The organism is Pseudomonas sp. R5(2019), assembly GCF_009905435.1.
Lineage (GTDB): Bacteria > Pseudomonadota > Gammaproteobacteria > Pseudomonadales > Pseudomonadaceae > Aquipseudomonas.
The window spans coordinates 57,177-171,212 of record NZ_JAAAMT010000004.1; the positions used below are offsets into that span (position 1 = coordinate 57,177).

The 114,036-nt window shown below is 61.0% G+C and carries 104 protein-coding genes, 8 tRNA genes and 1 pseudogene (2 of these 113 running past the window's edge); 73 read left to right on the forward strand and 40 right to left on the reverse strand.

Features of this window, described 5'->3' with window-relative positions; translation table 11 throughout:
• Positions 1-668 carry the 5' portion of an aminotransferase class V-fold PLP-dependent enzyme gene (locus tag GUY40_RS04305; RefSeq protein WP_166567708.1) on the reverse strand. Its footprint begins 466 nt before the window's first position, so 668 of the gene's 1,134 nt are visible here — the first part of the coding sequence; its start codon is at positions 666-668; its stop codon lies beyond the left edge, outside the window.
• Positions 669-740: 72 nt separating this feature from the next.
• Between GUY40_RS04305 and GUY40_RS04310 the strand changes: the two genes are divergently transcribed.
• From GUY40_RS04310 to GUY40_RS04335, 6 genes are all read left to right on the forward strand, one after another.
• A complete protein-coding gene (locus GUY40_RS04310) occupies positions 741-1,379 on the forward strand; it encodes a TetR/AcrR family transcriptional regulator (RefSeq protein WP_166567709.1) in 639 nt (212 codons plus the stop codon).
• 128 nt (positions 1,380-1,507) lie between these two features.
• Positions 1,508-2,476, forward strand: coding sequence for a GTP 3',8-cyclase MoaA (locus GUY40_RS04315; RefSeq protein WP_166567710.1), 969 nt, complete (start codon positions 1,508-1,510; stop codon positions 2,474-2,476).
• Between the two features lie 65 nt (positions 2,477-2,541).
• The gene (locus GUY40_RS04320) at positions 2,542-3,144 is read left to right on the forward strand and encodes a DUF4823 domain-containing protein (RefSeq protein WP_166567711.1); all 603 of its coding nucleotides are present in this window, start codon (positions 2,542-2,544) and stop codon (positions 3,142-3,144) included.
• Between the two features lie 10 nt (positions 3,145-3,154).
• On the forward strand, positions 3,155-3,721 hold the full coding sequence (locus GUY40_RS04325) for a DUF1285 domain-containing protein (protein WP_166567712.1): 567 nt from the start codon (positions 3,155-3,157) through the stop codon (positions 3,719-3,721).
• 149 nt (positions 3,722-3,870) lie between these two features.
• Complete coding sequence (locus tag GUY40_RS04330; protein WP_166567713.1) at positions 3,871-4,065, forward strand: hypothetical protein; 195 nt, start codon at positions 3,871-3,873, stop codon at positions 4,063-4,065.
• A 116-nt stretch (positions 4,066-4,181) separates the two neighbouring features.
• Positions 4,182-4,349 carry a hypothetical protein gene (locus GUY40_RS04335; RefSeq protein WP_166567714.1) on the forward strand — a complete coding sequence of 56 codons (168 nt, stop codon included), beginning with the start codon at positions 4,182-4,184 and terminating at the stop codon, positions 4,347-4,349.
• Positions 4,350-4,417: 68 nt separating this feature from the next.
• Here GUY40_RS04335 and GUY40_RS04340 read toward each other — a convergent pair whose 3' ends face one another.
• Positions 4,418-5,335, reverse strand: a complete 918-nt coding sequence (locus GUY40_RS04340; RefSeq protein ID WP_166567715.1) for a LysR family transcriptional regulator — start codon at positions 5,333-5,335, stop codon at positions 4,418-4,420.
• A 125-nt stretch (positions 5,336-5,460) separates the two neighbouring features.
• Between GUY40_RS04340 and GUY40_RS04345 the strand changes: the two genes are divergently transcribed.
• From GUY40_RS04345 to GUY40_RS04375, 7 genes are all read left to right on the forward strand, one after another.
• Entirely contained in the window at positions 5,461-6,219 is a 759-nt protein-coding gene (locus GUY40_RS04345) for a 5-oxoprolinase subunit PxpA (protein ID WP_166567716.1), read from the forward strand.
• 92 nt (positions 6,220-6,311) lie between these two features.
• Positions 6,312-6,557 carry an acetyl-CoA carboxylase gene (locus GUY40_RS04350; RefSeq protein WP_166567717.1) on the forward strand — a complete coding sequence of 82 codons (246 nt, stop codon included), beginning with the start codon at positions 6,312-6,314 and terminating at the stop codon, positions 6,555-6,557.
• Between the two features lie 10 nt (positions 6,558-6,567).
• Entirely contained in the window at positions 6,568-7,941 is a 1,374-nt protein-coding gene (locus GUY40_RS04355) for an acetyl-CoA carboxylase biotin carboxylase subunit (protein WP_166567718.1), read from the forward strand.
• The gene (locus GUY40_RS04360) at positions 7,938-8,810 is read left to right on the forward strand and encodes an allophanate hydrolase subunit 1 (RefSeq protein ID WP_166567719.1); all 873 of its coding nucleotides are present in this window, start codon (positions 7,938-7,940) and stop codon (positions 8,808-8,810) included. Before GUY40_RS04355 ends, GUY40_RS04360 begins: the two co-directional genes overlap by 4 nt.
• Entirely contained in the window at positions 8,807-9,781 is a 975-nt protein-coding gene (locus GUY40_RS04365; RefSeq protein ID WP_166567720.1) for a biotin-dependent carboxyltransferase family protein, read from the forward strand. Before GUY40_RS04360 ends, GUY40_RS04365 begins: the two co-directional genes overlap by 4 nt.
• Positions 9,782-9,892: 111 nt before the next feature.
• Positions 9,893-11,215 carry a cytosine permease gene (locus GUY40_RS04370; protein WP_166567721.1) on the forward strand — a complete coding sequence of 441 codons (1,323 nt, stop codon included), beginning with the start codon at positions 9,893-9,895 and terminating at the stop codon, positions 11,213-11,215.
• Between the two features lie 190 nt (positions 11,216-11,405).
• Positions 11,406-13,610 carry an OsmC domain/YcaO domain-containing protein gene (locus GUY40_RS04375; RefSeq protein ID WP_166567722.1) on the forward strand — a complete coding sequence of 735 codons (2,205 nt, stop codon included), beginning with the start codon at positions 11,406-11,408 and terminating at the stop codon, positions 13,608-13,610.
• A gap of 213 nt (positions 13,611-13,823) precedes the next feature.
• Here the strand turns inward: GUY40_RS04375 and GUY40_RS04380 are convergent.
• Together GUY40_RS04380 and GUY40_RS04385 are read right to left on the reverse strand one after the other, a co-directional pair.
• A tRNA-Asn gene (locus GUY40_RS04380) sits at positions 13,824-13,899 on the reverse strand.
• Between the two features lie 70 nt (positions 13,900-13,969).
• Positions 13,970-15,166, reverse strand: coding sequence for an amino acid aminotransferase (locus tag GUY40_RS04385; RefSeq protein ID WP_166567723.1), 1,197 nt, complete (start codon positions 15,164-15,166; stop codon positions 13,970-13,972).
• A 309-nt stretch (positions 15,167-15,475) separates the two neighbouring features.
• On the opposite strand from GUY40_RS04385, the gene uvrB reads away from it, so the two are divergent.
• The 9 genes from uvrB to GUY40_RS04430 all read left to right on the forward strand — a co-directional run bounded on the left by uvrB (position 15,476) and on the right by GUY40_RS04430 (position 21,825).
• Entirely contained in the window at positions 15,476-17,491 is a 2,016-nt protein-coding gene (uvrB, locus tag GUY40_RS04390; protein WP_166567724.1) for an excinuclease ABC subunit UvrB, read from the forward strand.
• Between the two features lie 111 nt (positions 17,492-17,602).
• Positions 17,603-19,084, forward strand: coding sequence for a glutamate--tRNA ligase (gene gltX / locus GUY40_RS04395; protein ID WP_166567725.1), 1,482 nt, complete (start codon positions 17,603-17,605; stop codon positions 19,082-19,084).
• 178 nt (positions 19,085-19,262) lie between these two features.
• Positions 19,263-19,338 (forward strand) — tRNA-Ala (locus GUY40_RS04400).
• A gap of 79 nt (positions 19,339-19,417) precedes the next feature.
• A tRNA-Glu gene (locus GUY40_RS04405) sits at positions 19,418-19,493 on the forward strand.
• Positions 19,494-19,546: 53 nt separating this feature from the next.
• Positions 19,547-19,622, forward strand: a tRNA-Ala gene (locus GUY40_RS04410).
• 43 nt (positions 19,623-19,665) lie between these two features.
• A tRNA-Glu gene (locus GUY40_RS04415) sits at positions 19,666-19,741 on the forward strand.
• Positions 19,742-19,924: 183 nt separating this feature from the next.
• On the forward strand, positions 19,925-20,464 hold the full coding sequence (locus GUY40_RS04420) for a TetR/AcrR family transcriptional regulator (protein ID WP_166567726.1): 540 nt from the start codon (positions 19,925-19,927) through the stop codon (positions 20,462-20,464).
• Between the two features lie 28 nt (positions 20,465-20,492).
• Entirely contained in the window at positions 20,493-21,326 is an 834-nt protein-coding gene (locus GUY40_RS04425) for an alpha/beta fold hydrolase (protein WP_166567727.1), read from the forward strand.
• A 49-nt stretch (positions 21,327-21,375) separates the two neighbouring features.
• Positions 21,376-21,825, forward strand: a complete 450-nt coding sequence (locus GUY40_RS04430) for a thioesterase family protein (protein WP_166567728.1) — start codon at positions 21,376-21,378, stop codon at positions 21,823-21,825.
• Positions 21,826-22,020: 195 nt separating this feature from the next.
• On the opposite strand, the gene GUY40_RS04435 is transcribed toward GUY40_RS04430, so the two are convergent.
• The 3 genes from GUY40_RS04435 to GUY40_RS04445 are packed head-to-tail and all read right to left on the reverse strand — an operon-like array spanning position 22,021 to position 23,663.
• Positions 22,021-22,728 carry an ATP-binding cassette domain-containing protein gene (locus GUY40_RS04435; RefSeq protein ID WP_166567729.1) on the reverse strand — a complete coding sequence of 236 codons (708 nt, stop codon included), beginning with the start codon at positions 22,726-22,728 and terminating at the stop codon, positions 22,021-22,023.
• Positions 22,729-23,475 (reverse strand): ABC transporter permease, encoded by a 747-nt coding sequence (locus GUY40_RS04440; protein ID WP_166567730.1) that lies wholly within the window; start codon positions 23,473-23,475, stop codon positions 22,729-22,731. It lies immediately after the preceding gene.
• A complete protein-coding gene (locus GUY40_RS04445) occupies positions 23,472-23,663 on the reverse strand; it encodes a hypothetical protein (RefSeq protein WP_166567731.1) in 192 nt (63 codons plus the stop codon). Before GUY40_RS04445 ends, GUY40_RS04440 begins: the two co-directional genes overlap by 4 nt.
• Before the next feature lie 468 nt (positions 23,664-24,131).
• Between GUY40_RS04445 and GUY40_RS04450 the strand changes: the two genes are divergently transcribed.
• The 3 genes from GUY40_RS04450 (at position 24,132) to ltrA (ending at position 27,442) form a co-directional block, all read left to right on the forward strand.
• Complete coding sequence (locus tag GUY40_RS04450) at positions 24,132-25,091, forward strand: tRNA-dihydrouridine synthase (protein WP_166567732.1); 960 nt, start codon at positions 24,132-24,134, stop codon at positions 25,089-25,091.
• A 113-nt stretch (positions 25,092-25,204) separates the two neighbouring features.
• Entirely contained in the window at positions 25,205-25,651 is a 447-nt protein-coding gene (locus tag GUY40_RS04455) for an Hsp20 family protein (RefSeq protein WP_166567823.1), read from the forward strand.
• Between the two features lie 474 nt (positions 25,652-26,125).
• The gene (ltrA, locus tag GUY40_RS04460) at positions 26,126-27,442 is read left to right on the forward strand and encodes a group II intron reverse transcriptase/maturase (protein WP_178117677.1); all 1,317 of its coding nucleotides are present in this window, start codon (positions 26,126-26,128) and stop codon (positions 27,440-27,442) included.
• Between the two features lie 78 nt (positions 27,443-27,520).
• On the opposite strand, the pseudogene GUY40_RS04465 reads toward ltrA, so the two are convergent.
• Positions 27,521-28,089, reverse strand: a pseudogene (locus tag GUY40_RS04465) (IS5 family transposase); the annotation flags it as partial.
• 128 nt (positions 28,090-28,217) lie between these two features.
• On the opposite strand from GUY40_RS04465, the gene GUY40_RS04470 reads away from it, so the two are divergent.
• The 6 genes from GUY40_RS04470 (at position 28,218) to GUY40_RS04495 (ending at position 34,047) form a co-directional block, all read left to right on the forward strand.
• Positions 28,218-28,865 carry a bifunctional 2-polyprenyl-6-hydroxyphenol methylase/3-demethylubiquinol 3-O-methyltransferase UbiG gene (locus GUY40_RS04470; protein ID WP_166567733.1) on the forward strand — a complete coding sequence of 216 codons (648 nt, stop codon included), beginning with the start codon at positions 28,218-28,220 and terminating at the stop codon, positions 28,863-28,865.
• Between the two features lie 141 nt (positions 28,866-29,006).
• Positions 29,007-29,993 (forward strand): ATP-binding cassette domain-containing protein, encoded by a 987-nt coding sequence (locus tag GUY40_RS04475; RefSeq protein WP_166567734.1) that lies wholly within the window; start codon positions 29,007-29,009, stop codon positions 29,991-29,993.
• Positions 29,993-30,796: an ABC-2 family transporter protein gene (locus tag GUY40_RS04480; RefSeq protein ID WP_166567735.1), complete on the forward strand. Its 804-nt coding sequence runs from the start codon at positions 29,993-29,995 to the stop codon at positions 30,794-30,796. The genes GUY40_RS04475 and GUY40_RS04480 overlap by 1 nt, the downstream gene beginning before the upstream one ends.
• Positions 30,793-31,581, forward strand: coding sequence for an ABC transporter permease (locus GUY40_RS04485; protein ID WP_166567736.1), 789 nt, complete (start codon positions 30,793-30,795; stop codon positions 31,579-31,581). Before GUY40_RS04480 ends, GUY40_RS04485 begins: the two co-directional genes overlap by 4 nt.
• A gap of 63 nt (positions 31,582-31,644) precedes the next feature.
• Positions 31,645-32,418, forward strand: a complete 774-nt coding sequence (locus tag GUY40_RS04490) for an amidohydrolase family protein (protein ID WP_166567737.1) — start codon at positions 31,645-31,647, stop codon at positions 32,416-32,418.
• A 222-nt stretch (positions 32,419-32,640) separates the two neighbouring features.
• Positions 32,641-34,047, forward strand: a complete 1,407-nt coding sequence (locus GUY40_RS04495; RefSeq protein WP_166567738.1) for a M28 family peptidase — start codon at positions 32,641-32,643, stop codon at positions 34,045-34,047.
• 78 nt (positions 34,048-34,125) lie between these two features.
• Here GUY40_RS04495 and GUY40_RS04500 read toward each other — a convergent pair whose 3' ends face one another.
• Entirely contained in the window at positions 34,126-37,410 is a 3,285-nt protein-coding gene (locus GUY40_RS04500) for an EAL domain-containing protein (protein ID WP_166567739.1), read from the reverse strand.
• 70 nt (positions 37,411-37,480) lie between these two features.
• On the reverse strand, positions 37,481-38,359 hold the full coding sequence (locus GUY40_RS04505; RefSeq protein ID WP_166567740.1) for a LysR family transcriptional regulator: 879 nt from the start codon (positions 38,357-38,359) through the stop codon (positions 37,481-37,483).
• Between the two features lie 131 nt (positions 38,360-38,490).
• Between GUY40_RS04505 and leuC the strand changes: the two genes are divergently transcribed.
• The 18 genes from leuC (at position 38,491) to GUY40_RS04595 (ending at position 56,691) form a co-directional block, all read left to right on the forward strand.
• On the forward strand, positions 38,491-39,924 hold the full coding sequence (gene leuC, locus GUY40_RS04510; RefSeq protein WP_166567741.1) for a 3-isopropylmalate dehydratase large subunit: 1,434 nt from the start codon (positions 38,491-38,493) through the stop codon (positions 39,922-39,924).
• A complete protein-coding gene (gene leuD, locus GUY40_RS04515; protein ID WP_166567742.1) occupies positions 39,921-40,562 on the forward strand; it encodes a 3-isopropylmalate dehydratase small subunit in 642 nt (213 codons plus the stop codon). The genes leuC and leuD overlap by 4 nt, the downstream gene beginning before the upstream one ends.
• 75 nt (positions 40,563-40,637) lie before the next feature.
• Positions 40,638-41,402, forward strand: coding sequence for a class I SAM-dependent methyltransferase (locus GUY40_RS04520; RefSeq protein WP_166567743.1), 765 nt, complete (start codon positions 40,638-40,640; stop codon positions 41,400-41,402).
• Positions 41,403-41,455: 53 nt separating this feature from the next.
• Positions 41,456-42,538, forward strand: coding sequence for a 3-isopropylmalate dehydrogenase (gene leuB / locus GUY40_RS04525; RefSeq protein ID WP_166567744.1), 1,083 nt, complete (start codon positions 41,456-41,458; stop codon positions 42,536-42,538).
• A gap of 66 nt (positions 42,539-42,604) precedes the next feature.
• Positions 42,605-43,717 carry an aspartate-semialdehyde dehydrogenase gene (gene asd / locus GUY40_RS04530; RefSeq protein ID WP_166567745.1) on the forward strand — a complete coding sequence of 371 codons (1,113 nt, stop codon included), beginning with the start codon at positions 42,605-42,607 and terminating at the stop codon, positions 43,715-43,717.
• Positions 43,718-43,941: 224 nt separating this feature from the next.
• Positions 43,942-44,943 (forward strand): aspartate-semialdehyde dehydrogenase, encoded by a 1,002-nt coding sequence (locus GUY40_RS04535; RefSeq protein ID WP_166567746.1) that lies wholly within the window; start codon positions 43,942-43,944, stop codon positions 44,941-44,943.
• A 173-nt stretch (positions 44,944-45,116) separates the two neighbouring features.
• Positions 45,117-47,885, forward strand: coding sequence for a FimV/HubP family polar landmark protein (locus GUY40_RS04540; protein WP_166567747.1), 2,769 nt, complete (start codon positions 45,117-45,119; stop codon positions 47,883-47,885).
• A 46-nt stretch (positions 47,886-47,931) separates the two neighbouring features.
• The gene (truA, locus tag GUY40_RS04545; RefSeq protein WP_178117678.1) at positions 47,932-48,807 is read left to right on the forward strand and encodes a tRNA pseudouridine(38-40) synthase TruA; all 876 of its coding nucleotides are present in this window, start codon (positions 47,932-47,934) and stop codon (positions 48,805-48,807) included.
• Between the two features lie 40 nt (positions 48,808-48,847).
• Positions 48,848-49,468 (forward strand): phosphoribosylanthranilate isomerase, encoded by a 621-nt coding sequence (locus GUY40_RS04550; RefSeq protein ID WP_166567748.1) that lies wholly within the window; start codon positions 48,848-48,850, stop codon positions 49,466-49,468.
• Between the two features lie 284 nt (positions 49,469-49,752).
• Positions 49,753-50,673, forward strand: a complete 921-nt coding sequence (accD, locus tag GUY40_RS04555; RefSeq protein WP_166567749.1) for an acetyl-CoA carboxylase, carboxyltransferase subunit beta — start codon at positions 49,753-49,755, stop codon at positions 50,671-50,673.
• A complete protein-coding gene (folC, locus tag GUY40_RS04560; RefSeq protein ID WP_166567750.1) occupies positions 50,670-51,953 on the forward strand; it encodes a bifunctional tetrahydrofolate synthase/dihydrofolate synthase in 1,284 nt (427 codons plus the stop codon). The genes accD and folC overlap by 4 nt, the downstream gene beginning before the upstream one ends.
• A gap of 7 nt (positions 51,954-51,960) precedes the next feature.
• A complete protein-coding gene (locus tag GUY40_RS04565) occupies positions 51,961-52,635 on the forward strand; it encodes an SPOR domain-containing protein (RefSeq protein WP_166567751.1) in 675 nt (224 codons plus the stop codon).
• An 86-nt stretch (positions 52,636-52,721) separates the two neighbouring features.
• Positions 52,722-53,276: a CvpA family protein gene (locus GUY40_RS04570; protein ID WP_166567752.1), complete on the forward strand. Its 555-nt coding sequence runs from the start codon at positions 52,722-52,724 to the stop codon at positions 53,274-53,276.
• A 41-nt stretch (positions 53,277-53,317) separates the two neighbouring features.
• The gene (gene purF / locus GUY40_RS04575; RefSeq protein WP_166567753.1) at positions 53,318-54,823 is read left to right on the forward strand and encodes an amidophosphoribosyltransferase; all 1,506 of its coding nucleotides are present in this window, start codon (positions 53,318-53,320) and stop codon (positions 54,821-54,823) included.
• A gap of 11 nt (positions 54,824-54,834) precedes the next feature.
• The gene (locus tag GUY40_RS04580) at positions 54,835-56,046 is read left to right on the forward strand and encodes an O-succinylhomoserine sulfhydrylase (protein WP_166567754.1); all 1,212 of its coding nucleotides are present in this window, start codon (positions 54,835-54,837) and stop codon (positions 56,044-56,046) included.
• A 237-nt stretch (positions 56,047-56,283) separates the two neighbouring features.
• Positions 56,284-56,359 (forward strand) — tRNA-Val (locus GUY40_RS04585).
• Positions 56,360-56,438: 79 nt separating this feature from the next.
• Positions 56,439-56,515 (forward strand) — tRNA-Asp (locus tag GUY40_RS04590).
• Between the two features lie 99 nt (positions 56,516-56,614).
• A tRNA-Asp gene (locus GUY40_RS04595) sits at positions 56,615-56,691 on the forward strand.
• Between the two features lie 306 nt (positions 56,692-56,997).
• Here the strand turns inward: GUY40_RS04595 and GUY40_RS04600 are convergent.
• The 14 genes from GUY40_RS04600 to antA all read right to left on the reverse strand — a co-directional run bounded on the left by GUY40_RS04600 (position 56,998) and on the right by antA (position 70,510).
• On the reverse strand, positions 56,998-58,233 hold the full coding sequence (locus tag GUY40_RS04600; protein ID WP_166567755.1) for a dienelactone hydrolase family protein: 1,236 nt from the start codon (positions 58,231-58,233) through the stop codon (positions 56,998-57,000).
• A 28-nt stretch (positions 58,234-58,261) separates the two neighbouring features.
• Positions 58,262-59,050: an SDR family oxidoreductase gene (locus GUY40_RS04605; protein ID WP_166567756.1), complete on the reverse strand. Its 789-nt coding sequence runs from the start codon at positions 59,048-59,050 to the stop codon at positions 58,262-58,264.
• Positions 59,047-59,640: a cysteine hydrolase family protein gene (locus GUY40_RS04610; RefSeq protein ID WP_166567757.1), complete on the reverse strand. Its 594-nt coding sequence runs from the start codon at positions 59,638-59,640 to the stop codon at positions 59,047-59,049. Before GUY40_RS04610 ends, GUY40_RS04605 begins: the two co-directional genes overlap by 4 nt.
• Positions 59,640-60,173 (reverse strand): aromatic-ring-hydroxylating dioxygenase subunit beta, encoded by a 534-nt coding sequence (locus tag GUY40_RS04615; RefSeq protein WP_166567758.1) that lies wholly within the window; start codon positions 60,171-60,173, stop codon positions 59,640-59,642. The genes GUY40_RS04610 and GUY40_RS04615 overlap by 1 nt, the downstream gene beginning before the upstream one ends.
• Complete coding sequence (locus GUY40_RS04620) at positions 60,163-61,494, reverse strand: aromatic ring-hydroxylating dioxygenase subunit alpha (protein ID WP_166567759.1); 1,332 nt, start codon at positions 61,492-61,494, stop codon at positions 60,163-60,165. The genes GUY40_RS04615 and GUY40_RS04620 overlap by 11 nt, the downstream gene beginning before the upstream one ends.
• A 17-nt stretch (positions 61,495-61,511) precedes the next feature.
• Complete coding sequence (locus tag GUY40_RS04625) at positions 61,512-62,456, reverse strand: PDR/VanB family oxidoreductase (RefSeq protein ID WP_166567760.1); 945 nt, start codon at positions 62,454-62,456, stop codon at positions 61,512-61,514.
• 418 nt (positions 62,457-62,874) lie between these two features.
• A complete protein-coding gene (locus tag GUY40_RS04630) occupies positions 62,875-63,561 on the reverse strand; it encodes an ABC transporter ATP-binding protein (RefSeq protein WP_166567761.1) in 687 nt (228 codons plus the stop codon).
• Positions 63,554-64,303, reverse strand: coding sequence for an ABC transporter ATP-binding protein (locus GUY40_RS04635; protein ID WP_166567762.1), 750 nt, complete (start codon positions 64,301-64,303; stop codon positions 63,554-63,556). Before GUY40_RS04635 ends, GUY40_RS04630 begins: the two co-directional genes overlap by 8 nt.
• On the reverse strand, positions 64,300-65,316 hold the full coding sequence (locus GUY40_RS04640) for a branched-chain amino acid ABC transporter permease (protein WP_166567763.1): 1,017 nt from the start codon (positions 65,314-65,316) through the stop codon (positions 64,300-64,302). Before GUY40_RS04640 ends, GUY40_RS04635 begins: the two co-directional genes overlap by 4 nt.
• A 10-nt stretch (positions 65,317-65,326) precedes the next feature.
• On the reverse strand, positions 65,327-66,238 hold the full coding sequence (locus GUY40_RS04645) for a branched-chain amino acid ABC transporter permease (protein WP_166567764.1): 912 nt from the start codon (positions 66,236-66,238) through the stop codon (positions 65,327-65,329).
• A gap of 66 nt (positions 66,239-66,304) precedes the next feature.
• Complete coding sequence (locus GUY40_RS04650) at positions 66,305-67,465, reverse strand: ABC transporter substrate-binding protein (RefSeq protein ID WP_166567765.1); 1,161 nt, start codon at positions 67,463-67,465, stop codon at positions 66,305-66,307.
• Positions 67,466-67,570: 105 nt separating this feature from the next.
• Positions 67,571-68,593 carry an anthranilate 1,2-dioxygenase electron transfer component AntC gene (gene antC, locus GUY40_RS04655; protein ID WP_166567766.1) on the reverse strand — a complete coding sequence of 341 codons (1,023 nt, stop codon included), beginning with the start codon at positions 68,591-68,593 and terminating at the stop codon, positions 67,571-67,573.
• A gap of 19 nt (positions 68,594-68,612) precedes the next feature.
• Positions 68,613-69,104, reverse strand: a complete 492-nt coding sequence (gene antB / locus GUY40_RS04660) for an anthranilate 1,2-dioxygenase small subunit (protein ID WP_166567767.1) — start codon at positions 69,102-69,104, stop codon at positions 68,613-68,615.
• 2 nt (positions 69,105-69,106) lie between these two features.
• The gene (gene antA / locus GUY40_RS04665) at positions 69,107-70,510 is read right to left on the reverse strand and encodes an anthranilate 1,2-dioxygenase large subunit (RefSeq protein WP_166567768.1); all 1,404 of its coding nucleotides are present in this window, start codon (positions 70,508-70,510) and stop codon (positions 69,107-69,109) included.
• A gap of 360 nt (positions 70,511-70,870) precedes the next feature.
• Between antA and GUY40_RS04670 the strand changes: the two genes are divergently transcribed.
• The 3 genes from GUY40_RS04670 to GUY40_RS04680 all read left to right on the forward strand — a co-directional run bounded on the left by GUY40_RS04670 (position 70,871) and on the right by GUY40_RS04680 (position 74,399).
• Entirely contained in the window at positions 70,871-72,121 is a 1,251-nt protein-coding gene (locus GUY40_RS04670; protein ID WP_166567769.1) for an OprD family porin, read from the forward strand.
• Positions 72,122-72,379: 258 nt separating this feature from the next.
• Positions 72,380-73,393, forward strand: coding sequence for an AraC family transcriptional regulator (locus tag GUY40_RS04675; protein WP_166567770.1), 1,014 nt, complete (start codon positions 72,380-72,382; stop codon positions 73,391-73,393).
• 1 nt (position 73,394) lies between these two features.
• On the forward strand, positions 73,395-74,399 hold the full coding sequence (locus tag GUY40_RS04680; protein ID WP_166567771.1) for an AraC family transcriptional regulator: 1,005 nt from the start codon (positions 73,395-73,397) through the stop codon (positions 74,397-74,399).
• Positions 74,400-74,571: 172 nt separating this feature from the next.
• Here the strand turns inward: GUY40_RS04680 and GUY40_RS04685 are convergent, their stop codons facing one another.
• From GUY40_RS04685 to GUY40_RS04720, 8 genes are all read right to left on the reverse strand, one after another.
• Positions 74,572-75,846: an OprD family porin gene (locus GUY40_RS04685; protein ID WP_166567772.1), complete on the reverse strand. Its 1,275-nt coding sequence runs from the start codon at positions 75,844-75,846 to the stop codon at positions 74,572-74,574.
• 148 nt (positions 75,847-75,994) lie between these two features.
• Positions 75,995-77,398 (reverse strand): methyl-accepting chemotaxis protein, encoded by a 1,404-nt coding sequence (locus GUY40_RS04690; RefSeq protein ID WP_166567773.1) that lies wholly within the window; start codon positions 77,396-77,398, stop codon positions 75,995-75,997.
• On the reverse strand, positions 77,392-78,144 hold the full coding sequence (locus tag GUY40_RS04695; RefSeq protein WP_166567774.1) for a class II aldolase/adducin family protein: 753 nt from the start codon (positions 78,142-78,144) through the stop codon (positions 77,392-77,394). The genes GUY40_RS04690 and GUY40_RS04695 overlap by 7 nt, the downstream gene beginning before the upstream one ends.
• On the reverse strand, positions 78,141-79,139 hold the full coding sequence (locus GUY40_RS04700; protein ID WP_166567775.1) for a ketopantoate reductase family protein: 999 nt from the start codon (positions 79,137-79,139) through the stop codon (positions 78,141-78,143). The genes GUY40_RS04695 and GUY40_RS04700 overlap by 4 nt, the downstream gene beginning before the upstream one ends.
• Before the next feature lie 26 nt (positions 79,140-79,165).
• Positions 79,166-79,927 carry an ABC transporter ATP-binding protein gene (locus GUY40_RS04705; protein ID WP_371924710.1) on the reverse strand — a complete coding sequence of 254 codons (762 nt, stop codon included), beginning with the start codon at positions 79,925-79,927 and terminating at the stop codon, positions 79,166-79,168.
• Between the two features lie 20 nt (positions 79,928-79,947).
• Positions 79,948-81,750, reverse strand: coding sequence for an ATP-binding cassette domain-containing protein (locus tag GUY40_RS04710; protein ID WP_166567776.1), 1,803 nt, complete (start codon positions 81,748-81,750; stop codon positions 79,948-79,950).
• The gene (locus GUY40_RS04715; RefSeq protein ID WP_166567777.1) at positions 81,747-82,784 is read right to left on the reverse strand and encodes a branched-chain amino acid ABC transporter permease; all 1,038 of its coding nucleotides are present in this window, start codon (positions 82,782-82,784) and stop codon (positions 81,747-81,749) included. Before GUY40_RS04715 ends, GUY40_RS04710 begins: the two co-directional genes overlap by 4 nt.
• 82 nt (positions 82,785-82,866) lie before the next feature.
• Positions 82,867-84,018 carry an ABC transporter substrate-binding protein gene (locus GUY40_RS04720; protein WP_166567778.1) on the reverse strand — a complete coding sequence of 384 codons (1,152 nt, stop codon included), beginning with the start codon at positions 84,016-84,018 and terminating at the stop codon, positions 82,867-82,869.
• Between the two features lie 144 nt (positions 84,019-84,162).
• Here GUY40_RS04720 and GUY40_RS04725 point away from each other — a divergent pair, with 144 nt between their 5' ends.
• From GUY40_RS04725 to GUY40_RS04780, 12 genes are all read left to right on the forward strand, one after another.
• Entirely contained in the window at positions 84,163-84,330 is a 168-nt protein-coding gene (locus GUY40_RS04725; RefSeq protein ID WP_166567779.1) for a hypothetical protein, read from the forward strand.
• A gap of 349 nt (positions 84,331-84,679) precedes the next feature.
• Positions 84,680-85,786: an amidase gene (locus GUY40_RS04730; protein ID WP_166567780.1), complete on the forward strand. Its 1,107-nt coding sequence runs from the start codon at positions 84,680-84,682 to the stop codon at positions 85,784-85,786.
• A 32-nt stretch (positions 85,787-85,818) separates the two neighbouring features.
• Positions 85,819-86,991, forward strand: coding sequence for an acyl-CoA dehydrogenase family protein (locus tag GUY40_RS04735; protein WP_166567781.1), 1,173 nt, complete (start codon positions 85,819-85,821; stop codon positions 86,989-86,991).
• A gap of 30 nt (positions 86,992-87,021) precedes the next feature.
• The gene (locus tag GUY40_RS04740) at positions 87,022-87,381 is read left to right on the forward strand and encodes an IacB protein (protein ID WP_166567782.1); all 360 of its coding nucleotides are present in this window, start codon (positions 87,022-87,024) and stop codon (positions 87,379-87,381) included.
• 69 nt (positions 87,382-87,450) lie between these two features.
• Positions 87,451-88,731: an aromatic ring-hydroxylating dioxygenase subunit alpha gene (locus tag GUY40_RS04745; RefSeq protein WP_166567783.1), complete on the forward strand. Its 1,281-nt coding sequence runs from the start codon at positions 87,451-87,453 to the stop codon at positions 88,729-88,731.
• Positions 88,732-88,736: 5 nt separating this feature from the next.
• A complete protein-coding gene (locus tag GUY40_RS04750; protein ID WP_166567784.1) occupies positions 88,737-89,216 on the forward strand; it encodes an aromatic-ring-hydroxylating dioxygenase subunit beta in 480 nt (159 codons plus the stop codon).
• A 10-nt stretch (positions 89,217-89,226) separates the two neighbouring features.
• Entirely contained in the window at positions 89,227-89,967 is a 741-nt protein-coding gene (locus tag GUY40_RS04755) for an SDR family NAD(P)-dependent oxidoreductase (RefSeq protein ID WP_166567785.1), read from the forward strand.
• Between the two features lie 136 nt (positions 89,968-90,103).
• Positions 90,104-91,063 (forward strand): PDR/VanB family oxidoreductase, encoded by a 960-nt coding sequence (locus GUY40_RS04760; protein ID WP_166567786.1) that lies wholly within the window; start codon positions 90,104-90,106, stop codon positions 91,061-91,063.
• A gap of 19 nt (positions 91,064-91,082) precedes the next feature.
• Positions 91,083-91,571 (forward strand): flavin reductase, encoded by a 489-nt coding sequence (locus GUY40_RS04765; protein WP_166567787.1) that lies wholly within the window; start codon positions 91,083-91,085, stop codon positions 91,569-91,571.
• 168 nt (positions 91,572-91,739) lie between these two features.
• On the forward strand, positions 91,740-92,990 hold the full coding sequence (locus tag GUY40_RS04770; protein WP_166567788.1) for an OprD family outer membrane porin: 1,251 nt from the start codon (positions 91,740-91,742) through the stop codon (positions 92,988-92,990).
• Positions 92,991-93,059: 69 nt separating this feature from the next.
• Positions 93,060-93,287 carry a hypothetical protein gene (locus GUY40_RS04775; protein ID WP_166567789.1) on the forward strand — a complete coding sequence of 76 codons (228 nt, stop codon included), beginning with the start codon at positions 93,060-93,062 and terminating at the stop codon, positions 93,285-93,287.
• Positions 93,288-93,324: 37 nt separating this feature from the next.
• A complete protein-coding gene (locus tag GUY40_RS04780) occupies positions 93,325-94,164 on the forward strand; it encodes a DUF2242 domain-containing protein (RefSeq protein ID WP_166567790.1) in 840 nt (279 codons plus the stop codon).
• A 239-nt stretch (positions 94,165-94,403) separates the two neighbouring features.
• Here the strand turns inward: GUY40_RS04780 and GUY40_RS04785 are convergent, their stop codons facing one another.
• The 6 genes from GUY40_RS04785 to GUY40_RS04810 form a co-directional block, all read right to left on the reverse strand.
• Positions 94,404-95,444, reverse strand: coding sequence for an AraC family transcriptional regulator (locus GUY40_RS04785; RefSeq protein ID WP_166567791.1), 1,041 nt, complete (start codon positions 95,442-95,444; stop codon positions 94,404-94,406).
• A gap of 4 nt (positions 95,445-95,448) precedes the next feature.
• A complete protein-coding gene (locus GUY40_RS04790) occupies positions 95,449-96,576 on the reverse strand; it encodes a nitrilase-related carbon-nitrogen hydrolase (protein ID WP_166567792.1) in 1,128 nt (375 codons plus the stop codon).
• A gap of 314 nt (positions 96,577-96,890) precedes the next feature.
• Positions 96,891-97,550 carry a hypothetical protein gene (locus GUY40_RS04795; protein ID WP_166567793.1) on the reverse strand — a complete coding sequence of 220 codons (660 nt, stop codon included), beginning with the start codon at positions 97,548-97,550 and terminating at the stop codon, positions 96,891-96,893.
• 578 nt (positions 97,551-98,128) lie between these two features.
• Positions 98,129-98,407, reverse strand: a complete 279-nt coding sequence (locus tag GUY40_RS04800; protein ID WP_166567794.1) for a hypothetical protein — start codon at positions 98,405-98,407, stop codon at positions 98,129-98,131.
• Between the two features lie 290 nt (positions 98,408-98,697).
• Positions 98,698-100,323: a GMC family oxidoreductase gene (locus GUY40_RS04805; protein ID WP_166567795.1), complete on the reverse strand. Its 1,626-nt coding sequence runs from the start codon at positions 100,321-100,323 to the stop codon at positions 98,698-98,700.
• A 10-nt stretch (positions 100,324-100,333) separates the two neighbouring features.
• Complete coding sequence (locus tag GUY40_RS04810) at positions 100,334-100,858, reverse strand: sugar dehydrogenase complex small subunit (RefSeq protein WP_166567796.1); 525 nt, start codon at positions 100,856-100,858, stop codon at positions 100,334-100,336.
• A gap of 322 nt (positions 100,859-101,180) precedes the next feature.
• Between GUY40_RS04810 and GUY40_RS04815 the strand changes: the two genes are divergently transcribed.
• Together GUY40_RS04815 and GUY40_RS04820 are read left to right on the forward strand one after the other, a co-directional pair.
• On the forward strand, positions 101,181-103,217 hold the full coding sequence (locus GUY40_RS04815; RefSeq protein ID WP_166567797.1) for an NADPH-dependent 2,4-dienoyl-CoA reductase: 2,037 nt from the start codon (positions 101,181-101,183) through the stop codon (positions 103,215-103,217).
• A gap of 72 nt (positions 103,218-103,289) precedes the next feature.
• Positions 103,290-104,201, forward strand: a complete 912-nt coding sequence (locus tag GUY40_RS04820; RefSeq protein ID WP_371924711.1) for a 1-aminocyclopropane-1-carboxylate deaminase/D-cysteine desulfhydrase — start codon at positions 103,290-103,292, stop codon at positions 104,199-104,201.
• Here GUY40_RS04820 and GUY40_RS04825 read toward each other — a convergent pair.
• Together GUY40_RS04825 and GUY40_RS04830 are read right to left on the reverse strand one after the other, a co-directional pair.
• Entirely contained in the window at positions 104,198-104,746 is a 549-nt protein-coding gene (locus tag GUY40_RS04825) for a cytochrome b (protein ID WP_166567798.1), read from the reverse strand. The two genes, GUY40_RS04820 and GUY40_RS04825, sit on opposite strands and share 4 nt — an antisense overlap.
• Positions 104,747-104,761: 15 nt before the next feature.
• Positions 104,762-105,709, reverse strand: coding sequence for a DUF1853 family protein (locus GUY40_RS04830; protein ID WP_166567799.1), 948 nt, complete (start codon positions 105,707-105,709; stop codon positions 104,762-104,764).
• 377 nt (positions 105,710-106,086) lie between these two features.
• Here GUY40_RS04830 and GUY40_RS04835 point away from each other — a divergent pair, with 377 nt between their 5' ends.
• The 7 genes from GUY40_RS04835 to GUY40_RS04865 form a co-directional block, all read left to right on the forward strand.
• Entirely contained in the window at positions 106,087-106,977 is an 891-nt protein-coding gene (locus GUY40_RS04835; protein ID WP_166567800.1) for an NAD(+) kinase, read from the forward strand.
• On the forward strand, positions 106,977-107,948 hold the full coding sequence (locus GUY40_RS04840; RefSeq protein WP_166567801.1) for a metallophosphoesterase: 972 nt from the start codon (positions 106,977-106,979) through the stop codon (positions 107,946-107,948). Before GUY40_RS04835 ends, GUY40_RS04840 begins: the two co-directional genes overlap by 1 nt.
• Entirely contained in the window at positions 107,945-108,814 is an 870-nt protein-coding gene (locus GUY40_RS04845; RefSeq protein WP_166567802.1) for a rhomboid family intramembrane serine protease, read from the forward strand. The genes GUY40_RS04840 and GUY40_RS04845 overlap by 4 nt, the downstream gene beginning before the upstream one ends.
• 14 nt (positions 108,815-108,828) lie before the next feature.
• Positions 108,829-109,089, forward strand: coding sequence for a YeaC family protein (locus GUY40_RS04850; protein WP_166567803.1), 261 nt, complete (start codon positions 108,829-108,831; stop codon positions 109,087-109,089).
• The gene (locus tag GUY40_RS04855) at positions 109,086-109,916 is read left to right on the forward strand and encodes a DUF2797 domain-containing protein (RefSeq protein WP_178117679.1); all 831 of its coding nucleotides are present in this window, start codon (positions 109,086-109,088) and stop codon (positions 109,914-109,916) included. The genes GUY40_RS04850 and GUY40_RS04855 overlap by 4 nt, the downstream gene beginning before the upstream one ends.
• A 12-nt stretch (positions 109,917-109,928) precedes the next feature.
• The gene (gene pepN / locus GUY40_RS04860) at positions 109,929-112,586 is read left to right on the forward strand and encodes an aminopeptidase N (protein ID WP_166567804.1); all 2,658 of its coding nucleotides are present in this window, start codon (positions 109,929-109,931) and stop codon (positions 112,584-112,586) included.
• 419 nt (positions 112,587-113,005) lie between these two features.
• Positions 113,006-114,036, forward strand: the 5' portion of a protein-coding gene (locus GUY40_RS04865) for a DUF1302 domain-containing protein (protein ID WP_166567805.1). 970 nt of this gene lie beyond the right edge of the window; only the first 1,031 of its 2,001 coding nucleotides appear in the window; the start codon lies at positions 113,006-113,008; its stop codon lies beyond the right edge, outside the window.

A 114,036-nucleotide genomic window follows, 5' to 3' on the forward strand; every position in this document is an offset into this window, starting at 1 on the left:
ATAGCCTCGCGGCAATAGAACACCCCCAGACCCTCGGGGCCCAGCAGCCACTTGTGCCCGTCGGCCATGGCGAAATCGCATTGGTAGGCCTGGACGTCGAAGGGCTGGGCGCCCAGTTGCTGAATGGCGTCAATGCAATACAACACATTTCTTTCGCGGCAGCCCTGGCCCAGTTTCACCAGGTCCAGACGCAGGCCGCTGGCAAACTGCACGGCGCTGATGGACATCAACCGAGTGCGCGGTCCGCAGGCAGCGAGCAGAGCGGCTTCCGGGTCGGCGTTTGCCAGATTGACCTGGATCACTTCCACGCCTTGGGGGGTCAGCGCTTCCCACACGATCCGGTTGGAGGGGAACTCTTCGTCGCTGATAACGATCTGGTCGCCCGGGAGCCAGGTCAGGCCAAAAGCGACAAATGACAGGGCTTCAGATGTATTTTTGACCAGAGCGATATCATCCGTTGATGGCGCGTTCGTCAGACGCATCAGTCGTTCGCGTAGCCGTTGCTCCATTTTCATCCAGTCCGGATAGTCGCGCGCGCCCAGTAAAACGTTCTCCTGGGCGAAGCGGCGGACCGCTTCACTGCTGCGTTTGGGCCAGGGAGCGACGGCTGCATGGTTCAAATAACGCAGGTCGTCGGCTTGTTCAAACTCATCGTGAAACATAGACATGGTTGGATGATCCGTGCAATTTGGCGCAAGTTAGGCATAATATTCGGCTTCGATTTTGATCCAGTCCTTCTTATGCAGAAAGAACCTCGTAAAGTCCGTGAGTTTCGTCGCCGAGAGCAAGAAATTCTCGATACCGCGCTCAAGCTGTTTCTCGAACAGGGTGAAGATAGCGTCACCGTCGAGATGATCGCTGATGCTGTGGGTATCGGCAAAGGCACGATCTACAAGCACTTCAAATCCAAGGCAGAGATCTATCTGCGCCTGATGCTCGACTATGAGCGCGATCTGAACCAGCTGCTCCATTCGGCCGACGTCGATCGCGACAAGGAAGCCCTGTCGCGCGCCTATTTCGAATTCCGCATGCGTGATCCGCAGCGCTACCGCCTGTTCGATCGCCTGGAAGAGAAGGTGGTCAAGGGCAATCAAGTGCCAGAAATGGTCGAAGAGCTGCACTCGATCCGCGCCTCGAACTTCGAGCGTCTGACACAGCTGATCAAGGGACGGATCAGTGAAGGCAAGCTGGAAGATGTGCCGCCCTATTTCCACTACTGCGCATCCTGGGCGCTGGTGCACGGCGCGGTGGCGTTGTACCACTCGCCGTTCTGGAGCAACGTGCTGGAAGACCAGGAGGGCTTCTTCCAGTTCCTGATGGATATCGGCGTGCGCATGGGCAACAAGCGCAAGCGCGATTCTGACACCTCCGGCACTTGAGGCATTCGCTCAAACTATAGTTCTACTGGTGGCACAGCCCCAGGAATATACTCAGGTCTGAGGGCTTGCAAAAACTTGATTTATGAGTCAGGTTTTGCAGGTCCGATTTATCCATGCCGGAGTTCTCCATGATCGTCGATCGCCAAGGCAGACGTTTTCGCAATTTGCGTGTCAGCCTGACGTCTGCCTGTAACTACGCTTGCACCTACTGCGTGCCTGACGGCAAGCGCCTGGTCGCAGCTCAGGACGAACTGTCGGCAGAGGCCATGGCCCGGGGCGTGGCCTACCTGATCGAGGCGGCTGGCATCGAGCGACTGCGCATTACCGGTGGTGAGCCGCTGGTTAGCCCCAAGCTGGAAGCTTTTCTGGCCTCGGTGTCTACTCTGGGTCTGGATGACATCAGCCTGACCACCAACGGGCAATTGCTCACACGCAAGTTGCCATTGCTGATCGACGCCGGTATTCGCCGGCTGAACGTCTCCCTCGATACCCTTGACCCTGACGCCTTTCGCCGCATCGCCCGTGGTGGCGATCTGGCGACCGTGCTCGATGGCATGGCCAAGGCCAGTCAGGCCGGCATGAGCATCAAGGTCAACATGGTGCCGCTGCGCGGGCAGAACCATGATCAGGTCGTGCCGTTGCTCGATTACTGCCTGGAGCGTGGTTACGAGTTGCGCTTTATCGAGTTGATGCGCATGGGCCATCTGGCCAGCGATTCAAACGCTTTTCTCCAGCAATTTGTCAGCTTGCAACAGCTCTTGCAGATGATCGGCGAAGGGCACGAGTACCTTCAGGCGGATGCGCCGATAGATGCCACCGCATTGCGCTACGAGGTGCCTGGGCGTGGCCACTTCGGCATTATTGCCAACGAAAGCGTGCCGTTCTGTCGTACCTGCTCACGCTTGCGGCTGTCGTCCACGGGCTGGTTGCATGGCTGCCTCTCATCGAGCAATCGCCACTACATCGGCGATCTGCTGGACAAGCCGCGTCATCAAGCCTTGCCAGCCCTCCAGCGCTTGCTGATGAAGGCGCTGGGCGACAAGCAGCCGGTGGCCTTCTCGGGCGGCGCCACGGTGATGAAAATCATCGGCGGCTAGGCTGGCGCAAAATCTGCATCAGCCGGCTGTTCGCCGGTTTTCCGTCGCCGGCTTCTGGAGGAAAGATGCGTAGGGTGGTCTTGCTGCTGGCACTGTTGTCGCTGGGTGGCTGCATGAACGTCAGCGATATGGGCGAAGGCGCCCGGTACCACCTGAGCGATGCCGGGTTGCTCGATCACAGCGAGACCCGTCGTGCCGTGTCCATGCGCTTGCAGCCGGACTCCTTCATTTACATTGGCCAGGGTGCATTCGTCCCGCCCGGCAATGCGTACCCGCGGCCCAATGTGGTGGCCGAAGAAGCTTTCAAGGGCTTTATCGAGTATTTCCCGATGGTGCGCCGCGCCCGTGAACCGCTGGGGCTTGAGAAGGCCATGGGCGAGGCCCGGGCTGCCGGCGCTCACTATCTGCTGTACACCCGCTTTGCCAGTGCCGATGACCGTATCGGCAACGGCGATGAATGGTATGACGAGCAAGCCATCGACCGGCTGGGCGTCGATACCGGTGTGATCCAACTGATATTGATCGAAACCAATACCCGCTACCTGATCGACACCGCGCGCATCCGCAGTCGCGGCGGTTTACTGACACTCTACGATCAGAAGCCTGAAGATTTGCTTGGTCCGCCGTTGGAGGATTACGCTCGAAGCCTGTTAGGCATGAGTCGCTGAGGAGAAAGGTATGAGTGGTCCGGGTAAAGCCAATGATTTGCTGGCTCAGATTCCCAAGGCTGAAAAGGGCCTGCCGCCGGTACATCTGTGGAATCCCGATTTTTGCGGTGATATCGACATGCGTATCGCCCGCGACGGCACCTGGTATTACCTGGGTACGCCGATCGGGCGCAAGCCCATGGTGCGGCTGTTTTCCACCATCCTGCGTCGGGATGGCGATGACTACGTGCTGGTCACGCCCGTGGAAAAAGTCGGCATCAAGGTCGATGACGCCCCATTCGTTGCTGTCAGCGTGCTAGTGGAAGGTGAGGGTGAGGCGCAGGTGTTGCGCTTTACCACTAACGTCGAGGACGAAGTGACAGCGGGTGGCGACCATCCGATTCGGGTGGTGATCGATCCAGTGACTCAAGAGCCGGCGCCCTACGTGCATGTCCGGGTCAACCTTGAGGCGTTGATCCACCGTAACGTGTTCTACCAGTTGGTCGAGCTGGCGGTTTTGCGTGAGGTTGATGGTCAGCCCTGGTTGGGCGTTTGGAGTAGTGGAGAATTTTTCCCGATCGGCCCTGAGTGCGCATGAGCTCGAGATGCTTGCCTGCGCGACGGATGGCTTGCTGAAAATGATGTAACGGCTTGGCGCTTGTTGTGGTTGGGGAGGCATGTTATTCAAACACTGCGCAGGAAGCGCAACCTTCTTCCCTTCAAGGATGAGCCCGTGCAGGAACTCCGATGAATCAGAGCGATCGTGACAACCTTGAGCTCGATAAACTGCAGGGGGAAGTCCGCAGGCTGATGGCGGAAACGCGCAAGCTGATGGTCGAGGCTGACAAGCTCAAGCAGGAAGCCACGTGGTATCCGTTTGTGGCGGCCGGCGGAGTGGTAACGGTGGTGATTACCGCAACGGGTCTGATGAGCAAGCTGTAAAGGGCCGGCTTCGTACAGTCAGGGAGCCGCCAGGGCACTTGAGCTTTGGACTATGCCTGGCCACATTACAAGCACGGACAACGCAAAAGGCTACGTCCGCCTCTGAGAGCATGGTCATGAACAACGATCAAGTCCTGAAAGAACTGCGAGAAGAGCTGGCCCAGCTGGCCGAAGAGATGCGACGTCCGCCGCGCAGTGCGGCCCGTGCCGCCTTGGTGCCGGTTGCTTTGGGCGCCAGCGTGGCCTTGTTGGCGGCTCTGGTTGGCTTCAAGCTATTTTTTTGATCGTCATTTCCTGCCCTCTATGGGGGCCCCTTCGTAACGTAACGAACCAACCTCTTTGTGCGTTGCTTTCAGCGTCGCGCAGAGAGTTGTTGCGGCGCCAGAAATGCATCGTGGAAGTAGTTACGAAACGCCTGCATGGCCGGGCTGAATTCGCGCTCACGATGCCACGCCAGGCCGACGCTCATGGGCGTCACCTTGTCGGTGATCGTCAGGGTTTCGATGCGTTTGCCTTCCAGCGACCAGGGGCGGTGCACCAGGTCCGAAAGGATCGCCACGCCGCTGCCATTGGCGACCATGCTGCGCACGGCTTCCACCGAACTGGTGCGCACCCGCACGTTTGGCTGCTGCCGCGCATCTTCCCAGTAACGCATGGCGCTTTGTTCGGCTTCGTCGACGGTCAGCAGAATGTAGGGTTCCTTCGCCACGTCGGCGAGGCTGACGGCGGAGCGTTCGCACAGGGGATGGTGACTGGGCATCCATAACCGGCGTTCGGAATTGAAAAGAATCTCCGAGACGATGTCCGGGTGAGTGAGGTTGGCGGTGAGCACCACCGCCATGTCGAATCGGCCTTCCAGCAGGCCTTGCTCGATGGCGCTCCGTTCTTGCTCGTGGACTTCGATAGCCACGTCCGGGTGCCAGTGTTCCAGCCGTTGCAGGTGGTGCGGCAAGAAATAGCCGATCACGGTGTAACTCGCGGCCAAACGTAACAGGCCACTGGCGCGTATGTCCGGTAACGGGCTGTTCAGCGCGTCATCGACGCTGCGCAAAATCACGTAGGCCCGATTCAGAAAGTGCCGGCCGGCATCGGTCAGGCTCATGCCCTGAGCCGAACGCTGGAACAACAGTGTGCCGAGCATGCCTTCCAGTTCCTTGATCGCCGTGGTGACTGCCGACTGGGAAATGTTCAGATGAATGGCCGCTTGAGAGATTTGCCCGATCTCGGCAGTGGCGACGAAATAGCGGACCTGGCGCAGGGTCAGTGACATGAGCACTCCGGACGCAAAGATATCTGTTTTTCAGAAGATACCCTATCTGTTAATAGATCTTCCCAAGGGGTAAGGAGGAATTTAACGTGGACTGCATGAAGTCACAAGTGTCAGGAGTAAGCGTCATGCAGGCAGTAGATTTCAACTCGGACATGGGCGAAGGCTTTGGTCCATGGACCATTGGCGATGGCGTTGACAATGAGCTGATGGCCTTCATCAGTTCGGCCAATATCGCCACTGGTTTTCATGCCGGCGATCCCGGCACCATGCGCCGTACCGTCGAGCAGGCCAAGCGCCTGGGTGTGGCTATCGGCGCGCATCCGGGGTTTCGCGACCTGGTCGGTTTCGGCCGTCGGCACATCAATGCACCGGCCCAGGAGCTGGTGGACGACATGCTCTATCAGCTGGGTGCCCTGCGTGAGCTCGCCCGGGTTCAAGGCGTGGCCCTGCAACATATCAAGCCTCACGGCGCACTCTACATGCACCTGGCCCGAGACGAGGAAGCCGCCCGTTTGCTGGTGGAAAATCTCCAGCGTCTGGAACCTGAGTTGCTGCTGTATTGCATGCCCGATTCAGTGATCTGGCGTGTCGCCAAAGAACTCGGCCAGCCAGTGATCCGCGAGTTCTACGCCGACCGCGAGTACGACCTCAGCGGCTCCATCGTTTTCACCCGCAACGTGCGTGCCTACGATCCGGCCCAAGTGGCCGCGCGGGTACTGCGTGCCTGTCAGGAAGGCGTGGTGCGTACGGTCGAGGGCGAAAATCTGGCCATTGAATTCGATTCGATCTGTTTGCACAGCGATACGCCGGGCGCTCTGGCGTTGGTCGAAGCCACGCGCAACGCGCTCGATGGCGCCGGGATCAAGGTGCGCGCCCCGCGCTGATACCGGAAGAAACACCTGGCACACAGACGCCAGGGTTTGAACGCCCATTCATTTTTGCCTGCCTTTCTACAACTATTCCAAAAGGAACAGACATGGCCGAACATACTGTAGTTACCCCATTGCCCGGGACCTTCTATCGCAAAGCCACCCCCGAATCGGCGAACTTCGTCGAAGTGGGCGCGCAGGTCAGCGCCGACACGGTGATTGGTCTGATCGAGGTCATGAAGCAGTTTTCCGAACTGACCGCCGGGACGGCCGGTCGCCTCAGCGCATTCCTGGTAGAAGACGGTGACCCGGTGGAGCCGGGTCAGGTCGTTGCATCACTCGACGTCGCGTGAGGGGGCGATCATGACTCAAGCCATTCATAAGTTGCTGATCGCCAACCGCGGCGAGATTGCCGTGCGGATTATCCGTGCCGCCAAAGCACTGGGAATTCCCACCGTTGCCGCGTGCAGTGAGGCGGACGTCGATTCTCAGGCGGCGCGCATCGCTGACGAGGTACACATTCTCGGTCCGGCCCGCGCTGATAAAAGTTATCTGAACGTCGAGGCGTTGCTGGGCGCCTTGAAAGCCACCGGCGCCAATGCGGTACACCCCGGTTATGGCTTTCTCTCGGAGAACGCCGATTTTGCTGAAGCGGTCATCGCCGCCGGGGCGATTTTCGTCGGGCCGAGCCCGGAGACGATCCGACGCATGGGCGATAAAGCCGAGGCACGGCGCACCGCGCAAGAAGCGGGCGTACCTGTCGTGCCGGGCTCACCGGGTGAACTGTTCGACGTCGAGTCGGCGCTCAAGGCTGCCGAATCCGTCGGCTTCCCACTGTTGATCAAAGCTTCTGCCGGTGGCGGCGGACGTGGTATTCGCCTGGCGGAAAACGCTCAACAACTGAGTGAAGAGTTCCCTCGTTCACAGCGCGAAGCCCAGGCCGCGTTCGGCAATGGCGCGGTGTACCTGGAGCGGTTTGTCAGCAAGGCCCGACACATCGAAGTGCAGGTGTTGGGGGATGGTCAGCACGCGGTGCACCTATTCGAGCGCGAGTGCTCGCTGCAACGTCGCCGGCAGAAAATCTTCGAAGAAGCGCCGTCGCCGGTACTCAGTCAGCAGCAACGCGAAACGCTCTGCGCCAGCGCCGTACGCCTGACCGAATCCCTGGGTTACAAGGGCGCCGGAACCCTGGAATACCTGTATGACGACACGACTGGCGAGTTTTTCTTTATCGAGATGAACACGCGGATTCAGGTAGAACACCCGGTCAGCGAGCTGATCACCGGCATCGATCTGGTGCAGGCGATGTTACGCATTGCTGGCGGCGAGCCGCTGGGCTTCAAGCAAAGTGACATTCAACTCAACGGCGCCGCACTGCAAATGCGCCTGAACGCTGAAGACCCGGCGCGGGATTTCTTTCCCAGCCCTGGCCTGGTCGAGTCGCTGAACTGGCCGCAAGGCGAGGGCATTCGCGTCGACACTCATCTGTATCAAGGCTACCGCGTGCCGCCGTACTATGACTCGCTGTTGGCCAAGCTGATCGTTCACGCTGCTGATCGCTCCGAAGCCTTGGCCCGTGCGCGAATGGCGGTAGAGCAAACCACGCTCACCGGCATGGCCAGCACCGTGTCGCTGCACGGCGAACTGCTGGAACAACCGTGGCTGCACAGCGCCGACTTCCACACCGGCACCCTGGAAACCTGGCTGGCCGAGCGCCGCAGCGGAGGTGAAGCATGAGCAAGCCAATCCGCTACAGCTTTGGCGCCGATGAGCATTTGTTCGCCGAAGTCAGCGACAGCATGTCCCTGGACGCGTTTTTCAAGGGCTTGGCCGTCACCCGCGCGGTGGAGCGGTTGGCGCTGGATGGCGTGCTCGATGTGTGCCTGGCCAACGCGTCGTTCCAGATTCGTTTTGACCCGGATCGCATCGCCCCTCACACCTTGCTCGAAGCCGTGAAAGGCGCCGAGGCCGAGGCGGTCGCCGAGCGCACGTTGCAGACGCGGATCATCGAGATTCCGGTGCTCTACAACGACCCCTGGACCCACGAAACCCTGATGCGCTTTCGCGACCGTCATCAAGACCCGAGCGCCACGGACCTGGAATACGCTGCGCGGATCAACGGCCTGGCGGACGTCGATGCGTTCATCGCCGCCCACAGTGGGGCGCCGTGGTTTGTCTCGATGGTCGGCTTCGTCGCGGGGCTGCCGTTTATGTTCCAGATGGTTGAGCGCGAGCGTCAGTTGCAGGTGCCCAAGTACCTGCGCCCACGCACCGACACGCCTAAATTGACCCTCGGTCACGGCGGTTGTTTTGGCTGCATTTACTCGGTGCGCGGTGCTGGCGGTTATCAGATGTTTGGCGTCACCCCGGCACCGATCTACGACCCGCAGCAGAGCCTGGCGTACCTGAAAGAGCACATGGTGTTTTTCCGCCCGGGCGACATCGTGCAGTTCAAGCCGATAGACCGTGAGGCCTATGACCACGCCGTGGCCGAAGTGGAAGCCGGGCGCTTCGATCTGCGGATTCGGTCGGTGGAGTTTTCGCTGGATGCGTTTCTGGCCGACCCCGTCGGCTATCCCAAGTCGCTGCAGGAGGTGTTGGCATGATCAAGGTACTCAAACCCGGTCTCGCCACCTCGGTACAGGACCTGGGCCGCGAAGGGTATTACCACCTGGGCATTCCGCCTTCCGGTGCCCTCGATCAATATGCCCTGAGCGCGGCCAATCAACTGGTCGGCAACCCGGCAGGTTTGGCGGCGCTGGAATGCACGCTGCTGGGGCCCGAATTGGAGTTTCAGCAAGACGCCTTGGTGGCGGTCTGCGGCGCGCACATGACGCCACGGGTCGATGGCGTGGAAATGCACCACGACACGGCGTTCTCGGTGAAGGCCGGGCAAGTGCTGCGTTTTGATTTCCCCAAGGCGGGTGCTCGCGCCTATGTGGCGGTGGCCGGCGGCATTGACGTGCCGGTGGTGCTCGGCAGTCGTTCCACGTATGCGTTAGGGGCGCTCGGTGGTTTTCAGGGGCGCAGGCTGGTGGCTGGCGATGAACTGTCGGTCGGTATCGCCAGTGGCAAGAGCCGCGCGGGTGCCAGTTTGCCCATGGCGCTGCGGCAATCCTTGGGGGGCGAAATCACCCTGCGTGTCGTGCCGGGGCTGTACTACCACCGCTTGACTGAATCCGCGGCGAAGAGCTTTTTCGCCGAGCCATGGACGGTCGGTTCAGAAGCCGACCGCATCGGCTATCGCTTCAAGGGCGGCAGCGCGCTGAGCTTTCAGCCCCGTGAGCAGCCGTTCGGCGCCGGTTCCGATCCATCGAACATCGTCGACAGTTGCTACCCGATCGGCTCGATCCAGGTCCCGGCCGGGCTTGAACCCATCGTGCTGCACCGTGACGCGGTGTCCGGTGGCGGCTACGCGATGATCGGCACGGTGATCAGCGCCGACCTGGACTTGATCGGCCAGATGCAACCCAACCAGAAGGCCCGCTTTGTGGCGGTCACCCTCGAAGAGGCGCTGGAAGCGCGACGTTCCTACAAGAAAAAACTCAGCTGCCTGAGCAAGCTGTTCCCTTCCTGATTCTGCCCGCCGCATCGCGCGGGTAATGCCAAACGGCAGGCCAACGCCGCACTTCGGTGCGGTGGCGGCTGCCCGCGCTTCAACCGTTGACTGGTTCTGGAGTTCACGCATATGGCTGCTTTATCGCAATCGAGTCAAACCGGGCAAGACCCGGCCAATCACCCCGTTCCAACTGAAGCACGCATGGGGCGTCTGTCCCTGACCATGGCCTGGTGGGCGGTGTGCAGTGCGATGTTCTACATCGTGGTCGGCGCGTCACTGGCGTTGTCGTACGGTGCCCGCAATGCGCTGATCGGGATGGTGCTGTCGGTGATCAGTTACGGACTGGTCAACAGTGTGCTCAGCCGCTTCGCCATCCGCAGCGGCTTGTCGGTGGCGTTGTTTTCACGGCTGCTGTTCGGCAGCACCGGGGCGTGTCTGGCGACCTTGATCTTCTTTTCCACAGCCATCTATTACGCAGTGTTCGAGGGTTCGGTGATTGCCGTGGCGCTCAATCACCTGTACCCGGAACTGGTCTATCCGCTGGCCGCGTTGCTGGTGGTGCTGTACAGCGTGCCGATGATTCTGGGCAGCGTGCAGCACTGGCTGGACAAGCTTAACGGCGTGTTGCTCCCGGTGTACCTGGGCGGTTTGCTGGTGGCGGTGGGGTTGTCGATCAGTCGTTATGGCTACCAGCCGCAATGGCTGGATTTCGGTCCGGCAACGCCCAGCGCTTTCGGCTGGTGGGATTGCTTTGTCGCCTACATGGGCGTTTGGGTGCTGATGCTGTTCACCTTCGACTACGCCCGTTTCGGCAAGCCTGAAGACGCCGAGTATCACGGTCGCTGGAACTTCGGCATGCCGTTCTACGCGGTGACGTTTCTGCTCAACGGTGCCGCCGGCATCTACCTGGTCAGCAGCATTCCCCATGACGGTGCGCTGAACGAAGTGTCGGTGGTGATGGCGATTCTGCAGTTGATGGGCTTGTGGGGATTGCTGTTTGTCTGGGCCACGCAAACCCGAATCAACACCGCCAATTACTACCTGGCGACGCTGAACATGCAGGCGTTCTTTGCACGCTTTGGCCTTTGCGCCTCGTACTTGATGTGGGCGCTGGCAGTTGGGGTGATCGTGTACGGCCTGATGCTCGCGGACGTGTTTGCCTACCTCCTCAAAGCGTTGGCCTATCAAGGGATATTCGTGGTGGCCTGGGTAGGCGTGGCGTTGGCGCAGATTCTCTACGGACGCAGCGACGTGGCGGCGCTCGAACGGGTGGCCGCGATTAACTGGGTGGGCTTGACGGCCTGGTTCGGTGCTACCGCATTGGGTCTGGCGTTGATGTTTTCTGGCGGCGGCCTGAGCAGCTTTTCCGCGCCCTCTACCGTGATTGTCGCGTTTGCCTTGCAGGCAGGCTTATCCCATCGAAGCCGATTAGCGGTGCGGCTGGCAGAGTAGGGTTTGGCCGTCATTCATCTCGTACCGGCCTGCTCCGGGCACCAGTAGCAGGAGCAAGCCGGCGAAGAGGGGGCAAGGCAGGATTTCGTTCAGGGGAAGGGGCGGCAGCGACAGATCGCTCAAGACTCCCGGCTGAAAAAACCGGATAATGGCGGCCAATTCGTTTTGCTCGTTATTATGGTAATCCCGCATGGAAATCAAGGTTAACTTTCTCGACAACCTTCGGCTTGAAGCCAAGTTCGATGATTTCACGGTGGTGGCCGATCAACCCATCCGCTACAAGGGCGATGGTTCGGCGCCGGGTCCGTTCGATTACTTTCTGGCTTCGTCGGCTTTGTGTGCGGCTTACTTTGTGAAGTTGTACTGTGAAACTCGCAATATTCCCACCGATAACATCCGTCTGTCGCAAAACAACATTGTCGATCCGGAAAACCGCTACAACCAGATTTTCAAGATTCAGGTCGAGTTGCCGGCGGGTATCTCGGCCAAAGATCGCCAGGGCATTTTGCGTTCCATCGACCGTTGTACGGTGAAAAAGGTGGTGCAAACGGGGCCTGAGTTTGTGATTGAGGAGGTGGAAAATCTGGATGCCAATGCCCAGGCGTTGCTGATGCTGAATCCAGCTTCAGACACAAGCACCTATGTTGTGGGCAAGGATCTGCCGCTGGAGCAAACCATCGCCAATATGTCGGGTATTTTGGCAGACTTGGGCATGAAGATTGAAATCGCTTCGTGGCGCAATATCGTTCCCAATGTGTGGTCGCTGCATATCCGCGATGCGCACTCGCCGATGTGTTTTACCAATGGTAAGGGAGCGACCAAAGAAAGCGCGTTGGCGTCGGCGTTGGGCGAATTTATCGAGCGACTGAATTGTAATTTTTTCTACAACGATCAGTTTTGGGGAGAAGACATCGCCAACGCGGCGTTTGTGCATTACCCGAACGAGCGCTGGTTCAAGCCTGGCCCTAAAGATGCGCTGCCGGCTGAAATTCTCGACCCGTACTGCCTGCAGATCTACAACCCCGATGGCGAGCTACGTGGCTCGCATCTGTACGACACCAACTCCGGCAATGTACAGCGTGGTATCTGTTCGCTGCCGTATGTACGCCAGTCGGACGGCGAGAGGGTTTATTTTCCGTCCAACCTGATTGAAAACCTGTACCTCAGCAATGGCATGAGTGCCGGTAATACGCTTGCCGAAGCGCAGGTGCAATGCCTGTCGGAAATCTTCGAGCGCGCGGTAAAGCGCGAAATTCTGGAAGGTGAAATCACACTGCCTGATGTGCCGCACGAAGTGCTGGCGAAATACCCCGGTATTCTGGCCGGTATTCAGGGCTTGGAAGAGCAGGGCTTTCCGGTGCTGGTGAAGGATGCGTCGCTGGGCGGGGAGTTCCCAGTGATGTGCGTCACCTTGATGAATCCGCGTACCGGTGGTGTGTTTGCCTCGTTCGGGGCGCACCCAAGCTTTGAGGTGGCGTTGGAACGCAGTCTTACGGAACTCCTGCAGGGCCGCAGTTTTGAAGGTCTGAACGATTTACCTCAGCCCACCTTTGAAAGTAACGCGGTGACTGAGCCGAATAACTTTGTTGAACACTTTATTGATTCCAGCGGTGTGGTGTCGTGGCGCTTTTTCAGTGCCAAAGCTGATTTCGATTTTGTTGAGTGGGATTTTTCGGGTCAGGGTGAAAACTCCAATACCGAGGAAGCCGCGACGTTGCTCGGCATTCTCGAGGACCTGGGCAAAGAAGTGTACATGGCGGTGTATGAGCATTTAGGCGCAACGGCCTGCCGCATTGTGGTGCCGGGTTATTCGGAGATTTATCCGGTGGAAGACTTGATCTGGGATAACACCAACAAAGCGCTGTTGTTCCGCGCCGATATTTTGAACCTGCATCGCCTGGACGATGCCGGCCTGGAAGCACTGGTTGCGCGCCTGGAAGACAGCGAGTTGGATGATTACACCGACATCACCACGTTGATTGGCATCGAATTCGATGACAATACAGCCTGGGGGCAGTTGACGATTCTAGAGTTGAAGCTGCTGATTTATCTCGCCTTGCAGCAATTTGAAGAGGCGAAAGAGTTGGTGGAAACCTTCCTGCAGTTTAACGACAACACAGTCGAGCGCGGATTGTTTTATCAGGCCTTGAATGTGGTGCTGGAAGTGCTGCTGGATGACGACCTGGAACTGGACGATTACGAGGTCAATTTCCGTCGGATGTTTGGCAACCCGCGGATGGAGGCGGTGCTGGGGTCGGTGGACGGCAGTGTGCGCTTTTTCGGTTTAACACCTACGAGTATGAAACTGGAGGGGCTCGATCGGCACCTGCGCCTGATCGACAGCTACAGAAAACTGCACAGTGTGCGGGCCAATGTGGCGGCTTTGTCCAGTTAATAGCGCCCCCTGTAGGAGCCGGGCTTGCCCGCGATGAACGATGACGCGCAACCACTGGAAAACCGCGGCGTTCTCATTCGCGGGCGAGCCCGGCTCCTACAGTCGCTCCTGCGTTTCGAGCTATCCGGCGGAACGCCAAAACGAAAAAACCCGCCAGAAGGCGGGTTTTTCGGGTGTTTCAGAGATTTTGGTAGCCTTCTCTGGAACCTTGTTTGGCTCCGCGACCAGGACTCGAACCTGGGACCCAATGATTAACAGTCATTTGCTCTACCGACTGAGCTATCGCGGAATCTGGCGCGTATGTTACTGATTGCTAACGGGAAGTCAAGCGTTACCTGACTCCCCTCGCAATTTGATGCTTACAGCACGGCTACGGTGGCCTTGATCACGGCGTCGATGTTCTTCTGGTTCAGCGACGCCACGCAAATGCGACCGGTATCCAGAGCATAGATGCCGAACTCGCTCTTCAGGCGGGCAACCTGCTCGACGGTCAGGCCGGAGTAGGAAAACATCCCGCGCTGCTCGCCGACAAAACTGAAGTCGCGTTTGGCGCCAGCGGCTGCCAGGCCTTCGACCATCTGGTTGCGCATGCCGCGAATGCGCAGGCGCATCTCGGCCAGTTCCGCTTCCCACATCGCACGCAGCTCTGGGCTGTTCAGCACGGCAGCGACGATGCTGGCGCCATGAGTCGGCGGGTTGGAGTAGTTGGTGCGGATAACGCGCTTGACTTGCGACAGCACGCGAGCGCTTTCTTCCTTCGATTCGGTGACGATCGACAGTGCGCCGACGCGCTCGCCGTACAGCGAGAAGGATTTGGAGAACGAGCTGGAAACGAAGAAGTTCAGGCCCGACTCCGCGAACAGGCGCACGGCAGCGGCGTCTTCGGCGATGCCGTCGCCAAAGCCCTGGTAGGCCATGTCGAGGAACGGTACGTGGCCCTTGGCCTTGACCACTTCCAGTACCTGTTTCCAGTCTTCCGGGGTCAGGTCGACGCCAGTCGGGTTGTGGCAGCAGGCGTGCAGTACGATGATCGAGCCGGACGGCAGCGCGTTCAGGTCTTCGAACAGCCCGGAACGGTTAACGCCGTTGGTGGTCGCATCATAGTAGCGGTAGTTCTGTACCGGGAAGCCGGCGGCTTCGAACAGCGCGCGGTGGTTTTCCCAGCTTGGGTCGCTGATCGCAACGACGGCGTTCGGCGAAATCTGCTTGAGGAAGTCGGCACCGGTTTTCAGTGCGCCAGTACCGCCCACAGCCTGGGTGGTGACAACCCGGCCAGCGGCCAGCAGTGGCGAGTCTTCGCCGAACAACAGCTTTTGCACGGCCTGGTCATAGGCGACGATACCGTCGATAGGCAGGTAACCGCGCGAAGCATGTTGGGCAGCGCGAATGGTCTCGGCTTCGATCACGGCGCGCAGCAGGGGAATTCGCCCTTCTTCGTTGCAGTAAACACCGACGCCCAGGTTGACCTTGTCGGTACGTGGGTCAGCGTTGAATGCTTCGTTGAGGCCCAGGATAGGGTCGCGTGGTGCCAATTCGACAGCGGAAAACAGGCTCATTATTACCGTAGCTCTGAATGGAGTGTGAAAGGGGGCTGCACAGCTCCAGTCGAATGCACTAGAGCGGTGCACAAACGGGGAGTCAGTATAGAGATCCTTGTTCGGCACGGCGACAGGTTGCACTCGGTTTTACCGGGGTTTTTTCCAATTTTTTTCGACCGTTAGTCTTGAAGTGGCGGCAAAGCGAGCGGCACAACCAGACTGAAGGCTTGAAAGTGGCGGGAAGGGCTCTTGATTAGGTATAAGTACTGTCTATAAATACAGCCTGAACATTCCCGGGTTTGTAGACGCTTGAATGCAGAGGTCGTTATGTCCGAGTTTGAACTCGTCACCCGTTTCCAGCCTGCCGGCGATCAGCCAGAGGCCATTCGCCAGATGGTCGAAGGCATCGAGGCCGGGCTTGCACACCAGACATTGCTGGGGGTGACCGGCTCGGGCAAGACGTTCAGCATTGCCAATGTGATCGCCCAGGTTCAGCGGCCGACCCTGGTGCTGGCGCCAAACAAGACCCTCGCGGCTCAGCTCTATGGCGAATTCAAGGCGTTTTTCCCCAATAACGCCGTGGAATATTTCGTTTCCTACTACGACTACTACCAGCCCGAAGCCTATGTGCCGTCTTCCGATACCTTTATCGAGAAAGACGCGTCGATCAACGACCACATCGAGCAGATGCGCCTGTCGGCAACCAAGGCGCTGCTGGAGCGCAAGGACGCAATCATCGTCACCACGGTGTCCTGCATCTATGGTCTGGGGAGTCCTGAAACCTATCTGAAAATGGTCTTGCACGTGGATCGCGGCGACAAGCTCGATCAACGTGCCTTGTTGCGCCGCCTGGCTGACCTGCAGTACACCCGCAATGAAATGGATTTCGCCCGCGCCACCTTCCGGGTCCGGGGTGATGTGATCGATGTGTTTCCGGCCGAATCGGATCTTGAGGCCATTCGCATCGAGCTCTTTGATGACGAGGTCGAGAACATTGCCGCCTTTGACCCGCTCACCGGTGAGGTGATCCGCAAGTTGCCGCGCTTCACCTTCTACCCCAAGAGCCACTATGTGACGCCGAGGGAAACCTTGATGGATGCGGTGGAGGGCATCAAGGTTGAACTTCAGCAGCGCCTGGAGTATCTGCGCAACAACAACAAGCTGGTCGAAGCCCAGCGCCTGGAGCAGCGGACCCGTTTCGACCTGGAGATGATTCTCGAACTGGGTTACTGCAACGGCATCGAAAACTACTCGCGCTACCTGTCCGGCCGCCCGGCTGGGGCGCCGCCGCCCACCTTGTATGACTACCTGCCGCCCGGTGCACTGCTGGTGATTGACGAATCCCACGTCAGCGTTCCGCAAGTCGGCGCCATGTACAAGGGAGACCGCTCGCGCAAGGAAACCCTGGTCGAATACGGCTTTCGCCTGCCTTCAGCCCTCGATAACCGGCCCATGCGTTTTGACGAATGGGAAGCCGTCAGCCCGCAGACCATTTTCGTCTCCGCGACCCCTGGCACCTACGAAGCCGAGCACGCCGGGCGCGTGGTGGAGCAGGTGGTGCGGCCCACCGGGCTGGTCGACCCGCAGGTGGAAATTCGCCCGGCGACCACGCAGGTGGACGACCTGCTCTCGGAAATCCGCAAGCGCGTGGCCATCGAGGAGCGTGTGCTGGTCACCACCCTGACCAAGCGCATGGCGGAAGACTTGACCGACTATCTCGCTGATCACGATGTGCGGGTGCGCTACCTGCACTCGGACATCGACACGGTGGAACGGGTCGAGATCATCCGCGATTTGCGTCTGGGCACCTTCGATGTACTGGTTGGCATCAACCTGCTGCGCGAAGGCCTGGACATGCCGGAAGTGTCGCTGGTGGCGATTCTGGACGCTGACAAGGAAGGCTTCCTGCGTTCCGAGCGATCTTTGATCCAGACCATCGGCCGCGCTGCGCGTAACCTCAATGGTCGGGCGATTCTCTACGCTGACCGGTTGACCGGGTCGATGGAGCGGGCAATCGGTGAAACCGAGCGCCGCCGCGACAAGCAGATTGCCTTTAACCTGGCCAATGGCATCACCCCCAGGGGCGTGGTCAAGGACATCACCGACATCATGGAAGGCGCCACTGTGCCCGGCTCGCGCAGCAAGAAGCGCAAGGGCATGGCCAAGGCGGCCGAGGAAAGCGCCCGTTACGAAAACGAACTGCGTTCGCCCGCCGAGATCACCAAGCGCATCAAACAGCTGGAAGAGAAGATGTACCAGTTGGCCCGCGACCTGGAGTTCGAAGCCGCGGCGCAGATGCGCGACGAAATTGCCAAATTGCGCGAGCGGCTGCTGACGGCCTGATGTCGGTCAGGCCGTCACCTTTGATGCCCCGGATTGTGCGGGTTACTGGAGCCGGCCGGGTCTGGCCTGTTAACATCGGCGCTTTGTTTCACCTCTATTTCGAGACCATTGATGACCACCGTTCGTACTCGTATCGCGCCATCGCCCACCGGGGATCCCCACGTCGGCACGGCTTACATCGCTTTGTTCAACTATTGCTTTGCCAAGCAGCATGGCGGCGAGTTCATTCTGCGCATCGAAGATACCGATCAGCTGCGTTCGACCCGTGAATCCGAACAGCAGATTTTCGACGCCCTGCGCTGGCTCGGCATCGAATGGAGCGAAGGCCCGGATGTCGGCGGCCCGCACGGTCCTTACCGTCAAAGCGAGCGGGGCGAGATCTACAAGCAATACGCCCAGCAACTGGTTGACCAGGGTCACGCGTTCCCGTGCTTCTGCACCGCCGAAGAGCTGGACCAGATGCGCGCCGAGCAGATGGCTCGCAATGAAACCCCGCGTTACGACGGCCGTGCGCTGTTGTTGTCGGCTGAAGAAGTCGCGCGCCGCCTGGCCGCTGGCGAGCCGCACGTTATTCGCATGAAGGTGCCGACCGAAGGTGTGTGTGTCGTGCCGGACATGCTGCGTGGCGATGTCGAGATCCCGTGGGACCGCATGGACATGCAAGTCCTGATGAAAACCGATGGCCTGCCGACCTACTTCCTCGCCAACGTGGTCGACGACCACCTGATGGGCATCACTCACGTCCTGCGCGGCGAAGAGTGGCTGCCATCGGCGCCCAAGCTGATGAAGCTGTATGACTACTTCGGCTGGGAGCAACCCAAGCTCTGCTATATGCCGCTGTTGCGTAACCCGGACAAGAGCAAGCTGTCCAAGCGCAAGAACCCGACCTCGGTGACCTTCTACGAGCGCATGGGCTTCATGCCCGAGGCGATGCTCAACTACCTGGGCCGCATGGGCTGGTCGATGCCTGACGAGCGGGAGAAGTTCTCGCTGCAGGAAATGGTCGAGCATTTCGACCTGTCTCGCGTCTCCCTGGGCGGGCCGATTTTCGACATCGAGAAGCTGTCCTGGCTCAACGGCCAGTGGCTGCGCGACCTGCCGGTGGAAGAGTTCGCCGCACGCGTGCAGAAGTGGGCATTCAACCCCGAGTACATGATGAAGATCGCGCCGCATGTGCAGGGGCGGGTCGAAACCTTCAGTCAGATCGCCCCCCTGGGCGGCTTCTTCTTTGCCGGTGGCTTGCAACTGGACGCCAGGTTGTTCGAGCACAAGAAGCTCTCGGGCGACCAGGTGCGCCAAGTGATGCAATTGATTCTGTGGAAGCTTGAGTCGCTGCGTCAGTGGGAAAAGGATCGCATCACCGGCGTGATTCAGGCCGTGGTCGAATCCCTCGAGCTGAAATTGCGTGATGCCATGCCGCTGATGTTCGCGGCCATCACCGGCCAGGCCAGCTCGGTGTCGGTGCTCGATGCCATGGAGATCCTCGGTCCGGACCTGACGCGGTTCCGTCTGCGTCAGGCGCTGGATCTGCTCGGCGGCGTTTCGAAGAAAGAAAACAAGGAATGGGAAAAGCTGCTGGCGGCCATCCAGTAAGTCTCTGTAAGCGGTTCTTGCCCCGGATTTACGGGGCAAAAACCGGGTAGGGCGGGTAAGTGTTTGTTATCTCGGAAAAAAAATTTGGATTTTGTTGAAAATAAGTTTGACAGCATCCCGATCCGATCTTAATATGCGCCCCGTCCACAGCGATGTACGAGAGTACGAAGCACACTGTGGGGCTATAGCTCAGCTGGGAGAGCGCTTGCATGGCATGCAAGAGGTCGACGGTTCGATCCCGTCTAGCTCCACCAAATTCCAGGTCCGCAGTCGGCTACACTGACTCCGGATACGATCAGAATTCAGCTCTGATCGTTGGTAAGAAGGGTTTGCGTCCCCTTCGTCTAGTGGCCTAGGACACCGCCCTTTCACGGCGGTAACAGGGGTTCGAGTCCCCTAGGGGACGCCAGTTTTACAGAAGCGATGTCGTAAGATGCCGCTCCGCCGCGAGGCGAAAAATCCGGGGCTATAGCTCAGCTGGGAGAGCGCTTGCATGGCATGCAAGAGGTCGACGGTTCGATCCCGTCTAGCTCCACCAAATTGCCAGGGTTCGTGAAAACGGATCTGCTCGAAGGTTATGCGTCCCCTTCGTCTAGTGGCCTAGGACACCGCCCTTTCACGGCGGTAACAGGGGTTCGAGTCCCCTAGGGGACGCCACTTTTACCCGCTCTGCGGGATTTTCAAGGCTCATTCACTTTTTGAATGAGCCTTTTGTTTTTCCGCTGAAAAAACTTCCTGATCTTCCATCGGCCTTGTCGTTCCAGACAATCGGTCGATTTTGTGCTTGTCAAAAAATATTATAAGGATAATATTTTAACCATAATATTTTGGAGTCCCGGCATGAACGACAAGAAGGCCCGCACCCGCGAAAAGATTCTTCAGGCTGCCAGCTCTGCCCTGATCCAGCGTGGCCCGGCCGAGCCGAGCGTCAGTGATGTGATGGGCGCGGCCGGGCTGACGGTCGGTGGCTTCTATGCGCACTTCGAAAGCAAGGATGCCTTGATGCTGGAAGCTTTCTCTCAGTCGCTTGACCAGCGTCGGGCATTACTTGCCGAAGTCGACCCGACCATGAGCGGGGAAGAGCGTCGCGCCTTGGTTGCTGCGTTCTACCTGTCGCGCAAGCACCGTGACGCGACGGAGCAGGCTTGCCCTCTGCCGACCGCCCTGGGTGAGATGGCGCGCTTGCCGGAGGCCTTTCGGGAGGTGCTGGCCGAACATATCGAATTGATGATGGCCCAGTTGGCCGACACGCCTGAAGAAGCCGACAAGGCGCTGGCTGACCTGGCCCTGATGGTCGGTGGCCTGGCATTGGCCAGGGCTTTGGGCGGCCATGAGTTGTCTGACCGTGTCCTGCGTGCTGCCAAGTCGGCAGTGATCTGATCGAGTGGTTACTCCTGGAGACAGAGCAATGAAGACCCTGAGTTGGATTCGTGGTGTCAACGGTACCCTCGGCTGGCTGGCACCTGGCATGGTTGCCAGCAAAATGAAAATGGCCTTTATGCGCCCCCGCAATCTTCCGCCCCGTGACTGGGAGCTGCCTCTGCTGGCAAGCGCCGAGCGGGTGACCTTGCGTTTTGGCTTGTCGGCCTTGCGCTGGGGCCAGGGGCCGACGGTGTTGTTGATGCATGGCTGGGAAGGGCGGCCCACTCAATTTGCCCACCTGATCGAATGCCTGGTGTCGGCCGGATACACGGCGGTCGCGCTGGATGGCCCGGGCCACGGCCGTTCACCAGGGCAAGATGCGCACGTGGTGCTGTTTGCTCGTGCCATGCTGGAAGCGGCTGCGGAGCTGCCGCCGCTGCAGGCGGTGATTGGCCATTCCATGGGTGGGGCAGCCGCGCTGCTGGCGAGCCAAATGGGCTTGCGTCCCGAGATGGTGGTGAGCATTGCCGCGCCGTCCCATGTGCTGGGTGTGCTGCGCGGCTTCGCCAGTCGGGTCGGGCTGCCGCCACGGGCGCGGGCCGCGTTCATTCGCCAGGTCGAGCGTGATGTCGGCATGCCGGCGTCGCGCCTGGATGTCAGCCACTACCAACTGGGAATGCCTGGCCTGATCGTGCACGCCGAGGATGATCCCATTATTCCCGCCAGCGAGGCCCGGCGAATTCATGAGGCCTGGTTCGACAGCCGCTTGTTGGTGCTGCCTGGCGGTGGTCACCGGCGTGTGTTGTCTGCACCGCAGCTGATCGAAGGCGTGCTGGCGCTGCTGGCCAAGCGCGAGCCGCCTGCGCGCCAATCGGTGTGAGCATCCGTTACACTGGCGCCTGGCCAAAACAATGTGACCAGGAGCGGGCATGAATTGGGATCTGGCAACGCCATTTGTGATTGATCTACGCGTGGGCGCCGAGGACATCGACGGCCTCGGCCACGCCAACAACGCGGTTTACGTGACCTGGCTCGAGCGCTGTGCCTGGCGCCACTCCCAGCGCCTGGGCCTGGACTTGACCGAGTATCGAAGACTGGACCGCGCCATGGCGGTGGTCCGCCACGAAATCGACTACCTCGCCAGTGCCTATGAAGACGACGAGTTGCAACTGGCTACCTGGATCGTCGACTGGGACCAGCGCCTGAAAATGACCCGTCGCTTCCAGCTGATCCGCCCAAGCGACGGCACCACCCTGTTGCGCGCCCAGACCACCTTCGTCTGCATCGAGCTGTCCACCGGGCGACCGAAGCGGATGCCGGTGGAGTTTATGGAAGGGTATGGTCCGGCGATGATCAGCACTCAGCGGGTGAGTGCCTGATATTTGGCGTCTAACCCCATTCGCGGGCAAGCCCGCGAAGCTTTTAGACCCACAATCACATCCGATTAACCCAGCAAGAATAATAAGTTGCAGCGGTTACCCACATTTCCAGTGGGCCTGCCTGTGGATAACCTGTAGATCAACGGCGCTAGACATTGCCTTGGCTGGCGCTAATCACGTTTGAGCAAAAAATGCTCAAACGGCCAGCGCCGCTTTGATAAACGCTTCATCCAGCGTCGCCGCCTTGTAGAACTCCTTGTACTCATCTCCTGAAGAGAATCCGAGAAACTGCCTTTGTGTGATCATGTAAAAGTCATCGCAATGCTGCGCAATTTCATCGATATGGTGAGAGGAAACCAGCACGGTCGCCCCCTCATCACTAGCTTGCCGAATGCACTGCCAGAGGTAGTACCGAAACTCTGGATCAACACCGGCTGTTGGTTCATCGAGAATGATCAGGTCCGAGGGCAAGCCCAGCAACGACAGCGTGAAGAAACAACGAATCTCTCCGTAACTGCAGATCGCAGGCCTTTTGTCCCAAATCTCACCGTAACGCTTGGCGAGGTTCGGGCTCCAGCGCTCAAGACGCTGGAGCATATAGGCCTTGCCTGGCAGCGTAGAGGCGCAAAGACATGACAGCATCCTGAACACTTCGGACATCTTCAGCGTCGCGGGCGTAGAAAGCGTTTGGGACAAGTAGAGCCGCTCGTTTGCGTTGATAGACAGCGTTCCGGTATCAGGTTTTCGCAGTCCGCAGAGGATATCGAAAAATGTCGTTTTTCCAGCACCGTTGGGACCGAGCAACCCAGTGACGGAGCCCTTTTCGATCACAAGTGATGCGCTCTTGAACAAGCATTTGTTCTTGTGCGAGAAGCTAATGTTGTCGGCAGTTAGAATAGCCATTCAGTATCTGCTCCAGACAGGCTGCGTTCGGAAATACCGGAAAAAAATTGACAGTGCGATGGCTGGGAATACTGCTGCTGTCAGAAAAATCAAGTAGAGTTCAGTCTTTCCAGACATGACTGACTCAGCAAATGTCAGCGGATTGAGTGCACTCAGGTTTGCAAATGTTTTGAGGTGATGGGTGCTGCCCAGATAACCCAATGCAACCATGGCGAACGATAAAATTGAAAGCAAGGTATGGGCAGTGTTGAACTTCAGGGGAGCAAGCGTTATCAGCAGACCCAGTGAAGAAAATAAGAGATAGCAAAAATAAAAGTGTTTGATGATCGTGAGATATTCTTTGGCGTCGTAGGTGCCGAAGGCTGGCTTCGTCAGCAGGTAAAAAATCGATCCATAGGCGAAAGCAATCAATGAGTAGCTGATGACGTGCGCGGCGACAAACAGCACGCGTGCCTGTCGGCCATAAATGAACGACCGGATAAACCCGCTTTCCCTGCGGCCGATCAGGTAAAACGTAAAGCCAAACAGGGAGATGCTTGAGGCTGTGTAGGCGTAGAACCACGAGGCGGCGTTCAGATATTCTTGGTTGAAATACCCTGCTTCTGCTTTTGAGAGCGCAAAGAAGTAAAATATAGCGCAAGGGGATAGTAGTATCCAGAACAGTGCCACGGGCTCTTTAATTTGCTCTGTTACGAATACTGAAGAAAGTGATAATAATCGATTGGCGTAATTTTTTGTTTTTTTCATGGGAAGGGGGTCATGTTGTTTTTTTGTGTGCGATGGTGTTGTTTATGAAACTGGATGAGTGTTTTTTTGAATCCGCCGCAACCACCAGCGCCACCCGATCCTCCGAAGAACTCCATATCTATCCACGATTCGGTTGTTTCATCTATGGGTAACAGCATTTCACCAAGCATGTGTTCATTGTTTTTCATTTTGCTTATCTCTTGTTGTTGCGTTGCCTCCCGAATGAGGAAGTGCATATTTATTAACGTTATTTTTCTTTTGGGTCAAAGGCTCTTTGGATGTCGGTGAATGTCGGTTTTGTTTGAATGTTATTTCTGTGTTTATTTTTTGTGGCTGTCTATAGGACGGTTCTGAATCTAATTTCTATATTTTTGTAAGATGTTTCCGTAGATTGATTTTTTATGCTTCTATTCGATTTGGGGGGGAGGTGCTTAGTGTTGTTCAAGCAACGCCTGGCGTTATGTTTATTCCAGTAGCAGGGACACATGATTTGGAAGTCCCTAAAACCGACGAGCGGTAGCGGCTGAGAGTGTCTCTACTTGGAGCGGATGCGCTTCGAGATTTTCAGAGTGTCGTATGCATGTAGCTCAAAGACCGGTGTAGGTATCACACGCTACCCTTGCTAGAATGCCGCCCTTTCCCCCGAGACATCCCCCATGCAAATAGCCCTGGCCCCCATGGAAGGCCTGGTCGATGACATCCTGCGCGACGTGCTGACTCAGGTTGGCGGTATCGATTGGTGTGTGACCGAGTTCATCCGCATCAATGACCAGCTGCTGACGCCTGCGTATTTCCACAAGCTGGCACCTGAGTTGCAGCACGGTTCGCAGACGCGCGCGGGCGTGCCCTTGCGGGTGCAGTTGCTGGGCTCCGATCCGGTGTGCCTGGGGGAAAACGCGGCGCTGGCCTGCGAGTTGGGGGCGCCGGTGATCGACCTGAACTTCGGTTGCCCGGCCAAGACGGTGAACAAGTCCCGAGGCGGGGCGGTGCTGCTCAAGGAGCCGGAGCTGTTGCACACCATCGTCCAGACAGTGCGCCGGGCCGTGCCGGCGCATATTCCGGTCACGGCGAAGATGCGCCTGGGCTTCGACAGCCCTGACGGTGCGCTGGAGTGCGCCACGGCGCTGGCCGACGGCGGTGCGCAGCAGATCGTCGTGCATGCCCGCACCAAAGTGGATGGCTACAAGCCGCCAGCGCATTGGGAGTGGGTGGCAAGGGTGCAGGAGGTGGTCAAGGTGCCGGTGTTCGCCAATGGCGAGGTCTGGACGCTTGAAGACTGGCGGCGTTGCCGTGAAGTCAGTGGTGTCGAGGACATCATGCTCGGTCGTGGCCTGGTGGCCCGCCCTGACCTGGCCCGACAGATCGCCGACGCCCGCGCCGGTCGCGAAACGCAGCCCATGAGCTGGCAAGAACTGCAGCCACTGTTACAGGATTTCTGGGCGCAAGCGAAGGCCAGGCTCACGCCGCGCTCGGCCCCAGGCCGTCTGAAGCAATGGGTCGCGCTGTTGACCAAGTCCTATCCAGAGGCGGTGGAGCTGTTCGCAGTGCTGCGCCGTGAAGACGATTGCCAGCGCATCAGCGAGCTGCTTCGCATTCCCGTAAAGGCTGCCGCGTAGAAATTTTTCAGTGGCATTCCTTGAAATGATCGAGTCGGTCCTTATCTAGGGAGTACGCGATGCCGAAGTCGGGTCGCGTTAAATCCAACTCGCTGATTTTCAGGAGATGTCACATGACTACCGCATTTTCTCTGGCTCCACTGTTCCGCCATTCCGTTGGTTTCGACCGTTTCAATGATCTGTTCGAATCAGCGGCACGTAATGAGGCGGGTAGCAGCTACCCTCCCTACAACGTTGAAAAACATGGCGATGACCACTATCGAGTCGTCGTTGCTGCCGCAGGTTTCCAGGAACAGGATCTGGATCTGCAGGTTGAAAAAGGCGTATTGACCGTCAGCGGCGGCAAACGCGAAGGCAGCGGCGAAAGCGTCACCTTCCTGCATCAGGGCATTGCCCAGCGTGCATTCAAGTTGTCGTTCCGGCTGGCCGACCATATCGAGGTCAAGTCCGCAGCACTGGCCAACGGCCTGCTGAATATTGACTTGCTGCGGGTTGTGCCGGAAGAAGCCAAGGCAAAACGCATTCCGATCAATGGTGTGCAGCCTGCTTTGCAAAATTGATGATCAGGCAGTGAAAGAAGGGCGCCCTCGTGGCGCCCTTTTTCGTGTGCGCCCAGCATGGGCGCAATCTTGCGGGTGAAAGTCCCGTCGTAAGCTGACCACAGCGAACGAAGTGAAGCGCAACTGCATGAGGGTGACCGAGTGTGGGGAGGAAGCGTGGAGCGAAGCCGCGAGCCGATGTACAAGAATCGGATACAAGGCGGAGCCGACCAGGGCGAGCGGGCACGAAACCGCGAAGCTCTTGTGGTCAAAGGTCAGGCTACGTAAATCCGGCGGTTGTGCGGTGAAGGATTGCGTTCTTACCTGGGGAGATCTCGCCTTGTGCCTGAAAGGGCGACGGTGCAGGCCGGAGCGAGAAGTCAGCAGAGGCCGTAATAGTCTTCTTTTTTTGACGAAGGGCCGAACGAGAGAAAGCGTTGTAGGCCATGTTGATGCGAGAAACCGGAAGTCAGATGCCCGCCAAACGTGGGGCGGATGGAGACTGCGAACGGTGAAGCCGTGAGAAGCCCCATCAGCGACGAGGTCAATCGCCCGCAAAATGAAACCGAAAGCGCAGGGCAAGGGCTGCTGGAACGGGCCTTTGCGAGAGAAAACCTGAAGCGGGCATGGAAGCGAATTAAAGCCAACAAAGGTGCGGCGGGGATCGACGGTCTGGACATCGATCAGACGGCCGACCACCTGCTCACGGTATGGGCCACGATTCGCCAACAGCTCTTGTCAGGAATCTACCGACCCAGTCCGGTACGACGCGTGGTCATTCCCAAATCCGGCGGCGGTGAATGCGAGCTGGGTATCCCAACGGTCACGGACCGCTTGATCCAACAGGCGTTGCTGCAAGTCTTGCAGCCGCTGCTCGATCCGACCTTCAGTGAACACAGTTACGGTTTTCGTCCGGGGCGCTGTGCGCAGGACGCCGTTTTGGCGGCTCAGCGCTACGTGTCTTCGGGTCGAAAAGTCGTGGTGGATGTCGATCTGGAGAAGTTTTTCGACCGGGTTGATCACGACATTTTGATTGATCGCTTACGCAAACGGATTACGGATTGGGCGGTTATCCGGCTGATCCGAGCTTATCTGGATGCTGGGACGCTGATCGATGGTGCGATCGAGAAAAGCCGCTGTGGGACGCCGCAAGGCAGCCCGCTGTCGCCGTTACTGGCGAATGTGCTGCTGGACGAAGTGGATCGAGAGCTTGAACGAAGAGGTCACTGCTTTGTTCGCTATGCCGATGATGCGAACGTGTATGTGCGCAGCCAGAAGGCAGGGCAACGGGTGATGGCTTTGCTGAGGCGGCTTTACGAAAAGCTGCACCTGAGCGTCAACGAGAGCAAAAGTGCGGTGGCCAGTGCGTTTGGCCGCAAGTTTCTGGGTTATGAGTTGTGGTCAGCCCGAGGCGAAGTTAAACGTGCTGCCTCCTATAAAGCGCAGAAGCAGTTCAAGCAGCGGATTCGGTGGTACACCCGACGCTCGTGTGGTCGTAGCTTGCAGCAGGTGGTTGATGAGTTACGGCCCTACATTCTGGGTTGGAAAGCCTACTTTGGATTGTCGCAAACCCCGAAAGTCTGGCGAGAGCTGGACGAATGGATTCGACATCGACTGCGAGCGATCCAACTCAAGCAGTGGAAGCGTAGTTCGACGATCTATCGTGAGTTACGAGCGCTGGGTGCAAGTGAGCGAGTGGCGCAGAAGGTGGCGGGAAACGCCTGTCGCTGGTGGCGCAACAGTCGTCTGGAACTGAATCGCGTACTCAATATTGCGTGGTTCGACAGTCTGGGATTACCGCGTTTCTCCTGACCTCAATCTCTCGAACCGCCCGGTGCGGACCCGCATGCCGGGTGGTGTGGCAGGGGTACGGCCTATGAAGGCCGTCCCCTATGCCGATTGAGGCCGGCTCTGTACGAAAAAATGTCGTAAATACCGCATGGAGCAGGCCAACGAGATAATCTCCGGAAAACTTTTCGCGAGCTTGTCGAATTGTGTCGCGATGCGACGGTTCTCTTTTAACCAGCCGAACATCCGCTCGATGATATTGCGCTGTCGGTATTTCGGCCGATCAAACAGCCTGGGTAAGCCAGGCTTGGGCTTGCGTTTCATGGCCCGTAGCGGGATGACAGGCTGCATTCGATAACGGTTGCAGTAGCGCCTCAAGGCTTCGGCGTCGTAGCCCTTATCGGCCAGTAACCGGTGGCAACGTTTACGAGGGTGACAGCGCAGGCTGGGAATGCTTACCTCATCCAGCAACGGTTGAGCGTAAGCGATATCGCTGGCTTGACCGCCAGACAGGATAAAGCGCAACGGCACGCCGTTGGCATCGCACAGCATGTGGATCTTGGTCGTCAGACCGCCACGGCTACGGCCTTGAACATCTGGTCGAAGGTTCCTCGATTTCGCCAATCTCGAAACCGCTGATAGACCGTCGACCAAGGGCCAAAGCGTTCTGGTCAGTCGCCAGCAGCGGAGGTTTTCATTCCTCGCTGTTGCTGACGGATGACGGCCACCTCGTAATCGGCTCGCATCGCAACGCCGTGCATTTTTATCAATGGATCCCAGCGGCAAACAGGAGTACTGGATGAGTCACGAACAGGAAGTCGAGACGCTCTTCGACGAGTGGGCCATCGAGGATGGGGCAGTGGACATGGCCCGTGAACATTGGGCCCGGGTCGAGCCTGTACTGTCCGCCCTTGAACCCTGTACAGGGCGATACCTGGAGATCGGGCCAGGCAATGGTTACGCCCTTGAGTACATGGCCAGATCGAAGTTCGCTGGGGGGTATTCCCGTGCTGTGGAGCTCAGTCAGGAAATGGCACGCATGTGCGCCGCCAGAGTGTGCGACCGGGATAACGTCGACATCGACGTCGAGAGCTTTCTGAACTGGCGCCCGCCAGCGGGCATGCACTTCGATCTGATCTTCTCCATGGAAGTGTTCTACTACTTCGAGGACATTTCCGCTGCCATTGAGAAAGCCGCCAGCTTGCTGGCGCCGGGCGGAGAACTGATCGTCATGGTGGACTACTACGAGGAAAGCCACTCATCGCAGGGCTGGTCGCAAGAGCTGGGCGTGAAGCTGACGCGCTGGTCGCAAGGTCGCTATCTCGACGCATTCAAGGCTGCGGGCTTGCAGGCGGTAAGGCAGGAGGTGAAAAGCGGTGGTGTGCACGAGCACGGTCTGACGCTCTGCACCCGGGGCAGGCGACCGTCGACGTACGCTCATGCCTGAGCGCAGGAAGCCTTCGGCTAAATTGTCGACAGTATCCTAGGTGCTGATTACCCGGCCAGCCAGGCAAGTACCGCGGATCGCCATGCTTGTAGTCTGGCGTTTTGACTGAATCGAAGGATGCTGGAATTTTCAAGGAGAGGTATGTCAAAAGTAATCGAGCTGTGTGATATCAGCAAGGTATACGAAGTGTACCGTGCCAGTGACGGCCTTTCGCGCAGCCTGCTCCGGTATTTTCGTCGTGAGAAGGCGTACATTCCCGCGGTCAGGGATGTCTCCTTTTCGATAGATGCGGGTGAAGTGGTCGGGTTTCTCGGCGGTAATGGCGCAGGTAAGACCACGACCCTGAAAATGCTCTCGGGCATCGTCCGGCCCAGCGGCGGGCACCTCTCGGTATTGGGGTATGAACCCTTCAAGAGACGGCCGGAGTTCCTCAGGTCGATCGCCTTGGTCATGGGGCAGAAGCAGCAACTGACCTGGGATCTTCCAGCGCTGGAGTCCTTCCACCTGCAGGGTGCCCTCTACGATATACCGGCTGTCGATTGCAGGCGCCGGATCGATGAGCTGTGCGAGCTGCTGTCGGTCGGCGACATCGTCCGCCGCCCGGTCAGGAAGTTGTCCCTGGGCGAGCGGATGAAATGCGAGCTCATACTGTCGCTGCTGCATCGCCCAAGCATCCTGTTTCTCGACGAGCCGACCATCGGCCTGGACCTGGAAATGCAGGTCGCCATCCGCAAGTTCCTCGTCGACTACAACAAAGAGTTTGGTGCGACGATCATCCTGACCTCTCACTACATGGCGGACATTGAGGCGCTGGCCAACCGAGTCATTGTGCTGGACCGTGGTCAGCTGGTGTTCGACGGCGGCCGGCAGGCGTTGGTGAAGGCTCACGTTTCCGAGCGGCGGGTCTGCCTGCGTTTCTCCTCCGGGGTCTGTGGCGAGTCCCTGCGCGCCTATGGCAACCTGATCAGCCTGGACAGCGAAGGCGCCGAACTGTTGGTGCCCGAAGAGCAGTTCGCCAGGACCGTGGCACAGCTGCTGGCGAGTTTCCCGGTGACGGACATCTCGATACAGAGCCCGTCCCTCGAGCAGGCCTTCCCCCGGTTGTTGCTGCCAAGGGAGCACGCCTGATGGTCGCCCTGGCTTCGTTGCCTGGCATTTCCGGGCGCCTGATCCGCACGAGCGTGCTGGTGACCGTGATCTACCGGGCGCAGTTGTTCGTGTGGCTCATCAGCGGCGTCGCGCCGTTGTTCATGATGCTGATCTGGTGGGAGCTTTCACGGGACCGGGTTATCGGAGGGTATGCGGCAAGCGATTTCGTGGCGTACTTCCTGGGCATCTATCTGGTCAGGCAACTGACAGCCGTCTGGGTCATCTTCGTGCTGAACGATGAGATACGCCAAGGAACCTTGTCGGGCCGACTGCTCAAACCGGTCGCACCCTTCTGGTTCCATGTGGCTGACCATGTGGGTCAGATGCTGGTGCGCGCGCCGATCGTGGTGACAGTGTTCTGTATCGGCGCATCCCTTTTCGCCATCGACCTGATGCCCATCGCCAAGCAGCTGCCGTTTTTCCTGATCGCGCTCGTCCTTGCCTGGATCATCATTTTCCATATCTATTACTGTGTCGGCCTGCTCGCGTTCTGGATGGCCAATTCCATTGCGCTGGATACCCTGGTCTGGTCGATGTACACCGTTCTGGGCGGGACGCTCATTCCCGTTGACCTGTTCCCCGAGGCGACCCGCTCTATCGTGACGATGCTGCCGTTCTCCGCGGCGCTGGATTTTCCCGTCAAGGTGCTGATCGGCAAGGCCTCCGGGCTAGAGCTATTGCACGGTTTCGCGGTCCAGCTCATCTGGGTGCTGGTGCTGGTCGCGTTGCGCCGGGGGCTGTGGCGCCATGGTCTGAAGCGCTTTTCCGGAGCCGGAATATGAGTTTTAGAACGTTCAAAGTCCTGCTGGCCTTGATCAGGCATTCGATGCTCGCGGAGCTGGAGTTTCGCGCAAATGCCGTCACCAATGTGGTGAACACGGTGGTCGGGATGCTCTTGGCGCTGTACTTCCTCGATGCCATGTTCGCCGAAGTCGGCAGCCTGGGCGGCTGGAACCTCCACCAAGTGCTGGCGCTGTTCGGCGTGGCCCTGATTCTTGAGGGCCTGCTTGAGGTCTGGTTGTTTCCCAGCCTGCACGCGTTGTCGGAGAAGGTGCGCACCGGCGATCTGGATTACCTGCTGGTGCGTCCGGTCGACAGCCAGTTTCTGGTGTCATGTTCGAAGATCAGCCTCTGGGAACTGCCCCGGGTGCTGATTGGTGTTGCCGTGGTCGTGTACGCCATGCACAGCGAAGGTGCATTGGGTGTGGGCAACCTCGCGGCCTTCCTCGGACTAATGGCTGCGGGAGTGGCGATCTTCTACTCGGTGTTCCTGATCACCTGCACCTTGTCTATCTGGTTCGTCAAGATCGGTGATGTCTGGATCATCAGCTACACGCTCATGGAGATCGCACGGTTCCCGGTATCAGCTTTTCCGCAGACGATTCGTACGGTGTTGACGTTCCTCGTCCCTGTGTATTTCGTTTCCAATGTCCCGGTTGTCGGGGCCATGGGCATGGTCGGATGGCAGGAGGTGCTCGGGGGAATTCTGTTCGCGGTCGTCTTCCTGTGCCTGTCCAGGGTGTTCTGGCTGTTTGCCCTGAGATCCTACAGCAGCGCCAGCAGTTAGCGCTTCAAGGTGCCGCGCCGGATGCCGCGCGGCGATGGTGATCGCCCCACAGGGAAGTTTTTGATGAGTACATATTCCGGGCCTATTCTCGACGCGCATGTGCATACCGAGTTCGCCGGGGCGGACAGTCTGCAGGCGTTCCAGGCGTTGAAATCGCGCTTCAATATTGTCGCGTCCGTGACGGACTCGCATGCACCCGCCTACAGTGACCAGGTGTTGCAGGATCTGGGCGTAGGCAGATGCGCGGTCATCGCTCAGCCTCAATGGTGTCCCGAGTCGCTGACACAGGGGCTGGCCAATGGTGTCTACCTGGCGATCAAGATCAACCTCGGGTTCATGCATGTGCATGCTGACGACTTTCGGCTCCAGGCGCTGTACTCCCTGGCGCGCCAGTTCGATGTCCCTGTGCTTTTCCACACCGGCGACACCGGCTGGCATCGCTCCAAGCTCAAGTACGCCCATCCGCTGAGCCTGGACGAGGTCATCGTCGACCACCCCGATGTGAACTTCCTCCTGGTTCATAGCGGCAATCCCTGGTTCACCGATGCCGCGGCGCTCGCGGCGAAGAACCACAATGTCTGGCTCGACCTCAGCTCGATCATCGAGGGGTCGTTGAGCGAAGTCTCCCAAGCCACGCTGGACAGGTTGATGGTCGATCCGATCCGCTGGATGCTCGACTACACCGGGAAGCCGGAAAGGCTCGTCTTCGGCTCAGGTTGGCCGTCTGTCGATTACCCGGGTTATGTCGCCGCGTGCGCCAGGGCAGTTGCGCAGCAGTACCACCGGCAGGTGTTCTTCGACAACGCCGCTCAGCTGTTCAAATATTCTTCCAGATAGAGGGGAGCTTGCATGCGTCGGTCACTGCCGAAAAAGACAAAGCATAAGCCAGGGGGCGGCCCGGCCTTTCGCGGTTACCTCAGACATAAGGCTCATGCTGCGTCGCTCGCCGACAGCTGCCGGACGCTCTCTGGTGCGCTTTACGCCGGGCGGGGGGTGGGAGAGCCCGGAGGGTGGCGTGCATCCCTGTGGATTGCCAGGAAGGCGCATGCGCTGGGGCTAATGGCCTGGCACGGTCGCAGGAGCCTCTTCCAGTCTGTACCGCTTGGCTCCGCCACCCCGCGGCCCAGGTCGGACGGTTGTCAGGCGATCGTCCAGGGCGACGGCTCGCAGTACGACCTGCTGCGCGATGATGAGCTGCTGGTTCGTTCACAACAAGCCAGCGTTGTGCTCGACAACGTGCCTCTGGTCTTCGTGGGCTACGGGATCGTCGCAGCGGCATACCAGTGGGACGATTACGCCGGGCTCGATGTCGTCGGCAAGGTGGTGGTCGTGCTGCCCAACGATCCCGGGCGGAACAGCCCAAGGGGCGAGCGCTTCCAGGGTGAGCGAATGACCTACTACGGCCGCTGGGAATACAAGTATGAGGAGGCCGCTCGACAAGGCGCCGCTGGCGTGATCATCATCCACACTGATGAGCTGTTTGGCAGCGCCTTCCACCTGGTCCGGGACGAGATGCGCCGTCCGTTTCGTTTTCTTCCGGGTGCGGTGCGCAGTGGCCTGGCGTTCGAAGGGATTTGCAGCGAGCGCTTCGGACGGCAGTTGTTGTCCGCGACAGGCCTCGACCTCGATACCTTCCTGGCCGACCCATGGCCGATGGCCAAGCGCGCGCGCTGGCTCGACGCCCGCCTGCACCTGAGCTTGGGTTTCGACATAAGGATCGGGCATTGCTGGAATGTGCTGGGCATGAAGAAAGGCAGGCTCTTCCCCCGGCAATGTGTATTGCTGTGCGCGCACTGGGACCATCTCGGCAGGACTCCCGACAGGACGCAACCCCGTGGCTACTATCCCGGCGCGGTTGACAACGCCGTCGGCGTCTCGGTGTTGCTCGAGCTGTCCAGGCGGCTGGCGAACGCGGCCCCGTTGCGCCGCACCGTGCTCATTGCCTGGACCACCGCGGAGGAGGTGGGCATGCTGGGATCCGCGCAGGTCGCACGGTTGATCGGCGAGACTGGCCTCGATGTGGTCGCGGCGCTCAATGTCGATGGCTTCGTGCCTATTGGCAAGACCCGTGACCTGAGCCTGGTGGACGGTGATCAATCTGACCTGCCCAGTGCCTTCGTGCGGGCCGGCAAGCATCTCAACCGGCGCATCAGTCTCGATGATGCGCCTTGCGCCGGCTACTTCTACCGATCAGACCAGGCGAGCTTCGCCAAGATCAACATCCCCGCTGTACAGGTCACTACCGGCAGCGATCTGAAAAGAGGGGGCATGGAGGAGGGCCTGAAGCGGCATGATTTCTACGACTCGAACATTTATCACAGCACGTCTGATACGTTCGACAGGTATTGGGACTTCGCCAGCATCTGCGCCGATATCGATGTGATTCATGAAACGTTACTCCTGCTGGCCGACTCGTCATTGCGTCCTGTACTGCGCTCGTTGCGCCGATCTACGGATGGCGACTGACCAGTACTTACACGTCAGCGTCGTTCACGGGATGTGCCAAGTGGTGTTATCGCCTCGCCGCACCGCCGCGAAGCTTTTTTATTGCTCGCGCAACAACCGGCGAAACTCGTCCAGTGGCAGTGGCCGGCTGTGCAGGTAGCCTTGATACAGGTGACAGCCCAAGCCTTCCAGAAACTCCAGCTGCTCGTACAATTCAACCCCTTCGGCAATGACCGACAACTCCAGGCTGTGGGCCATGGCGACGATGGCGCGGACGATTTCGGCATCGTTGGGGTCTTGCGGAGCATCGCGTACAAACGACTGGTCGATCTTCAAGGCGTCCACCGGCAGGCGCTTGAGGTAGGTCAGAGACGAGTAGCCGGTACCGAAATCATCCATGGCAAAGCACACGCCCAGGCTTCTCAGGCTGCGCATTTTGTCGATGGTGTCTTCCAGATTCTGGATCACGATGCCTTCGGTGATCTCCAGCTTGAGCAGTGAGCAGGGCAGCTGATAGTCCTTCAGGCTGCGCTCCACCCGCTCAATGAAGTCGTTCTGGCGAAACTGGCGCGGGCTGATGTTCACGCACAGGCTGAAGTCGTCGATGTCGATCAGGCCTTCATGCAGCAGCTGTGCGCAGGCACCGCAGGCTTCATCGAGGATCCAGCTACCGACTTCCAGAATCAGCCCGCTTTCCTCCAGTACCTGAATAAATAGCGCCGGCGGCTGATACCCCAGCTTCGGATGACGCCAGCGCAGCAATACCTCAGCACCCACAATACGGTCGTCGCGGGCGTCGACCTGGGGTTGGAAATGCAGGCTCAGCTCGCCGCGGGTCAGGGCCTGGCGCAGGTCGTTCTCCATTTGCAGGCGCTCGCTGGCGGCCTTTTGCATGGTGCTGTGGAACATCTGCGTGGTGTTGCGGCCCGAATCCTTGGCGCGGTAAAGCGCAATGTCGGCACGCTTGAGCAGGTCCGCCGGAGTCGAGCCATGGTCGGGAATCAGCGCCACACCGATGCTCGGGGTCACTTGCAGGCGCTGGCCGTCCAGCGACATGGGGTCGGCCAGTATCGAGCGCAACGTGTCCGCCAACTCGCGGACGCGGCGGGTGACCTCGCTGCGGCTGCCTTCCAGGCCGCTGAGCAGAACCACGAACTCGTCGCCGCCCAGGCGCGCCACGGTGTCTTCCATGCGCACGCTGGCTTCCAGCCGCGCGGTGATGATTTTCAGTACCGTGTCGCCGACCGGGTGGCCGAGCGAGTCGTTGATGTGCTTGAAGTGGTCCAGATCCAGGAACAGCAGCGCGCCGCGCAGGTTATGGCGCTTGAGCAGGGCGATCTGTTGGCTGAGGCGGTCCATCAGCAGCGCCCGGTTGGGCAGGTTGGTCAGCGGGTCGTGGTAGGCCAGGTGGCGGATCTGCGCCTGGGCGTTCTTCAGCTGGCTGACATCCCGGGCCGTCAGCAGCAGGCAAGGGGCCTCATTCAGGGTGATCGGCTCGACCGAAACTTCCAGGGTGAGAATATCGCCGCGCTTGTTGTGGCCGATCATTTCTCGCGGGTGCACGCGGCCTTCTTCGCGGAAGTCATTGAGCAGCGTCTTGAGCTGCTTGTCGTCAGCCCACAGGCCGATCTGCCAGGCGGTGTGGCCAATGACATCCTCAGCGCGAAAACCGGTCAGGCGGCAAAAACCGTCGTTGACTTCCAGGTAGCGGCCGCTGTCGCGCTCGCCGATGATGATGGCGTCGGGGCTGGAGTGAAAGGCCTTGGCGAACTTCTCTTCACTGGCCTTGAGGGCCGCTTCGGCACGCTGTTGTTGGGTGATGTCGCGTAGGGTGGTAACGCTGCAGGGCTGGTCATCGACCTTGATCAGGCGGCTGGAAATCACACAGGTGAGGCTCTGGCCGTTCTGGTGGTTGACGGTGACCGCCACGTTATTCAACGCCTGATCGCGGATTACCTGTTCGAAGCGCTGGACTCGCGGCGCCGAATCCGCCCAGAAACCTAGCTGTTCGGCATTTTTGCCAATCAGTTCGTCGGCGTTCCAGCCAAAGGTCTGGGTAAAGGCCGGATTGATCTCGATGAATTGGCCGCTGTCCTGGCGGGTCACGCAAATCGGGTCGGGGCTGGCCTGGAACAGGCTGGCGAATTTCTCTTCGGAGCTGATCAGGCGCTGCTCGCGCTCCACCTGCTCGGTGATGTCGAGCAGGGTGCCGGCCATGCGCAGCGGCTGGCCCTTTTCGTCGCGGTACAAGCGGGCGCGGCTCTCGATAAAGCGCGAGGCGCCGTTTTCCAGCTGGATGCGGTAGGTGATCTGATAATTGCCCGCGGGCCCTTCGCGCAGGCTGCGGTAGGCCTGGCGCGTGGAGCTGCGCTCGTCCTTCGGCACGCCTTCGAAGAAGGCCTCGAATTCCTCATGGAAGGCGACCGGCTCCAGCCCGTGCAACTGCGCCGCGCGGGCCGAGCCATAGAGCATGCCGCTGGGGATGTGCCAGTCCCAGGTCCCCAGTTGTGCCGAGTCCAGGGCCAGGTCCAGGCGCTCCTGGCTGTCTTTGAGTGCCTGTTCGGCGCGTCTGCGCTCAGTGGTGTCGATAAAGGTGCTGAGCAGGTAAGTGACGCCGTCCATCTCGATGTTCTGGGCGCAGAGGATGCCATCATGAATTTGGCCGTTGCTGGCCCGCAGCTGCACTTCCAGACTGGCCGGTTCCGTACCGCTGCGAGTGGCATCCAGCACCATCTGACGCTGTTGCGGGTCGACCCACAAGCCCAGCTCCAGGGTGGTCTTGTTGATGATCTGGTGGCCGGCCCAGCCGAGGATCTTCTCGAAGTGCTGGTTGACCTCGTAGATCAGGCCATCGTTGCGTCGGGTCAGCAGAATCACATTGGGGCTCAGGTGAAACAGCGTGGCGAAGCGTTTTTCCGAGTTGATCAACGCGGTTTCCCGTTCGCGCTGGCGGGTGATCTCGCGGATCACCCCGATCATCTGCGGTTTGCCGCGCTTGTCCTTGACCAGGCTGCCGTTGATTTCCAGCCAGTGCATGCTGCCATCGGGCCAGCGAATGCGGTGGCGCAGCGCTTGTTCGGCGGGTTCGCCATTGAGTACTGCATGAAACGCCTGAATGGTCCGTCGGCGGTCTTCGGGCAGCAGCAGGTCGATGTATTCCAGATCGTTGGGCAGCGGGTGGTGCGGGTCGTAACCAAACAGCGCCTGAGTGCCGCGTGACCAGCTGATCTGGCCACTTTCGATGTCCCAAAACCAGGCGCCCAGATTCGCGCCGTTCAGAGCAGCGAGCAGTTGTGGGGCGCTTTCCCAGGTTTGTTCCGATTCCTGGGGGTCTGCCGCATGAATTCGGGGCAGGCGCGGAAAGCCTTTTGCGGATTTGGGCATGAATACCAGACCTTTGGCGATTGGAGCTCCCATGAGACCGATCTGAAGCCGCAGGCCTGCCGCACAAGGCCTAAGCCTGCGTTTTATGCATATCCAGCAGTGACATGAACGCCCGTGCGGCGTTCGACAGCGTTCGCTCGGTATGCAGGATGTAGCCTAGCTGGCGTGACAGCTGTATGCCCGGCAATGGAATGCGGGTGACCTGTTCATCGAGCATAGTACGTGGGAGCACACTCCAGGCCAGTCCGATGGAAACCATCATCTTGATGGTCTCCAGGTAGTTGGTGCTCATGGCGATGTTCGGGGTCAGGCCCTGGGCCTCGAACAGTCGTTGCACGATGTGATGGGTGAAGGTGTTACCGCCGGGGAAAACCGCCGGATGGTGTGCAATGTCGCTCAGGCTGACGGCGGCCTGCAATGCCAGGCTGTGTTCGGGGGCGGTCACGAAATCCAGCGGATCCTCCCAGACCGGTACGGCCTTGACCAGTGCGTGTGGCTCGGGCGCCAGGGTAATGACCGCCAGTTCCGCGCGGCCATGGAGGATTTCTTCGTAGGCGACTTCTGAATCCAGAAACTGGATATCCAGTGCGACTTCCGGGTATTGCCGGGTAAAAGTGCGCAGCAGCGGTGGCAGACGATGCAGGCCAATGTGATGGCTGGTGGCCAGAGTCAGCCGACCGCTGACCTGGCCGGTGAGGTTAGTCAGCGCCCGCCGCGTATCGTCCAGCACGTTCAAGATCTGATAGGCACGCGGCAGCAAGGCCCGCCCGGCCTCCGTCAGGCTGACTTCACGGCCGAGCCGGTCGAACAGGCGTACATTGAGTTGCTGCTCAAGGCCGGCGATGCGTTTGCTGATCGCCGGTTGCGTCAGGTGCAGGCGCTCGCCTGCACCGGAAAAACTGCCGGTTTCAGCAATCGCGATAAAGGCATTGAGGTTGGCCAGGTCCATGGTTTTGGATTCCTCTTGGTTATCCAAAGCATAAAAATTATGAATTTGAGTTATTAAATCTAACCGCATAGCATCGTCCGTACAAGCCAAGGGGTTATTGGCATAGAAAGACGCTGATGAGGAACAGTCTGATGGCCGGCAAAACGCTCTACGACAAGCTCTGGGATTCGCATTTGGTCAAGCAGCGCGACGATGGGTCGGCGCTGATCTATATCGATCGCCATATCATCCACGAAGTGACGTCGCCACAAGCCTTCGAAGGCCTGCGCCTGGCCGGCCGCAAGCCATGGCGCATCGATACGAACATTGCCACGCCTGATCACAACGTGCCGACCACGCCAGAGCGCAAGGGCGGGATCGACGCCATCGTTGACCAGGTTTCGCGCCTGCAAGTACAGACGCTGGACGACAACTGCGACGAATACGGCATCACCGAGTTCAAGATGAATGATGTCCGTCAGGGCATCGTTCACGTGATTGGCCCGGAGCAGGGCGCAACCTTGCCTGGCATGACCGTGGTCTGCGGCGACTCGCACACTTCCACCCACGGCGCCTTCGGTGCCTTGGCTCATGGCATCGGTACCTCGGAAGTCGAGCATGTGCTCGCCACCCAGTGCCTGGTCGCCAAGAAAATGAAAAACATGCAGGTGCTGGTCGAGGGCGAGCTGCCTTTCGGCGTCACCGCCAAAGACATCGTCCTGGCCGTGATCGGCCAGATCGGCACCGCTGGCGGTAACGGCCATGCCATCGAGTTCGCCGGCAGCGCCATCCGTGACCTGTCGATCGAAGGCCGCATGACCATCTGCAACATGGCGATCGAGGCGGGCGCGCGCGTCGGCCTGGTGGCCGCGGATAAAAAGACCGTCGAGTATGTCAAAGGTCGTCCGTTCGCACCTAAAGGCGCCGAATGGGACCTGGCGGTCGAAGCCTGGAAAGACCTGGTTTCCGACGCCGATGCCAAATTCGACACCGTGGTCGAGCTGGACGCTACCCAGATCAAGCCGCAAGTCAGCTGGGGCACCTCGCCGGAAATGGTACTGGCCGTTGACCAGTGCGTACCGGACCCGGCCCGCGAAGCTGATCTGGTCAAGCGCGGCTCGATCGAGCGCGCCCTGAAGTACATGGGCCTGACCGCTAACCAGGCGATCACCGATATCCAGCTGGACCGCGTATTCATTGGCTCCTGCACCAACTCGCGAATCGAAGACCTGCGCGCTGCGGCAGAGATCGCGAAGGGCCGCAAGGTGGCCTCGACCGTCAAGCAAGCCATCGTGGTGCCGGGCTCGGGCCTGGTCAAAGAGCAGGCTGAAAAGGAAGGCCTGGACAAGATCTTTATCGAAGCCGGTTTTGAATGGCGCGAACCAGGCTGCTCCATGTGCCTGGCAATGAACCCGGACCGCCTGGAGTCGGGCGAGCATTGTGCCTCGACCTCCAACCGGAACTTCGAGGGGCGCCAGGGTGCTGGTGGTCGTACCCACCTGGTCAGCCCGGCCATGGCGGCCGCCGCAGCCGTATCGGGTCGTTTTGTCGATGTACGCGAGTTGATTCAAGGGAGCGCAGCATGAAAGCCTTTACCCAGCACACCGGCCTTGTTGCGCCATTGGATCGCGCCAACGTCGACACTGACCAGATCATTCCCAAGCAGTTCTTGAAGTCGATCAAGCGCACCGGCTTCGGTCCTAACCTGTTCGACGAATGGCGTTACCTGGACGTGGGCCAGCCCTACCAGGACAACTCCAAGCGCCCGCTGAACCAGGAATTCGTGCTCAACCACGCACGTTATCAAGGTGCCAGCGTGCTGCTGGCGCGGGAGAACTTCGGTTGCGGCTCCAGCCGCGAGCACGCGCCATGGGCGCTGGAAGAGTACGGCTTTCGCAGCATCATCGCGCCGAGCTATGCCGACATCTTCTTCAACAACAGCTTCAAGAACGGCCTGTTGCCGATCATCTTGAGCGATGAGGAAGTCGATGAGCTGTTCAAGCAGGTAGAAGCGAACCCGGGCTATCAATTGAACATCGACCTGCAGGCCCAGACCGTGACCCGTCCAGACGGCAAGGTCCTGAGCTTTGAGATCGATGCGTTTCGCAAGCACTGCCTGCTCAACGGCCTGGACGACATCGGCCTGACCTTGCAGGACGGCGATGCTATCGCCAGTTTCGAAGCCAGGCACCGTGCCAGCCAGCCGTGGTTGTTCCGCGACTGATGCAAAATCATCGCCGGCAAGCCGTGCCCCTACCGCCTGTAGGAGCCGGGCTTGCCCGCGAAAAGGGAGCCACACATGACCACCAGCGTTCACACCGATGTCGTTCAACGCCAGTTCGGCGAGCAAGCCTCAGCCTACCTGAGCAGCACCGTACACGCACAAGGCACTGAGTTCGCACTGCTGCAGGCCGAGCTGGCCGGGCAGGGCGCGGCGCGGGTGCTGGACCTGGGCTGCGGCGCCGGCCATGTCAGCTTTCACGTGGCGCCGCTGGTCAAGCAAGTGGTGGCCTATGACCTGTCGCAGCAGATGCTCGATGTAGTCGCCTCGGCGGCTGTCGACAAGGGCCTGGGCAATGTCGTCACCGTGCGTGGCGCCGCCGAACGGCTGCCGTTCGAAGACGGTGAATTCGACTTCGTCTTCAGCCGTTATTCGGCGCATCACTGGAGCGATCTGGGCCTGGCCCTGCGCGAAGTGCGGCGGGTGCTCAAGCCCGGCGGCGTCGCGGTCTTCATTGACGTGATGTCGCCCGGCAGCCCTTTGCTCGACACCTACCTGCAAAGCGTCGAAGTGTTGCGCGACACCAGTCACGTGCGTGATTACAGCGCCGGCGAGTGGCTGCGCCAGGTCAACGAGGCCGGTTTGCAGGTGCGCAGCCATACGCGTCAACGCCTGTTGCTGGAGTACAGCTCGTGGGTTGAGCGCATGCGCACACCAGAAGTGATGCGCGCTGCCATCCGCCAATTGCAGCAAGCCATGGGCGAAGAAGTGCGGCAGTATTACCAGATCGGCGAAGACGGCTCTTTCAGCACCGACGTGCTGGTGCTTTGGGCCCAGCGATAGACTTTACCCGGCGGGCCGTTGCGGCGCGCCGATCGAATTGAATAGAGGAAAGCATGAGCAAGCAGATTCTGATTCTCCCAGGTGACGGTATTGGTCCGGAAATCATGGCCGAAGCGGTCAAGGTGCTGGAGCTGGCCAGCGACAAGTTCCAGTTGGGCTTCACCCTTGAGCACGATGTGATCGGCGGCGCGGCCATCGACAAGCACGGCGTGCCACTGGCCGACGAAACCCTGGAGCGCGCGCGCAAGGCTGCCGCTGTGCTGCTGGGCGCCGTGGGCGGGCCGAAATGGGACAAGATCGAGCGCGACATTCGTCCGGAGCGCGGTCTGCTGAAAATCCGTTCGCAACTGGGCCTGTTCGGCAACCTGCGTCCGGCCATCCTCTATCCGCAACTGGCTGACGCTTCGTCGCTGAAACCGGAAATCGTTGCCGGCCTGGACATCCTGATCGTTCGCGAGCTGACCGGCGGTATCTACTTCGGCGCCCCGCGTGGCACTCGCGAGCTGGAAAACGGCGAGCGCCAGTCCTACGACACCCTGCCTTACAGCGAAAGCGAAATCCGCCGCATCGCCCGGGTCGGTTTCGACATGGCTCGCGTGCGCGGCAAGAAGCTCTGCTCGGTCGACAAGGCCAACGTACTGGCTTCCAGCCAGTTGTGGCGTGAAGTGGTCGAGCAAGTGGCCAAGGACTACCCTGATATCGAGTTGAGCCACATGTACGTGGACAATGCCGCCATGCAATTGGTACGCGCGCCGAAACAATTCGACGTGATGGTTACCGACAACATGTTCGGCGATATTCTGTCCGACGAAGCGTCCATGTTGACCGGTTCCATCGGCATGCTGCCTTCGGCCTCGCTGGATGCCAACAACAAGGGCATGTACGAGCCTTGCCACGGCTCGGCGCCAGACATCGCAGGCCAGGGCATTGCCAACCCGTTGGCAACCATTCTGTCGGTGTCGATGATGTTGCGTTACAGCTTCAATCAGCAGGCCGCTGCCGACGCGATCGAGCAGGCTGTGAGCCTGGTTCTGGACCAAGGGCTGCGCACGGGTGACATCTGGTCGGCCGGTTGCGTGAAAGTGGGTACGCAGGAAATGGGCGACGCAGTAGTCGCGGCACTGCGGAATCTGTAATCTCTCGGGCCCGCTGGCTTTTTTGATACGCCAGCGGCCCACTTTTTTGTCAAAGGTGTAGTTGCGATGAAACGTGTAGGTCTGATCGGTTGGCGCGGAATGGTCGGTTCCGTGCTCATGCAGCGGATGTTGGAAGAACAGGATTTCGACCTTATTGAACCTGTGTTCTTCACCACCTCCAACGTGGGCGGCCAAGGCCCTGCGGTTGGCAAGGATATTGCCCCGCTCAAGGACGCCTACAGCATTGAGGAGCTCAAGACCCTCGATGTGATTCTGACCTGCCAGGGTGGCGACTACACCAGCGAAGTCTTCCCGAAGCTGCGTGAAGCCGGCTGGCAGGGCTACTGGATCGATGCCGCTTCCAGCCTGCGCATGCAGGACGACGCGGTCATCGTGCTGGATCCGGTCAACCGCAGGGTGATCGACCAGCAACTCGATGCCGGTACCAAGAATTTCATTGGCGGTAACTGCACCGTCAGCCTGATGCTGATGGGCCTGGGTGGCCTGTTTGAAGCCGGTCTGGTCGAGTGGATGAGCGCCATGACCTACCAGGCGGCCTCCGGTGCCGGCGCGCAGAACATGCGTGAACTGATCAAGCAAATGGGTGCTACCCACGCCGCCGTGGCCGATGACCTGGCAAACCCTGCCAGCGCCATTCTCGACATCGACCGCAAGGTCGCTGAAGCCATGCGCAGCGAAGCCTACCCGACCGAAAACTTCGGCGTACCGCTGGCCGGCAGCCTGATCCCCTGGATCGACAAGGAACTGCCGAACGGCCAGAGCCGCGAAGAGTGGAAGGCCCAGGCCGAGACCAACAAGATCCTCGGTCGCTTCAAGAGCCCGATCCCGGTGGATGGCATCTGCGTGCGCATCGGCGCCATGCGTTGCCACAGCCAGGCGCTGACCATCAAGCTGAACAAGGATGTGCCGCTGGCCGATATCGAAGGCATGATCAGCCAGCACAATCCATGGGTCAAACTGGTGCCGAACCAGCGTGACATCAGCATGCAGGAGCTGAGCCCGACCAATGTCACCGGCACGCTGAACATCCCGGTAGGTCGCCTGCGCAAACTGAACATGGGTTCGCAATACCTGGGCGCCTTCACCGTTGGCGACCAACTGCTGTGGGGCGCCGCCGAACCGCTGCGCCGCATGCTGCGGATTTTGCTGGAGCGTTGATCGCCAGCTGCTACACCTGAAAAACCCGCGACTTCATCGAAGTCGCGGGTTTTTTTTGAGATCGAAAATCTTCGCGGATAAATCCGCTCCCACATCCACGCTCAAGAGGGTAGGAGGCTTTTGTGGGAGCGGATTTATCCGCGAATACCGGTGACACCGATGATAGCCTCTGTCAGGCAATCCGAGTAAAGTGCCGCTCCCCCCGTTCTGCCAGAGGCCTCCCCATGACTCAGACTTTCGACATCGCCGTGATCGGCGCCACCGGTACGGTCGGCGAGACCCTGGTGCAGATCCTCGAAGAGCGTGATTTCCCCATTGGCACCCTTTATCTGCTCGCCAGCGCAGAGTCCGCCGGCAGTTCGGTGCTGTTTCGCAACAAGAACGTGCGTGTGCGTGAAGTCGATCAATTCGACTTCAACCTGGTAAAACTCGCCTTTTTCGCCGCCAGCCCCGCGGTCTCGCACAGCTACGCCAGCCGTGCCAGCGCCGCCGGCTGCGCCGTGATCGACTTGTCCGGCAGCCTGTCATTGCCCGCCGTCGTGCCCGAAGCCAATGCCCAGGCCTTGGTCGGCCTCGCAGCTCCGGTTCAAGTCGCCAGCCCAAGCGCCGCCGCCGTCGCACTGGCCGTAGCGCTGGCTCCACTGCGCGGTTTGCTTGACCTGGAACAGGTTAACGTCACAGCCTGCCTGGCCGTTTCTGCCCAAGGCCGCGAAGGTGTCAACGAACTGGCCCGGCAAACCGCCGAACTGCTGAATGCCCGCCCACTGGAGCCACGCTTCTTTGACCGGCAGATGGCCTTCAACCTGCTGGCGCAGGTAGGCACCCCGGACGAGCAAGGCCATGTGCCACTGGAGCGGCGTCTGGTTCAGGAGTTACGCGACCTGTTGGCGCTGCCTTTACTCAAGATTTCCGTGACTTGCATTCAGGTGCCGGTGTTCTTTGGCGACAGTTTCAGCGTTTCGGCCCACAGCCGCACGGTGGTCGACGTACCGGCGGTCAATGCCGCGCTGGAGCAGGCGCCGGGTGTGGAACTGGTCGAGGCGGGGGATTATCCGACGCCTGTCGGTGACGCGGTGGGGCAAGATGTGGTCTATGTAGGACGAGTGCGCAGTGGCATCGATGATGGCCACCAGCTCAATCTGTGGCTGACCACCGACAACGTGCGCAAGGGCGCGGCCCTGAACGCAGTCCAGGTGGCCGAATTGTTGATTAAAGACTGGCTCTAAAAGATACTTGGCAACAATTTGCTTAATGATTATCGGCCTGCCGTCAAACGCGGGCCGTTTGCTGGAAGTGAGCTGCCGACGGGGGCTTGCGGGGGCATCGTTGCAAGACCGTGCCTCATGGCAACTATCACTTCTTCTCGCCTGCCGAGGAGCGTTCAACAAAGGATTAGCTCATGGTTCAAGTTCGCAAACTGGTGTTAGCAATAGCCGCTGCGTCGGCGCTGTCTTCCGGTATGGCGCAGGCACTCGAATTGGGGGAGTTGACCCTCAAATCGGCGCAGAACCAGCCGCTGCTGGCGGAAATCGAACTGCGCGACGTCGACGGCCTGAGTGCTGCCGAGATGCAGCCAGGCCTGGCGTTGCCCGAAGAGTTCGCCAAGGCCGGTATCGACCGTCAGGCGTTTCTTGACGATCTGACCTTTACCCCGGTGGTCAACCCGAACGGCAAGAGCGTGTTGCGCGTCACGTCCAGCAAGCCGCTGCCCGAGCCCTTCGTCAAATTCGTGGTGCAGGTGCGCTACCCTCAGGGCCGGCTGATGCGCGACTACAGCGTATTGCTCGACCCGTCCAAATTCTCGCCCGAGGCTGCGCAAGCCGCAGGCCAGGGCGCGACGCCTGCCGTCAGTGGCGCCAGCGAGTACACCACCAATCGCCGCGACACCCTGTGGGAAATTGCCTCGCGCAACCGTCAGGGCGCTTCGGTGCAGCAGACCATGCTGGCGATTCAGGCGCTCAACCCCGATGCCTTTATCGATGGCAATATCAACCGCCTGAAAACCGGCCAGGTCTTGCGCCTGCCCGATCAGCAGCAAGCCACCAGCCTGCCGCAAGCCCAGGCGATTGCCGACGTCGCTGAACAAAACGCTGCCTGGCGTGAGGGCCGTCGCCTGGGCCCGCGCGCCCAGCAGCTGGATGCCACCCGTCGCAGCCAAGGGCAGGGCACGGTCGCTCCAGCCCAGACGCAAGACAAGCTTAGCCTGGTCTCTGCCGGCAAAGGCGGGGCCAATGACAGTAAGGCGCTGAACAACAAGCTTGCCGTGGCCCAGGAAACTCTCGACACCACTACGCGCAGCAATACCGAGCTGAAAAGCCGGATGGCAGACCTGCAAAGCCAGATGGACAAGCTGCAGAAGCTGATCCAGCTGAAAAACGACCAACTGGCCAGGCTTGAGGCGGGTGCGGGGGCTAAGGGCTCGACGCCGCCCGCAGAAGCGCCGGCGCCGATTTCTGCCGAGCTGGCGGCGCCTGCCGATACCGCACCGGCTGCAATCCTGGATACCGCCGCCACCCCGGCACCCGCAGCCGCGGACACCGCGCCAGCGGTCGACGCCACTCAGGCCCCTGAAGCAGCCGAGCAACCACCGGTCGCCGCCACATCCGAAGACGCTCTGCAATCGCTGATGGGCAACCCGCTGTTGCTCGGTCTGATCGCCGGTTCTTCAGTGCTGGTCTTGCTGCTGTTGTTGCTGTTGCTGGCGCGCCGTCGCAAGGCCCGGCAGGAAGCGGAAAAACACATGAGCATGGCCCGTGCGCTGGCTGAAGAGTCTGATTACCCAAGCGACACGTTCAGCCTGCAGGATGACCAGCTGGAAGGCATCGAAACCCCGGCGCCGAGCGTGAAGCTTGCGCCATCCTTCGTGGCGGCGTCGGCGGCGGCAGCTACGGCCTCTGAGGGGCCTGAAACCCGCTATTGCGCAGCGCGCACTGAAGTGGCAGCTGATGCACCGATCACCGCACCGTTGGTCGCGCCTGCAGCGGAACCGATCCCGGATGCGGAGCTGCTCGCGCGCGTCGATAGCCTGATCGAGCAACGTCGCTACATCGAAGCGGCCGGCGCGCTGGCACCTGCCGTGGCGCGTGAGCCACAGCACAGCGACCTGCGCTTGAAACTGATGGAAGTCCACGCCCTGCGCGGCGACCGCGAATCGTTCACCAACAATGAGCGGCAGTTGATCGCCACCGGCAACAATCATGCCGCTGTCGAATCGCTCAAGAGCCGCTTTCCAGCGATGCTGGGGGCGGTCGCGGGTGGTTTGAGCGCTGCCGCGTTGGCCGCCGAGCTGGACGCGCAGTACGTCAAGGACCTGCTCAAGGATGAGCCCGAAGCAGAGGCATTGCCAGCCGAGGAGCTCGACACTGCGTTCGACCTCAGTCTGGATGATCCAGAAGTGCTGCCACCGGCGGAACTGGCCGAGGAAGAACTGCTGGCAGCCGAGTTCGGCGAGCTGGACGACAACGCCCCGGTAGCGGATATCACCGACGATCTGCTGCTCGACGCGCCATTGATCGCTGAGCAGCAAGCGCCGGTCGTCGACGTGCCGACACTGGATGAAGCCCCGGCACGGGTCACCGACCCGGCCGATTCGGCCGAAATCAACGAACTGGACTTCGAGGCGTTACTCGCCGAGCACGCGGAGCAAGGCGCCAGCAGCACTGCCGGCAACGATCTGGACGATTTCGACCTGGACATCGGCGCAGACCCTGCAGCGATAGCCACCAGCGAGCCGGTGGACGTCGCAGCGCAACTGGCCGAGTTCGAAAAAGACCTGGAGCTGGACGATCCGTTTGCCGCGCTGGACGATGACCTCTCGTTGCCTGAAGATTTCGACTTGTCGCTACCCGACACCGAACCTGCTCCGGCGCCTGCCGCAGCGTTCAAGGATGTGAGCGCCGAGCTTGAAAGCCTGTCGCAATCGCTCGGTCATCCGCCGATTGAAGTGCCAACCTTTACCGAGCAGGATGCTGCGGCCATTGAAGACGAGCCGGAATTCGACTTCCTGGCCGGCACCGACGAATCGGCCACCAAGCTGGATCTCGCGCGTGCTTATATCGACATGGGCGATGACGGCGGTGCCCGCGACATCCTGAATGAAGTGCTCACCGAGGGCACCGACGTTCAGCGCAAAGAAGCGCTTGACATGTTGAAGAGCGTCAAAGGGTAAGTGGCTGCTTGCCTTTGCTCCCCCTACACCTACAGGCTGTAATTTCTTGGAAATCATTGATAAATCGGCGGCCGAATCGGCCGCCGACGGTTTTTACCGGATTGCATTGGGCGTCGAATACAAGGGCTCGCGTTACTGTGGCTGGCAACGCCAGGCCAGTGGCGTGAAGACCATTCAGCAGACGCTGGAAGAGGCCTTGTCCAAGGTTGCCGACGCCCCTGTGGTGTTGTCCTGCGCGGGCCGCACTGATGCAGGTGTGCACGCCTGCGGTCAGGTGGTGCATTTCGATACCCGGGCCGAACGCAGCATGAAGGCCTGGGCCATGGGCGCCAATATCAACCTGCCTCACGACATCAGCGTCAGCTGGGCCAAAGTCATGCCGGCGCACTTTCATGCGCGCTTCAAGGCGATTGCCCGGCGATATCGTTATGTCATTTACAACGATCAGATTCGTCCTGCGCACCTGGGCGAAGAAATCACCTGGAACCACCGTCCACTCGATGCCGAACGCATGGCAGCCGCCGCCGACTACCTGGTCGGCACCCACGATTTCAGCGCCTTTCGCGCCGGCCAGTGTCAGGCCAAGTCGCCCATCAAGAAACTCCACCATCTGCGCGTGACCCGTCACGGCAAGATGATCGTAATCGATATCCGCGCCAATGCGTTTCTGCACCATATGGTGCGCAATATTGCCGGTGTGTTGATGACCATCGGCGCTGGCGAGCGGCCGGTGGAATGGCTCAAGGAAGTGCTCGAAAGCCGCGAGCGCCGCAGTGGCGGGGTGACGGCGCATCCGTACGGGCTGTACCTGGTGCAGGTCGAATACCACGACGAGTTCGAGTTGCCCGAGCGCTTTATCGGCCCACATTTCCTTACAGGCTACGAGTCGTTGTCGGCTGACGTTGCTCAAGGCATTTGTTAACATCCGGGATTCGTCGCCCAAAGCTGAGGTTTTAGCCCCTATGTCAGCCGTTCGCAGCAAAATCTGCGGTATTACCCGCATAGAAGATGCGCTGGCCGCCTGCGATGCGGGTGCCGACGCGATTGGCCTGGTGTTCTATGCCAAGAGCCCGCGAGCCGTCACCGTCGAGCAGGCGCGGGCGATCATCGCCGCCTTGCCGCCGTTCGTGACCACCGTCGGCCTGTTTGTCAACGCCAGCCGTTGCGAACTTAACGAGATCCTCGAAGCCGTGCCGCTGGACGTGCTGCAATTTCATGGCGACGAAACCCCTGACGACTGCGAGGGCTACCACCGTCCCTGGATCAAGGCCTTGCGCGTGCGCCCCGGTGACGACCTGGAGGCCAGTTGCCAGGCTTACGCCAATGCCAGCGGAATCCTGCTCGATACCTTCGTGGCCGGCGTGCCCGGTGGAACCGGCGAAGCCTTCGACTGGTCTCTGATCCCGGCACACTTGAGCAAGCCCATCATTCTTGCCGGTGGCCTGACCGCCGAGAACGTCGCCCGGGCCATCGCCCAGGTGCGGCCGTACGCCGTCGATGTCAGCGGCGGGGTAGAGCAGTCCAAGGGCATCAAGGATCCGCAACTTATCGCCGCATTCATGCAGGCGGTCCGGCAGGCGTAAAACGCTGGGTTTTACCTGGATGTGACGGTTGGCAATCAGCCACCGTCCATAGTTTCGCAGCACCCGGCTGCCGGGCCCGATCAGCGGGCGAATCGAAATTGTACGCGTGATGGCCTGCGAGGTCGTCACTGCATTGGTTGAAGAGGGGCTGGATCAAGGCGTCGCCTGCTGTACGCAGCCCGCCGGAGCACCCCTCATCGTTTTACATTTGAATTGAGCTCAAGGGCACTCGCGGTGCTGCAACGTCAAGACGTTTCAGGCACGCGATACTGGAGAAAGAAAGCATGAGCAACTGGTTAGTAGACAAACTGATCCCTTCGATCATGCGTTCCGAGGTGAAGAAAAGCTCGGTTCCCGAGGGGCTGTGGCACAAATGTCCGTCCTGCGAGGCCGTGCTCTATCGTCCGGAGCTGGAAAAGACCCTGGACGTCTGCCCCAAGTGCAACCACCACATGCGCATCGGCGCGCGGGCACGCCTGGACCTGTTCCTGGACGCCGAAGGCCGCGTCGAGCTGGGCGCTGACCTGGAACCGGTCGACCGCCTGAAATTTCGCGATGGCAAAAAATACAAGGACCGTCTGACCGGCGCCCAGAAACAGACCGGTGAAAAAGACGCCCTGATCTCCATCAGCGGTACCCTGCTGGGCATGCCGGTCGTGGCCAGCGCCTTCGAATTTTCCTTCATGGGTGGCTCGATGGGTGCCATCGTTGGCGAGCGCTTCGTCCGCGCGGCCAACTATGCACTGGAAAACCGTTGCCCGATGGTCTGCTTCTCGGCCTCCGGTGGCGCGCGCATGCAAGAAGCCCTGATTTCCCTGATGCAAATGGCCAAGACCTCCGCGGCGCTGGCGCGTCTGCGTGAAGAAGGCCTGCCGTTCATCTCCGTGCTGACCGACCCGGTCTACGGCGGCGTATCGGCCAGTCTGGCGATGCTCGGCGATGTGATCGTTGCAGAGCCCAAGGCGCTGATCGGTTTCGCTGGCCCGCGCGTCATCGAACAGACCGTTCGTGAAAAACTGCCGGAAGGCTTCCAGCGCAGCGAGTTCCTGCTGGAGCACGGCGCTATCGACATGATCATCTCCCGTCAGGAACTGCGCCCGCGCCTGGGTAGCCTGCTGGCACAGTTCATGGGCCTGCCGACACCGAGTTTCGTCGCCACGCCCATCGAACCGCTGGTCGTTCCACCGGCACCTGCCACCGTATGACACAGCGCAGCCTGGGTGACTGGCTCGCCTACCTCGAGCAACTGCATCCGTCAGCCATCGACATGGGGCTCGAGCGTTCGCAGCAGGTCCTGAGCCGGCTCGGTCTGGGCAAGCTGGCGGCGCGGGTCATCACGGTGACCGGTACCAATGGCAAGGGCTCCACCTGTGCCTTCGTCGCCTCCTTGCTGGCGGCGCAAGGGCTCAAGGTGGGGGTCTATGCGTCGCCACACCTGCTGCGCTACAACGAGCGGGTGCAGATTGCCGGCGTCGAAGCCAGCGATCAGGCGCTTTGTGAAGCCTTCGCCGCTGTTGAAGCGGCCCGCGGCGAAATCTCCCTGACCTATTTCGAGATGGGCACCCTGGCGGCCTTCTGGCTGTTCCAGCAGGCGGCGCTGGATGCCGTTGTGCTGGAAGTCGGCCTGGGCGGGCGCCTGGATGCGGTCAACCTGATCGATGCCGACGTGGCCCTGGTGACCAGCATCGGCATCGATCACATCGACTACCTGGGCGACAGCCGCGAGTCGGTGGCCTTCGAGAAGGCCGGAATCTTCCGCGCGGGCAAACCTGCCCTGTGCGGCGATCTCGATCCGCCGCAGCCGCTGCTGGATCAGGTGGCCAGGCTGGGCAGCCCGTTTTACCTGCGCGGCCGTGATTATGACCTGGCTATCACTGACCAGGCCTGGCACTGGCGCGGGCTTGACGGGCGCGGCCAGATGGTTGAACTGACTGACCTGCCGCCGCTTGACCTGCCGGTGGAAAACGCCGCCCTGGCGTTGCAGGCCTACCTGCTGCTCGACCTGCCGTGGGAGGCCGGGCAGATTGCCGCGGCGCTGCAGCGTACGCGAGTCACAGGGCGTCTGGATCGTCGCCGCGTGGCCTGGAAAGGCAAATCGTTGAACCTGCTGCTCGATGTCGGGCATAACCCCCATGCTGCGTTGTACCTGGCGGGCCGCCTGTCGGCTCGTCCGGTTCCGGGGCGCCGGCTGGCGGTGTTCGGTCTGCTGGCCGACAAGGACCTGGAGGGGGTGATTGCCCCGCTCAAGGGCCTGGTCCAGCACTGGGCGGTAACGCCCCTGCCAACCTCACGCACGCGTTCGGCGGACGAATTGCAGGTTGCCTTGCAGAACCTTGGTGCTGCGGTAACCTCATATGACAGCGTGACAGCGGCGCTCGAAGCGCAGCTCGATCAAGCCACAGCCGAAGACGAAATTCTGCTGTTCGGATCATTTTTCTGTGTCGGTGAAGCCCTGGAGTGGTTGGCCCGTCAGCCCGAGGAGTAAGTGACAAATGGCTTTGCTGGATAATGTGGTCAAGCAGCGCATGGTCGGTGCGCTGGTACTGGTGGCGCTGGCGGTGATTTTCCTGCCGATGCTGTTTTCCCGCGAGGATGAACAGCGCCAGGTGCGTGTCGAGGCCCCGGCGGCCCCGGCAGCGCCGACCATGCCTCAGGTTCAGGTCGAGCCCGTGCAGGTGCCCGAACCCGAAGTGATTCCCGAGCCGACCACGCAGGCGTCTGCAACCTCTTCGGCGCCCAGCATGCCCATTGCGCCCGCATCGACTGCACCCGCTGCAACGACGCAGCCGGCACCCGCCGTTGCCGCCAGCAAGCCGGCACCAGCACCCGCGCCGGCACCCGCCGCCAAGCCTGCCCCGGCCGCTGCACCGCCGGTCACCAGCGCCGCGAAGCCGGATACCGCGGCGAAAAAGGTCGATGCCAACGGCCTGCCCGTCAGCTGGTCGATCCAGCTGGCCAGCCTGTCCAGCCGGGCCAATGCCGAAGCCATGCAAAAAAAACTGCGCAGCCAGGGTTACAACGCCTATATCCGCACCAGCGGCGGCATGAACCGGGTATTTGTCGGGCCTTTGGTCGAGCGCGCGGAGGCCGATCGCCTGCGTGATCTGCTGGACCGTCAGCAGAACCTCAAGGGATTTGTCGTGCGCTTCCAGCCCGAGCGCGGTTGATCCAGGGCTTCACATCGCAATAGCCGCTTACCGACGGGCCAGCGCTCTGCTAAAATGCGGCGCCTAATCCGTCTGTAGGCTGCACTGTGGCATTTACCTGGGTCGACTGGGCGATCATCGCGATCATCGCCATTTCTTGTTTGATCAGTTTGAAGCGCGGTTTCGTCAAGGAAGCCTTGTCGCTGCTTACCTGGATCATCGCCGGGGCCGTCGCCTGGATGTTCGGCGGTTCGTTGTCACAGTACCTGGAAAGCTATATTCAAACACCGTCGGCCCGCATCATCGCCGGCTGCGCCATTTTATTCGTTGCCACCTTGCTGGTCGGCGCGATGGTCAACTTTCTCATCGGCGAACTGATTCGCGTCACCGGGCTTTCCGGGACCGATCGTTTCCTCGGCATGGCCTTTGGTGCCGCTCGCGGCGGCTTGCTGGTGGTTGTGGCCGCCGGGCTTCTGAGCCTGGGGCCGGTACAGCAGGATCCGTGGTGGCAAGAGTCTCGGCTCTTGCCCCGATTTCTATTGGTCGCAGACTGGTCGAAAAACCTCATACTGGGGATGTCCAGTCAGTGGCTTGCCAGCGGGATCAGCGCACCGGCTGATCTTCCGTTCAAGGAGCAACTCTTGGGGCCCAAGACGCCATGAGTGTTGTTCAGTTCAGATTCATTAAGTAGGGGTTGCGTCGCATGTGTGGCATCGTCGGTATCGTCGGTAAGTCGAACGTCAATCAGGCGCTGTATGACGCGCTAACCGTCCTCCAGCACCGCGGCCAGGACGCTGCCGGTATTGTGACCAGCCATGATGGCCGGTTATTCCTGCGCAAGGACAACGGGCTGGTTCGGGATGTATTCCAACAGCGCCATATGCAGCGCCTGGTAGGGCACATGGGTATCGGCCACGTCCGTTACCCGACCGCGGGCAGCTCGACCTCGGCAGAGGCCCAGCCGTTCTACGTCAACTCGCCGTATGGCATCACCCTGGCGCACAACGGTAACCTGACCAACGTTGAACAGTTGGCCAAGGAGATCTACGAGTCCGATCTGCGCCACGTCAACACCAATTCCGATTCGGAAGTGCTGCTCAACGTCTTCGCCCATGAGCTGGCGGTGCGTGGCAAGCTGCAACCGACTGAAGAAGACGTGTTTGCCGCGGTAACCGATGTGCACAATCGCTGCCGTGGCGGTTACGCCGTGGTGGCCATGATCACTGGTTACGGCATCGTCGGTTTCCGCGATCCGAATGCCATTCGTCCGATCGTGTTCGGCCAGCGTCACACCGACGAAGGCGTCGAATACATGATCGCCTCCGAAAGCGTCTCGCTGGACGTGCTCGGCTTCACCCTGATTCGCGACCTCGCGCCGGGCGAAGCGGTGTACATCACCGAAGACGGTCAGCTGCACACCCGTCAGTGCGCGACCAATCCGCAATTGAACCCGTGCATCTTCGAACACGTCTACCTGGCCCGTCCTGACTCGATCATCGACGGCGTCTCGGTCTACAAGGCGCGTCTGCGCATGGGCGAGAAGCTGGCCGAGAAGATCCTGCGCGAGCGTCCCGAGCACGATATCGACGTGGTCATCCCGATTCCGGACACCAGCCGTACCGCTGCACTGGAGCTGGCGAACCACTTGGGCGTGAAATTCCGCGAAGGTTTCGTCAAGAACCGCTACATCGGCCGGACCTTCATCATGCCGGGCCAGGCAGCGCGCAAGAAATCCGTGCGCCAGAAGCTCAACGCCATCGAACTGGAATTCCGCGGCAAGAACGTGATGCTGGTGGACGACTCGATCGTTCGTGGTACCACTTGCAAGCAGATCATTCAGATGGCCCGCGAAGCCGGTGCCAAGAATGTCTACTTCTGCTCGGCCGCCCCAGCGGTGCGCTTCCCGAACGTGTATGGCATCGACATGCCAAGCGCCCATGAGCTGATCGCCCACAACCGCAGCACCCAGGACGTGGCCGACCTGATTGGCGCAGACTGGCTGGTCTACCAGGACCTGTCTGACCTGATCGAAGCGGTCGGTGGCGGCAAGGTCAAGATCGAGCACTTCGACTGCGCGGTATTCGACGGCCAGTACGTCACCGGCGACGTCGACGAAGCCTACCTGGACAAGATCGAGCAGGCCCGTAACGACGCTTCCAAGGCCAAGACTCAGGCCGTCAGCGCGATCATCGACCTTTACAACAACTGAGGAGCAGCGGCATGACACAGGATTGGGATGCCGGGCGACTGGACAGTGACCTGGAAGGCGTAGCATTCGACACGCTGGCCGTCCGGGCGGGCCAGCACCGCACGCCGGAAGGTGAGCACAGCGATCCGCTGTTCTTCACCTCCAGCTACGTGTTCCGCACCGCAGCCGATGCGGCTGCGCGGTTCGCTGGTGAAGTACCGGGCAACGTTTATTCGCGCTACACCAACCCGACCGTTCGGGCCTTCGAAGAGCGCATCGCTGCGCTTGAGGGCGCCGAGCAGGCGGTTGCCACCTCCACCGGCATGTCGGCGATTCTGTCGACCGTCATGAGCCTGTGCAGCGCCGGTGACCACGTGCTGGTCTCGCAGAGTGTATTCGGCTCGACCATCAGCCTGTTCGAGAAGTACTTCAAGCGCTTCGGCGTCGAAGTCGACTACGTGCCGTTGGCGGATGTGGCGGGCTGGGATGCGGCGATCAAGGCCAACACCCGCCTGCTGTTCGTCGAAACCCCGTCCAACCCGCTGGCTGAGCTGGTCGACATCACCGCACTGGCCGAAGTGGCACATGCCAAGGGCGCCATGCTGGTGGTCGACAACTGTTTCAGTACGCCGGCCTTGCAGCAACCGCTCAAGCTCGGCGCCGACATCGTCGTGCACTCGGCCACCAAGTTCATCGACGGCCAGGGCCGTTGCATGGGCGGTGTGGTTGCCGGTCGCAGCGAGCAGATGAAGGAAGTGGTCGGGTTCCTGCGCACCGCCGGGCCGTCGTTGAGCCCGTTCAACGCCTGGATCTTCCTCAAGGGCCTGGAAACGCTGAACCTGCGCATGCGCGCTCACTGCGCCAATGCCCAGGTTCTGGCTGAGTGGCTGGAGCAGCAGGACGGCATCGAGAAGGTGCACTACGCAGGTCTGGCCAGCCACCCGCAGCACGAACTGGCCAAGCGCCAGATGCGCGGCTTCGGTGCGGTGGTCAGCTTTGAGGTCAAGGGCGGCAAAGAGGGCGCCTGGCGCTTTATCGATGCCACCCGGTTGATTTCGATCACCGCCAACCTGGGCGACAGCAAAACCACCATCACCCACCCGGGCACCACTTCCCACGGCCGTCTGTCGCCGCAGGAGCGTGAGGCTGCCGGTATTCGCGACAGCCTGATCCGGGTGGCCGTGGGGCTGGAAGACGTAGCTGACCTGCAGGCTGATCTGGCACGGGGCCTGGCCGCTCTGTGATCGACTGGTCGTGCGACATGGTCGACGGCGGCATGACCAGGAAGATGATCTGGGCGTAACAGCAAGCAACGAGTTTCACGCGGTATTGGAAGCGGTTTGGGCAGGTAGGTGGAAAGGGTCGATTTGAAGCTTTTTTAAAAAAACTTCAATCAGGGTATTGACTTAGGTCCGCTACCTGCGTAAATTTCGCGGCCTCAGCGAAGCAAAGCTAGCCAGCGAAAGCGAAGCGAAGCAAAAGGGTGATTAGCTCAGCCGGGAGAGCATCTGCCTTACAAGCAGAGGGTCGGCGGTTCGATCCCGTCATCACCCACCACTTCCTGAGATGTTCCTGATTCAAGCTTCCAAAAGAAGTGTTGAGTAAGAGAGGAACCGGACGAGAGTCCACACTATGCGCAGCGGTAGTTCAGTCGGTTAGAATACCGGCCTGTCACGCCGGGGGTCGCGGGTTCGAGTCCCGTCCGCTGCGCCACTTTTCTCCAGATCGGGGTAACATCCGGTTTGAGGTTTGAAGGCACCGAAGCCTTCATGCCAGATCCCAGTTTCAATCAGGCGAAAGTCTGAGCGATACGCAGCGGTAGTTCAGTCGGTTAGAATACCGGCCTGTCACGCCGGGGGTCGCGGGTTCGAGTCCCGTCCGCTGCGCCATATCCGCCTCGAGGCCCTTGAACTCCTCGAAGCAACAAAGAAAGCGACCTTCGGGTCGCTTTTTTTGTGACTGTGATTTGTCGATCGAGTTTATCAATTTTCCGCGTTTTCATGTAGGAGCGGCGGTCCGGCGTCCCGGCCTGGCCGCGATGGGCTGCGAAGCGGCCCCCGACGATTCTGAAACCGCTGCACTTGCAAGATATGTTGCAGATATCGCTGGCCTCAGGGGCCGCTGCGCGGCCCATCGCGGCCAGGCCGGGACGCCGGACCGCCGCTCCTACAGTTACCGCTTGCATCCGAAGATGTTTATTCGCCCGCGCTTTGATCCCAACGCCCCATCAACGCATTGGACGGCAACTGCTCATCCAGCAATTTCCTCGCCGTCTCTACCCCCGCCACCGGCAGCCCCTCAGGGTTCAACAACCCAATCTGTACCAGCACGCTGGCCTGGTCCCAGTAGATATGCTCATGGTAGAGCTTGTCGCCACGGAACTTGATCACGCCCAGCATAGGTATCTCAACGTATTTGCCAGTCGGAACCACGTTGGGCAGCATCCAGTCGATTTCGGTGCTGTGGGTGAAGCACATGATGAATTCATCGACGATCTGCAGCGCGCCGACGGTGCGGGAGATCGGGATAAGTTTCATGTCCGGTGGATTGCCGTGGACAAAATGGTGTTGGTAGAAGCGGCTCAGCTCTTTTGCGCCGACACCGCCGGTCATGGTCGGAATATGGTTGACGTAGGGTTCGGCGACCATGGTTGCCATGGTGGCGGGTACGTCGCGGGTGCCGAACTCGTGGCGGATGTGTTCTTCCCATAGGGCTGACAGGTTGAAGTTTGGCCCTATCTCGCGCTTGAGCGCGGCGATGCTGCGTTCGTGGGCCATCAACGAGGCCGGTTTGTCGTAGTGCATGCCGCCGGCCCGGGCGAAGGCGTGGTCGACACCTGGGTACACGTAGACTTCAGCCTTGTCGTTGCCGGCCAGGTGCTCGCTGATCCGGGCGCGGGCATTGGCGTCGCAGTAGCCATCGTTTTCAGCAAAATGCAGCACCAACCGGCCTTTGAGGTTCTCGGACTCGTGCAGCAGGTGTTCGATGCCCATGCCGTAATAGCCGACTGCGCAGGCCACTTGGGTGCGCGTGGCGGTCAGCCAGGCCAGCTTGCCGCCCATGCAGAAGCCGACGTAGCCCAGGCCGCTGTCTTCGACTTCCGGCAGGGCGCGCAGGGCGCTGAAGCTGGCGTCGATGTCGGTGATAGCCTTGTCCACGTCCAGGCGCTGGAACAGGTCGATGGCAATGGCGAAATCCGCTTCGGTGTAGCCCAGGTCGATACCCGGTTGCAGGCGCCAGAACAGGTCCGGCACCAGTGCGACATAACCTTCCTCGGCGTAGAAGTCAGCCACCGCACGCATGTTGGCGTTCACGCCGAAAATTTCCTGGCCGATCACCACCCCGGGGCCCTTGCCGCCGACCGGCACTGCCAGATAGCCGCTGAAGGTGGCGCTGCTGTCCGTTGCCGGGATTTCAATCATCTTGCCCATATCATCTGCCTCATTCGGTTATCAGGTTTTATTGGCTGTCACGGTGCTGTTGGAACCAGACCCGCGGCGACACGCCACGGTCCGGCCCGAGAATCGAAAAACCGCCGTCTACTGGCACATCGACACCGGTCATCCAGCCGGCGCCCGCGCTGCACAAAAAGGCCACCACGCTGCCGATCTCATGGCCCCGGCCAATGCGCCCGAGCGGGTGAAACGGCGCCCCGACCTGATCGGCCAACTGCGGATCGTTGCCGCTGAATTCGGCCACGCTCGGCGACCAGGTCCAGGCCGGGGACACGCTTAGCACGCGGACTCCCTCCGGGGCCAGGGTCATGGCCAGGTTTTTGCTGAGTTGCAGGATGCCGGCCTTGGACGCGGGGTAGAGCGCTCGCCCGGCCGCGCCGAATTTTCCACCGGTACTGCCAATGTTGATCACCACGCCGCCGCTGGGCAGGTGCGCCGCGGCCTTCTGGGTAAAGATCGCCGCCGACACCAGATTGACGTTCAGGGTTTTCAGCCACTGCGCCCGGTCCGAGGCCAGCCCATGATCGGCATACAGACAGGCATTGTTGACCAGAATGTCGAGCCTGCCGAAGCGTGCCAGCGTAGCAATGATGCAGGCGTCGATGTCTTCGTCGCGCTCCACGTCACAGGCTGAAAACGCGCAACCCAATTCATCCGCCAGTGCCTGACCGCTGTCAGCGTTGCGCCCGACCAGCATCACCTGTGCGCCCTCGGCCAACAGCTGACGAGCGATGTCCAGGCCCAGCCCTTGCGTACTGCCGGTAATAATCGCGACCTTGCCTTCGAGCATCATGCCAAGTCCTCCAGTGCCTGATTGACGTCGCTGATGCGGGCGATCAGCGCCATGCTTGCCAGCGAGGCCGCCTGTACGCCGCTGTCTGCGCAGGCGCAGGCATCCGCTGCCACGGTCACTTCGAAGCCGCAATCGACCGCATGGCGCACCGTGCTTTCCACCACGGAGTGGGTCGCCACACCGGCGATCAGCAGGTGCGAGGGATTGAACTGGCGCACCACGGTTTCCAGCGGCGAGCCATAAAAGGCATTGATCCGGTGATGGGTGACGACGAATTCGCGGCGGCTGTCGAGCGGCGCCAGGGCGCTGAAAAACTCGGCGCCCCAGCTGCCTTCCTGAGCAGCGCCGATGGCGGCGACATTGCGCAGAATCGGCGCATTCTGGATCAGGTCGGCGTAGTCCGGGCGAAACGCCACGCGTACGTGAACGATCGGCCAGCCCTTTGCCCGTGCTCCAGCCAATAATCTGCCGGCAGCGTCGAGCAGTAATGCGCGCCCGCTGTCGTCGGCACCCAGCCCGACCCGAATCTTGCCTTCGGGGTGCAGTACGTCGTTCTGATAGTGCAGTGCGATCACCACCGGCGCGTTCATCACACGAACACCTCAAGGTTGGCGAACACGTCGTTGCAGTTGATCAGGTCCACGCGCTTGAGCTGGATCTGCCAGCCGCCGCTTTCCTGAGCGGCCAGCTTGTAGGTGTAGCGGCCGGCGAGCTGGCGTTGCTCCAGGCGCCATTCGCTGTATTGGAAGCTGGCGCTGACGACTAACAGGCCCTGGGCGTCGAGGCCTTCGATCATCACGTTGCCGACCAGGTGGGCGGTCTGGGTCTGCGGTTGCTGAGACCAGTTGCGGGCGTTTTCCACCCGGCGAATCCGCACTTCACGCAGCATGCGGTTTTCCCAGAACAGCGAGATATGGTCGAAAGGGTTGTCCTGTTCGTGCTTGTGCGGCACCCAGTACATCCCGGTGGCGGTGAACAGCGTGTCCCATTCCCAGAAGCGCCGCTCATCCAGCAGTCGCGCCTCCTGGTAGAGAAACTGTTCGATCTGGCGCAGGGTCTCGGTCGGGACCTGGGCGGGGGTCAACTGGCGGGTGTCGACGTCGATTCGGCGATCAAGCAGCATGGGTGCTCTCCTTGGCGATCAGGGTGGCGGTCATGAACTGTTTCCAGGCGGCGAACTGGTTGCGCATCGGCAGTTCACTGGTGCCGTTGGTGGACACCGCGCCGTCTTCCAGCTGCTGGTCGGTGCCGACATAGCGGTGCATGCTGATCCAGTCGCCGCCACGGGTCATGTTGCCCTCCTGGCAGCGGGCATAGACTTCGACGTCGTCGGGCATGACGTTGGAGGAGGGTGAGTTGATGACGTTGGCGTAGGTCAGCGCCCGGTCGAACACTGCATCCGGGGCGCCTTTGCAGCGGAACGTCTGGATCTCGACCATGGTCTGATCCACGGCGATCGGGCGAATCACCCGAAATTGCATGAACACCGTGTGCGGCGAGCCACTGCCGTAGATCACCGTGTTGTGGCGGTTCATGCCGAGGATCTCCTTGGCGCGCTGTTCGCCATAGGCCTCGCTCAGGCATTCGAAGTGGGCGCGGGAGACCTCATCGCGCTCGGCAGCGGCCGGGTCGAAGATCGCTTCCATGTAGCCGTGGCCGTTGTGATAGGCGCGCAGCTCGAGCTTTTCCCAGAAGTCGTAGGGCTCGCCGTTGCCGTCCATGATCAGCAGTTCGAATGGCATTTCACCGAGGGCTTCGGCTTCGCCGCGTGCAGCGTCCACCGAGGATTCGTGAGTGACCCGAGCATGCATGGTGTCGTGCAGGTTCTCGTAGAACACCTTCCAGTTCGAGCGCTGCTGCACGCGGAAGATGCCGCCGGCCACTTCGACTTCACCGACGGGTGAGCGGTCGCAGAGGTTGTCGATGGAGGTAATGACGCCGCCGAGGAATGATTTCAGGTCTGGCCCGAACGCCGCTTGGCTGGCAAACACGAAGCCGCGATAGGTTTCGACGCGGGCGACGCTGACCATGGAAAAGTCCGGGTGTCTGGGGTCGTAGCAGGTGCCTTCGAACCCGCTTTTGAGTGGCGCCGACAGGTGCTGGCCGTCCAGTTTGAAAGTCCAGGCGTGGTACGGGCAGCGGAAGAACTTGCCGACACTGCCGTCACCGTCGGCCACAAGCTTGGCGCCCTTGTGCGGGCAGCGGTTGTACAGCACGCTGACCTTCTGGTTGGCGCCGCGCACCATGATCACGTCCTGATCGCCGATGCGGGTGGTGTGGTAGTCACCGGCGTTCTTCACCTGGCTTTCATGGCCGACGTAGATCCAGGCGTTGCCGTAGATGCGCTCCATCTCAAGCTTGAACAGGGTCGGGTCGGTGTAGACGCTCTTGTGCACGCTGTCCTCGCGGATCAAGGCAGCGATTTGCTCGTTGGTCGGTATCACGGGATATCCTCGGCTTGTCACAGATCGAGCACCAGCAGCGCGCTGCTGGCACGGGAAACACAGGTGCAGAAACTGCCGCTGGCGCGGTCGCGCTCCGACAGGCAGATGTCGCGGTGGTCGGCCTGGCCTTCGATGACCTGGGTGACGCACACGCCGCAATCGCCCCGGCGGCAGTCGAACATCGGGTCCAGGCCGGCTTCGAGCATGGCGTCCAGTACGCTTTGCCCAGCCGCCACTTGCAGGCTCACACCGCTCTCGCGCAGATGCACTTCAAAGCCTTGATCGCCGGCCACTTCCAGTGCGCCGCTGAACAGCTCGTAGTGCAGGTGATCTTCTGCCCAGCCCCGTTCGCGGGCGCAGGCCAGCACGCTGTTGAGCAGGGTGGCGGGGCCGCAGATGTAGAGGTGGAGGCCGGCCTGTGGCGCGGCCAGAATCGCGGTTGCAGGGAAGCGTTTCTGCGGGTCGCCGCCGCTGATCCAGCAGTGGCTGTCGACGCACGCGCGGGCTTCTTGCAGGTAGGCCATCTGCGCCTCGTCTCGACCGGCGTAGTGCAAGGTGAAGGGCTTGCCCGCCGCCTGCAGCGCACGCGCCATGCCCAGCATCGGTGTGATGCCGATGCCGCCGGCGATCAGCAGTGCATGTTCGCTGTTTTCGTTAAGCGGGAAGTGGTTGCGAGGTGCGTCGGCCTGCAGTTCATCGCCGACCTTGAGCGAGTGCACCCAACGCGAACCACCGGTACCGGTTTCTTCCAGCTGGACAGCGATTTCGTAGTGTTCGCCGTCGGGCAGGTTGACCAGCGAGTAGGCCCGGCGCTGAGCGCGATGGCCCGGCACATGCAGCTCAAGATGCGCCCCGGCGGTGAAGGCCGGCAGTGGTTGGGCGTCGCTGGACACCAGCAGCACGCGGCGGATTCTGGGGGTCAGAAGCTCGATCTGTTGGACCCTGAGCGAGAGGCTGGACATACGCAATTCCTGTTTGAATTCGTAGTCACTGTATGAAGCTTGAGGAGGGCAAAAAAGCCGCAAACGGCAAACCGGTATCCACTTCTGGCGAGAGTGATTGCGGGCCTGAAAAGCATCGCGGGCAAGCCTTGCTCCCACGCCGATCTCCACTCCTCCCGATCTGGAGTGGGGATCATTTTGTGGGAGCAAGGCTTGCCCGCGATACAGTCGCCGCGGTGTAGCTGATACACCGAGGTGATGCCATCGCAGGCAAGCCTTGCTCCTACCCGATCAAGAGCAATCTGCGCAGCTTCGGCAGGGATGGAGATGGGCGTGGCAAAGCTTGCTCGCGATGGCGCGCACGAAAACGCTGCATGATCTGTGGAAAGTTACCGACCGCTTCAACGTTGTTGTAAGCCTGATTCAGGTCCATGGTTGCTCACACGCCCAGGTAGCGTTGCGAAAGTTCCGGTTGCGCCGCCAGCTCCCGCGGCGTGCCATCCCAGACTTGCCGCCCCTTCTCGATGATGTGATGACGGTCGACCACCCGGGCCATCTCCTTGAGATTTTTGTCGATCACCAGAATCGTCTCGCCTTCGGCTTTGAGGGTGGCCAGGCAGTTCCAGATCTGCTCGCGAATGATCGGCGCCAGGCCTTCGGTGGCTTCGTCGAGAATCAGCAAACTGGGGTTGGTCAGCAGCGCGCGGCCGACCACTAGCATCTGCTGCTCGCCGCCCGACAGGGTGCGTGAGAGCTGGTCCTGACGCTCCTGCAAGCGCGGGAACAGTTCATAGACCCGCGCCAGGTCCCACTTGCCGCGCGTGGCGGTGGCCAGCAGGTTTTCCCGCACGCTCAAGGTACCGAACGCGCGCCGGCCCTCCGGGACCAGGCCCAGGCCGGCCTTGGCAATGCGATAGGGTGCTGCGCCGCGCATTTCCGTGCCGTTGATGCGGATGCTGCCGGCACTGGGCTTGAGCAACCCCATGATCGATTTGACCGTGGTGGTCTTGCCCATGCCATTGCGGCCGATCAGCGACACCACCTGGCCCTGCTCGATGCTCAGGTGCATGTCGAACAACACCTGGCTCAGGCCGTAGCCCGCTTTCAAGCCCTGAACTTCAAGCATGTTCTTCTCCCAGGTAAGCGGCCCGCACTTGCGGGTCGTTGCGCACTTGTTCGACGCTGCCGGTCAGCACGGTCTGGCCATACACCAGCACCGTGATGCGGTCGGCGAGGGCGAACACCGCGTCCATGTCGTGCTCCACCAGCAGGATCGCGTAGCGGCCCTTGAGGCTGTGCAGCAGTTCGGTCATGCGCGCAGATTCGTCGGCGCCCATGCCGGCCATCGGCTCATCCAGCAACAGCACCGACGCTTCCTGAGCCAGCGCCAAGGCGATCTCCAGCTGCCGCCGCTCGCCGTGGGACAGCTCGTTGACCGGATGCTGCGCCCGCAGTCCCAGGCCTACCTGCTGCAAATAGCCCAGGGCCGGCTGCAGCAGACGGGCGTCGCGGCTCAGTGGGCGCCACATGCCGAACGCCTTGCCGTCGCGCGCGGCGATGGCCAGGGCGACGTTTTCCAGCAAGGTGAACTCGGTGTACAGCTGGCTGACCTGAAAAGCGCGCGCCAGGCCGAGGCGCGGCCGCTGCCAGGCCGGTACGCGGGTGATGTCCTGGCCGTTGAGGTGGATCTGGCCGTGATCGGGGAAAATCTCGCCGGCGATCTGGGCGATCAGGGTGGATTTACCGGCGCCGTTCGGGCCGATGATTGCGTGCAGTTCGCCCTTGGCCAGCTCAAGGCTGGCGCCGTTGGTGGCCTTCACCGCGCCGAAGGCTTTGTGCAAATCGCGGATCGACAGTTGAGCGCTCATGGGCGTGCCTCCACGGCGGTGTTCGGTTTGACGGCGGCCGCTTTCGGTTTGCGCTGCAACAGGCTCAGCAGCAAGCCGTAAACGCCCTTCTTGCCGAACAAGACCACCAGCAACAGCAGCGGCCCGAAGATCAGCATCCAGTGCTCGGTCCACTGGCTCAGTACCTGTTCCAGGCCCAGGTAGGTCGCCGCGCCCAGCAACGGGCCGAGCAAGGTACCGACGCCGCCGAGAATCACCATCGCCATCAGCTCTCCGGACTTGTGCCAGGCGCCCATGTCGGGGCTGACGAACAGCGCATAGTTGGCCCACAGAATCCCCGCCAGGCCACCACCGGTACCGGCGATGACAAAGGCGGTCAGGCGATAGCGCAAGGGTTTGAGGCCCAGGCTGATGCTGCGCCGCTCACTCTGTTTGAGCCCGCGCAGTACAAAGCCGAAGCGCGAATTGACCAGCCGCCGGCACAGCAGCAACCAGCCGGCCAACAAGCCCACGCACAGGTAGTAGAAGTGGTTGGCATCGCCCAGGTCCAGGGCGCCGAGGGTATTGCGCTCATTGAGCAGAATGCCGTCGTCGCCGCCGTACAGCGACAGCGAACTGAGCACGAAGTACAGCATCTGGCCGAACGCCAGGGTGATCATGATGAACTGCACGCCGGTGGTGCGCAGCGACAGATAACCCACCAGCAGCGAGAACAGCGCGCAGATCAGCAGTGCCAGCGGCCACACCACCAGCGCGCTGTTGCTGCCTTCCCAGCCCCACAGCGGCATGCCCTGTGAGGTGTGGAAGGCAACGATGCCGACGATATAACCGCCCAGGCCGAAGAACGCAGCATGGCCGAAGCTGACCATGGCGCCGTAGCCGATCAGCAGGTCCAGGCTGATGGCCGCCATGCCGTAGATCGCCAGGCGGGTGAAGAAGCTGACCAGATAGGGTTCGTGCAACCAGCTGGCCAGCAGCGGCATGCAGGCGAAGGTCGCCAGGCACGCAAGGTCAATGATAAGGCGTGGTGACATAGCGTTCTCCTCAGGCGCGGGCCGGCAGCAGGCCGCGCGGGCGCACCAGCAGCACCAGGGCCATGACGATGTAGGCGCTGGCCGAAATCAGCCCGGCGCTCAGGGTGCCGCTGGTTTCGCTGGGCAGCAGTGGGTCCAGCAGCGGCGGAATGTAGGCGCGGCCCAGGCTGTCGACCATGCCGATCAGCAAGGCCCCTACCAGCGCTCCGCGCACCGAGCCGACTCCGCCGACGACGATGACCACGAAGGTGGTGATCAGGATCTTCTCGCCCATGCCGATTTCCACCGACAGCAGTGGCGCTGCCATGAAACCGGCCAGGCCGCAGAGCACGCAGCCAAAGACAAACACCAGGGTGTACAGCCGTGCGATGTTGACGCCCAGCGCGCCGACCATTTCATGGTCATCGGCACCGGCGCGAATCAGCATGCCCAGGCGGGTGTGGTTGATCAGCAGCCACATGCCAACCGCCACCACCAGCCCTGCGGCGATAAACAGCAACCGGCTGACCGGATACATCAGGCCCGGCAGCACCTCGACGAAGCTCGAATACCATTCGGGCGTGGGCATGGCGGGTGGGCTGCGACCGAAGATCAGCGTCAGCAGTTCGTTGCTGAAAAACACCACCGCCAGGGTCGCCAGCACTTGGTCCAGGTGATCGCGCTTGTAGAGCCTGCGCATGATCGAGGTTTCGATCAGCGCCCCATAGCAGGCCGAGCCGATCAGGGCGGCCAGGCCGCCGAGCCAGAACGAGCCGGTGGCCATGGCGGTGTAGGCGGCGCAGAAAGCGCCAACCATATAAAAGGCGCCATGGGCCAGGTTGATGACGCCCATGATGCCGAAAATCAGGGTCAAGCCTGAGGCCAGCAGAAACAGCAGGGCGCTGTATTGCAGGCCGTTGAGAATCTGTTCGAGCAATAGCATTGCTGCGTTCCTCATGAAAACGCCCCGCAGGCAATCTGCAGGGCGAGGACGGGGCTCAGGTGCCGGTCAGATCGAGCATTGAGCGGCGTAGCTGTCGACGTGACGGGTGGCCAGGGTCTTGATCGGCACTTCGACGAGCTTGCCATCGGCGCCGGTCTGGACTTGCAGCAGGTACCAGTCGATCACCGGGTGCTGGTTCTGGGCGAAGCTGAAGTCACCGCGAATGGAATCGAACTTCACGTTTTTCATCGCCGCGCGGAAGGCCGCCTGGTCTTTCAGATCTCCCTGGGAGGTCTTCAGGGCAGCACCGATCAGCCGTGCGGTGTCATAGGTCTGTGCGGCATACACCGTGGGGGCGCGCTTGTACTTCTCGGTGAAGGCCTTGACGAAGGCCTGGTTGGCCGGGTTGGCCGACTGCGGGTTCCAGAGCGTGACGATGTTGGTGCCCTTGGCCACCTCGCCGGTGGCGGCGAGCATGCGTTCGTCCATGGAGAACACCGGCACCACCATCGGGATCTGCGCCGACAGCCCCGAGCCGCCGTATTGCTTGGCGAAGTTGATGCCGCCGCCGCCCGGGTGGAACTGGAAGATTGCATCCGGCGCCAGCGCACGAACGCGCGCCAGCTCCACCGAGAAATCCAACTGGTTGAGCTTGGTGTAGATCTCGGTCACTTCGCCCTTGAAGGTGCGCTTGAAGCCGGCCAGTGCATCACGGCCGCCCTGATAGTTCGGCGCCAGGATCACCATCTTCTTGTAGCCCAGCTCGTTGGCCGCGACACCGGCCATCTCGTGCGGGGTGTCGTTCTGGTAGGAGCCGACAAAGTAGTTGGCCATGCACTTTTCACCGGCAAGCGTCGACGGCGCGGTGTTGTTGCTGACGTAGAAGCCGTCCTTGGTGGCGGTGTTGATCACCGCCGCCAGCACGTTGGAAAAAATCACCCCGGTGTACAACGAGACACCGTCCAGGCTCATGCGGTCGGCGATCTGCTTGGCCTTGGCCGGTTGCAAACCGTCATCTTCCACCAGTAACTGCACCGGCACGCCGCCGAGCTTGCCGCCTTCCTGATCGATCGCCAGCTGGAAGCCGTCGCGCGAGTCTTCGCCCAGGTAGCCGGCGGGGGTGGAGAGGGTGGTGATGAAGCCGATTCGGACAGGCTCCAGGGCCTGTGCAGCCGTTGCCGCGCAGAGGGAGGTTGCCAGACATGCACGCAATACCAGGTTTTTCATGAGGCGGCCTATGAAGTGGTTCGTGCCAAGGCACGGTAGGAAGTCGATGAGGGCAGTGATTCAGTGTTCGGTCGGGCCGATTGATTGTTGTTATGGGGCGCTGCGTCAGCTGTTGCTTTCGGTGAACTTCTCCAGGTACAGGCGGCTGTGTTCCAGGCCGTGCTGCTGGCGCCAGTCCTTGATGGACTCGACCATCGGCGGCGGGCCGCACAGGTACAGGTCGAACGGCTGGTCGCGCAGCTCGGCCAGCTCCAGGTGCTCGGCGATATAGCCGGTCTTGCCCGGCCAGTCGGGGTTGGGGTTGCTGACCACCGGCGTGAAGCGAAACCCCGGAATCCGTGCGGCATAGGCCCCGATGCGCGAGACCTCGCACAGGTCCGCGGCCTCGCGCACGCCGTAGTACAGGTGTACCGGGTGGCTGCAGCCGCCCTGGTCAGCAATCCGGTCGAGCATGCCCAGGAACGCCGACAGCCCGGTGCCGCCGGCCACCATCACCAGCGGGCGGTCGATATGGCGCAGGTAGAAGGCACCCTGCGGCGCTTCCATGTGGATGACGTCACCGACCTGGCAGCGATCGCGCACGTAGTCGGTCATCACGCCGCTGGGCAGCAGGCGAATCAAGAATTGCAGGTTGCTGCTGCCCGGCGCGCAGGCGAAGGAGTATGAGCGCCGATGCTCGGTGCCAGGCACTTGCAGACGGGCGTACTGGCCTGGCAGATAATCCAGCGCTTTGCCTGCGTCGCCGACTTCCACGTGCACGATGGCGGTGGTCGGGGACACCTGCCGCACCTCGCTCACGGTGCCTTGCAGGCTGCTCGGCCCGCTGCTGCCACAGAGGCTCGAGTCGAAGTCGAAATAGAAGGCGGCGTCCGATTGCACGCGGGTCTGGCAGGTCAGCACCTTGCGCTCGGCCAGGTCGTTGGCCGAGAGCGCTTCGTCGTCCACGTAGTCCTGGGTGTACTGCCCGGATTCACAGCGGCCCTGACAGGTCGCGCAAACCCCTTCGCGGCAGTCCAACGGAATCTTGATCCCGCTGCGCAGGGCCGCATCGAGCAGGATTTCATTGTTCTGCACGTTGCAGAAGAGTGTTTTGCCGTCGGCGAAACTGAAGGCGACCTTGTACGTCATGAGCGTTAATCCGCAGGGTTCAGAGATGGTAGAAATCGAGCACGGAGTTGATCGTGTCGTTGAGCAGCACCACGTGCTTGCGGGCGATCTTCCAGCGCTCGCCGTCGGGCCGCAGGCGGTAGGTGGCGCGGCCGAAGAACTGCTCGGCGGTCTGCATGCGGTAGTACAGGGTGCTCCAGTTGACGCGCACTTCCAGCTCATCATCCGCAAGCGGCGCGATGCGCACGTTGCTGACCAGGTGCAGGGTGCGCGGCATCGGGATGGTCGAGGCGGCCTTGCCGGTGCGGATGCGGAACACCCGGTCTTCCAGGCCGCCACGGTTGGGGTAGTAGATCAGCGACATGCCTTTTTTCGGGTCGGTGGTGTAGACGTGCTCCGAGTCCCATTGCGGCAGATGAAATTCGCTGTCCTCGCTGAACATGGCCAGATAAGCGTCCCAGTCCTGGGCATCACAGGCCTCGGCGTTGCGATAAAGAAATTGCTCGACGCGGTATTGCAGTTGCGAATTCATGTTCACACCTCACGCAGTTTCAACGGTTGTTGTTCGGCCGCCTTGCGCGCCAGGCCCTCAAGCAAAAAACGCTGCCAGTTGGCGTGCTGGTTGACGTACAGACCTTCATGGGTGAACTCGGTGCCGGTCAGTGCCGGATTGATGCCGATGGTTTCGCTGTTGCGGGTGGCGCCTTCGACCCATTTGCCTTCGCCGCGCGAGATGTCGCTCCAGCGCTCCAGGCGGGCCTGGAAGCCGCGCTGGGCTTCGCGAAACTCCACCAGGTCATCGGGGGTGCCCATGCCGGACACGTTGAAGAAGTCTTCGAACTGGCGAATGCGGTTTTCCCGATCGGCGTCCGACTCGCCGACCACGCCCAGGCAGAAGCTGTTGATCTCGGTCTTGTTCCAGGCCAGCGGGCGGATGATCCGCAGCTGCGAGCTGATCTGGTCGAGGAAGAACATGCTCGGGTAGATGTTCAAGTTGCGCAGGCGGTGCATCATCCACTCGGCCTTGCCCTGGCCGTATTCATCGACCAGGCGCGGCATGATGGTGGCGTAGCCGGGGCGCACCGCCGGGTTGGGCATATCGCTGAACAGCAGGCTGTGGCCGTTGTGGAAGGCGAACCAGCCGTCGTCGGTTTCCTTGTCGCCGGCGCCCAGCTTGCTGTAGTCCAGGGTGTCGCTGGCAGTCAGACCTTTCTCGGCGTTGACCTGCTGGCGGTGCTGCACGGTAGCCACGTAGTTGTAGTGCACGGTACTGACGTGATAACCGTCCAGGCCGTTCTCGTTCTGCAGTTTCCAGTTGCCGTCGTAGGTGTAGGACGACTTGCCCGGCAGCACTTCAAGCTGGCCGGTGGGCGACTGCGCCACCATCATGTCGAAGAACACCTTGGCATCGCCGAGGAAGTCTTCCAGCGTATCGGTACCGTCCACGTTGAGGCTGACGAACACAAAGCCCTTGTAGCTTTCGATTCGGGCCTTTTTCAGGCCACGGGTGGCCTTGTCGAAGCCTTCGGGGTATTCGCCCGGCGCCTTGACCTTCACCAGCCGGCCATCGCTCTTGTAGCACCAGGCATGGAAGGGGCAGGTGAAGGTCGACTGGTTACCCTTGCCGACGCGGGTGAGGGTGGTGCCACGGTGTTGGCAGGCGTTGATCAGGGCGTTGAGGCGGCCTTCACCGTCGCGGGTGATGATCAGCGGCTGGCGCCCGGCGCGCATCGTCATGAAATCGTGATTATGGGCGATTTCACTTTCGTGGCAGGCGTAGATCCAGTTCTTCTCGAAAATCAGTTCCATTTCCAGGTCGAACAGTTCCGGGTCGGTGAACATGTCGCGGGCGATGCGATAAACACCGTCTGCCGGGCGCAAGTCCAGGCAACTTTCAATGTAACTTTTCCACTGTTCGACACTTCGTGCAGTTGTCATATCCCCGTCCTCGGCCAATGGGCTAATTCATGCCTCCATTTAATGAGGGGGTGGCCTGCAGGGTCTATCCGCTTATTGGTCGAAACCCATCCGTAAAATCGGCTCTGTTCCCCGACTGCAGGCGCTCCAGCCCCGCAAACACGGGTTTTGTTCGCCGATGGCCGCTGAGCAAATGGCTATTTGTCCTTCAGTAACGGGATAGCCGCTGACGAACTTATTGCGGCTTAATTTCAACCGAAGCACCACCAGAGTGTCTCGCCGCAGGTAACAAGAAACTGCCACTGCTCATGGCCTTGGGTTCTGTACCTGAAGGGCCTTCTATTCATGTGTTGCGATAAATGCGACTGGGGAAGAACTAATATGTTGGATAAAACGTGGCTGGTTCGGGGGGTACAAGCAGTTGGGCTGTTGACACCCTTGTTGGCGCACGCGGATGTGGTCAGTGACAGCAGCCTGGCGCTGGGCACCCGCAACTTTTACATCGATCGGGATTTCAAGGAAGACAACCCGGCCCGTTCGCGGGTGGGCAGCTGGACTCAGGGTTTCGACCTGCGCTTTGCCTCCGGCTACACCGAAGGCCCGGTGCAATTCGGTCTCGATGCAGCGGTGCAATATGCCTATCGCCTGGACGGCGGTGGCGGGCGTGGCGATGACACCATCATCCCCTACAGCCGCAGCCGTCAGGAGCAGGCCGATGAATACGGCCGCGGCGGTGTGACGCTGAAAATGCGCTATTCGAAAACCGAGCTGAAACTGGGCGAACTGCGGCCGATTCTGCCCGTGGTGGTGATCGACGATTCGCGCCAACTGGTCACGACCTATCGCGGTGGGCTGCTCGAATCCAGGGAAATCGACGGCCTGACGCTGACCGCCGGGCGCCTGACGCAGATCGGTGCGCGTAACTCTTCCAACTACGAAAAGATGTACCTGCAGACCGGCTCCGGCCTGCGCCGCACCAGTGACGGCCTCAACTTCGCCGGCGCCAGCTATGCCTTCAGCCCCTCACTGACCGGCAGCTATTTCTACGCACAGCTGGAAGACATCTACCAGCAGCACTACCTGGGCGTGACTCATCTGGCCGACCTGGGCGCTGGATATGCGCTGAAAACCGACCTGCGTTACTTCAACAACAGCGAAGACGGCGATGCCCTCTACGGCGACATCGACAACCGCTCCTATGGCGCCATGACCACCTTGAAAAAGAGCGGGCATGCCTTCGGTGTGGGCTATCAGCGCATGCTCGGCGACAGCAACTTCCCGACCCTGGCGGGCTACGTGCCTCAGCCGTTTCTGGTGAACTGGTCTCGGGTGGCGTTCATCAAGCCCAACGAGAAATCCTGGCAGGCCCGTTATGACTACGACTTTGCCGCCATCGGTGTGCCGGGCCTGAAATTCATGACCCGCTACCTCAAGGGCACCTCGGTGGACCGTGGCGCCAACCTGAGCCAGGCGGCCGAACACGAGCGCAATCTGGTGCTGTCTTATGTGGTGCAAAGCGGCCCGCTCAAAGGCGTGGGCGTGGAGGCCGGCAATGTGGTCGCCAAGTTCAGCCACGGTAACGACTGGGTCGAGAACCGTCTGATCACCACTTACACATGGAAATTTTGGTAACGACCTGCCCCGAAATCGAACGCGGTTGTGCGCTGAAGTGACGCCTTGGGTAGCGCTTCGCCCGAGGCCCTGACCGCTCTTGGCACCGTTGCTGTGCGCGTAATCGCCGCGCACCGCGTTCGATATCCAGATAGTCTTCGATTACTAGCCGAAAAGTGCGGATATCGCCCGATCGCACTGGCTGGGCATAGCCCTTGCAACTCAATGAGCCTACGCGCCGAAGAGCGTGTCGATGTCCATCGCCGTGGGTGCACTGTCATGACCGAACCAAGTGTTGTCCAATTTCGAGATATCCGCATAGACCGCTACGACCTGGCCGGCGCTCGCGCGTGGATGGCCGGTATTTGCGGGCCGCACGAACTGCAGACTCCCCAGCCGAACCGGATTCAGTTTCACCACAAGGCCAATGTCTTCAAATCCATGTCGACGACCCTGGGCCGGATGGAGTACGGCACCGATGTGACCATCGGCGTCGAGGATGCCGAACACCTCAATTGCTACAGCCTCAGCCTGCCGATTCGCGGCGAGCAAGAGCTGGTCAAGGACGGCCGTCGGCTGTACTCCAACCAGGATCAGGGCCTGATCGTGACACCTCACGAAACCCAGGAACTGAGCATGGCCGGCGACTGCCACAAGATCTCCGTGGTGATCACCCGCATGGCCATGCGTCAGACCCTGGAAGGCATGCTGCAACGCCCGCCGGAAATGCCGCTGATGTTCGAGCCGGTAATGGATGCGGTCAACGGCGCTTCTGCCTCCTGGTGGCGGCTGGCCCGTTACTACATCGACGAGCTGGAGCGCGGCCACGATCTGTTCGATCAGGTGTGCTTCACCCGTGATATCGAAAGCGCGCTGATCAAGGGCCTGATCCTGTCCCAGCCCAACAACTACAGTGCCGAGCTGCGTGATCAGCTGGGCGCCAAGTTGCCGTACTACCTGGTGCGTGCCAAGGACTTCATCGAAAGCAACGCCCGCGAAGATATTCACCTGGAAGACATCGAAGCCGCGGCGGGTGTTTCTCGCTTCAAACTGTTCGAAGGTTTTCGCAAGCACTTCGGCGTCTCACCCATGGCGTACCTGAAGAAATTTCGCCTCGGCGCTGTGCGTCAGGAAATTCTTGAAGACGCCTCGGTGCGCAATATCTCCGTGATCGCCATGGGCTGGGGTTTCTCCCACCTGGGCCGGTTTGCCAGCGAATACCGCAAGCTGTTCAACGAAACGCCCAGCGCCACCCTGCAGCGCAGCGAAGCCCGTCGCAACCGGTCGCTTTGAGATGACGACCTTGCAGTCGGCCACCGCCAATAGCGTGGGCCTGAATTTGTCGTTGATGTGTCGCGAGCCGGTGTTTACCAGCCGTTCGGCGCAGGAAACCCAGCGGTTGATGGGGCAAGCGCTGGTGGAGCACGAACTGGACTGGCCTCGGGGCGGCGTCGATACGGCGTTCTATCGGGGGCAGGTAGCCAGTTGCGAGCTCTATGCGCTGCGTTACGGCGGCCAGGTGGAAATCCGGCCACAGCCTTTCGAGGATTTCGTGCTGGTGCAGATGCCACTGCGCGGCAGTGCAACCCTTGAGTCCGACGGCATGGGCTATTGCGTCAGCCCCGGCGAAGTGGCGATTCTGTCGCCGCGTGAGCAAGCCCGAGTGGTGTGGGAGGAGGGCTGCGAGCAGTTGATTCTCAAGTTGCCGCGGGCATTGCTCGATGCCAGCCAGATGGCGTTGGCCGATGACTTGCCATCGGGTTTCACATTGGCGCCGGTCAGCCGCTTGCAGCGGCCGCTGGCGATGCGCTGGTTTCGCCTGGTCAGCGAGTTGCTGGAGCATTTGCCGGATGGGGCGCCGGGTGCAACGCCTTCGCGCTGGTTGCAGCATCTGGAGCAAAGCTTGCCGCTGTTTTTGCTCAGCCATTGTTCCGCTGCGCAGCAAGAGCCGCTTTCGCTACGCCAGCCAATCCGCCAGCTGCAAAAAATCGACGCCTGCATGCGTGAGCACCTTGGCCAGGGCATTACCTTGGCCGAACTCGCGGTTGCTGCGGGTGTGAGTATTCGCAGCTTGAACACTTTGTGTCAGCGCGAATACGGCCAAAGCCCTATGGACCGCTTGCGCGGTTTGCGACTTGAGGCGGCTCGGGAGTACTTGCTTGGGAAGCCCCATGCCAGTGTGACCGAAGTGGCGCTGGAGTTTGGGTTTGGGCATGTGGGGCGGTTTGCCAATTACTATCGGCAGCGGTTTGGGGAGTTGCCGAAGCAGACGGGGAGGGTGGGCGGTTCCAAATTTTAGGTGCTGTACGACCGATGTGCGTTTGTGCAGGACCTGCGCGGGTTGCTTTTGATCGGGTAGGAGCAAGGCTTGCCTGCGATAAAATCAACGCGGTCGGCCGGATACAACGCAGCGCCTGCATCGCAAGCAAGCTTTGCTCCTACAGGGGTAGGATTCGGATTTGGTGGAGATCTTAGAAGCCCACGACGTAGCTGAGGATCACCCGGTTCTCATCGGCGCTGTCGTAGTAGTTCGAGCGCGCCGTTGCGTTTCGCCAGCGCAAGCCGAGACTCTTCAAAGGCCCGCTTTGCACCACATAGGCAATGTCCGTGGTGCGCTCCCATTCCTGGCCTTCATCGCCCGAAGCGCGAAGCAACGCAGCCTTGCGCGTGCTGATGTGTTGCGGGTCAACGTTGTCGCCTTTGACGTAGCGCAAGGTGAAGGTCAGCCCGGGTAACCCGAGGGCGGCGAAGTCGTAGTCATAGCGGGCATGCCAGGCCCGTTCATTCTGCAGGGCAAAGGTGCTGACCTGCTGTTCACTGAACAGGTAGGTATCGCTGCCGCCCAGATAGGCATAGGCCGTATCACCCGAGATTTTTTGATAGCCACCGCTGAGGCGATGCGCACCCAGTTGGTAGCCGAAGTTGCTGCTGATCACCCGGTTATCCACTTCGCCGACTTTCTCGGCGCCGATCTCTTTGGCGGTGAAATAACGCAGTTCGGTGAACGCCTTGCCCGGCCCCAGGCCAACGCTGTATTTGAGCCCGGCAAAATAGCGTCGGTAGAAATCCTCCAGTTCAGCCACCTGGCCGCTCAGGGTAAGGGCAGGGGTGACCTGGTAATCGGCGCCGGCATAGCGGTAGCTGTCGCTGGTCACGGCGGTGGAATAGGCTCCGAGCTGGCCCATGGTGGTCAAGTCTTCGGAGTCGCTGGAGTCCCGTTGCTTGACCTTGTCTACGCGTCCGGCGGTGACGGTCAGTTTGTCCACTTCCTTGAAGCTTATCTGGCCGCCGTTGAACACCTGCGGGAACAGCCGGCTGCTGTTGCTGGCCAGCAGCGGCAGCACCGGGATCAACCCTCCGTAACGCAGTTCGGTCTTGCTGATTCTGGCCTTGGCGGTCAGGGCGAATTTGGAGTAGTCGTCTTCGGCACGGCCATCGCGTCCGCGAGGCAGCAGGCCGGTGCCGGTGCGGTCGGGGCTGGAGTCGAGCTTGAGGCCGAGCATGCCGATGGCGTCCACGCCCACGCCGACCACCCCGTCGGTGAAGCCGGATTGCAGGTTAAGTTGAAAGCCCTGTGCCCATTCTTCGCGTTTGGACTGGCTGGGAAAACCATCGCGAAAGTCGCGGCTGAAGTAGAAGTTTTTCAGTTCCAGCTTGCCGCTGGAGTCGCTGATGAAATCGGCAAAAGCGGGGGTGGTCAGCATGCCCAGCGCAACGGCAATGCCCAGGCGAGTGGGTCGCGTCATCGTCTTGAACCTTGTTTTATTGTTATTGGTTTACCGCCGCCCCGTTTCACAGGGGAGAGCGGTAGGTGGGGTTCAGACTAGGGAGGGCAAGGGCGAGCGAAAAGACGTGTTTCACGCGGTGATCCATCGCAGGCGGCGATGGATGCGTTCAACCGTGGCGGAAGCGTTTGGCCAGGTCCAGTTGCGAGGCGGCCAGCTCGCGCAGTTCATGGCTGATCTTCACGTTATGCTCGGCCTGTTGCTGGCTCTGGCCCGACAGCGCGGCGATCTGGCTGATCTGTCGATTCACCTCTTCGGCAACCTGGCCCTGTTGCTCGATCGCGGCGGCCATTTGCAGGCTGACGTCGGTGATGTGCCTGACCTGCTCACCAATCTCGCGCAAGGCACCGTCGACCCGCTTGGCATCGACCTCTGATTGGCGTGCCGCCGTCTGGCCGCGCACGGCGGTTTCCAGCGCCTGGGTGCTGCCCTGGCGCAAGGCTTCGATCGATTGCTGGATCTGCCCGGTGGATTGGCGGGTTCGCGCCGCCAGGCTGCGCACTTCATCGGCGACCACGGCAAATCCACGACCGGACTCACCCGCCCGTGCCGCTTCGATCGCCGCGTTGAGCGCCAACAAGTTGGTCTGCTCGGCGATACCGTGAATCACTTCAGTGATGCCGCTGATGGCATCGATCGACGAAGCCAGCCGGGCCACGGCTTCAGCGATTTCCTCGACCGAACCAAACAGCGTGTGCAGCGATTGCTGGCTTTGCGTGGTGGTCTGCTGACCCTGCTCGGCCAGCGCATCGACTTGCTGGGTGGCCTGAGCCGCCTGTTGCAGGTTTTGCGACAACGCCTGAATGGTCGTGCTCATCTGGTGGATGGCAGCGGCGGACTGGTCGGTTTCGTTAAGCTGGCGTTGCAGTTGTCGGGCCTGCTCCTCACCCATGCGCGAGGCTTCGTCGGCACGCTGGCGCAGGGTCTGGCCGTTGATCTGGATCCGCGCCATCACGGTGCGCATGCGCAGTTGCTGGCTGTGCAAGGCCATGGCAAAGCGGCCGATGCTCCCGGACCCGTGTAGCGCCGCCAGCGCCGGATCGCTGAATGCCTGCGGGTAGCGCGCCAGCGTGCGGGGCAGGGCGGCGCGTTGCCAGCGCGCCGCGAACCAGCCGGCCAGTGCCCTAAATCCGCCCGGCCTGTTGAGCCGAGCGTACAACGCGCCAGCCTGTTCGATCTGCCCGTCGTCCAGCGGGTGGTACACCGTACCCAGCGCACTGAGCTTGCCGCCGTCCATCAATGGCACCACGTACAGATAGCGCCAGAACGTGTAGCCAAAGCGATCCTGCCCCATCACCGGCGCCGTCCACGGCAGCCCGGCGCGCAGGGTGCGCCACATCGAATCCAGCACCTGGCGCGGTAGCGCCGGGTGGTTGATCATTTCGAAGGGCTTGCCGAGCAAGGCTTCACGCGGGTAACTGCACATTTGCAAATATTCGTCATTGCAGCTCAGCAGCACGCCTTGCGGATCAAGGCGTGAGATCGGCAGCGGCTTGTCCGCCTCGCTTACCATGGCTGGCCGCGCTCGGCGATCAGCTTGCGGACCATGGCGTCGAAGAATTTGATCGCAAAGCCGCTTTCGCGAATCAGCATCGCGGTCAGGTCCGCGCACTTGGCGCTGATGTCTTCGGGCAACGGATTGTCTTCACCGCCCAGGGCGCCGGCCTGGCACTGGATTTCGGCCGCGCGCTGCACGGTCCAGAGCAGGAAGAACGCCTTGGCGATGCTGCTTTCACCGACCGCGATGCCGTGGTTGCGCAGTACCAGAATGTGCTTGTCGCCCAGGCTGTCGATCATTCGCGCCTTCTCGTCATCGAACAGCGTGATGCCTTCAAAGGTGTGGTAACCGATGCGCCCATAGAGCTGGGCGCCATAGAAATTGTGGTGATCGAAGCCGGCCTTTTTCTGCACGATGGCTGAGATCGGTGTGGTGTGGGTGTGGATCACGCATTGAATGTCGTGGCGGGCGCCGTGCACGGCGCTGTGCAGGGCGAAGCCGGCCGGGTTGGCATCGAACGGCGAGGGCTCCAGCTTATTGCCGTCCAGATCGACCTTGAGCAGGTTGGCCGGTGTCACCTCGGTGTAGTTCTGGCCGAACGGGTTGACCAGGTAGTGGTGTGCCGGGCCGGGCAGGCGCGCGGAAATATGGTTGAAGATGGTTTCGGTCCAGCCGAAGAAATCCACCAGGTGGTAGCAGTGCGCGAGTTGAACGCGCAGTGCCCATTCTTCGTGGCTGCAGTGAGAAGGTTGAAGGCTCATGCCGGGCTCCTTGCAAAGGTTCTGTGTTCGCCGCGAAAACGCGCCAGGGCAATGATGTTGCGGGTGACCTGCATGGGCACCGCCATCTGCTCGGCCAGTTCCAGCACAGCGTCGCCGATGGCGGCGAGCTCCAGCGGGCGGCCGTTGTCGTAGTCCTGGAGCATCGAGGTGCGGACCGGGCCCATGTTGGCGCCCAGTTCCAGAAAGGTGTGCGGATCGATGCTGACCCGTGCGCCGTGGGCGGCGGCGGTCAGCAGGGTTTCGTGGAGCACGCTGCTGACCAGCTCACGCAAGGCCGGCAGGCTGTAAAGCTGCTCAAGGGTCGCGCCAGTGACCACCGACAGTGGGTTGGAGCTCAGGTTGGCGATGATCTTGGTCCACAGGTTGTCGCGGATCCGGTCGCTGCTGCGGGCTTCGATCCCGGCCTTCTCGATCACCTGGCGCACCCGCTCAAGTCGTGGGCTCAGGCTGTTGTCCGGCTCGCCGACAATCATCAGGTGCGGGTTATTGGATTCGACCTGGCCTGGCGCCACGGTTTGCGCGGTGATAAACACCACGCAGCCGATCAGGTGTTTCATGTCCAGTGCGCGGCTCAGGGCGCCGTCCGGGTCAACCGCCTGGACGGTCTGCCCGGCAAAGCGGCCGCCTTCGCCATGGAAGTACCACCAGGGCACGCCGTTGACCACCGGTACCACCACGGTGTCGGGGCCAAGCATCGGCTGGATCTGCTCCAGCGCGGCGCGCAAGGCCGGGGCTTTGGTGCAGATGAAGATCAGCTCCTGCGTGCCCAGGGCCTCGGCGTCGTCGCTGGCCACGACGCACACATGGTGCTGGCCGTCGAGGTCATTCAGGCGGATACCGTCTTCGCGGATGCGGGCCAGGCTGTTACCCCGGGCCAGCAGTGTGACGGCCTGGCCGCTGCCGAGCAGGCGGGCGGCCAGGGTGCAGCCGATGGCGCCCGCACCGACGATGGCGATGCGCAGGGGTTCGCTCATGGGGGCTCCTTGCTCCATTGGCGCGCTCAACTGGCCAACATCTCTTGATGTTTGCTCGCCAACCCCAGGTAGGCCTCGATCACCCGTGGGTCGTCGGCCAGTTGTGCGGCCGGGCCTTGCATGGCGATCTGGCCGGTCTCCAGTACATAGGCGTAGTCGGCGACCCGAAGCGCGGCGCGGGCGTTCTGCTCCACCAGCAGGATCGACACGCCTTGCTGGCGCAGGGCGGTGATGATGCGGAAGATCTCCCGGGTGATCAGCGGCGCCAGGCCCAGGCTGGGCTCATCGAGCATCAGCAGGCGCGGCTTGGCCATCAGCGCGCGGCCCACCGCGAGCATCTGCCGCTCGCCGCCGGAGAGGGTGGCGGCCAGCTGGTCGCGGCGTTCCCACAGACGCGGAAACAGGTCATAGATTTCCTTCAGCGTCTGGCCGTGGTCGCGCTTGCCCCGGCGGTGGCGCTCGAACGCGCCCAGCAGCAGGTTGTCGGCCACGCTCATGCTGGTGAACAGCTCGCGTTTTTCCGGCACCAGGCCCAGGCCGCGAGAGACCATCACTTCGACTTCAGGCACCGCTTCCAGGCTGCCGTCGAAGTTGACCTGGCCGCGCGAGCCGAGCACGCCCATGATCGCCGAGAGCAGGGTGGTCTTGCCGGCGCCGTTGGGGCCGATCACGGTGACGATCTGCCCCTCGCCAACCCGCAGGCTGGCGTTGCTCAGGGCCTCGACCTTGCCGTAGGCGACGCTCAGTTCCTTGATTTCCAGCAGGGTGTTGCCACCCTGGTTGTTCATGCCATGTACGGGTGCGTTCATCATTCGGCCCCTCCCAGGTAGGCTTCGAGTACGGCGGGGTCTTTTTGCACCTCTTCAGGCAAGCCCTGGGCGATGCGCTGGCCAAACTCCATGACCACCACGCGGTCGACCAGGCCCATGACGAAGTCCATGTCGTGCTCGACCAGCAGGATCGCCATGCCTTCGCTGCGCAGGCGGCTGAGCAGGATGCCGAGGGCTTCCTTCTCTTTCAGGCGCAGGCCGGCGGCCGGTTCGTCGAGCAGCAACAGGCACGGGTCGGCGCACAGGGCGCGGGCGATTTCCATGATCCTTTGTTGCCCGAGCGCAAGGCTGCCGGCTTCCTCATGGAGGTAGTCGCCCAGACCCACGCGTTCGAGCTGGCGGCGGGCTTCAGCCAGCAGGTCGGCTTCTTCGCGCCGGTCCAGGCGCAGGGTCGCTGCCAGCAGGCCTTTGTGGCCGCGCAGGTGGGCGCCGATGGCGACGTTTTCCAGCACGCTCATGGTCGGCAGCAGTTTCACGTGCTGGAAGGTCCGGCTCATGCCGTTGCGGGCCATCAAGCGCGAGCGCACACCGTTGACGCGTTCGCCCATGAACAGCACCTCACCGGAGGTCGGTGTGTCGACGCCGGAGAGCTGGTTGAACAGGGTGCTCTTGCCGGCGCCGTTGGGGCCGATCAGGGCGAGGATTTCGCCGGCGTGAACTTCCAGGTTCATGTCATTGTTGGCCACCAGCCCGCCGAAGCGCCTGGTGACATGGCGCGCTTCCAGAATCACGCTGCCGGCCTTGGGCAACTGGCGACGTGGCAGTTCGCGCTCACTGTTGATTGCAACGGTTTTGACTTTCTTGCCGCGGGGCTTGAACAGCTTCACCAGCATCGGCCACAGGCCACCCGGTGCACGTTGCATCAACAGCACGATCAGAATGCCGAAGACGATGGTCTCGTAGTTGCCGCTGTTGCCCATCAACACCGGCAGCCAGTCCTGCAGCCATTGCTTGAGCATCGTCAGGATGCCCGAGCCGAGCAGGGCACCCCAGACGCTGCCGACGCCGCCGATCAAGGCCATGAACAGGTAGTCGATGCCCATGTTCAAACCAAACGGCGTCGGGTTGACGAAGCGTTGGGTGTGGGCGTACAGCCAGCCGGACAGCGCCGCAAACACGGCGGAGATGACGAAGATCACCATCTTCGCGCGGAAGGTGTTCACGCCCATGGATTCGGCCATCACCTGGCCGCCCTTGAGCGCGCGGATGGCTCGGCCTTCGCGTGAGTCCAGCAGGTTTTGCGTCAGCAGCATGGCGACCAGCAGCACCGCCCAGATCAGGTAGAAAATCTTGTTGCCCTGGTCCAGCGTCCAGCCCAGTAGCGTGATCGACGGCAGGCCGCTGACGCCGGTGTGCCCACCCAGTGATTCGACGGTGCCGAACAGGTAATACAGTGACAGCCCCCAGGCGATGGTGCCCAGTGGCAAGTAGTGGCCAGACAGGCGCAGGGTCAGCGCGCCGAGAATCAGCGCCACCACCACGGTCAGCGTTACACCCACCAGCAGCGTTAGCCACGGCGAGGCCGTGGCCCAGGCCAGCCAGCCCGGAATCTGCTCCGGGCTGGCGGTGGTCAACCAGGCGCTGGTGTAGGCACCCAGGCCCACGAATGCCGCTTGGCCGAAGCTGGTCATGCCACCGACGCCGGTCAGCAGGACCAGGCCGAGCACCACCAGGGTGTAGAGGCCGATGTAGTTGAGCAGGGTGACGTAGTAGGGCGGCAGCGCTTGCGCCGCCACGCCCAGGGTCACCACGAACAGCAAGATCAGGTAGCGCGGATTCATTCTTCTTCCTCCACGTGGCGGCTGGTGAACGAACGCCAGATCAGGAACGGAATGATCAGGGTGAACACGATGATTTCTTTGTAGGTGCTGGCCCAAAACATCGAGAACGCCTCGATCAGGCCGACGCTGACGGCGCCAAGCGCGGCCAGCGGATAGCTGACCAGACCGCCGATAATGGCGCCGACAAAGCCCTTGAGGCTGATGATGAAACCGGAGTCGAAGTACAGCGTGGTGATCGGGGCGATGAGGATGCCCGACAGCGCGCCGATAAAGGTCGCCAGCAGGAACGTGGCCTTGCCGGCCAGGTTCGGCGAAATGCCCATCAGCCGCGCGCCCATACGGTTCACGGCGGTAGCACGCAGGGCCTTGCCGTATAGGGTGCGCTCAAAGAACAGAAACAGCGCGATGATCAGGCTCAGGGAAACGAAGATCACCCACAGCGTCTGGCTGTTGAACATCACCGGGCCAATCGCCAGCCCTTGCTCGGAGAACGGCTGGGTGCGCGCCCCTTCCGGACCGAACAGCAGCAGGGCGATGCCGACCATGCTGACGTGCACGGCGATGGACACGATCAGCAGCACCAGCGAGCTTGCCGAGGCAATCGGCTGGAACACCAGACGGTAGATCTGCGGCCCCAGCGGCACGACCAGCGCGAGGGTCAGCAAGGCTTGCAGCGCCATCGGCAGCTCGGCCAATGGCAGCGTGCGAACCAGCGCCACCAAAGCGACGGCGTAACCGAGCTTGAGGAGAATTTTTTTCGGAAAGCGCCAGGCGTGGCTGGAGCGTGCCGCGCCGATCAGGTCGAGGAGGCAGTCGATCACCGTCAGGGCCAGCACCAGCCAGACCAGTGCGGTCGGCTGGCCGGCCTGAATGCTCGCCATGGTCAGGGCGCCATAGGTGACGAACTCACCCTGGGGGATCAACAGGATGCGGGTGACGGTAAAGACCAGCAGGATCGACAACGCCAGCAACGCGTAGATCGCGCCATTGGTGATGCCGTCCTGGCCCAGCAGCATGGCTATCTGGAAGTTCATAGTGGTAACTCTTCTACGGGGTCATCAGGCTTGAGCTGCGCGCCATCTCACGGTTCGGGATGGCGCGCGGCGGACAGCGGAGTCAGTCCTTGAGCAGGGTCCAGGCGCCGTTCCTGACCTGGATCAGCTCGCGGCCGCGCTCATCGAAGCCGCTGTGGTCGGTCGCGGTCATGTTGTAGACGCCCTGGGTGCCGGCCAACTCCCTGGTCTGTTCCAGTGCGTCGCGCAGGGCCAGGCGGAATTCCGGCGTGCCGGGTGAGGCCTTGGCGGCGGCGACCGGAATCGCCGCTTGCAACAACAGGCCGGCGTCAAAGGTGTTGGCGCCGAAGGTGGCGGGCTTGCTGCCGTTGAGTTTTTCGTAGGCGGCGATGTAGTCGCTGGCGATCTTCTTCGATGGGTTGCTGTCCGGCACCTCATCGAGCACCAGCATCAGGCTGGCGGCCAGAATCGTGCCCTCGACTTTCTTGCCACCCAACTTCAGGTAGTCGGGCAGGGCTGCGCCGTGGGTCTGGTAAATCTGGCCGCGGTAGCCCTGGTCAAACAGCGTGGTCTGCGGCATCACCGCCGAGGTGCCGGGGGCCGCGATGAGGACGGCGTCGGGGCGCGTGGTGAGGATCTTCAGGCTTTGCCCGGTGACGGAGGTGTCCTGGCGCTGAAAGCGTTCGTTGGCGACCACCTTGATGTTGTGCTCGGCGGCCAGCGCGCTGGTGACCTTGGCCCAGTTCTCGCCGTAGGGGTCGGCGGTGCCGATCAGGCCCAGGGTTTTCACGCCCTTCTTTTGCATGTTGGCGAACAGCGCCTTGGCGATCAGGTCGTCGTTCTGGGTGGTCTTGAACACCCACTTTTTGACATCGTTCATCGGCAGCACCACAGCGGCGGTGCCCACCGGTGCCAGCAATGGCACGCCGGCTTCGGCAGCGAACTGGATCACGCCCATGGCGTTGGGCGAGCCGCTTGGGCCGATGATCGCGTCGACCTTGTCTTCGCTGATCAGCTTCTTCAGCGCCTTGACGCTGGCGGTCGGGTCGCTGGCGTCGTCCAGGTCGAAATAGGTAATGGTCTGCCCGCCAGCTTCCCGCGGCAGCAGCGGCACGCTGTTTTTCTGCGGCAAGCCGACCATGGCGATAGGCCCGGTGGAGGAGGTGATCACACCGACCTTCACATCGGCCTGGGCGATGGACGCACTGACCGCAGCACTCAACAGCAGGGTGGACACAGCTTTTTTGAAGAGCATGACTTTCTCCGAAGCGTTGCAAGGCGAAGCCGGCGCGCGAGTTCTCGAGGAGCGCTGCCGTCGATGTTCGGGTAGGGGAAATAGCAGGTTGCATGCCAGAAAAATCCGACGCCCCGTTTTGAGCGAGGGGTGAGCAGGGCCTTGATGGCACTTCGCCAAGCATTTGAGGCTGTCGCGGAGCGGGTGTGCAAGGGCGGTTGGAAAATCCCTGCAACAGCGTTGCGACGTGGCTTTGAAGGTGGATCGCGGTCACTGAAAAATCTATTTTTTGATCGATTGTTTGGTGTGATTTTTTCACTAAAAAATACGTGAAAATTCAGGTGAAATTTTTTATTTATCCTGGAGGCTTTATCGTTTTAAACCCATCCGATAAGCGGGTGTTACCGCGCGCGTTTTGCCTTGAAAAATAAGTTAAGTAATTGTTATTTAAGATATAAATAGGTTTTTTTGAGCGCGACTGGCTGTTTTTGTCGTGTTACCAAAATGCACGCGACCGGTGCGTTCCAACTGAAAATGCACCCAAAATACCCATCAAAAAACACTGCAAAATACAATTGACATTTCACGTAAATATTACGATTTTAGATTTAAGCGTTTGGCACCCTCGGGTCGCCGGGCAAATCGAAATCGAGCGCAGTGCGCTTGTTCAATGGGTGATGACATGACAATCGTCGTCGAGCATTTGGCATTAGGTGGCAGCGGCCTGACCGTCATGGTCAAGGACACCCTCGATATCGCGGGCTACCCGACCCGCGCTTGCAGTCGTGCATTGAACGATGCGCCAGCGGCTGGGGTGCATGCACAAGTGGTCAAGGATGTGTTGGCGGCCGGTTGCCGGATCATCGGTAAAACCAGCCTGCACGAACTGGCCTATGGCACCACGGGTATCAACCACTTCACCGGCACGGCCGCCAACCCGCTGTATCCCGGGCGCATCCCGGGAGGGTCTTCCAGCGGTTCGGCAGCGGCGGTCGCGGCCGGTCTTTGCGACTTTTCCCTGGGCACCGATACCGGTGGCTCGGTGCGTATTCCCGCCGCTTGCTGCGGTGTCTTCGGGCTCAAGCCGACCTTTGGCCGGGTCAGCCGTGCCGGGGTCATGCCAGCCACCAGCAGCCTGGATTGCGTCGGCCCGTTTGCCCGCAACATCGAGACGCTGATCGCCGCGATGCAAGCTATCGATCCTTCTTTCAAGGCATTGCCAAGTGTTGATGGCGTGCGTGTCGGCGTGCTGTCTGTCGAGGCCAATCCCGAGGTTCAGTCGGCAGTCGATGCCGCGCTGAATGCCAGCGGTTTTGAGCTTCAGAGCACTGAGTTGCCAGGCATGGCTGCCGCCTATGACGCCGGCATGGTGGTGATCAACCGTGAAACCTGGAACGCCTGCGGCCATCTGGTTGCCACCGGCCTGGTCGGCGAAGACATCAGCGGTCGCCTGCTGGCCGCCAGCGAAACCACCGATGCCGCCCTGGCTGCCGCCGAACAGGTTCGCGCCACGTTTACCGCTCAAGTCGACGCGTTGCTGGCGCAGTACCCGGTATTGGCACTGCCGACCCTGCCCGATTACCCCTTGTTGGTCGCCGACGCAGCGGACACCCGCGCCGTCCTCGGCATGACTGCCTTCGTCCGTGCTTTCAACCTCAGCGGCCACCCGGCCCTGACGATTCCCCTGAAGGGTGCGTCCGGCTTGCCGGTGGGCCTGCAGCTGGTCGCCGCCAAGGGTGCGGATGAACTGCTGTGCGCAGTCGCCCGCCAGTTGGCCCAACCCCTTTGATGAATAACCTGCCTGATTATTTGGAGAGTTCCATGACTGCACTCAGCGCGATAGCACAACAGCCTGGTGTATCGATCACGGCGAGCGATGAGTTTGCGCAGCTGTTGGCCGAGATTCGCGTGCGCGCCCGCAGCGGCGAGTTCGACACGCAGAAGTTCATCAGCCAGGACATCATCGAGCGTTTTCGCACCCTGGGCGTTTACCGCGCCCTGGTTCCCAAGCGCTTTGGCGGTGACGAACGCTCGCCCGCCGAGTTCTGCAAGATGGTCGAAGACATTTCTCACGCCGATGGCTCCGCCGGCTGGGTCGCCAGCTTCGGCATGAACCCGGTGTATCTGGCCGCGCTGCCGCTGGCGACCATCGAAAAAATCTACGCCAACGGCCCGGACGTGGTCTTTGCTGGCGGCATCTTCCCGCCTCAGCCGGCGACTTTCGTGGACGGCGGCCTGGAAGTGAACGGTCGCTGGAAATTCTCCAGCGGCTGCATGGGCGCGTCCCTGATCGGCGTTGGCGTGGCCCCTAAAAACGGTGACATGCTCGGGTTGCCGCGCCTTGCCGTCATGCCCCGCGAGAAGGTGCGCGTCGAGGAAACCTGGGATGTGGTCGGCCTGATCGGCACCGGTAGCCACGACGTGGTCGTCGAAGGCGTGGTCGTTCCCGAAGACTGGACCTTCGTGCGCGGCGGCCCGTCGAACCTGACCGAACCCTTCTTCCGTTACCCGTCGCTGTCGTTTGCCACTCAGGTGTTGTCGGTGGTCGGCCTGGGCGTGGCCCGCGCCGCACTGGATGAGCTGAGCGGCATGGCCAGCGGCCGCATCTCGGTCACGGGTGCACCGTCGCTGTCCGACCGCCCGTTGGCGCAGGTCGAAATGGCCAAGGCCGAGGCTGCCCTGCGTTCGGCGCGGGCCTGGTTCTACGAAGCCATCGACGATGCCTGGACCAGCATCCTCAACAATCAACCGGTGTCGGTGGAGCAGACCAACATGTTGCGCCTGTCTTCTACCCACGCCACCCGGGTGGCCGCGGACGTGGCGCGCACCGCGCAAATGCTCTCTGGCATGAGCGGCGTGTATCGCACCAGCCCGCTGTCGCGTTTCGTCAACGATGCCCAGGTGATCACCCAGCACGCCTTCATGGGCGACATGACTTACCAGAATGCCGGCGCCATTTTCTTCGGCAACAAGCCGCTGCCCGGCTACCTGTAACTCTTTTCAATTCAAGTATTGGTGACTGTGATGAGCGAGAAAAAAGCCCTGCGTGTCCTGTTCTGCATGGGCATCAACCAGAACTTCTTCGACGCCCCGCGTGAGGAGCAACTGCAAGTCTGGGCCGCGTTCAGCGAAATGTGGAACGGCATCCACGACCTGGCCGGCGTCAAGGTGTTCGGCAACATGGATGACGACCAGAGCATGGTCGGCCCATCGACCGGCTACCCCTGGACCACTTACCTGCTGGCCGACGTGCCGGACATCGAGACCGTCAACGCCGCCTGCAACCTGTTCCGTAGCACACCGGTGGGCGATGGCACCTACAAGCTGTGGAAGTACGCCAAGGTCGAGGCCCGTACCGGCCGCGAACTGATTATCCAGCGCTGAGCCCGACCCACCCGGCCTGATTTATTCGAGTTTTCAAGCGTCGGCCAGCCTGCCGATGAGGAGTGACCCGTGAGCAACCTGATTGAAGCCCTGAACCTGGACACCAGCCCCGCCGATCTGGTGTTGCCTGACCGCGTCCACACGTCGCTGTACACCGACGCAAAAATCTTCGACCAAGAGCTGGACAGGATTTTCTACAAGACCTGGATCTGGGTCGCTCACGCCAGTGAGATCCCGGACAGCGGCAGCTACAAGAGCACTTTTATCGGCAAGCAGCCGGTGATCGTTGTGCGCGATCGCAAGAAAGACGTGCACGTGTTGCTCAACCGCTGCCGCCATCGTGGCGCCACGGTGTGTGAGCACAAGAAAGGCAAGACCAACAGCTTCGTCTGCCCGTACCACGGCTGGAGCTACGCGCTGGACGGTTCGCTGCGTGGCGTGCCGCACCCGGAAAGCTACGCCGACTGCCTGGACAAGGGCGAGCTGCCGCTGGTGAGCCTGCGCGTCGAGCAGTACAACGGCATGATCTTCGCCACCTTCAATGATGAAATCGAGCCGCTGGTGGACTTCCTCGGCCCGGCCAAAAAGTGGATCGACCTGTTCATGAAGCAGGGCGCTGGCTACCCGGTGAAAGTCGCCGGAGAACACCGCTTCCGTTTCCCCGGCAACTGGAAAATCCAGCTGGAAAACACCACCGACGCCTACCACTTCCCGCTGGTGCACAAGTCGTTCCTGTCCTCGGTCGACGAGCAAACGCTGGAGCTGTTCGATTTCGTCGAAGGCCCGGGCTACGTCGAAGACTTGGGCAACGGCCACAGCGTGATGGTGATGATTCCTGACCTGATCGATCTGGAAGCCAACCTGGAACTGCCGATCCCCGAGCGCTTCGAAACGCTGGCCGAGGAGCTGCGCAAGGAAGGCCATGAAGAGCAGCAGGTACGTCGCATCGTTCGCGCTGTCGGCGGCTCGGGGTTCAACCTCAACCTGTTCCCCAACGTCGCCTGCTCCATGGCGTTCTTCCGGGTGCTGCAACCGATCTCGGTCGACGAGACCGAAATCCATCACGCGGTGATCACCATGGACGGCGGCCCGGCCGTCGCCAACCGTTATCGACTGCGCTTGCACGAGCACTTCCAGGGCCCGATGGGTTTCGGCACCCCGGACGATTCCGAGGCCTGGGAGCGGGTGCAGAAGGGCGCCACTGCCGGCACCGATCTTTACATCATGCTCAACCGTGGCCTGCCCGGCGAGAAGCCGAGCGAGGACGGGCTGATCAGCGATGTCAGTGCCGAGACCGGTATGCGCGCGGCCTATCAACAGTGGAAAAAAATGATGTCGGTGAAGGGGTAATCGCCATGCAGAACCTTGAATTGCTCAACCAGGTCACCGCCTTCATCTGGCAGGAAGCGGACATGCTCGACCACAGCGAGTTCGACGACTGGCTGAAGCTGTACAGCTCGAACGCGACCTACATCATCCCGATCGACCCGCTGGAAACCGACTTCGAAAACACCCTGAACTACGCCTATGACGACCATCACATGCGTCAGTTGCGGGTCAAGCGGCTGACCAGCGGCGAGTCGATCTCCACCGCTCCGCGCGCCCGTACCGTGCGTGATCTGTCGCGCTTCCGGGTGCTGGGCGACGAGGCCGGGGTGATCACCGTGCGCTGCGCGCAAAACCTGCGGGAATTTCGCAAAGACGTGCTCAAGCACTACACCGCCGACATCACCTTCCAGCTGGTGCGCGAAGGCGACAGCTTCAAGATCCAGCGCAAGCTGATCCAGCTGATCAACTCCACCGACACCCTGGCCGGTATCGGCTACATCCTCTGAGGCCACGACCATGACACAGACTGCATTGGTGACCGGCGCCGCTCAGGGGCTGGGCAACAGCATCGCCCGGCAACTGTTTGCCGCAGGCTACGCGGTGGTGCTCAGCGACCTCTCGCTGGAGGCAGCCCAGGCGGCCGCCAGCGAGCTGGACCCCAGCGGTGAACGGGTGCTGGCGCTCAAGCTCGACGTGGCGCAAAAGGCTGATTTCGAAGCGGCGCTTCAAGCCGTGATCGAGCGCTTCAAGGCCTTGCACGTGGTGATCAACAACGCCGCGATGACCATGACCACACCGGTGATGCAGATCAGCCCGGAGGAGTTCGACCGGGTGATGAGCGTCAACACCCGCGGCACCTTTGTCGGCTGTCAGGTGTTCGGCACTTACCTGGCTGAACAAGGTTATGGGCGGATCATCAACATGGCTTCGCTGGCCGGTCAGAACGGCGGCACGGCCACGGGCGCCCATTACGCGGCGTCCAAGGGTGCGATCGTGACCCTGACCAAGATCTTCGCCAAGGAACTGGCTGCTCGCGGGGTGACGGTCAACGCCATCGCGCCGGGGCCGATCGAGTCGCCGGCGGTGCGTGCCGCGGTGCCGGCCGAGCGTCTGGAAGGCCTGATTCAGAACATTCCGGTCAAGCGCCTGGGCAGTGCCGATTTCCTCGGCAAGCTGGTGGTGCAACTGGCCGATGAAGACGCCTATTTCACCACCGGGGCGACCTGGGACGTGAATGGCGGCCTGTTTATGCGCTAAGGCGCAAACCTGTAGGAGCAGAGCTCGCTCGCGATCGCATCGGCGCGGTCTCACGACGTATCGAGGCGCCTGCATCGCGAGCAAGCTCGGCTCCTACCGAAAAATTTGAAATGTGTGAAACGCGGGATGGCCCCAAATGAATGATCAAATGTTGAACGTGGTGGTGCGCAAGCGCCATGAACAAGGCGCCGGTGTCGTGGTACTCGACCTCAGCGATCCCGCGGGTCTGCCGCTGCCCGTGTTCGAGGCGGGTGCCCATGTGGACATTCATCTGGGCGGTGGCCTGGTTCGTCAGTATTCACTGTGCAGCAACCCGGCCGACCCGCAGGTCTATCGCCTGGGCGTGCTCAAGGACCCGGCCTCGCGCGGCGGTTCGGTGGCTGTCCACGAGCAACTGCTCGAAGGCCGTGAAGTGCAAATCAGCGCACCGCGCAACCTGTTCCCGCTGGCGGCTGACGCCCGCCGCTCCATCCTGATTGGCGGCGGTATCGGCATCACGCCGATGCTGGCGATGGCTTACACCCTGCAAGCCCGTGACAGTGAATTCGAACTGCATTATTGCGGCCGTTCGCGCAACCACAGTGCTTTCCTCGAAGAGCTCAAAAGCGCTGATTTTGCCAACTGCGTGCGCACCCACTTCGACGACGAAGCGCCCGAGCAGAAACTCGATTTGCCCGCTGTGCTCGGCCAGGCGGAGCAGGGCGTGCACCTGTACGTCTGCGGCCCGGCGGGCTTCATGGATTGGGTGATCAGCGAAGCGGCCAAGGCAGGCTATAGCGACGACCATATCCATCGCGAGTACTTCCAGGTCGAAGTCGACAACAGCGGTGCCGGTTTTGAAGTGGTTGCAGCGCGCAGCGGCAAAAGCGTCCAGGTCGCCGAAGGGCAGACAATCCTCGATGCGCTGGCCGGAGTCGGCATCAAGATTGATATCTCCTGCGAGCAGGGTGTGTGCGGCACCTGCCTGTGCGATGTGCTCGAAGGCGAGCCCGACCACCGTGACGTGTACCTGACCGACGATGAAAAGGCCGCCAACGACCAGATCCTCGTGTGTTGTTCGCGGGCCAAATCAATAAAACTCGTGCTCGATATCTGAAGCACCGGAGGACAAGACCATGGTCGATACGACTGGATTTCGCAATGCAATGGCGCTGCTCGGCGGCGCCGTTTCGGTTATCACCACCGACGGTGCGGCAGGTCGCTTTGGCTTTACGGCCTCGGCAGTCTGCAGTGTCACCGACCAGCCACCGACCCTGTTGGTGTGCATGAACCGCTCGTCCTATTCCAACGTGCACTTCAAGAGCAATGGCGTGCTCTGCGTCAACGTTCTGAGCGCTGATCACCAGGGTACCTCGGGTGTCTTCGCCAACCGCGAACTGACCATGGAACAGCGCTTCGGCACAGCTCGGTGGCAGGTGCTGGAAAGTGGCGCACCGGTGCTCGATGAAGCGCTGGTGAGCTTTGATTGCCGCATCGCCCAGGCCCATGAAGTGGGCTCGCACACCATTTTCTACTGCGAAATCCTCGACCTGAAAATGGGCGCCTCGCAGGAAGGGCTGGTGTATTTCAATCGCGCTTACCACCGCTTGAGCAGCAATGCCTGACGCTGTTAAAAAATGAACCGAATAATCATAAGTTTGAACTTCCTGGCCGGAAGCTGACGACATTACCTGACCACTAATCGATGCCCCCAGCATAAGGGAGCACGGTTTTCGGCTGCCCTGTTTTCGTGTTGATTCTGCTCCGTATAAATATATAAAAGGGGATGTCACATGTTTCAGAAGAAAATGGTGAGCCGTGGCGTGCGGTGCATCAGTGTGTTGAGTGTCATGGGGACGCCCCTGGTGACCCACGCTGATGTAGTGGACGATAGCCATTTGAAGTTGGATATGAAGAACTTCTACTTCCACCGCAACTTTACCCAGGACGCGGCACCGGTTAATGAAGTGCACAGTTGGTCGCAAGGGTTCGACCTGCAGTACACCTCCGGGTACACCGATACTCCGCTGGCCGTCGGCCTGGATGTGAACGGTCAATACGCGGTACGCCTGGACTCCTCGGGCAATGACGGCTCGCTGCCGTTCAGCGTCAGCGAGCAACAGACCGCAAACGACTACAGTCGCGCGGGTGCTACCGCGAAGATGCGCTACTCGAAGACGGAGTTGAAGATCGGCGACCACCGCCCGCAATTGCCGGTGGCTTACAATGACACCAGCCGGCAACTGGACACGCTCTACCAGGGGGCGGTGCTGGAGTCCAGGGAGATCGATGGGCTGACCCTGACGGGTGGACGCTTCTGGTCCAACGTGACGCGTGAATCTTCCAACCACGAGAAGTTGTACAAGTTTGGCACCCGCGATTCACTCGACAGCAGGGGCCTGGACTTTGGTGGGGCGACGTACAACCTTACCCGCCAACTGCAGGCCACGTACTTCTACGGAAAGTTGCACGATATTTACCAGCAACATTACTTCGGTCTGGCGCACATGGCGGATCTGGGCAATGGCTACAAGCTCAAATCCGACCTGCGTTACTTCAATAACAACGAAGATGGCAAGGCACTCGGTGGCGAAGTGGATAACCGCTCCTATGGCGGCTTGTTCACCCTGCTCAAGGGCGGTCATATGTTTGCCGTCAGTTACCAGCGTATGCTCGGCGAGAGTATGTTCCCGACCCTCAATGGCTTTATTCCGCAACCTTATCTGGTGAACTGGTCGGTGCTCGGCTTCGTGCGGCCCGGCGAGCGTTCCTGGTCGGCCCGTTATGGCTATGACTTTGCCGCGCTGGGCGTCCCGGGCTTGAAGGTGTTCACCCGCTACACCAAGGGCACCCACTGGAACCGCGGTGGCAATCTCAGTGACAACGCCGAGAGCGAGCGCAATATCAACTTGAGCTACGTCGTGCAAAGCGGCTCGCTCAAGGGCTTGGGCTTCGAGGTGCGTAACAACCAGGTCAAACAGAAATTCGGCAGCGATTACGACGAGTATCGTGTGGCGACCACTTACACCTGGAATTTCTGGTAACCCATCCCGACAGCTGACACCCCCCTGTAGGAGCCAGGCTCGCCTGCGATGGGGCGCGCAGCGGCCCCAATGGATATCAGCCCCGAAATCGCCGGGTCTGCTTCGCAGCCCATCGCAGCGGTCCGGCGATCCGGCAAGCCTGGCTCCTACATCATCGCGGCCGAAATCGCGTGCAAGGTGGGTCAGGCGCTCTTTCGTCGAGTAATCCGCCTATCAAGGCTTGACATCCTGCACAATCACGACCTGAACTGTAAGGTAAATGAAACCCAATTCATGCACCGCGCGCTATCGATGTGATGCACAATAGCGCAGACCGTTTTCCTCAGGATTTGCAATGTCAAAGTCAACCGTCTTCGGTGCGCTGGTGCTGGCCCTTGTGCTGGCAGGCGCCACAGGCTGCTCATCTCAGAAAGCCGCCATCTACGAACACGAAAACTTCGATGATTCCGGCACCTTTTCGCGCTCATTCGAAGTGAGCGATGCGGCCTCCTGCGAGGCGGCACGGCGTGCCTTGCTCAGCCAGGGCTACATCATCACCAGCAGCGGGCCAGGCCAGGTCGCCGGGAACAAGAGCTTCCAGCAGACGGGCGAGTCGCACCTGCAAATCAGTTTCAACGTGGTCTGCGTCGCCGACAGCGGCGATGACCACCGCTCGACCATGTTCGCCAATGCCCTGCAGGATCGTTATGCGCTGAAAAAGGTCAACAATTCGGCAAGCCTGGGCGTCGGCGTGCTGGGTTCGGTGTCGATGCCAATCGGCTCCACCGACGATTCGATGGTCAAGGTTGCCAGCGAAACCGTGGCATCCAGCCAGTTTTACGATCGCTATTTCGCGCTGGTCGAAAGCTTCCTGCCCAGCGAGAAGAAAACATCGAACAAGACGCCGGAACCGGTCAAGAAGGGTAATGAATTGGGTGTTCCGGAGCAGGCGCCCGCAGCGCCGGTGGCGGCAAGCCTGGCCCCGGCCCCGGCCCCGGCCCCGGCCCCGGCCCCGGCCCCGACCCCGGTCGAGACAGCACCGCCGGCTGCTGAGTCCGCACCGGTCGCTGCCCCCGCAGTGCAGGCGGCGGATGACGCCGAGCCTGCCTCACAACCGGTCGCGCCGCCGCCGGAAGCGCAGCCGATCGTTGCCGAACCTGCAGCCGCCGCTGAATCGTCCGCAACCACGCCGTAATGTCGAAAAAAGGGCGGGATAATTTCCGCCCGGCCTGCTACGTTTAATTTCAAGAAAACATGCGTGTCATGTTTTCGTCACCCAGGCACTTTAGGGTGAATGGAAGGTCAGTGAATTCAACGACCTGAACGAGACGAAGGAGCAGGCAAATGGACGATTACCAAGAAGAGTTGCTCGAGTACCAAGCGTTTGAACTTGACCCGCTGGAACCGGCGGACGACGCCACCGAACTTTAACGTTCAGGCAAATTGCCGCTGGCTGCGGCGAAACTCGCCAGGTGTCTGGCCGCTCCAGCGCTTGAAGGCGCGTTGAAACGCCTCGGCTGAAGCAAACCCCAGCAAAAAGGCGATTTCGCCGAAGGCCAGTTCCGTATCACGGATATAGGCCATGGCCAGGTCGCGGCGGGTGTCATTGAGGATGGCGCGAAACTGAGTGCCTTCTTCGGCCAACTTGCGACGCAATGTCCAGGTCGGCAGGCTCAGGCGAGCCGCCACTTCTTCCAGATTCGGTTCACACCCCCCATTGAGCAGAGGCCCCAACAGGCGGCTGATGCGCTCGCGCAAACTGCGGGTGCGAGTGGTCTGCTCCAATTCCTTTTCACACAACTGCAGCAAGTGCCGCCAGGTGCTGGGGCAATGTTGCGGGTTACGCAGGTTCAGGCTGGCGTGGCTGAGGCGCAACTGATTGTTCGGCGCCTCGAATTGCGCCGGCAAGTGGAAGAGGTCCTGGTAGTGCGAGGCATAGTCAGGTGCCGGGAACTCGATCTCCAGCCGTTCGGCCGTCAGCGTCACTTCGCACAGCCGCGATAGCTGCGAAAGCCAGCCGGAGAGGACCGAATCCACCACAAAGCGGTTGTAGGTGTTGTAAGGGCTGATGGAATAGAAGCGCAGCCAGGCGCCTTCATGGTCTTCATGAAAGCTGGATTGCCCACGGTAGTTGGAGGCATACAGCGGTTCAAAGCGGATCAGGGTGCGCGCCGCTTCCCGTACGTTCGGCGCCTGGGCGGCAGTGACGCCGGCAAGCCCGGCGTGGCTGAGCAAGGTGCGGTGGCCCATCTGCAGGCCCAGGCCCGGGTCGCCGGTCAGCTGGATGGCGGCGTGGCCCAGGCGCATGTAGCGCGGAATCGACAGTCGCGCTTCGGGCTCGGCCAGCCGCGCCGGGTCCAGCCCGTATTGCTCGAGCAGTGCACTCGGATCGTGGCCTGCGGCACGGACGGCCTCCGCCAGGCCATGGATAAAGCCCACCGACAAATCCCCCAGGCGCACCCGTGGTCGGTTCATCGGCTTACAACCAGACGTTCAGCAAGCGTGCGCCATGCAGGCTGATGCCGCTGTTGGCCTCGCCAAAGCGGCCGGAGAAGCTCTGGCCGGCACTGGGTCTGTCCCAAAAACGCCCGTTCATGAACACGCTGAGGCTGACCAGTGCGTTGGGCGAGAAAGCACTGCCGGCCAGGGTGAGTTTCTGCCAGGCCTGGGCTTCGCTCACTTCTCCGGCTTGCAGGCTTGGCTGAGGCGGGGCCCAGAGGCTTGGATAGCCGGTCCAGGGTTGCGACCAGCGGTCCTGGCCCTCCAGGTAAGCGGGCACTGCAATCAACCGGGCCGCCTGGGCGTCGAGCTGGCGGTAATTGTCCGGGTACCAGCTGTCGCTGCCGATCAGGATACCCAGGCGCCCAGCCGGAGTATCCACCACTTGCAGGAGCGGTTCAGCGGCATTGAGGTAGCGCCGCGCCTTGCGATCAGGGTAGAGCTGGCGCTGGGGTTGGCCGATGGCGCGGCCATCATGGCCAAACACCACGCTGCTGTTGTACAGCGCGCCGCTGCCGGTTTTCAGCTGACCGTCCTGTACCCGTGGCTCGGGCAAGACGATGGAGCCTGCCACCAGCGTCACGCCAAACTCGCGAGCCAGGCCGCCAAACAGGTTCTGGTAATCCTCGGCCATGCGCCTGGCCTTCATGCGCAGGCGAGCGTCGGCCGTGCGATCGCGGCCTTCGGCGCGAACCCAGGCGGCGGCAAACTGCAAGGGGTTGCTCAGGGCCAGCCAGTTCTGGGCTTCTTCGCGGTGAATGGCCTGGTAAAACTCCTCTTTTTCGCCCGTGGTCCACAACCAGGTGCCGATATGCTCGGGCAGCACGACGATGGTTTTGCTGCTCAGAAAGCCCTTGGCCCGAGCCTGCTCCAGATAGGCCGCCAGCTTGCGGTGCAGGCGCGCGACGTTCTGATAGTCGCCCAGAAACAATTCGGGTTCGATGCCAAGCAGGTTGCCACGTTCGCCAGGCACGCCCTGCTCGAGGGCCAGTTGAATGCGCAGGTCCGACAGGTAATGCCCGACCGGACGCTGCCCGGCCCACAGCGCGTAGCCACACACCGTGGCGAGAAGGATGATTGCAACGATGCCAATCAGAAATTTACGCATGGAAACGCTTGGGATTTCTCTGGAATTTGAACCAAGGGTACGGTAAAGCAACGGGTCAGCGGGGATTTTGCACGAGAGAGCAGATTTTTTTCCGCTGAAAGCTGAATTCTAGCTGCGTTGGTCATTGAGTGGTGAACGCTTGCAAAGAGTGTCCTGTTCCGCAAAAGCCCAGGATGAGATTCTGGCTCGGGATCTAGGCGCCGGCCCACCAAGGTGGGCCTTTTTGTGGGGGCATTGAGCGAAAACGCCATTATGCGCAGTTCGGATTACTCACGGTTAACCGCGTTACCCGAACCGGGGCTTTCTCATTTGGCTTACTTGCGCGATGCCACGACAAGCGTGTTGTTCCAGCCGTTTTCCTTAGCCTCGAGGGTTTTCTTCGACCAGTGCGTCAGCAGCATCATGCTGGTGAAACCACCGACGATCAGCAGCGGATAAGCCGCCATCAGTTCAAGCAAGGAGTATTTCCAGGCCAGCGGACGGCCAACACCGAGCATCGCTGCATAGAACCAGGAAACAGCGGAGAAGGCGCCACTGAACAGGGCCAGTGTCCGCATACCGACGCTCAGGTCGAGCAGCGAACCTACACGCTGAACAGCAGGCAGTACGGCCGCATGCAAAACGAATCCATTAAGCGTCAGGAGAGCCACAATGGCGATCTTCGCTTGGATCTTGGGATTTTCGAAATACACCAATCCCTTGTCGGCAACATCGATACCGACGATAGCGAAACCGGTGATCCACAGAACGATCAGTGACCATGACACTGTTTTTTGCAAACTTGTAAGGTGATGAGCATCACTCGCGGAGCAACGCTCAGCCTTGAACAACTGCTGGGTCATGGCGATGTCACTGGTCAACACTAAACCGATGGCGACGCAGCAAGCTATCAGGTGGACATACACAATGCCCAAGCGAAGAAATTCCGCAAATTGTTTGTCTGACAATAGCGATGCAATGAATGATAATTCCATGGTGACCTCATATAGTTATATTGTGTCGCGATACATTCGGTGGCGCTTACTTGGTTGGCCACCCTCGGCGATATTAAGGTTCGTGTGTCTGAAAGATCAAATCATCAATTTCTAGCGATATGAATTAACTCCTGTGTTTGGTCAAAGAAGCCTCGCTGCCTAATAGGCATACAATTCAATGATGGGTTGTGCTCAGCCAATGGCAGCCACCCAATGTCAGAACAGCAGGCTAATAAAGAGTTCATAATGGCCCGATTCTACCGATGAACGGCAAATGGCCATCCCTGCCCAGTCATCGTGACAGCCATGGAGAAGCCCTATATAGAGGCTCTGCCTCGCCACCCATTGTTATGCTGACCTTAAATACGGATCCAGGATCCATTGTTTATCTTTGTATACAACATCATGCGGTGGTCGCTCTCAAAAAGGTCAACAGTGTTTTTTAATAACTTCTGATGAGTCTGTCGTTTCCTTGTTCTCTATCCGGGCTTATCAGAATAATATTTCAAATTCATGACGTGTGCCCCGTAATGTGAACATTTTTCCGGCGCACGATTTTATGCATTCATCTGTACACCTCAAGTTGATGGTTTACCGGAGCCAAAGCGGCTACTGGGAGTGTTTGAGCTGTGCTCAGCGCAAAGCGTGTCATTACTGAAGCTGTCATCGAACTCCTGAGCCAGACGGTTACCTCGCTCGATGCAGTCGGGGGTGAGCCGAGTGCTGAGATGGGGCAATTGCTGCTGTTTTCCCGGGTTAGCGTACGTCAAGCCCGACTCCTCATGGACATGATTCGGATACAAAGCGCGCAGAGAATACGCTTCAGAAAAATAAATGCCAATGATAATAATTGCCATTTATATTCGATGGCGCACCACCATCACTTAGCGTGTAATGCTTACTGGTTGAGTGCTGAGTTGTAGAGCCGCGTTAGCCATAGAAAAGCAGATACTCCAGCAAGACAAAGCGGTGCTATCCAGCCAGCACTTGGCGTTCAGGGCCAAGCATTCAAGCCGATGCGCAAGAAGGTCAGGATCGAGGATCCAGTGCTGCTCAGGGCGCCTGATCACGACCGAAATCGTGAACAGGCACCTGGCGCATCAAGGGTGTGCGCCGTTGCGGCGCGAATTGTTGCACAGACAGGTCTTCAGCTTGATGAACGCGCGACTGTCTCGGGCCGTGGGAGTATGTGCTGGGCCGTGCGCAGGGCCACGGCGACCGCGCTCAGCGTCGAGTTGCAGGTGGCTGAGGTCGGCAAGACGCCGGTACCCACCATGAACAGGTTTTCGTGATCGTGGGAGCGCCCGAACTGATCGACCACCGAGGTTTTCGGGTCGCTGCCCATGCTCACCGTGCCGCAGATATGCTGGTTGTTGGAGAAGTTGTCGTTGAAGCGCAGGTTGGTGCCACCCATGAGCACGGCGATTCGCTCGAAATGTAGCCTCGATTCCGCCACGCCAGCTTTGGTGTAGTCGTCGATCTTGAAATGCAGCTGGGGTTGGGGGATGCCCAGGAAGTCTTTCTGGGTGCTCAGGGTGACGCGGTTATCCGGGTGTGGCAGCACCTCCGGTACGTTCTTCAAGCTCATTTCGTGGGCGGCGCTGAAACGCAGCCGTTTGTCGAACTCGGCACCGAAGACCCCCTCGGTGATCAGCGCCTGGGTGGTGCCCAGTACCCGCGAGATGTTGGTGAAGTCCAGGCGATAGCCCGAACGTCGGCTGCGTTCCGGCCCGTCGCGAAAGGTCTGGATCGAGCTGACGCTCTGCGGTCCGCGGCCGAGCCAGACTTCCTCGGCGGCGTCGAAGTCCAGTGAGGTGCTGGGGTGGTCCATCAGGTTGCGGCCCACCATGTCGGAGCGGTTCGCCAGGCCGGTGGGGTACTTGGGGCTGGCCGACAGCAGCAACAGCTTCGGGCTTTCGATGCCGTTGGCGGCGAGGATAAAGGTCTTGCCGGTGACCCGGAAGGACTGCTTGTTCGGATCGAAGTAATGGGCCGCCACGATGCGGCCGGTGTCGTCGTGTTCCAGTTTGTAGACCACTGCGTTGGGGGTCAGAAGAGCGCCGGCGTCCTCGGCCGCATCGGCGGACAGCCCGCCGTGGTACTGGGCGTCGATCGGACAGAGGGGCTGGCAATTGTTCCTGCCACAACAGGCGGGGCGACCGTCGAAGGGGACGCTGTTGCGTGCCTGAGTGTTGCCGACCACCTTGTAGACCGGATCGAGCCGCTCGCGCAGGCGGCGCATGGCAAAGGGTTCGGCCACCGGTTCCAGGGGGAAGGGCTTACTGCGTGGCGATTCGGGGTGCTCTGCCTCAGACGCGGCCACTCCCATGATTTCTTCCGCCTCCTGGTAGAAGGGATCAAGATCGTCGTAGGTGAGCGGCCAGTCGACGCCCACGCCATACAGGCTGCGAATTTTCAGGTCATTGGGCACCATGCGCCAAGCCATCGCCGACCAGTGCCAAGTGGTGCCGCCGACCACGCGCAGGTATTCGGCCCGGTAGGGATCGGGACCGGCCTGGACCAGATAGCCGTTGTCCACGGGTTGGAAGTCCGGATGCGGCGCCCAGGGCGAAAAGGGATAGGGCGCCTGGAAGTCTCTCTTGCGCGGCGAGTCGATGAATGCTTTGAAGATATCGTCGCGCTTGATGCGCGGACCCGCCTCGAGGATCAGCACGGAGGCGCCTTGTTGCGCCAGCCGGCGGGCCACCAGCGAGCCACAGATACCGGAACCGATCACGACGTAATCGGCGGACAGCGTGGGTTGTTCAGACATGGAATGCACCTCAAGCGAGTGGTGACTCGGCCCAGACGCCGGGATTGCCCAGGCAGAAGCCCTGCGGTTCCAGGACATCCTCGACGATTTCCGCATTCAGGGCGTGCTCGTAGGCCACGGTAAGCGCATTGAAGCCGCTGCCGACCACGCCGAGGAACCATCCGCTGGCGATCTGGCGAGGCAGCGGCGCCAGCGCCGGGAACGAGGCGTCCAGGACCGCCTGCAACAGGTCGATATGAAGCCGGCGCTCATCAATCAACGCCAGCAGCGCTACAACCTTTGCAGGAAAATCGGGGTCGTCGGCTGTGAGCTTCTCGAAGATGTCGCCTTCCAGTCCACCTCTGAGGGAGCGGCGGCCGGTGATGAGTTCGGAAACCGCTCGGAAGGCGCCACGTGCATCATTCGGGGCCGCTTGCACCACGCCCCAGGGGATCAGGGAGAAGGAGTAGAGGGTCAGTAGGCCGAGCAGCAGGTCACGCCGCGCGGGGTTGTCCGGGTCATAGTCAGCCCTTGCTTCGGTTTCGTCTTGAGTCATGTCTATCACCTGACCAAATTAGTTATAACCAAAATGAGTCTAGGTACGGGTTGCTCGTGAGCACGGGCGAGCGTCACTCGAACAGACAAGTGGTCGTGGGGTTTTTTTCCCATATATGGGGAATCCGACCGGGGCCAAGTGAACGGCATTACTGCCTGAAGAAAGCATTCAGAGCAAGGGCAGTCCTGCTGCGCGATTGGATCAATAACTTGTCATTTTCGGTCATTGAGACCTCCCAAACGCCCGTTTAATGTCGGTACCTATAAACGACGCAGGCCTCGACGCCTTCGCATTCCGTGATCATGTCCGTTGTGGAGTCTATATGACCGCCGCTCACTACCCGAAACTGTTGGCCCCGCTGGACCTGGGCTTTACCACCTTGCGCAATCGCAGCCTGATGGGCTCGATGCACACGGGCCTTGAAGAAAAGCCTGGCGGCTTCGAGCGTATGGCCGCGTATTTTGCCGAGCGTGCCCGTGGCGGTGTTGGCCTGATGGTGACCGGTGGCATTGCCCCCAACGAAGAGGGTGGCGTGTATTCGGGCGCAGCCAAGCTGAGCACCCCCGAAGAAGCGCAGAAGCACCGGGTTGTCACCCAGGCGGTGCACGAAGCCGGTGGCAAGATCTGCCTGCAGATTCTCCACGCCGGGCGCTATGCCTACAGCCCCAAACAGGTCGCGCCCAGCGCCATCCAGGCACCGATCAACCCGTTCAAGCCCAGGGAGCTGGACGAAGAGGGGATCGAGAAGCAGATCCAGGACTTCGTCAATTGCTCGGTGCTGGCGCAAAGTGCCGGCTACGACGGCGTCGAAATCATGGGCTCGGAAGGCTACTTCATCAACCAGTTCCTCGCCGCCCACACCAACCAGCGTACCGACCGCTGGGGCGGCAGCTACGAGAACCGCATGCGCCTGGCCGTAGAGATCGTCAGCCGCGTGCGTGAGGCGGTAGGGCCGAATTTCATCATCATTTTCCGCCTGTCGATGCTCGACCTGGTCGAGGGCGGCAGCAGCTGGGAAGAAATCGTGCAGTTGGCGCAGGCCATCGAGCAGTCCGGCGCGACCCTGCTCAACACCGGCATCGGCTGGCACGAGGCGCGTATTCCGACCATCGCCACCAAAGTCCCGCGTGCCGCGTTCAGCAAGGTCACTGCCAGGCTGCGCGGTTCGGTGAAGATTCCACTGATCACCACCAACCGGATCAACACCCCGGAAATCGCCGAGCAGATCCTCGCCGAAGGCGATGCCGACATGGTCTCGATGGCGCGGCCGTTTCTGGCTGATCCGGAATTCGTCAACAAAGCGGCGGCCGGTCGTGGCGACGAGATCAACACGTGTATCGGCTGCAACCAGGCCTGCCTGGATCACACCTTCGGCGGCAAGTTGACCAGTTGCCTGGTCAACCCCCGCGCCTGTCATGAAACCGAACTCAATTACGTGCCGGTGCTGCAGGTCAAGAAAATCGCCGTGGTCGGCGCCGGCCCCGCCGGTCTTGCCGCAGCGACCGTGGCCGCCGAACGCGGGCATCAGGTCACCTTGTTCGATTCGGCCAGTGAAATCGGCGGCCAGTTCAATGTCGCCAAGCGGGTGCCGGGCAAGGAAGAGTTCTATGAAACCCTGCGCTACTTCAAGCGCAAGCTGGCGACTACCCACGTCGAGCTGTGCCTGAACACCCGGGTCGACGTTGACGATCTGGCCAAGGGCGGCTTCGACGAGATCATTTTGGCCACCGGTATCGCCCCACGCCTGCCAGCCATCCCCGGTATCGAACACGAGAAAGTGCTGAGCTACCTGGACGTGCTGCTGCAGCGCAGGGCGGTCGGCCAGACGGTCGCGGTCGTGGGTGCCGGGGGCATCGGTTTCGACGTGTCGGAGTTTCTGGTGCATCAAGGCGTGGCCACCAGCCAGGACCGCGCGGCGTTCTGGAAAGAGTGGGGCATCGACCCGTTGCTGCAAGCGCGCGGTGGCGTCGCCGGGATCAAGCCCCTGCCGCACGCACCGGCTCGGCAGGTTTATCTGATGCAGCGCAAGAAATCCAAGGTGGGTGACGGTTTGGGCAAGACCACCGGCTGGATTCATCGCGCGGGTCTGAAAAACAAGCAGGTGCAAATGCTCAGCAGCGTTGAGTACCTGAAAATCGACGACGCCGGTTTGCATGTGCGGGTGGCTGAAGGTGAGCCGCAGGTCTTGCCGGTGGATAACGTGGTGATCTGCGCAGGTCAGGACCCGCTGCGTGAGCTGCATGACGGGCTGGTGGCGGCCGGCCAGTCGGTGCACCTGATCGGCGGTGCGGATGTCGCGGCCGAGCTGGATGCCAAGCGCGCCATCAATCAGGGTTCGCGGCTGGCGGCCGAGCTCTGAGAGCAGCGTGGCGCGCGGTCTCGCTGGTAGACTGCGCGCTCGCCTCTTGTCAGGGTATTGCTGCCAGTGTCCGTGTCCATTCTCGATGATTTCAATCACCTGCCGTTGGCACCTTTGCAGCGGCTGTCGCTCGGATGGCTGGCGCGTGCCGGCGTCGAGGTGGCGATCCTGCGGCTGGACCTGATCGATCCCCTTATCAGTGGCAACAAGGCCTTCAAACTTCTCGATTTCCTGCGCCAGGCCAAGGCCGCCAACGCCCCGGGGCTGATCAGCCTGGGGGGCGCCTGGTCCAATCACTTGCATGCATTGGCTGGCGCCGGGCAGCGCTTCGGTTTTGCCACCGCCGGCCTGCTGCGCGGGCACCCTCAAGACACCCCGACCGTGCGCGACCTGCAAGCCCTTGGCATGCAGCTGCACTGGCTGGGTTACGGCGGCTACCGCGAGCGCCACCAGCCAGGTTTCTGGGCGCCGTGGCTGCAGCACTACCCCGGTTGGCAGGTGATCCCCGAAGGCGGTGGCGGTTTGGCGGGGGCGCAGGGGTGCACACAGATCGTCAGCCAGGCACGTGCACAACTGGCAGCCCTTGGCTGGGATGACTACAGCGGCTGGTGGCTCGCCGCCGGCACCGGCACCACCGTCGCCGGGCTGGTCCTGGCCGAGCGTGGCCAACACCCCGTGGTGGGTGCCATGGCCGTACCGGCGAGCCATGGCGTGCGCGAAAACGTCGAGGCCATCGTGACAGCGGGAGAAGACGCGCTGGCACTGATCGATGCCAGCCGGGGCGGATTTGCCAAGGCTGATGCCGCATTGTTGGCATTCATTCAGGCAAGCGAGCAAGAAGCCGGTTTACCGCTGGAGCCGGTCTACACCGGCAAGGCCCTGATGGCCCTGCATGAGCGCGTGCTGGCCGGGGCGTTCAGCCCGGGAACGCGCTTGATCTTTGTTCATACCGGTGGCCTGCAGGGCCGTCGTGGCTTTGCTTAATCCCCCCCGGGCAGCATGCGCACCAGTGTGTTATCGCGCACCACATAGTGGTGATAGAGCCCTGCCAGCGCGTGCAGACCGATCAACCAGTAGCCCAGCGTGCCGATGCGCTCGTGCCAGCCTTCAATGAATTTGGCCTGGGCCTTGTCCGGGCCAATCAGCGCCGGCAGCTCCAGGCCGAAGAAGGGGATGGGTTTGTCGGCCGCGCTGAGGATCAGCCAGCCGGCGATGGGCATGCCGATCATGAAGAGGTACAGCGCCCAGTGCATGAGCGTCGCCAGGCCCAGCTGCCAGCGAGGCGGGCTGGGCACAATGCGCGGTGTCGGGCTGATAACCGTCAGTAATAAACGCAGCCAGACCAGCAAGAAGACGCTGAGACCGAGCATAAAGTGCAGGTCCTTGATTTGCGCGCGGCCAACGCTGTCCTTGGGGAACAGCCCGCGCAACTCGATGCAGGCGTACACCGCGGCCAACAGCACCAGCATCAACCAATGCAACGCAATCGACAGGCTGCCATAGCGTGTCGGGGTGTTTGTCAAACTCATGGGCTCATCTCCTGCTCAGACGCCCGGCACGTTTGGCCACAGGTCTGAGACCAGAAACAGGCGCTCGGCTTCTTCCCAGTAGCCGTCGGGGTTTTCCCGCAGACGCACCAGCAGTTGCGCCGGTGCCTGCGGGTCGAGGTCGGCCAGCCACTGTTGCAGCTGCTCGCAGGGCCAGGTCTGCGCCTGGGCATAATGGGCCGGCGCCAGCCAGGCGTGGCGGGGCAGAGGCTGCCAACGACCACACGGGCTCTGGGCGATGAACTCGGGCCAGTCGCGCTGGTGCAGCCAGCGGCCCTTGAGGTGCTGCGGGTGGGCGCCGGCCGGGGAGTCGGCGTGACCTGGCCAGGGGTAGAGCAGATAGCCGCCCAGCCACAGCTGGGCGCTGAAGTCGTGAATATCCAGTTGCGCCAGCGCTTCGCGGCTTTCGGCACGGGCCGAGATCGGCAGCTGGTGGTGGGCCAGGTGATCGAGCTTGCGGTCCAGCCGGTCATGGCAGCCCGGCCCCAGCCAGTGCGCCGGGTCCAGCCCGTCGCCCTGCTGCGGCCCGAGATACAGTTTGATCGCCAGTTCCAGGTGGTGCACACCGTCCTGGTCACGCAGCAGAATATCCAGCTCGCCCAAGGTGTGCCCGGCCCGGCGAATCGGCAGGTTGGCGGCGATCAGCTCAATCCCGGGAGCGGCCTTGAGTGCGTATTGCCAGAGCCGCTCGTAATACAGGCCCAGGCGTCGGGTGGCGCCTTTGTCGAGCCACTCCAGCAGCGGGCTGCTGTCCTGGTCCAGCGCCAGCAGCCATTGGCGCAAGCCGTCGGGATTGGTCACCCAGTCGCTGCCCGCAAGCGGGTGGCGCTGCGGCCAGGGCGTGGTGCTGAGCATCGGCGGCGCCAGGATCACCCACGCCAGATCGCGCACCTGAGGATGGCGTAACTGGCGAGGCAGGTCGGCAAGGCTGGGGAACGGGTTCATTCTGCGAGCATAGCCTTTATGGACGCATAGGAGCAGGGCTTGCCGCAATGCCAGTCAGTTAAGGCATTGAACGACACAAACTCCGCAGCTTTTGTAGGAGCGGACCTGGCCGCGATGGGCCGCGCAGCGGCCCCTGAGGCCATTGGCATTTGCGATTCAGCCAGCGAGTGGAGGTGATTTCAGAATCGCCGGGGCCGCTGCGCAGCCCATCGCGGCCGGGTCCGCTCCTACAGGATTTCGGAAGCCCTGAGGGTAGCGTTTGCCGCTACGCGGCGCTTTCGCCCATAATCAGCTTCTTTGGCCAGTATCGGTTCAGGTGCCCCCAGCGCCGTGCGGATTTCGCCTTAACGCCTGTTCCAGACCCGCGCAGGAGCCCCATGGATCAATTTCGCAATATCGGTATCATCGGTCGCCTCGGCAGTTCGCAGGTGCTCGACACCATTCGCCGCCTGAAGAAATTCCTGCTGCAGCGGCATCTGCACGTCATTCTCGAAGACACCATCGCCGAAGTGCTGCCCGGCCACGGCCTGCAAACCTCCACCCGCAAGCTGCTGGGCGAGGTCTGTGACCTGGTGATTGTCGTCGGAGGTGATGGTAGCCTGTTGGGCGCCGCTCGCGCCCTGGCCCGGCACAACACCCCGGTGCTGGGCATCAACCGCGGCAGCCTGGGGTTTCTGACCGACATTCGCCCCGATGAGTTGGAGACCAAGGTCGCCGAGGTGCTCGACGGCCATTATCTGGTCGAGAACCGCTTTCTGCTGCAGGCTGAAGTGCGCCGCCACGCCGAAGCCATCGGCCAGGGCGATGCCCTCAACGATGTGGTGCTGCACCCGGGCAAATCGACCCGGATGATCGAGTTCGAGATTTACATCGACGGCCAGTTCGTCTGCAGCCAGAAGGCCGACGGCCTGATTGTCGCCACGCCAACCGGTTCGACCGCCTATGCGCTGTCGGCGGGTGGCCCGATCATGCACCCCAAACTCGACGCCATCGTCATCGTGCCCATGTACCCGCACACCCTGTCGGGCCGCCCGATCGTGGTGGACGGCAACAGCGAGCTGAAAATCGTCGTTTCCAAGGACTTGCAGATCTATCCGCAGGTGTCCTGCGATGGCCAGAATCACTTCACCTGCGCCCCCGGCGACACCATCACCGTGAAGAAAAAGCCGCAAAAACTGCGTCTGATTCATCCGTTGGACCACAATTATTATGAAGTCTGTCGGACCAAACTCGGCTGGGGCAGTCGTCTCGGCGGTGGAGGCGACTGATGCTCGATCCAGCGCGAAGCTTTGACCTGATCGGTGACGTGCATGGTTGCGCCAACACCCTTGAGCGCTTGCTCGACACCCTCGGTTACCAGCGTCAGGCCGGCGTCTGGCGCCACCCTCAGCGCCAGGCATTGTTTCTGGGCGACATCATCGACCGTGGCCCGCGCATCCGCGAGGCCCTGCACATCGTTCACGACATGGTCGAGGCCGGGCAGGCCCTGTGCATCATGGGCAACCATGAATTCAACGCGCTGGGCTGGACCACGCCGGCGCTGCCGGACAGCGGCAAGCAATTCGTGCGCGAGCACACTCCGCGTCACGCCCGTTTGATCGATGAAACCCTGACCCAGTTCGCCCACTATCCTGACGACTGGCGCGACTTTCTCGGCTGGTTTTATGAGCTGCCGCTGTTTCTCGACGCCGGTCGCTTCCGGCTGGTGCACGCCTGTTGGGACGCGGGGCTGATCGAGCCGCTGCGCAAGCAGTACCCGGACGGGCGCATCGATCAGCATTTCCTGCAGGCCGCAGCCGTGTCGGGCAGCTTCGCCTGCAATGTCTTTGACCGACTGCTGCGCGGCACCGACATGCGCCTGCCCAACGGCCTGACCTTGACTGGCGGCGACGGCCTGACCCGGGCGTTCTTCCGCACCAAATTCTGGGAAGAAGACCCGCAGACCTACGGCGATATCGTCTTCCAGCCCGATGCCTTGCCCGAGCGGGTCGCCAGCACGCCGTTGTCGGTCAGTGAAAAGAACGCCTTGCTGCGCTATGGGCTTGAAGAGCCGATGCTGTTCGTCGGCCATTACTGGCGCAGCGGCAAACCGGCGCCGATTCGCCCCAACCTTGCCTGCCTGGATTACAGCGCCGTGCTCTATGGCAAGCTGGTGGCGTACCGGCTGGACGACGAAACACAGATCGACCCGCGCAAGTTCGTCTGGGTCGACGTTGAACGACCCGAGGAGCGTCAATGAGCCCGGTTGCGGTTTTTCGTTTGCCGTTAAGTACCGACCTGAGCGGCTTTGTCGGCTTACTGCGGCGCCTGCAGGTGTCGCACCGGGTCAGCGAGGAAGCGGGTGACCAGGTCTTGTGGGTGGCCGACGAGCAAGTGGCCGAGCAGATTCGTCACCTCTACCAGCGCTTTCCTGATGGCAATGCCGATATTGACGTGCCCGCCATCGAGCAGCCAAGCCAGCCGGGCGGGGTGGTCGCGCAGCTGCGGGCCAACCCGGTCACGGCAGCCGTTCTGCTGCTGTGCCTGGTGGTCGCCGGGCTGACCGGCCTTGGCGACAACCTCCAGACCATTCGCTGGCTGACCTTCCTCGATTTTCGCGTGCAGGGCGATTACCTGTACTTCACCCCGCTGGCCGAGAGCCTGGCGGCCGGCCAGTGGTGGCGGCTGCTGACACCGATGTTGATCCACTTCGGCATCCTCCACCTGGCCATGAACGGCCTGTGGTACTGGGAGCTTGGGCGGCGTATCGAATGGCGCCAGGGGCCCTGGATGATGCTGGCCTTGAGCGTGATATTCGGCGTGGTCTCCAACTGTGCCCAATACCTGTTTGGCGGCCCCAGCCTGTTCGGCGGCTTGTCCGGTGTGCTCTACGGCTTGCTCGGGCATGTCTGGCTGTACCAGTGGCTGGCGCCCGATCCGTTGTATCGCCTGCCCCGCGGCGTACTGGTGATGATGCTGGTGTGGCTGGGGCTGTGCATGTCCGGGTTGATCACCTTGCTTGGCTTCGGTGCCATCGCCAACGCCGCGCACGTCGGCGGGTTGTTGGTCGGTTGTTTGACCGGCCTCTTGGGTGGGACTCTGGCGCGGCGTAAACTGGCCGCCTGATTTTTGGAGAATGTATGTCCTCTTTTAAGCAAATGATTGAAAACATCACCCCGGATATCTACCAGAGCCTGAAACTGGCGGTAGAACTGGGCAAATGGTCCGATGGCCGCAAGCTGACCACCGAGCAGAAAGAACTGTCGCTGCAAGCGGTGATCGCCTGGGAAATCCAGAACCTGCCGGAAGAACAGCGCACCGGCTACATGGGCCCGCAAGAGTGTGCTTCGAAGTCGGCGCCGGTGCCGAACATCCTGTTCAAGTCGGATGCCATCCATTGATCGAGATTGGCCGCGGTTCCATCAGCAAAATGTCGGCGCGCCTTGAAACGCCAGTCGTTCAATACGCGTTTCGGCTGGGCGACACCGAAGTGCCCGTCAACCCCCTGATTGGCCAGACCCTGCGCCTGGAGTACCTGGGTGCGATCCACTGCTGCCATTGCGGGCGCAAGACCAAGACCAGCTTCAGCCAGGGCTACTGCTACCCGTGCATGACCAAGCTGGCGCAATGCGATGTCTGCATCATGAGCCCGGAAAAGTGCCATTACGAGGCAGGCACGTGCCGTGACCCGGCCTGGGGCGAGCAGTTCTGCATGACCGAGCATGTGGTGTACCTGGCCAATTCGTCGGGCATCAAGGTCGGCATCACCCGCGCCACCCAATTACCGACTCGCTGGCTTGACCAGGGCGCCAGCCAGGCGTTGCCGATTCTGCGTGTCGCCACCCGCCAGCAGTCCGGGCTGGTCGAAGACCTGTTCCGTTCCCAGGTAGCCGACCGCACCAACTGGCGCGCCTTGCTCAAGGGCGACGCCGAGCCGGTGGACCTTGGCGCCGTGCGCGACCAGCTGTTTGCCAGCTGTGGCGAAGGCCTGGAAGCCTTGCAGGGGCGATTCGGCCTACAAGCCATCCAGCCATTGCACGACACCGAGCCGGTGGAAATCCGCTACCCGGTGCAGGCTTACCCAAGCAAGATCGTCAGCTTTAATCTGGACAAGAGCCCCGTGGCCGAAGGCACCCTGTTGGGGGTCAAGGGCCAGTACCTGATCTTCGACACCGGCGTGATCAACATTCGCAAATACACGGCCTACCAGCTCGCCGTTCATCAGTAGAAGGACAGCCGCATGCGCACCGAACAGCCGCAAGTGATTTACCTCAAGGACTATCAGGCGCCCGAGTACCTGATCGACGAGACTCACCTGACCTTCGAATTGTTCGAGGACCACACCCTGGTTCACGCACAGCTGGTCATGCGCCGCAACCCGGCCCGTGGCCCGGGCCTGCCGCCGCTGGTGCTCGATGGCCAGGCGCTGGAACTGCTCTCGGTCAAGCTCGACGATGTGGAACTGGCCGCCGCTGACTACCAGCTGACCGACAACGACCTGACCCTGCAGCCCAAGGCAGCCAGATTCACGGTTGACAGCAGCGTGCGTATCCACCCGGAAACCAACACCGCGCTGGAAGGGCTGTACAAGTCCAGCGGCATGTTCTGCACCCAGTGCGAGGCCGAGGGCTTTCGCAAGATCACCTACTACCTCGACCGTCCGGACGTGATGAGCCGCTTCACCACCACCCTCAGCGCCGAGCAGCACCGCTACCCGGTGCTGCTGTCCAACGGCAACCCGATCGCCAGTGGCCCGGGTGAAGACGGCCGGCACTGGGCGACCTGGGAAGACCCGTTCATGAAGCCGGCGTACCTGTTCGCGCTGGTGGCTGGCGACTTGTGGTGCGTGGAAGATAAATTCACCACGATGTCCGCGCGCGAAGTGACTCTGCGCATCTATGTCGAGCCGGAAAACATCGACAAGTGCCAGCACGCCATGAACAGCCTGAAGAAGTCCATGCGCTGGGATGAAGAAGTCTACGGTCGCGAGTACGACCTGGACATCTTCATGATCGTGGCAGTCAACGACTTCAACATGGGTGCCATGGAGAACAAGGGCCTCAACATCTTCAACTCCAGCTGCGTGCTGGCCCGGGCCGAAACCGCGACCGATGCGGCGCACCAGCGGGTCGAAGCGGTGGTCGCCCACGAATACTTCCACAACTGGTCGGGCAACCGCGTGACCTGCCGTGACTGGTTCCAGCTGTCGCTCAAGGAAGGCTTCACGGTGTTCCGTGATTCGGAGTTCTCCGCCGACGTGAACTCGCGCACGGTCAAGCGCATCGAGGATGCGGCTTACCTGCGGACTCACCAGTTCGCCGAAGATGCCGGCCCCATGGCCCACGCCGTGCGCCCAGACAGCTTTATCGAGATTTCCAACTTCTACACCCTGACCGTGTATGAAAAGGGTTCGGAAGTGGTACGGATGATCCGCACCCTGTTGGGGGCCGACAGCTTCCGCAAGGGCAGCGACCTGTACTTCGAGCGCCACGATGGCCAGGCGGTGACCTGCGATGACTTCATCAAGGCCATGGAAGACGCCAACGGTGTCGACCTGACCCAGTTCAAGCGCTGGTACAGCCAGGCCGGTACGCCGCGACTGGCAGTCAGCGAAACCTATGACAGCGCTGCGCAGACGTACAGCCTGACTTTCCGTCAGAGCTGCCCGGCCACTCCGGACAAGGCTCAGAAACTGCCGTTCGTGATCCCCGTGGAGTTGGGCCTGCTGGACGCTCAGGGCAATGAAATCGCCCTGCGCCTGGCTGGCGAATCGGCGGCAGTGGGCAACACCCGGGTGCTGTCGGTTACCGAAGCCGAACAGACCTTCACTTTCGAAGGCATTGCGGCCAAGCCGCTGCCGTCGCTGCTGCGTGGCTTCAGCGCCCCGGTCAAGCTGAGCTTCCCGTATGACCGCGACCAGCTGATGTTCCTGATGCAGCATGACAGCGACGGTTTCAACCGTTGGGAGGCCGGCCAGCAATTGTCGGTGCAGGTGCTGCAAGAGCTGATCGGTCACTACCAGCAAGGCCAGGCCCTGGTGATCGACCAGCGACTGGTGACGGCATTGGCCAGTGTGCTGGGCAACCACCAGTTGGACCCGGCCATGGTTGCCGAGATGCTTTCGTTGCCCAGCGAAGCCTACCTCACCGAAATCAGCGAAGTGGCCGATGTCGATGCCATCCATGCCGCGCGTGAATTCGCTCGCAAGGCGCTGGCCGATCAGCTGTTCGATGCGCTATGGGCACGCTACCAGGCCAACCGCGAGGTCTCGAAACAGACTGCCTATGTCGCCGAGGCCGAGCACTTTGCCCGCCGCAGTCTGCAGAACATCGTGTTGTCGTACCTGATGCTCAGCGGCAAGCCTGAAGTCCTGGCGGCCACCCTTGATCAGTTCGAGGCGAGCGACAACATGACCGAGCGTTTGACCGCGCTGGCGGTACTGGTCAATTCGCCGTTCACCGCGGAGCGCGCCACGGCCCTGGCCAGCTTCGCCGAGCGTTTCAAGGACAACCCGCTGGTGATGGATCAGTGGTTCAGTGTCCAGGCCGCCAGCACCTTGTCGGGCGGATTGCAACGCGTGCGCGAGCTGATGCAGCACCCGGCCTTCACGATGAAGAACCCGAACAAGGTGCGCGCCTTGATCGGTGCCTTTGCCGGCCAGAACCTGATCAACTTCCACGCCGCCGACGGTTCCGGATACCGCTTCCTGGCGGACCTGGTGATCGAACTCAATGCCCTCAACCCGCAAATCGCCTCGCGGCAGTTGGCACCCTTGACCCGCTGGCGCAAGTACGATGCCGCGCGTCAGACGTTGATGAAGGGTGAGCTGGAGCGGATTCTGGCCTCGGGTGAACTTTCGAGCGATGTATTTGAAGTCGTGAGTAAAAGCCTGGTTTGATTGAATAAGCAGGCCATGAAAAAGGTGTTACCCGTTAATCGCGGGTAACACCTTTTTTGTTACTGGTTGGAGAAGTTCGAAAATCTGTTTTTATTTGAGTGGGTCGGTCATAAGTTTCAGATGTTCAACGATGTGATCATGGAATTTGGTTGTATGAAATTTCGTGGTTGTAGTTGTATGGCGTATATATTCCTACATGGCCTTTTGAGGCTTCTTATCAGCATTGTACGAATAATCTGAAATTGATTGGTTTTGCCTGGTTTTTTCATTATTTATCCCCGTTTGGCATCAGCCTTGCTCCCTCTGTAGCGGCCGACACCTTGAGTCGCTTCGGTGCTGCGTGCCTTTGCCACTGCCGGCAAGGCCCAGACGCCTGACTCACACACACAACAATAAGTCGTACAGGGAGTAAACAGACCATGCGGATCAATCCCGCCAGGGCGCTCTTGCGCCTGGCACCGGCGCGTGCCGGCTTTACCTTTGCAGGGCTGCTGATCGCCGCTCCAGCGTCAGCCGTGGAGTTCAGGTTTCTGGACGGCGAAGTCCAGGGATCGCTGGACACTACGGTATCTTACGGCCAACTCTGGCGCGTGCAGGGGCGCGATGAAACCAACGACGACATCAATATCAACGATGGTAATCGCAACTTCGACACCGGGCTGGTTTCCGAGGTGTACAAGATCACCAGTGACCTTGAAGCCAGTTACCGCAATTACGGCCTGTTCGTGCGCGGTTCCGCGTTCTATGACACGCAGATCATGGACAAGGGCACCGCTTTCAACGACAACAACATGCCGATTCAACCCAGCCAGAACTTTCCGCGCAATAACCGCTTCACCAAAGAAACTCGTGACCACGCCGGTCGCCGGGCAGAGATCCTCGACGCCTATGTGCACGGCAATTGGCAACTGGGCGACATGCCGCTGACGGCGCGGGCCGGGCGGCAAGTGTTCAACTGGGGCGAAGGGCTGTTCTACCGGGGCGGGGTCAATACCACCAACCCGATCAACGCCGCACGCTTCCGCCTGCCCGGCGCGGAGCTCAAGGAAGTGCTGGTGCCGGTCGAGGCGCTGAATTTCAACCTTGGCCTGACCGAGAACCTCTCGCTGGAAACCTTCTACCAGTTCAACTGGAAAGAGACGGCGGTGGACCCGGTGGGGACTTTCTTCTCCGAGACCGATCTGTTTGCCGATGGCGGCAATACGGCGTATGCCACCTTGCCGGCGCTCACACCGCTATCGAATGTCTACAGCGGTCTGAGCGCAGTGGGGGCCGGTGGTCTGCAGGGCGGGCGCACGGTCGATGCCCAGGGCAACATCAAGGTGGCGTCCATCGGGCCGGATATCAATGCCCGGGATGACGGCCAGTTCGGGGCGGCCATGCGCTATGTGGCGCCGTCGCTCAACTCCACTGAGTTTGGCTTTTATTTCGTCAACTATCACGCCAAAGA

Bases quoted from the DNA above. Each gene is read 5' to 3' on its own strand.
- GUY40_RS04310 (WP_166567709.1), top strand. From the start codon at position 741: ATGCAGAAAGAACCTCGTAAAGTCCGTGAGTTTCGTCGCCGAGAGCAA.
- GUY40_RS04315 (WP_166567710.1), top strand. From the start codon at position 1,508: ATGATCGTCGATCGCCAAGGCAGACGTTTTCGCAATTTGCGTGTCAGC.
- GUY40_RS04320 (WP_166567711.1), top strand. From the start codon at position 2,542: ATGCGTAGGGTGGTCTTGCTGCTGGCACTGTTGTCGCTGGGTGGCTGC.
- GUY40_RS04325 (WP_166567712.1), top strand. From the start codon at position 3,155: ATGAGTGGTCCGGGTAAAGCCAATGATTTGCTGGCTCAGATTCCCAAG.
- GUY40_RS04330 (WP_166567713.1), top strand. From the start codon at position 3,871: ATGAATCAGAGCGATCGTGACAACCTTGAGCTCGATAAACTGCAGGGG.
- GUY40_RS04335 (WP_166567714.1), top strand. From the start codon at position 4,182: ATGAACAACGATCAAGTCCTGAAAGAACTGCGAGAAGAGCTGGCCCAG.
- GUY40_RS04340 (WP_166567715.1), bottom strand. From the start codon at position 5,335: ATGTCACTGACCCTGCGCCAGGTCCGCTATTTCGTCGCCACTGCCGAG.
- GUY40_RS04345 (WP_166567716.1), top strand. From the start codon at position 5,461: ATGCAGGCAGTAGATTTCAACTCGGACATGGGCGAAGGCTTTGGTCCA.
- GUY40_RS04350 (WP_166567717.1), top strand. From the start codon at position 6,312: ATGGCCGAACATACTGTAGTTACCCCATTGCCCGGGACCTTCTATCGC.
- GUY40_RS04355 (WP_166567718.1), top strand. From the start codon at position 6,568: ATGACTCAAGCCATTCATAAGTTGCTGATCGCCAACCGCGGCGAGATT.
- GUY40_RS04360 (WP_166567719.1), top strand. From the start codon at position 7,938: ATGAGCAAGCCAATCCGCTACAGCTTTGGCGCCGATGAGCATTTGTTC.
- GUY40_RS04365 (WP_166567720.1), top strand. From the start codon at position 8,807: ATGATCAAGGTACTCAAACCCGGTCTCGCCACCTCGGTACAGGACCTG.
- GUY40_RS04370 (WP_166567721.1), top strand. From the start codon at position 9,893: ATGGCTGCTTTATCGCAATCGAGTCAAACCGGGCAAGACCCGGCCAAT.
- GUY40_RS04375 (WP_166567722.1), top strand. From the start codon at position 11,406: ATGGAAATCAAGGTTAACTTTCTCGACAACCTTCGGCTTGAAGCCAAG.
- GUY40_RS04385 (WP_166567723.1), bottom strand. From the start codon at position 15,166: ATGAGCCTGTTTTCCGCTGTCGAATTGGCACCACGCGACCCTATCCTG.
- uvrB (WP_166567724.1), top strand. From the start codon at position 15,476: ATGTCCGAGTTTGAACTCGTCACCCGTTTCCAGCCTGCCGGCGATCAG.
- gltX (WP_166567725.1), top strand. From the start codon at position 17,603: ATGACCACCGTTCGTACTCGTATCGCGCCATCGCCCACCGGGGATCCC.
- GUY40_RS04420 (WP_166567726.1), top strand. From the start codon at position 19,925: ATGAACGACAAGAAGGCCCGCACCCGCGAAAAGATTCTTCAGGCTGCC.
- GUY40_RS04425 (WP_166567727.1), top strand. From the start codon at position 20,493: ATGAAGACCCTGAGTTGGATTCGTGGTGTCAACGGTACCCTCGGCTGG.
- GUY40_RS04430 (WP_166567728.1), top strand. From the start codon at position 21,376: ATGAATTGGGATCTGGCAACGCCATTTGTGATTGATCTACGCGTGGGC.
- GUY40_RS04435 (WP_166567729.1), bottom strand. From the start codon at position 22,728: ATGGCTATTCTAACTGCCGACAACATTAGCTTCTCGCACAAGAACAAA.
- GUY40_RS04440 (WP_166567730.1), bottom strand. From the start codon at position 23,475: ATGAAAAAAACAAAAAATTACGCCAATCGATTATTATCACTTTCTTCA.
- GUY40_RS04445 (WP_166567731.1), bottom strand. From the start codon at position 23,663: ATGAAAAACAATGAACACATGCTTGGTGAAATGCTGTTACCCATAGAT.
- GUY40_RS04450 (WP_166567732.1), top strand. From the start codon at position 24,132: ATGCAAATAGCCCTGGCCCCCATGGAAGGCCTGGTCGATGACATCCTG.
- GUY40_RS04455 (WP_166567823.1), top strand. From the start codon at position 25,205: ATGACTACCGCATTTTCTCTGGCTCCACTGTTCCGCCATTCCGTTGGT.
- ltrA (WP_178117677.1), top strand. From the start codon at position 26,126: ATGGAGACTGCGAACGGTGAAGCCGTGAGAAGCCCCATCAGCGACGAG.
- GUY40_RS04470 (WP_166567733.1), top strand. From the start codon at position 28,218: ATGAGTCACGAACAGGAAGTCGAGACGCTCTTCGACGAGTGGGCCATC.
- GUY40_RS04475 (WP_166567734.1), top strand. From the start codon at position 29,007: ATGTCAAAAGTAATCGAGCTGTGTGATATCAGCAAGGTATACGAAGTG.
- GUY40_RS04480 (WP_166567735.1), top strand. From the start codon at position 29,993: ATGGTCGCCCTGGCTTCGTTGCCTGGCATTTCCGGGCGCCTGATCCGC.
- GUY40_RS04485 (WP_166567736.1), top strand. From the start codon at position 30,793: ATGAGTTTTAGAACGTTCAAAGTCCTGCTGGCCTTGATCAGGCATTCG.
- GUY40_RS04490 (WP_166567737.1), top strand. From the start codon at position 31,645: ATGAGTACATATTCCGGGCCTATTCTCGACGCGCATGTGCATACCGAG.
- GUY40_RS04495 (WP_166567738.1), top strand. From the start codon at position 32,641: ATGGCCTGGCACGGTCGCAGGAGCCTCTTCCAGTCTGTACCGCTTGGC.
- GUY40_RS04500 (WP_166567739.1), bottom strand. From the start codon at position 37,410: ATGCCCAAATCCGCAAAAGGCTTTCCGCGCCTGCCCCGAATTCATGCG.
- GUY40_RS04505 (WP_166567740.1), bottom strand. From the start codon at position 38,359: ATGGACCTGGCCAACCTCAATGCCTTTATCGCGATTGCTGAAACCGGC.
- leuC (WP_166567741.1), top strand. From the start codon at position 38,491: ATGGCCGGCAAAACGCTCTACGACAAGCTCTGGGATTCGCATTTGGTC.
- leuD (WP_166567742.1), top strand. From the start codon at position 39,921: ATGAAAGCCTTTACCCAGCACACCGGCCTTGTTGCGCCATTGGATCGC.
- GUY40_RS04520 (WP_166567743.1), top strand. From the start codon at position 40,638: ATGACCACCAGCGTTCACACCGATGTCGTTCAACGCCAGTTCGGCGAG.
- leuB (WP_166567744.1), top strand. From the start codon at position 41,456: ATGAGCAAGCAGATTCTGATTCTCCCAGGTGACGGTATTGGTCCGGAA.
- asd (WP_166567745.1), top strand. From the start codon at position 42,605: ATGAAACGTGTAGGTCTGATCGGTTGGCGCGGAATGGTCGGTTCCGTG.
- GUY40_RS04535 (WP_166567746.1), top strand. From the start codon at position 43,942: ATGACTCAGACTTTCGACATCGCCGTGATCGGCGCCACCGGTACGGTC.
- GUY40_RS04540 (WP_166567747.1), top strand. From the start codon at position 45,117: ATGGTTCAAGTTCGCAAACTGGTGTTAGCAATAGCCGCTGCGTCGGCG.
- GUY40_RS04550 (WP_166567748.1), top strand. From the start codon at position 48,848: ATGTCAGCCGTTCGCAGCAAAATCTGCGGTATTACCCGCATAGAAGAT.
- accD (WP_166567749.1), top strand. From the start codon at position 49,753: ATGAGCAACTGGTTAGTAGACAAACTGATCCCTTCGATCATGCGTTCC.
- folC (WP_166567750.1), top strand. From the start codon at position 50,670: ATGACACAGCGCAGCCTGGGTGACTGGCTCGCCTACCTCGAGCAACTG.
- GUY40_RS04565 (WP_166567751.1), top strand. From the start codon at position 51,961: ATGGCTTTGCTGGATAATGTGGTCAAGCAGCGCATGGTCGGTGCGCTG.
- purF (WP_166567753.1), top strand. From the start codon at position 53,318: ATGTGTGGCATCGTCGGTATCGTCGGTAAGTCGAACGTCAATCAGGCG.
- GUY40_RS04580 (WP_166567754.1), top strand. From the start codon at position 54,835: ATGACACAGGATTGGGATGCCGGGCGACTGGACAGTGACCTGGAAGGC.
- GUY40_RS04600 (WP_166567755.1), bottom strand. From the start codon at position 58,233: ATGGGCAAGATGATTGAAATCCCGGCAACGGACAGCAGCGCCACCTTC.
- GUY40_RS04605 (WP_166567756.1), bottom strand. From the start codon at position 59,050: ATGATGCTCGAAGGCAAGGTCGCGATTATTACCGGCAGTACGCAAGGG.
- GUY40_RS04610 (WP_166567757.1), bottom strand. From the start codon at position 59,640: ATGAACGCGCCGGTGGTGATCGCACTGCACTATCAGAACGACGTACTG.
- GUY40_RS04615 (WP_166567758.1), bottom strand. From the start codon at position 60,173: ATGCTGCTTGATCGCCGAATCGACGTCGACACCCGCCAGTTGACCCCC.
- GUY40_RS04625 (WP_166567760.1), bottom strand. From the start codon at position 62,456: ATGTCCAGCCTCTCGCTCAGGGTCCAACAGATCGAGCTTCTGACCCCC.
- GUY40_RS04630 (WP_166567761.1), bottom strand. From the start codon at position 63,561: ATGCTTGAAGTTCAGGGCTTGAAAGCGGGCTACGGCCTGAGCCAGGTG.
- GUY40_RS04635 (WP_166567762.1), bottom strand. From the start codon at position 64,303: ATGAGCGCTCAACTGTCGATCCGCGATTTGCACAAAGCCTTCGGCGCG.
- GUY40_RS04640 (WP_166567763.1), bottom strand. From the start codon at position 65,316: ATGTCACCACGCCTTATCATTGACCTTGCGTGCCTGGCGACCTTCGCC.
- GUY40_RS04645 (WP_166567764.1), bottom strand. From the start codon at position 66,238: ATGCTATTGCTCGAACAGATTCTCAACGGCCTGCAATACAGCGCCCTG.
- GUY40_RS04650 (WP_166567765.1), bottom strand. From the start codon at position 67,465: ATGAAAAACCTGGTATTGCGTGCATGTCTGGCAACCTCCCTCTGCGCG.
- antC (WP_166567766.1), bottom strand. From the start codon at position 68,593: ATGACGTACAAGGTCGCCTTCAGTTTCGCCGACGGCAAAACACTCTTC.
- antB (WP_166567767.1), bottom strand. From the start codon at position 69,104: ATGAATTCGCAACTGCAATACCGCGTCGAGCAATTTCTTTATCGCAAC.
- antA (WP_166567768.1), bottom strand. From the start codon at position 70,510: ATGACAACTGCACGAAGTGTCGAACAGTGGAAAAGTTACATTGAAAGT.
- GUY40_RS04670 (WP_166567769.1), top strand. From the start codon at position 70,871: ATGTTGGATAAAACGTGGCTGGTTCGGGGGGTACAAGCAGTTGGGCTG.
- GUY40_RS04675 (WP_166567770.1), top strand. From the start codon at position 72,380: ATGACCGAACCAAGTGTTGTCCAATTTCGAGATATCCGCATAGACCGC.
- GUY40_RS04680 (WP_166567771.1), top strand. From the start codon at position 73,395: ATGACGACCTTGCAGTCGGCCACCGCCAATAGCGTGGGCCTGAATTTG.
- GUY40_RS04685 (WP_166567772.1), bottom strand. From the start codon at position 75,846: ATGACGCGACCCACTCGCCTGGGCATTGCCGTTGCGCTGGGCATGCTG.
- GUY40_RS04690 (WP_166567773.1), bottom strand. From the start codon at position 77,398: ATGGTAAGCGAGGCGGACAAGCCGCTGCCGATCTCACGCCTTGATCCG.
- GUY40_RS04695 (WP_166567774.1), bottom strand. From the start codon at position 78,144: ATGAGCCTTCAACCTTCTCACTGCAGCCACGAAGAATGGGCACTGCGC.
- GUY40_RS04700 (WP_166567775.1), bottom strand. From the start codon at position 79,139: ATGAGCGAACCCCTGCGCATCGCCATCGTCGGTGCGGGCGCCATCGGC.
- GUY40_RS04705 (WP_371924710.1), bottom strand. From the start codon at position 79,927: ATGAACAACCAGGGTGGCAACACCCTGCTGGAAATCAAGGAACTGAGC.
- GUY40_RS04710 (WP_166567776.1), bottom strand. From the start codon at position 81,750: ATGAATCCGCGCTACCTGATCTTGCTGTTCGTGGTGACCCTGGGCGTG.
- GUY40_RS04715 (WP_166567777.1), bottom strand. From the start codon at position 82,784: ATGAACTTCCAGATAGCCATGCTGCTGGGCCAGGACGGCATCACCAAT.
- GUY40_RS04720 (WP_166567778.1), bottom strand. From the start codon at position 84,018: ATGCTCTTCAAAAAAGCTGTGTCCACCCTGCTGTTGAGTGCTGCGGTC.
- GUY40_RS04725 (WP_166567779.1), top strand. From the start codon at position 84,163: ATGGCACTTCGCCAAGCATTTGAGGCTGTCGCGGAGCGGGTGTGCAAG.
- GUY40_RS04730 (WP_166567780.1), top strand. From the start codon at position 84,680: ATGACAATCGTCGTCGAGCATTTGGCATTAGGTGGCAGCGGCCTGACC.
- GUY40_RS04735 (WP_166567781.1), top strand. From the start codon at position 85,819: ATGACTGCACTCAGCGCGATAGCACAACAGCCTGGTGTATCGATCACG.
- GUY40_RS04740 (WP_166567782.1), top strand. From the start codon at position 87,022: ATGAGCGAGAAAAAAGCCCTGCGTGTCCTGTTCTGCATGGGCATCAAC.
- GUY40_RS04750 (WP_166567784.1), top strand. From the start codon at position 88,737: ATGCAGAACCTTGAATTGCTCAACCAGGTCACCGCCTTCATCTGGCAG.
- GUY40_RS04755 (WP_166567785.1), top strand. From the start codon at position 89,227: ATGACACAGACTGCATTGGTGACCGGCGCCGCTCAGGGGCTGGGCAAC.
- GUY40_RS04760 (WP_166567786.1), top strand. From the start codon at position 90,104: ATGAATGATCAAATGTTGAACGTGGTGGTGCGCAAGCGCCATGAACAA.
- GUY40_RS04765 (WP_166567787.1), top strand. From the start codon at position 91,083: ATGGTCGATACGACTGGATTTCGCAATGCAATGGCGCTGCTCGGCGGC.
- GUY40_RS04770 (WP_166567788.1), top strand. From the start codon at position 91,740: ATGTTTCAGAAGAAAATGGTGAGCCGTGGCGTGCGGTGCATCAGTGTG.
- GUY40_RS04775 (WP_166567789.1), top strand. From the start codon at position 93,060: ATGGATATCAGCCCCGAAATCGCCGGGTCTGCTTCGCAGCCCATCGCA.
- GUY40_RS04780 (WP_166567790.1), top strand. From the start codon at position 93,325: ATGTCAAAGTCAACCGTCTTCGGTGCGCTGGTGCTGGCCCTTGTGCTG.
- GUY40_RS04785 (WP_166567791.1), bottom strand. From the start codon at position 95,444: ATGAACCGACCACGGGTGCGCCTGGGGGATTTGTCGGTGGGCTTTATC.
- GUY40_RS04790 (WP_166567792.1), bottom strand. From the start codon at position 96,576: ATGCGTAAATTTCTGATTGGCATCGTTGCAATCATCCTTCTCGCCACG.
- GUY40_RS04795 (WP_166567793.1), bottom strand. From the start codon at position 97,550: ATGGAATTATCATTCATTGCATCGCTATTGTCAGACAAACAATTTGCG.
- GUY40_RS04800 (WP_166567794.1), bottom strand. From the start codon at position 98,407: ATGGCAATTATTATCATTGGCATTTATTTTTCTGAAGCGTATTCTCTG.
- GUY40_RS04805 (WP_166567795.1), bottom strand. From the start codon at position 100,323: ATGTCTGAACAACCCACGCTGTCCGCCGATTACGTCGTGATCGGTTCC.
- GUY40_RS04810 (WP_166567796.1), bottom strand. From the start codon at position 100,858: ATGACTCAAGACGAAACCGAAGCAAGGGCTGACTATGACCCGGACAAC.
- GUY40_RS04815 (WP_166567797.1), top strand. From the start codon at position 101,181: ATGACCGCCGCTCACTACCCGAAACTGTTGGCCCCGCTGGACCTGGGC.
- GUY40_RS04825 (WP_166567798.1), bottom strand. From the start codon at position 104,746: ATGAGTTTGACAAACACCCCGACACGCTATGGCAGCCTGTCGATTGCG.
- GUY40_RS04830 (WP_166567799.1), bottom strand. From the start codon at position 105,709: ATGAACCCGTTCCCCAGCCTTGCCGACCTGCCTCGCCAGTTACGCCAT.
- GUY40_RS04835 (WP_166567800.1), top strand. From the start codon at position 106,087: ATGGATCAATTTCGCAATATCGGTATCATCGGTCGCCTCGGCAGTTCG.
- GUY40_RS04840 (WP_166567801.1), top strand. From the start codon at position 106,977: ATGCTCGATCCAGCGCGAAGCTTTGACCTGATCGGTGACGTGCATGGT.
- GUY40_RS04845 (WP_166567802.1), top strand. From the start codon at position 107,945: ATGAGCCCGGTTGCGGTTTTTCGTTTGCCGTTAAGTACCGACCTGAGC.
- GUY40_RS04850 (WP_166567803.1), top strand. From the start codon at position 108,829: ATGTCCTCTTTTAAGCAAATGATTGAAAACATCACCCCGGATATCTAC.
- pepN (WP_166567804.1), top strand. From the start codon at position 109,929: ATGCGCACCGAACAGCCGCAAGTGATTTACCTCAAGGACTATCAGGCG.